Source organism: Grimontia celer (assembly GCF_900055185.1).
Classification (GTDB): domain Bacteria; phylum Pseudomonadota; class Gammaproteobacteria; order Enterobacterales; family Vibrionaceae; genus Enterovibrio; species Enterovibrio celer.
In genome coordinates this window covers 1-101,397 of record NZ_FIZX01000007.1, presented here as the reverse complement: position 1 = coordinate 101,397, position 101,397 = coordinate 1, and the positions used below count along the sequence as shown (strand labels likewise).

Sequence of the window (101,397 nt, the reverse complement as noted above, 5' to 3'; positions counted from 1 at the left end):
ATTGCATAGGTCAAATTGTTAAAGAACGTTGACTTGAAGAAGCGTCGCTTCTCACCGTCAGGGCTGCGAATTTTACGCTGCCGGGCGATGAAGTCAAGAAGAAATTTTGAGATTTTTCAGCGTTGCTCTTGCAACCCTCAAAACACCTTATTGACTTGCCTCTCGGGGTGAATTTCCCTTTGAAGCGGGCGGCCATTTTACTGATTCGAAACAGCGCGTCAAGCGTTTATTTCAACTCAATTTTTGAGGCCTTCGCCGTACCGATTTGAGGGGGCGTTTCCGCAGTGGAAGCCGCTCTCCGTGTCGGTGAAGCGGCATTATAGAGACTAGGATCACATTGGCAAGGGAATTTATTGGTTTTTTTTCCGATCGAACACAATTCAACCTAAACTTTGAAAAACACAACAAATTGCAACATTAGATAGCCGTCACATTCACTTACTAGCAATAAGAACTCAATATCCGTAATATCAACCCGACAATTGTATTTATTTTAGTCAGCATTGATTTCGATTCTTCATGCTATTTCTTCTAACCGACGTTTACTTTAGACGATTATGAAAACATCTATCAGCTTGCTTATTACTGCAGCCATCGCATTGCTTGGTGCATTGCTTTTAAACAACTCTACTTTAATTGCCAGTACTGGTTATGCATTCGCTCTTGGTGCTATTACAACAGGTATTGCCATTTCTCTTTTTTCTACTAAATCTTCAGGCGATATTTCAGACTCTACTCCTTCCACCAGCAAAACCATCTATGTAGGTAACCTTCCTTACCGCGCTAACGAGAACGACGTAAAGGAATTGTTCTCTAAACATGGTGAAGTATTTGCCGTGCGTTTAATGAAAGATAAACGTACTGGGAAGCGACGTGGTTTTGGATTTGTCGTGATTGCAGCGGGAGATGCCCCTGAAGCAATAGAGGCATTAAACAACAGTGAATATGGAGAAAGGACGCTAAAAGTTAGAGAGGCGAATGATCCTAGAAAATCGGAGCGCGGTTAATAGTTGCAAATCCCAACTTTTCCAGCTCTTGATTTAGCGCTTCCTCTTCTTTAACTGGAGCGCTGCTAAAAACTAAATGTTTAGCTTTACTGAGGGAGGTCTTTTGATCTCCCTCTTTTAATAATGTCACTACACGATTTGCTATTGCGCTTCCTGAATCAATTACCAGACACTGCTCGCCCAGAATGTCTTCAATTTCTTCTTTGAGTAATGGAAAGTGCGTACAACCCAATACAATGCAGTCTGTTTTATTAATAAACGGTGACAGCACTTGTTTTAATAATTGTTTATCGACTGGCGTACCACGTAATTTCCCCTCTCCCATTTGTACTAGCTCTGTTGAGCCAACCATTTCTACTTGGCAATCGGGCGCAAATTCTTTAACCAGTTGGTGTGTATAGGACCGTCTTACTGTTGCCGGCGTCGCCAAAAGGCCAATACATTTGGATTTGCTTAGCGTAGCGGCTGGTTTAATAGCGGGGACAACACCAACAACCGGAATACTCAGTAATGAGCGGAGATGCGGAAGCACCAGAGTACTGGCTGTGTTGCAGGCGATAATCACGAGTGTAATATCGTGCTCATTACAGATAGCTGACACCATGCCGCACACACGTTGGACAAGCACATCGTCCACCAGCTCTCCATAAGGAAAGGCTTCGTTATCAAAGGCATATACAACATGCTGTTCCGGCAATACCTGAGCCACTTCCTTATAAACAGAAAGCCCACCCACACCAGAATCAAAAATCAGCACACTCTTCACGCTATAACCCTTCGTTATCTAATTGCGACGCAATCATACTTTGTGCGCCATCCAATTTGAATCTTTCAACTAACGAGACGATAGCTGAGGTGATGGAATCTCCCCTCTCGCTGAAAGCCAGTGATCTCGATATCGAGTGGGTATTGAAAGCAAGGTGCGTCCGTGACAATAGTGTGGAATTCTCCGTCTTCACCGCAAGGGTCACAACCTAAAGGTAAGTCAGCAATCAATGCTGAGTTGTAATCTCTTCCGAGGTACTTTCCGTCCAACTGAGAAGTATCAACAGTTGACAGTGTCGTCTTAATGCCTGAAGCAATGATTTCGTTTGCAAGCACCTCACTTCCCTCACCGAGCAATGGAAAAACACACTCCCAGCCCTGAGGTTCAATATAGCTTCTGCGGTATTCTTCGATGCCATTGCAGAACATATCGCCAAACGCTACGGCATCCACATTTAGCCCGCTGCCGCGTATACCTTCGACAACCATCTTCTGATAAACACCATTAGGAGGAAAGACTTCATTGAGTTCAATAAGCACCAGGGGTAATCCAATGCTTTCCGCCTGCGCTTTAACAACATCAATTGGCGTTGCCTGGAATGGAACCGCTCCCGCCACATAGGTGGTATAAAGCCCGACAACTTGATATCTGTCGTCTTCCAGCAGTCGACACAATGTCAGGGTTGAGTCCTTACCGGATGACCAACTGACAATAACGCGTTTTTTCATAAGTGTGCCTGAAAGTAAAAAGCCGCCCTTAGGCGGCTTAGTTGAGTTTAGAAGCGGTAGTCTGCACTTAAATAATAAGCACGTTCAGGTGATGGATACCCAGCGGCAGTTTCGTACTCTTCATCTGTCAAATTATCAATGCGGGCATTCAACGTCAGATGCTCATTTGCAAAGTAGTTGACCGAGAAATCGAACAGGCTGTATGCGCTTAACTCCTTGCTGAAGTCTTTGCGCTTACCGACATATTGATAGCCCAAAGACACATCAAACTGCTCGAAAGAAACAATACCGTTGTATTTGTATTGCTGCTTCGCACGACGCACTAGCGTATTGCCGTCCTTGTCTTCAGGGTCTTTGAAATCAGCGCTGATTTGATGGCTGACAAAGCCAGTATCGAACTCTGACGTGATCTCCACACCACGCAGGGTGCTTTCACCATCAATGTTGAGGTACGAGTTTGTCGCAAAGTCGTAATCAATCAAATCATCAATCTTGGTGTTATAGCCCGTAATAGACCAGTACAAATCCTTTATCTGGCCTGATAACGTCAGCTCAAGAGACTCTGCTGATTCTGGTTTCAGGTTCTTGTTGCCGTAGGAGCTGTAGAGCTGGAACAAGTTTGGAGCTTTAAATGCCGTGCCGTAAGACAGCTTTGCCGTCAACTTGTCGGTCAAATGATAGCCTGCACCAAGGTTATAGGTACCTTCTCTGCCAAACTGTTCGTTGTCATCTAGGCGCGCGCTCACTTCACCGAATACTTTGTCTGCTTCAAACAAGCCTACGCCGTAAAAAGCCAGGTTCGTGCGGTCATGTTTGCTGTTTGAGGCATTAACAATTAATGCTTCATCACGCCAATCCACGCCACCAGCCAACGTCACCACATCATTCAGGGTATATTGGGTGTTCCACTGGAAGTTTAACTGCTGCAGATCTTCAGATTGAACTGAGCCTTTGCCTTTCGCCTGTTCATAGTTCCAATCTGACTGATCTTGCCAACTAAACTGGAACTGAGATGACAGAGGATCAGCTGTGTAATTTACGCCACCTGCCAATGACAGGTTTTCCACCGTAGATTCGTTGTAAGAACGGGAGCTGAATGACCCATCGTACTGCGAAACATTGTCATAGGCCCTTACACTGCCAAACGCTTCCCACTGTTTGGAAAACTGATGGCTGTATCCCACAAGGCCATTTTTCGACTCATAGCCGTGCTTATCACCTGCATTGAATTCATTTGGACGAACGTTGTAACCATCGTCGCCATCAAAACCCAAAGCAAAATTAAGCTGACCGTTATCGGCAATCTCTAAACCTGAAGAAACAGACGCTTCACGATAATCCAAACTGCCCAAACCCACCGTCAGCCTTGTTGATTGGTCGGAGTTATTGTTTGCACGAGTGATGATGTTGATAACACCGCCAATCGCTTCTGAACCATACAAAGACGCACGTGCACCACGAACATATTCAATACGTTCAACAAACGTGAGCGGCAACTGGCTGAAGTCAACATTGCCTTTCGCCGCACGTGCAAAACGGATTCCATCCACCAGAACCAGCACTTGATCCGAGTTCGCACCACGAACGAAAAGAGAGGCTTGTTGGCCACGGCCGCCATTTTGTGATACTTGGATGCCGGTCATGCGGCGAAAGACATCAATCAGGGTTTTCGCCTGTATCCGGTCAATATCATCGCGGGTAACCACTTCAACTTGCGCAGCGAGGGATTGCGTGCTCTGTGCTAAACGGTTGGCCGTCACCACAATAGTCTCGGTGGCAGCGGTATCTTGAGCGAAAGAAAGAGGGGCGTGCGCAAACGCAGCCCATGGCAGCATACCTGCTGCAAGTAGCTTTTTAGACATATCAGATCCAAATATCGCGTGTATCCAATGATGTCAGGAGATCCTGAAACCATATTGTGACCCAGCTGATATTCGGACTTAGAGACAGCCTACAGTGACGACTTCCCACATTTAAATGCAGTGTCTGGCCTTCGCCATGTCACTTTCGTTTCTCTTTACCGCTGCGCGCCAGTTCCGGAGTTTCACCGGATTCCCAGCTGGAGTGAAAGCGCGCAGATTATAGAGAAATCAGCGCGCTATTGATACATAGATATTGAGAACTTAATCTCATTCGTCTGGGAAATGGGTGAATTGTGCTTGGCAGCGCATTCAGTAACTGAGGCTGACAAACTCCACTTCTTCCACATCTAACTTCATCTTGATGTACACCGTCAGTACAAAGAAGAAGTTAGCGAGGAGGTTAGCAAAGCGTGGCAGCTCTGGCTCAAAGGTTACGCCTGATTCATCTAAGCGGTGAAGTAAGCGTACGGTTTTCTTTGAGCCCGTGCGGCACTGATGCAGCGCCATTACACCAACCGGACCTCTTGGTAGCACAAAGCGGTTAATACGGCCACGGCTCAGTTCGTTGTAGTAATCATATCTGGCATGCAGCCACTCCAAGTCTTCTTCAAAGATGGCTGTCTTCCCACGCACTGAACCATTGAGGTGATAAATTTTCGGATGAAGAGTCTCCAGATCCTCCCGCACATCATCAAAACCTTCCGGCAAGGTTGCCAGTGCCATTCCCACCAGACTGCAAAGCTCGTCAGTGTGGATTTCATAGTCGCAGGTCAACGCCGATTCATAGATAAACGGATAACAAATCTCTTTGCGATTTTTTGGTTTTCGAAAGCTCATGACAAGGCTCGGTCTGATTAAAGTGTGCCAATATTATCCCAAGGCGTAGGTTTACGCTTCTACTGGCGAAAAAGTCAGCGAAAAGGCTGGACAATATGGTTCCGCTACTTACAATTTGCGCTCATTTTTAGTTATGCAGGTTAGGTAATATGAGCAATACCCTGATTGACACCACCCAATATCAGGCGCAGTTGGACGAGAAAATCGCGCGTATGCAAGGCGCGTTTGCCGAGTTCAATGCTCCTGAGCTGGAAGTGTTTCCATCTCCAGACAAACACTACCGCATGCGTGCGGAATTCCGTGTCTGGCATGAAGGGGATGACCTCTATTACATCATGTTCAATCAGGAGACAAAGCAGAAGTACCGTGTGGACCAGTTCCCGCAGGCAAGCCGCATTATCAACGATCTGATGCCACTGCTGGTTGATGCTATCCGTCCGATTGAAAGCCTGCGTCGCAAACTGTTCCAGGTGGACTTCCTGTCGACCCTGAGCGGTGAAGTGCTGGTTTCGATGCTTTACCACCGTCAGCTTGACGAAGAGTGGGAGGCGAATGCACACATGCTGAAGCAACGTCTGAACGATGAAGGCTTCAACCTGAACCTGATTGGCCGCGCGCGTAAGCAAAAAATCGTGATTGACCGCGATTACGTGGTAGAAAAGCTGAGCGTTAATGATCGCACCCTGACCTACCAGCAAATTGAAAACAGCTTCACCCAGCCAAATGGGAAAGTGGCAGAGAAGATGCTTGAGTGGGCAGTGGATTGTACTCAGGACAGCACAGGTGATCTGCTCGAACTCTATTGCGGTAACGGTAATTTTTCGTTGGCACTGGCGGACAACTTCGATCGCGTTTTGGCAACAGAACTGGCTAAGCCTTCTGTTGAGTCTGCGCAGTGGAACATTGCTGCGAACAAAATCGACAATGTCCAAATCATCCGTATGTCTGCAGAAGAATTCACGGAAGCGATGGAAGGTAAACGCGAGTTCCGCCGCTTACAGCAAGCTCGCGTGGATCTGAAAAGCTACAATTGCAACACTATCTTTGTCGATCCACCACGTTCTGGTATGGACGAAGGTACATGCCGCATGGTGCAGGCATATGACCGCATTCTGTATATCTCCTGTAATCCGGAGACACTGAAAGAGAACTTGGATATTCTGTCAGAAACACACCGCATCACACGTTTTGCGCTGTTTGACCAGTTCCCTTACACCCACCACATGGAAGCAGGTGTGCTACTCGAGCGTAAGTAAACGCTGAGAAAAGAAAAGGCGCCTAAGGCGCCTTTTTTTGTTTTTGTTACCAGTACTACTCTTCGACAGGTGTTTCTTCTTTCTTGCTGCCGACACTCAGCCAGCGCATCTTGAACGCCACCCAGAATGCCAATAGCATGGTCACGATGATGGAGAAAAAGTTACCACCCAGTTCTGGTACCTGCATGCGTACAAACGCCGAGTAACCAAACGCGCCCACCAGGAAACAGGCAAACGCGATGAGCGGTGTGCCGTCGGTCAGCGGTTGAGTGACATGCTGCTGATAGAAGCAGTACACCGCCAGAATGAAGGCGATGATGGGGAAAACGGAGAATGCAACGCTGTCGATGAAAAGCGTTGCCAGTGATGCGCTACCACATAGACCTGCGATCACTGCGAGAAGGAGAAATTTACGCTCTGATTGGTGATTCTGTTCCATATTACTTACCTGCCTGAAGACAACTTATCCTTGAGAGCATTGCGTTCGCGTTCTTTGCGGTACCAATATGCGCCTTTCGCGATAATGCGCAGCTGGGTCACCAGACGTTCCGCGAGTTCAGCACGTGCGCGTTTGTCCAAATCCAGTGCCTCTGCACCGGAGCTGAATACCAAAGTCACACATGCCTCTGCCTGATTATAGGCTTCATCTCGGGTCGATCCGGCTGTCGCCTGGAAATATTCCGTTAGCTCAGCGATAAAGTGTTGAATTTCACGTGCTACTGCTGCACGAAAAGCCGTAGAGGTACCGGAACGTTCACGCAATAGCAGCCTGAATACGTTGGGGCTGCTTTCGATAAATTCCATAAAGGTTTCGACTGACGTTCTGACAACGCTACCCTCGGTGGCGATACGTTGGCGAGCTTGTCGCATCAATTGACGCAACAACAAGCCTCCCTCATCCACCATGGTCAGGCCAAGTTCGTCCATATCTTTGAAGTGACGATAAAACGACGTCGGTGCAATACCGGCTTCACGTGCCACTTCGCGTAAGCTGAGACTGGAAAAGCTTCGGTCTGCGCTGAGTTGGCTGAAAGCCGCATCAATTAGCGTTCGCCGGGTTTTTTCTTTCTGTTGAGCTCTAATTCCCATCGTCAGTGTTTTACCTCATGAAATCTAACCGCAAACTATACTCGGTTTTTATAGCGAGTTCAGTGCTTATACTCCACTTTCCGAAAAGCGATATCAGATCACCTGTGTTTCGTGCAATTAACATCATAAACGGCCTGTTTTTACGTTAAGTAGCGTGATCACCTACGCTGAATAGAAGTGAGTTGATTCTCGCCAAGCCTTGTGAGCGCTACACTTAGCCAGCAATCCTTAACATAATGAAAACAAAAGGCCATACGGACATGAGCAAAGCGACCCCTACATCGTCTAACCATTTTGATGTCATCGTAATAGGTAGTGGGCCCGGCGGCGAAGGTGCTGCAATGGGCCTCACCAAGGCGGGTTTACGCGTCGCGGTGATTGAAAAAGAAGGTACCGTTGGCGGCGGGTGTACCCACTGGGGCACCATTCCATCCAAAGCGTTGAGACACACCGTCAGCCGTATTATCGAGTTCAACCAGAGCCCGATTTATACTGGCGACAACAAGCAGGTACACAGTACCTTTTCCGCCATTCTTGGCCATGCCCAATCAGTTATTGGCAAACAGACCCGCATGCGTCAGGGCTTTTATGACAGGAACCTCTGCAGCATCATTCACGGCAGTGCCAAATTCAGCGGCACGCACGAAATCGAAGTGAAAGCCGCGGATGGCAGTGTCGATAAATACACAGCTGACAAATTCGTGATCGCAACCGGTTCACGCCCATACCGCCCGAAAGATGTCGACTTCAAGCATCCACGTATCTATGACAGTGACTCTATCCTCTCGTTGCAGCACGATCCTCGCCACGTCATCATTTACGGAGCAGGTGTTATCGGCAGCGAATATGCGTCTATCTTCCGAGGTCTCGGTATCAAAGTGGATTTGATCAATACCCGTGACCGTCTGCTTTCGTTTCTTGATAACGAAATGTCAGACTCGCTTTCCTACCACTTCTGGAACAGCGGCGTTCTGATACGTAATGATGAGACCTACGAGAAAATCGAAGGCACCAAAGACGGCGTTATCCTTCACCTTCAGTCCGGCAAGAAGATGAAAGCTGACTGTATTTTGTTTGCCAATGGCCGTACCGGTAATACTGATGCGCTGAACCTGAAAGCCGTCGGTTTGAAGGCAGATTCACGTGGCCAGCTGAAAGTAAACGATAATTACGGCACCGAAGTAGAGCACGTTTATGCTGTTGGTGATGTAATTGGTTATCCAAGCCTTGCGAGTGCAGCTTACGATCAGGGTCGAATCGTTGCTCAGGCAATGGTAGAAGGTCAGGCCCAAGGTCGTCTTATCGATCATATCCCAACCGGAATTTACACTATTCCGGAAATCAGCTCAGTGGGTAAAACCGAGCAGGAGCTGACCGCGGCAAAAGTACCTTATGAAGTGGGCCGCGCGCAGTTCAAACATTTGGCACGTGCACAGATTGCGGGCATGGATGTGGGAAGCCTGAAAATCCTGTTCCACCGCGAAACCAAAGAGATCTTGGGGATCCACTGTTTTGGTGAGCGTGCGGCGGAGATCATCCACATCGGCCAGGCGATCTTTGAGCAAAAAGGGGAAGGGAATACATTGGATTACTTTATCAATACCACCTTCAACTACCCGACCATGGCAGAAGCCTACCGCGTAGCCGCATTGAACGGCCTTAACCGTCTGTTCTGATTTGCTAACAGGCAATAAAAAACGGAGCTTCTGCTCCGTTTTTTGTCTCTGGACGATGGCGAAAACTGGTTGTGTTAACCTTCCAACCTCACAATCTGTCGCCAAGGCAGTTCGGTATCACCCAGTACAATGAAATTCGGGTTTTCCAGTGAATCCCGCTCGTTGTAGGACAGCGGTGAAAGCGTCATATCCAGAATACGTCCGCCCGCTTCCTCCACGATGCATTGGGTTGCCGCCGTGTCCCATTCGCCGGTTGGGCCAAGGCGAAGATAACAATCCACCGCCCCTTCTGCGACTAAGCAAGACTTGAGCGCTGCAGAGCCTAAAGGTACCAAGTCATAGTTGCGGCTTGGTTCAAGGCGGTCAGTGATCGCTTTGATGTCCTGGCGGCGACTGATCGCAATCGACAGGGAAGCCAATTCGTCTTCATGCTTGAGGATAGACAGACGGTGTTTTTCACCATCAGGCATCACCTTCCAAGCACCAAGACCCTTGGCTGCATAGTATGAGACGCCTGACACTGGACCATACACCACGCCCATCACCGGCTGGTTGTTTTCCACCAGCGCGATAATGGTGGCGAAGTCACCACTTCCAGCAATGAATTCCTGGGTGCCATCCAGTGGATCCACCAGCCAGTAGCGCTCCCAATTACCTCGTTCAGCAAAGGGAATCGACGCGTCTTCTTCTGACAACACAGGAATATCAGGGGTTAGCGCACTCAGGCGCTCAGTAACCAACTTGTGCGCCGCGAGATCGGCACTGGTCACCGGTGTGTCATCGCTTTTGATGTTCTTTTCAAATTCACCACGCTGATAGATATCCAGGATCACCTGACCGGAAGCCCGGGCAATCTCTATCACGGGTTGAAGCAGTTGTGACAGCTCCATGTAACACTCCTCTTGGGCTCTCACACTACGACTTTGTCCAATGGTCTTTGGTCACGAAGTGATCAACGGCCGGAAAGCTCTCTCAAGGCCAACAGTAATGCGGTAATACTGCGCGCTTCCCCAAAATCGACGTGAGATAACAATTCTTCTGCCTGTGCGACGGGCCAACGGACCAATTCCAACGGCTCAGGTTCATCGCCCTCGAGCTTCTCTGGATACAGGTCCTGCGCCAGCAGCAGGGTCATTTTGCTGGAAAAGTAAGACGGTGCGAGCACCACTTCTTTCAGCGGGAACAATTGATGGGCACCGAAACCAATTTCTTCTTTAAGTTCTCGGTTTGCCGCTTCTAAGGCGGTCTCACCAGGATCAATCAGCCCCTTTGGAAAGCCTAGTTCATAACGTTCAGTTCCGGCAGCGTATTCGCGAACCAGCAGTAAATCGCCGTTTTCTGTTACCGGCACCACCATCACAGCATTGCGACCGCTTGGCTTCATACGCTCATAAATGCGCTCTTCACCGTTACTGAACCTTAAATCCAGAGCTTCAATCTGGAACAGGCGCGACTTGGCAACAACCTTGGCGTCCAGAATTTCAGGTGGAATGTGCTTTTTCATGCTTACTCTCCCGAAAAGGCGTTAACCGCTGAAACTGAGGCGATAACGGCCTTCACTGTCCGGATTGCCCAAAAAGCCAAGTTGGCCACGCATGCCTTCCGGAAAATCGTCGCCCGGGGCAAACCAGCCATTCAGGCTGTAGCGTTGATCCGGTGACAACGAGATATTGAATTCGGTTTCAATCGCGTCAGACGCACTGTCACCATCCAGCACTAGCTGACCTTCATTACAAGACAGCTGCGCTACCACCAATCCCGGCTCAATCGTACCGATGGGTGAAGCGACATTGCCCTGGGACCAGGCTAGGTTGCCCGCGAGCACTTCGCAGAAAGGCTGCTGGGCAAACAGGTAATCCCGTACGGTTAAATCAAACTGTCCCGACAGACTAACAGGCAATGGATATGGAATAAACGACTGCACGATATTGGCTGATGCGGATAAAAGCAGGTTATTGGCGTAAATACCACCTAAGCTGTAGCCCACGTTTCCACGGGCAGATAGCCCCGGCGTCCCCGAAAGACGCAGATCGACATCCGCCTTACCGGTGAAGAGTTTCAGTGGATTGAACTGCCACTTCAGTGTGCCCATCGGTTGACCTTGCCAGGAAAACTTCGCGGCAGAGCCATTCCATAATGTGCCGGAAACACCACTGAGCTCCAGCCCCTGAACCGGTGGAAGCTGGCGTACGACCAGGTTGGCAGGAATATGAACAATTGCACTACCTACCAGGACCACAAGGAAAAGAAAGCTCCAAAGGATCACTCGTTTCATCTTACCCTCTTCCCAACTGCAGTCGTTTTACTTCAACGACACCTTGAGTGTCGGTTTTGCCAACATCAATAAATTTCACTTCCACACCATGATTGGTGGAAAGGAAATCAAGCCAGCTGATGAGTGAATTGAAAGGCATAGGTTTCAGCCATACCTGAATTTCTTCACGTTGTGGCTGTAAGCGAACGATTTCCAAGTTGTAGCGCTTCACCGTTGTCGTCACGGATTGGTTAAGTGGTAGGGCGCTCACCTGACCGCTGTTTCCAGCCACACGACGCAATGCTTGGATTTCGGCTGCTTTGCCATTCACCCAAGTCAACAGATTACGTTCACTAACTAAACGTTGTTGTGCCTGCTCGGCGCGAACCTGAAGCGGACTCACGACACCCCAGTAAAGGGCGCCCAAAACCAATACCGCAGTTGCCACACTCAGCAAGCGCTGTTCGCGACGAGACAGTCCTTTCCAATAAGCTATCAATGCTTTCATGATGGCTCCTTACGCAACACAAAAGCGCCGGTCACGGTTTGCTGGTCACGGCTTAACTGCCCGAGCTCTGTGTTGTATTTGGTCGACAAAGCTTCACGCAACTTCTCGAAATCCCCAAAGTCTTTGCCACGCGCATTCAGGCGAAGCTCACCCCGATCCTGATCGAATCTCAGTGCATCAAGCTGGATACCTGGCGCTGATTCTAAAAGCGGGCCTAGTTCTGACATCCACACCATCACACCCGATTGATTGCCACCACCGGAGAGTCTGCTCAATTCCCCTTCGATGATACGACGCATGTAACTTGTGGTCGGAATACGCTGGTTTTGCGGCAAAAGCTTACGTACTTTGGCTTCACTTTGTTCGCGATATTGTGCGGCTTGCGCTTCCATCTGGTAGATATCTGCGACCTTTTCGCCCCCCAACACTGCTAGCAATACCGCAGCGGCAATCGCGGCACCACGCCAAGGTTTAAGGTGCTTGTAGATTTGGTTTTGCGGTTTGTAACGCCCTGCCAGAAGGTTGTGACGGCTTTGCATCGCCTGCTGCGCCAGCAACAACATCACCAGTTCGCAAGGTTCAGCTTTCCAATTATCACCCATGTCTTCAGGTATATTCGAATAGCTATAAACCGTTTTAATACCGTCTTCGTCCTGTGCACTATTCAGGCTTTGCAACCAAACAGGCAACCAACCTTCTTCCGCTGAACTGCCCTCAAGTTCATCGGTGCGTAGCAGCCAGCGATGATTGAGCTTTGCCGCACTGTAGCCGTCATCATGCAGAGGCAGGCACAAACAATCCGGCACCAGTTTGCGAACATGTAGGCCAACATCGGCCAAATCGTCCAGCCAACGTTCCAGCAACTTATGCTCAATCACTGCCACATTGGCAATTTCACCGCTTTTACCTAGTAAAGTGATATGAACCTGATCGACATCCTGTGCCAAATCATCTTCTAAAAGGAAAGGTAAAACCGTGTCGAGCTGGCGCTCGCTACCCGCAGGGATCATCGCCGTGGTCAGCGTCATTGCTGCACTGTCAGCCAATGCAACTACGTCCCGGTCAGCCGCATAATCTGTCAGCTGTGACAAGCTTTCGGCTTCGCCGGAAGCAATCACTTCCTGCTGTGCTGGTGACCAGACCAGCCAAGGGATCGGCTCCTGCGGATCACTGTTAAGCCTGATTGTCAGGATCTCGCTCACTCATTCCTCCAAAGCGACGACGGATAACAGTTACCGCGCCGTTATCATCCCTCTGCAGCAAAGAACGCAGTCGTAGCGTTATGCTGTCGAGGGTAATTTCTGTGTCTAATTCAAAGTAGCGGCTGCGCACATCCAGATATGGCTGCAATCGCTCCCTTTCTTCTTGTTCAATACCCGCCAGTACTGGCTCGGCCAAAAAGCTGGCCACATCTGGCCAACCATCAACTGCATTTCTTCCGTTGATCAACTCTTTTGCCTGATCCTCAGAAAGGTTCGGGTGGAAGATAGCGCTCAAGATAGGAGCATCTTCCTCAGTCAGCGTGTTGACGTTCACCACCAGTTTGTCGTTGGGAACGGCACAAAGCAGAGGACTGACTTTATCGAATATTTCCTGTGTCACGCCATTGATCGCACGCCACTCGGAAATGTCCGCAATAAAACTGTTAGGCGCCACATGCGGCTGCGGTCGAGCTTCATATTCACTGTCTTCCACACCAAGAGGCGACTGCACATTGGTGTCGGTGTCGATAAACTCCCAGGTTGCTGCAGCTGCCGTTTCTGCTTCGAAGCTATCGATGCCCTGCGATTCAATCAATTGCTGAAAAGACACCACCAGTTTCGGATTGGTGCCGTTTTCCGTCGGTTTAACACTGCGGAGTCCATTAACGTTAAAACACGCCTGTTGGTCGAAAACGTTACCTGTCGCCTGTCCGCCTTCAAGCGGATAAACCTGATCGCGCACTGCCCAGGGTTGGCTCAATGTCACTGTGTCTTCGCTGTCGAAGCTTTCTTCAATACCGAAGCGTGCCAGTGATTCGACCGACTGTGCGAACCAGTAAGCCTGCTGGTAACGCACCTGACTTTCCGCACGGTTAAAGTTCACAAACATGCGACCTGACATGCTGACCGCAACCGTCGTCATCAATGCCATGATGAGCAGCACCACCAGAAGCGCTACACCGTGCTGAGATTGACGACGCATCATGGCGTGTTCACCACAGGTGGTGCGATGGTCTGTCCCGGCAGCAAATACACACGGGTCAGTTCACCATAACGTTCTGTTTCCATCACCACCCGAATCGCTTTTGGCATTTCAAGCGGTGTGTCCCAATCTTTTTTCCAACCATCACTGCCTTGCACTTCAAAGCGGATACCTGTGACCCCTTCCATCAGGGGCATCGATGCAGGCTCGGCTGCTGAGCTGTCGTCTGGGTACATCCAGCGGATGCGCTCTAGAGTCTCATCCTGAATGCGGTAACCCACTTTCACCACTTCCCCTCTGGGAAAAAGCTGTTGGGGGTTAATCCAGCCACCACGGACAAAGCGGATTCCCTGAGATTCGGAGTCTAAAAAATCATCACCGAATTCCAGCAAGGTTTCTTTCGCTTCGTCACCACCATTTCGGTACTGACGTGCCAGCATCTGGCGAAAATCACTGTCCATGATGAGAAGTGTTCGTTGCAGGCTTTTCAGCGCATTGCCCACTTCTTCTGTCTGTATATTGCTATTGATAACATTACGGAAAATCTGGTTTGCCGCCACACTCAGGGTGGCAAAAATCATCAAGGCCAACAGCACTTCAATCAGGGTAAAGCCCCTGTCTTTTTTAGTTCGCTGGTACATAGGTCCTCACCGTCACCAGAGAGCTTTGTCTACGTTCATCTCGCCAGACAATGACATCAACTGCACGCAGCAGGTTGTCAGAGGTTGCAATGGGTTTGACCGTCCAAAACCACTCCCGTCCTGCCATTTCTGATTTGCCGTTTTTCGCCGATGAAAGCGGTTTGTCTTCCAACACAAACAACGCCAATTGGTTATCCGCCACCATGGATGCGAAAGTTTTTTCTTCCAGCGCACCTAGCGAATTTACATGCTGGCCGGTCGCATTGAGCACCGCCATGGCCGCCACAGCAAACACAGCCATTGCCACCAGGACTTCAATCAGGGTAAAGCCGCGATGCTTTCTCACTCTTTACCCTCATTCAAGTTCTTAACCTCAAATGTTGCCACATCATTGCCTTTGACCTGCCACAGGCGCTTGTCATCCGCCACAATAGTCAGGGTAAAAGGAATGATTTCACCGTTCCCCATGAGCACGACTTGCGGTTGAGGCGGCTTATTTTCCTCTTCAGCAAACATCTCTTCATCAAACAGGCTTTCTCTGTCAAACAAGCGGTCTTCTTCCGCCACAAAGCCACTGACTTCCAAATCGAGCTCTAATCCTTCCGGCAATGTCACTGAGGTGATGTTGCGCTCTTTCTCCGCAGGCACCCAATCATCACGGGTCAGACGGAGGAGCTGATAGCCATCTTTGTCGACATTGAGCCCAAAGGTTTGGCCTGTCAGCAAAGACTGCTCAGTCCAAAGCTGAATGAGCTGAAAGAAGCGCTGAGCTTCTTCCTTGGCATCATCATTTTTGTTCTGCGGAAGGTTGGGCACCACGATCACGGCGCTGATAGACAGCAGCACTAACACCAGCAGGATTTCCAGCAATGTAAACCCGGACGGGCACCCTCTTCTCATCGATTACTTGATGTCCAGCATGTTCCAGTTGCCGATATCCTGGTTCACACCTTCACCACCTTCCTGGCCATCTGCACCCAAGGTAAAGATATCCACAGTGCCATGCTCACCTGGATTCAGGTATTGGTACTCGTTACCCCAAGGATCCTGTGGCAGACGTTTGATGTAACCATCTTCACGGTAATTACGTGGTTCTGGCGAAGAACTTGGCTTTTTCACCAGCGCATCCAAACCCTGATCGGTGGTTGGGTACACGCTGTTGTCCAGACGGTACATGTCCAGTGCGCCTTCCAATGCACTGATATCAGTCACCGCTTTTTGCTGATCGGCTTTGTCTTTGTTCCCCAACAGGTTTGGAACCACCAAACTTGCCAGTACACCCAAAATGACGATAACAACCATGATTTCCAGCAGGGTGAAGCCCTGTTGACGACGTTGCATTTTCTATCTCTCCTGAAAAAACGCTGCTTGGCAGCTAGTTGGGGTTATACGCCCACAATATTGTTGAGCTGGATAATTGGCATTAAGGTTGCCACGACAATAAACAGCACGATACCGGCCATCGCTATGATGAGGGCCGGACCGAAAATACCCAGTGCGATGTTGACCTGGGATTCAAAATCCCGGTCCTGATTGTCTGCGGCGCGGGTCAGCATCTGTTCGAGCTCACCACTTCGCTCACCACTGGCAATCATATGCAGCATCATGGGTGGAAAAAGTTTCGATTTTTCCAACGAAACCCTGAGGCTCGCCCCTTCCCGGACGCGATCCGACGCTTCCAGTACTTTGCTCTTTACCCAGGTATTGGTCATCACATCTGCCGCGACCTTCATGCCATCGAGCAGGGGGATAGCACTAGAGGTACAAATCGACAGTGTGCGGGCAAAGCGTGAGGTATTTAGCCCCCGGGCAACCCGTCCAACCACTGGCATATTTAATACACTTCTGTCCCACCCAAGGCGCCGGCTTTCGTTTCGAAGCAGCGCCCGGAAAAGCACAAACAGCGCAACGCTGACACCCAAAACCAACAATCCCCAATTGGTGACGAAATCACTGGCTGCTAACAGCACTTTGGTAATGTTTGGCAGCTCCGCACCAGTTTGTAGGAATTGGCCCACAATGTCCGGCACAACGGTCGCGAGCAAAAAGGCTACGATGCCAATAGCCGCGACAGTCAGCACCATGGGATACACCATGGCCTGGATAAGCTTATTTTTTACCTGCTGGCGATTTTCTACGTAATCAGCAAGACGTTCCAGCACAGGGCCTAAGTGACCGGATTTCTCACCGGCAGCAACCATGGCGCGGAACAGCTGATCAAACACATGGGGATAATCACCAAGGCTATCGGAAAGGGTGTAGCCCTCTACGACCCGAGCACGTACACCGGTAAGCATGTTCTTCAAACGCTGCTTTTCTGATTGCTCAGCAACAGCCTTGATACACTCTTCCAGTGGCATACCCGCCTGAACCAGCGTCGCGAGCTGGCGGGTCAACAGCGCCAACTCATTGGTGCTGATGCCGCGCTTAAAGCCAACAGAAGCGGATTGCTTTTGCTGCTCTTTCTCATGCGTCTGAGCCACTTCCATTGGCACCAGCGATTTTTCACGAAGCATCTGACGCGCCTGACGGGCTGTGTCAGCTTCAATAACGCCTTTAACGGTGCGGCCTTTGGCATTTAACGCTTTGTATTCAAACGCTGCCATCAGCCCTCCCTGGTCACACGCAGGACTTCTTCAAGCGTGGTCTCACCCCTACGCACTTTCATCAGACCATCAGCGCGGATGCTTGGGGTAGACTCGCGAACATAACGCTCAATCGCCTGCTCACCCGCTTCGTTATGGATAAGCTCTTGCACTTGAGTATCAACCACCAGAAGTTCGTGGATACCGGTACGACCGCGGTACCCTTTGTGGTTGCACTTCTTACAGCCTTTGGCTTTGTAAAGGGTCAGCGATTCGCTTTCCGGCATTTCAAACCAGGCTTTGCTCTGGGCATCAGCTTCATAAGGTTCTTTGCAGTCTGGGCATAAGGTACGAACCAGTCGCTGCGCCAGCACGCCAAGAAGTGAAGACGACACAAGGAAAGGCTCAATGCCCATGTCACGAAGACGGGTCACAGCACCAACCGCGGTATTGGTGTGAAGCGTCGACATCACAAGGTGACCCGTCAACGATGCCTGCACCGCAATTTGCGCAGTTTCAAGGTCACGGATCTCACCAACCATCACCACGTCCGGGTCCTGACGCAAGATAGCGCGAAGGCCTCGGGCGAAGGTCATATCAACCTTGGTATTCACCTGAGTCTGGCCGATGCCATCGATATCAAATTCGATAGGGTCTTCGACCGTCAGAATGTTTCGCTCCGCACTGTTAAGCTCCGTCAGGCCAGCATAAAGCGTGGTCGATTTACCCGAACCAGTCGGACCGGTCACCAGCAAGATACCGTGCGGACGCTTGATAAGATGCTGGAAGTTATCATGCACCGCCGGGGTCATGCCCAAGCTTTCCAGATCAAGTTGGGTTGCGTTTTTATCGAGAAGACGCAGTACAACGCGCTCGCCGTGGGATGACGGCATCGTCGATACACGCACATCAACAGCACGGCCACCAATACGCAGCGAAATACGACCATCCTGAGGCACGCGTTTTTCCGCAATGTCGAGTCGCGCCATGACCTTGATACGTGATACCAAAAGTGGTGCCAGTTTACGGCTGGGGCTCAATACCTCACGCAGCACACCATCCACGCGGAAGCGGATAGACAGACTCTTCTCGAAGGTTTCAATATGGATATCCGAGGCTGTTTCTTTGATCGCCTCACCGAGCATGGCGTTAATAAGTTTGATGATCGGCGCATCATCTTCCGACTCCAGCAAGTCCTCACTTTGTGGCAGTTCTTCTGCCAGCGCAAAGAAGTCGTCACTGTCTGCACCAATGTCTTCCATCAGCTGTTGAGCTTCTGATGAATCACGCTGGTAAAGCTGGGTCAGCTTTGGCTCAAAGTCTTCGGAGCGCAGTTGAATTGGCGTGAAGCCATGACCCAAAACCCGACGCACTTCATTGAGCACAGCAGGCTTTGGCTGATCGCGATAGTAGAGCAGAAAACCGTTCTCTGTTCGCTCCACCACGACGCCATGGCGCTTGGCAAAGCCAAACGGCAGCCGTGTGGCTGCCATTGGGACATCAAGGTCCTGAACCAGTTCTGCTTCCGTTTCCTGGGACAGCATTTCCATGGCCTTACCTCAGCTCAGCCATGATGGCGCGTACTTCCGCAGGCATGGTCAAATCAGAGCCAAACTCCGGCAATACTGGTGTTGTCACACCTGGCATCAGTTTCACTTCTTCCTGCGCACGGAAAATCTGCTCTGCACGGATGTAGTTGTATTTGCGTTGCGTGATGCCATCTGCAGTCAGACCGGTGCGGATGATAGTCGGCTTAATAAACAGCATCAGATTACGCTTGGTTTTGCCTGACGATGTTGATTTGAACAGGTGGCCAAGAATCGGGATATCGCCCAGCAAAGGTACCTTCTGCTCACTCTCGTTGGTTTGTTCGTCAATCAGACCGCTCAGTACAATCATCTGCTGATCAGCAGCCAGTACCGAGGTGTTGATTTGACGCTTACCAAAGCGGATATCGACGGCGCCGCTTGCGCCCAGCACGTTCGAGATTTCCTGTTCGATGTTGAGCTGTACGGAATCACCTTCGTTGATTTGCGGGGTGATCTTGAGTTTCACACCGACATCTTTACGCTCAACAGTCTGGAATGGATTGTCGTTGTTGGAACCTGTGGCAGAGCCTGTCACAACCGGCACCTCTTCACCCACAATGAACGAGGCTTCTTCGTTATCCAATACCATCAGGCTTGGCGAGGAGAGAATATTGGAATCACTGTTAGTCGACACTGCAGTCACCAAAGCGGTCCAGTCACCGAAGACAACACCGGCAGCGAGGCCACTGACGCCACCCAACACTTCTGCAATCGCCGTAGGGTCGCCGGATTCTGTGATTGGCACTTCCACCAGATTGTTGTTGTCAAAGCGAGACTCTGTGGTGGTGGTGTCTTTCGCTTCTTCCTGCGCAGCCAGGTAGTTAGTGATGGGTACGCCGGTATTACCAAACTGGATACCACCACCGTCCAGTGAGCCCCACTGAATACCGAGATTTGCACCGTCGCTTTCTGACATTTCGACGATCATCGCTTCAATCAGAACTTGGGCACGGCGAATATCAAGCTGTGAAATCACCCCTTCCAACGCACGCATAATGTCTGGTGGCGCAGTAATGACCAATGAATTTGTGCCTTTGTGCGAAGATATCTTCACGTCGCCACCCACGCTGGCAGCAGCCTTCTGACCGCCCTGTTTCTCAGCAATCAAGTTTTCAGATACGCCCTGAAGCACATCAACAACATCTTCGGCCTTGGCGTAACGCAGATAAATAACGCGGTTGTTACCAACGGTTGCCATTTCACGGTCAAGCTGGGATATAAGACGGCGGATGCGATCGCGTACCTGCGGCTCACCGGAGATCAGTACGGAGTTGGTGCGCTCATCTGCAACAAAACTTGGCTGCAATAGTGCTGGGGTGTTCTTGCCGTCGCCTTGCTTATTCAGGCTTTCAACAATACGCACCATTTCTGATGCCGAAGCATGCTTGAGGTTAACCACCTCAACTTCTTTGTTACCCGCTTGGTCAACGCGCTCAATGATGTCTGCCAAACGGTTTACCACCGCTGCACGGCCCGTGATCATGATGACGTTGGCTGGGTCATAGTGAACCACGTTGCCAGCACCAGCATTATCAATCAGCTGACGCAGCAACGGAGAAAGTTCACGTACAGAGACGTTTTTCACTGAGACAACGCGGGTCACAACCGCATCGCCCTGAATATTGTCATTGTCACCCACGACTGGAATCGCCGATTGCTTGGCATCTTTGTCACGCACTACTTTCAGTACGCCATTTTCCATTTCAACCACTGCAAAGCCATAAACTGACAGCACATTGAGGAAAAACTGGTAGTACTGATCTTCATTCAGCACGTCGTAACTGCGCACGTTTACTTTGCCGCGTACCGCAGGGTCAACAATGATGGTTTTCTCGAGGTTGCGTCCTACAATCTCGATAAATTCCTGAATATCTGTTCCCTTGAAACTGGCACTGAATTCGGCAGCCCAAGCTCCCATGCTTTGCATGGCAAGCACACCTGCTACTAACCAGGATGTTTTACGTTTCTTCCACGTATTCACTTCGTTCTCCGTTTCCAGTCCAGTTACAGACCGATATAAATTTCGTGCAATTGACCGTCACGCTGGACGGTAAGGCTGATCTCAGAGGCATCAGACAAGCTTTGCCAGATACGGTTCATTTCCGCAGGGTTGGTCAAATCCGCCCCATTAATCCCTACAGCAATATCCCCGGACTGAAGACCCGCCTGTTCAAACAGTCGGCTGTCTCCGCCAGGGCCCAAGCGGTAACCCACTAGCCCTTCTTCGTTTCTTTCCTGCGACAGGGTGATGTATTTCAGCAGCGATTGCGGATTGTTCATGATTTCCGCTTTCACATTGCTCAGATCTGCCTGTCCTGTGTTCTGGGGAATATTCGGCCTGGTTTGCGCTCGGGTCGGCGCAGGAGCAGAGCTGGACTTGTTGTAATCCACGCCCGCCAGCATCAAAGCTTCGTCACGGCCGTTATTTCTGAGGATAACGCGATCATTGAGTACCTGTCTGAGGATAACCCGCGTTCCCTCTATCGCTTCACCAATGCCGTAGGTTTTTTGCGAGCCACGGTTGGCAATAACAGCTAATCCGCGATCAGGTTCAGAGCTCGCGACCAGTCCCACCAAAGTCAGGTTCAAACGGGTACGTGGAGCATCAACGACGGGTTCGGGTTTCTTCTCAACAGGTGCCGCTTTGGTGCTGTATCGGCCAAAGAAATGACGATTAACCAATTTATCGAGTTGGTAGGCGGGCCCCTGTGCACTGACACTAGCCACCGCTGCGGGGGTATCAGAAACAGCTTCAGGTGTGGCGTTCGGCACCCAAACCCACACCAGTCTTCCCAGCGTCCAAGCCAGTATCAGAACCAGTAAAAGCGTCACCCACTTCGCGAGAGTGGCCGGAAACGCTTTTCCAAGTTGCGGTTGCGCCCAAACGGGTAAGCGCTTTATCCCAAAATTCGCAGACATGCTTTTCCTGTTACAAACATCGGCATTTCATTGCCATTCAGTCAATTGCCGCATTTGGTACCTGGTGGCACCTTAATATAAGAATATGAAATTAACTGTCCAATTTACCTGTTTTCTCTTCCCTTGCCGATAAGTGAGAACCGATTTTTGTCTGAATGATTCCATTGCGGCTTGAAAGTTAGACGAATGGACACCATATAAGAGCTCTAATTGTGATGCTGATCGTATTCAGCAAACGTGATAAGTTTAGCCCCCCGAATGTAAAGGAGTGTCTAGTGGGATCGAAACACAACGATTTTGATCAAGATTTGCAGGTAAGGCTGGATAAATGGCTGTGGGCCGCACGTTTCTATAAAACACGCACCATAGCGAGAAACATGATTGATGGTGGCAAGGTTCACTACAATGGTCAGCGCTCAAAACCGAGCAAACTGGTGGAAATTGGTGCCGAGATCAAACTGAGACAAGGTTTTGATGAGAAAATCATCATTGTCGAACAGCTGAGCGAGCGTCGCCGCGGCGCGCCTGAAGCTCAGGCCCTTTACCGAGAAACTGATGAGAGTCTGTCGCGCAGGGAACAACGAAGCCTTGAACGCCAGATGAATGCACACAATCCAAGTCCAGATCGTCGTCCTGACAAAAAGCAGCGACGCGATATTATCAAATTTAGAAACAGTAACGATTAACGCCGGAGAAGTTATCCCATGGCACAAGACAGTCTGCACCGTTACTTGTTCGATGGCGTCTCCGTACGCGGCGAACTGGTTCAACTTTCTGATTCATTCCAACAGCTGACCGGCAGCAAAGACTACCCGGCGGCAGTTAAAGATCTGCTGGGCGAGCTGATGGTAGCGACCAGCCTACTGACAGCAACACTGAAGTTTGAAGGCAGTATTACGGTCCAAATCCAAGGTGATGGCCCTGTGTCACTTATCGTTATCAACGGTAATCATGACCAAGTATTACGTGGTACAGCGCGCTGGAATGGCGATCTGCCAGAAGCGGCAACTTTGCCGGAGCTGATGGGCAAAGGTCACATCGTAATTACTATCGAACCAGACCAAGGTGAGCGCTACCAAGGCATCGTGGGTCTGGAAGGTGACACGTTGCAGGAATGTCTGGAAGACTACTTCGCACGTTCTGAGCAATTGAAGACCCGTCTGTGGCTGCGCACCGGTAAAGTAGACGGCGAATCGAAGGCGGCTGGTATGCTGCTGCAAATCCTGCCAGATGGCATGGGCAATGAAGACGATTTCGACCATTTGGCTAAGTTGACCGAGACAGTTAAAGACGAAGAGCTCTTCAATCTTGAAGCAGAAGAAGTGTTATACCGTCTTTACCATCAGGAAAATGTGAAAGTCTACGAACCGAAAAATGTGACATTCAAGTGTTCATGCTCGCGTGAGCGCAGCGCTTCTGCGATTGCTGCCATTGAGCGTCAGGAAGTTGAAAAAATGGTCGCAGAGACCGGAAATATCAAACTTCACTGCGACTACTGCGGTGCAGACTATGAATTCGACTCTGTTGATATTTCAGCAATTTTTGACCAAAACGGCCCTTCATCGGAAGCCGTGCATTAATAATTTTCTTAAATAATTAATGGTTAAAAATCCCACAAAAACCGGCCTCTGAGCCGGTTTTTTCGTCAATTATCTCCCTTTTCCCAAAAAAAATACGCCGCACTCTAACTGCTTAATTTTGTACAAATAATAACCACTTCCGTGTGGCACATACGCGCAACATGACGGTAATATTATAGGTACAGACTGGTTAAGACTATTACAAACCCTTAATTTGTTTGTGGTTATTTTTTGAGTTAACTCTCTGAATTGGCTAATTCAGGTTGCTAGCATGGACGACAGTTACATTACATCTTACCCAAGGAGCACCTATGACTGTCATGAACGTCGAAAAAAAGGTTGCAAATAATATCGATTTGTCAAAACACGGCTTACACGATGTTAAAGAGATTGTTCGTAACCCTACCTACGAACAACTTTTCGTCGAGGAGACCAAGCCGGAACTGGAAGGATTTGAGAGAGGCACTGTTACGGAGCTGGGTGCAGTGGCTGTCGATACCGGGATTTTTACCGGTCGTTCTCCCAAAGACAAATACATTGTGCGCGACAACACAACCCAAGACACCATGTGGTGGTCAGATCAAGGGACTAATGATAATAAACCGATCGACCAACACGTCTGGGATGACCTAAAAGCCCTCGTTACCCGTCAACTGTCAGGCAAACGCGTGTTTGTGATTGATGGTTACTGTGGTGCCAACCCTGACACCCGCCTGAGCATCCGCGTGATCACCGAAGTGGCCTGGCAGGCACACTTCGTGAAAAACATGTTTATCCGCCCAACAGAAGAAGAGCTGGAAAACTTTGAACCTGATTTCGTGGTCATGAACGGAGCAAAATGCGTCAATGAGAAGTGGCAGGAGCATGGTCTGAACTCCGAAAACTTCACAGTCTTCAACCTGACTGAGCGTATGCAGCTCATCGGCGGTACCTGGTACGGCGGTGAGATGAAAAAAGGTATGTTCGCCATGATGAACTACTTCCTTCCGCTCCAAGACATTGCGTCTATGCACTGTTCTGCCAACATGAACAAAGAAGGCGAAGTAGCGATTTTCTTTGGCCTGTCAGGCACAGGTAAAACCACCTTGTCTACCGATCCAAAACGCGCACTGATTGGTGATGACGAACATGGCTGGGATGATAACGGTGTCTTCAACTTTGAAGGTGGCTGTTACGCGAAAACCATCAAGCTTTCCAAAGAAGCTGAGCCAGATATCTACAACGCAATTCGCCGTGACGCGCTGCTGGAAAACGTCACCGTTCGCAACGACGGTTCTATTGATTTCGACGACGGTTCTAAAACCGAAAACACCCGCGTTTCTTACCCGCTCTATCACATTGAAAACATTGTGAAGCCGGTATCGAAAGGTGGCCATGCTAACAAAGTGATCTTCCTGTCTGCGGACGCATTCGGTGTATTGCCACCAGTATCCAAGCTGACACCAGAGCAAACTAAGTACCACTTCCTGTCTGGCTTTACCGCCAAGCTGGCTGGTACTGAACGCGGTATCACTGAACCAACCCCAACCTTCTCTGCTTGTTTCGGTAACGCGTTCCTGACGCTGCACCCAACCAAGTACGCTGAAGTGCTGGTAAAACGTATGGAAGCGGCAGGTGCGGAAGCGTATCTGGTCAACACTGGCTGGAACGGATCCGGTAAGCGCATTTCCATCAAAGATACCCGCGCGATCATCGATGCGATTCTGGATGGTTCGATTGAAAAAGCGGAAACCAAAGTGGTTCCAATCTTCAATCTGGAAGTGCCTGTCAAACTGCACGATGTTGATCCGGATATTCTGGACCCACGTGATACTTACGTTGACCCACTTCAGTGGGAAAGCAAAGCAGAAGACTTGGCGAAACGCTTTGTCGACAACTTTGCGAAATACACCGACACACCAGAAGGTGAAGCATTGGTGAAAGCTGGCCCTCAGCTTGGCTAAGACATAGACACCAAGAATCAAAGCCCCCAATTTGGGGGCTTTTTGTTTTTCGGTTTGCAGGACAATCTCTAAATTCCTTCACTGCCTTGGCGCTGAAACGGATTACTGCTTGAATAACGTTGATTTTTGCGCCAACCTCAACAGAATTGCGGCGTAACACGCTGCCTTTTCCGCATCAGATAACTGAAGAGAGAAGATCGCCAAATGCGTTTCCTTGCCAAGCTGCTCGCCTCGCTTGTCATTATTACTATTGTCGCATTGGGTGCGCTTCTTATCGTGCTCAGCACCAATTACGGCCTGCCTTTGGTACAAAAAGCGGTCAGCACTTTTACCCCCTACTCTCTGCGCGCAGAATCTCTGGATTACGATCTTCTGACGCCTCTTTCACTGGCCTTACATGAGCCAGAGCTGATTGAGCAAGAAAACGAAACCACCATTTATCGAGCCGGATATGCCTCCATCGCTTTGTCAGTGTGGGATTCACTTGATGGTTCACTTGCCTTGCAAAGCGTGGTGGTGCGCAGAGCCAACATTGATCTGGCAGACAAAGCAGCCCTGCCGACATCACTTTCTGTTAAACATCTGGCATTGGACGATGTGGCTTACCAAAGCAATAGCTTTGCTTTCGACCACGCCGATATTCAGGTTTCCAATTGGCGCAACACAGAAGACAAATGGGGAAGTTGGCAAGGACAGTTCCAGTTTTCTACGCCTTCACTCTCAATAGATGGTCAAACGCTTTCCAACCTCTTGCTCGACAGCGAACTGACTGACGAAAAGTGGGAAATTTGGGGACTGTCATTCAACAGTGAGTTTGGTAACGTGACCGGCAGCGCCACAGTTGAAAACAAAGAAGTGTTGCTCCACCAGCTCACATTGAGTGATGCCCGTATCGAACGCTCTAGCAACCTCGCTAATCTCACTGCGATGTGGGGTTCATTGAGCAAAGACTACGACATTGCTATCAACCGCCTCGATTTATTAGATGTGAGCGCATCAGTAGATGACTTCACGCTAGAACACCTCAACCTTTCTGCACAGTCGGTAAATCTTCGCAATGGCGAGCTGGTATGGGCAGCCAACGATGCCTCTTCGCTCTTGTCATTCAACGCCAACCTCATCAACTACGACACGTGGCTGATGACCGATGTGCTGGCAGAGATGTCGCTTTCCCCTTCACGCATCGAGGTTGGCGCTTTCTCTTCCAAGATTGATGACGAAGGCTACATTTCATTTGCCGGAGACATGACGCCCGCTTCGTTGTCATTGAGGTCACTGGTGCTTAATGGTCTGACACTGGAAGTGGAAAGTGAACTTTCAACGACGCTTTCCTCACATTGGAAACGCTTCGATAATATTCGCGTTGGCAGCCTGTCTGTCAGACACACCAACGTGACTATGCCTGACCCTGCATTTCCGTTTCAAGTCATTGGATTGAATCTTAAAGGTAAGGATTTACTACTCAGACAAGCAAGTCATGATGGCATGTGGCTTGGGCAACTAACTGGCAGTGCGAAGGCTGCCAGCATTAACCGCATTCTGGTTTCTTCACCCTACGCTGCAATGAAAGTCGAAGAAGGAATTTGGCAGCTCGACCCTCTCAGCCTCACTTTCCAGCAAGGGCAATTAGCCGCAAAAGCAACAGCCAACCTGAGCAACCCAAGTCGTCCCTGGACGCTGGAAGGCACAGGGCTAAGCCTTCCAACGTCTATCTACTCGCATTGGCTGGGTCTGAACCTGCCTCTTGACGGTGAACACGATCTCGACGTGAAAGTCTCAGCGCTTGGTGGCGACGGTGACAGTCTGGCCTACAGCCTAACTGGCGCTCTTAAAGCCACACCGCACAGCACTGTCATACAAGTCGGGGAAGACGAATCCTTCAGTCAGTCGTTGATGACGCTGTTTTCAGATAAGCGTGAAAACGCTGAACGCAACACTCTCCCTATCAGTGTCGGGGAAGTGAATATCACTGCAGACCGCGGCCGGATCAGCTTGGCTCCACTCAGTCTGGTGCACGAAGAAAAACGTTCTACTTTGTCTGGACAGTGGGATTTAGTCACCGGCGGAGGCAACCTCTCCCACACCAATCGATAAGGAAAGCTCAGGATCAGCCAAACAGTAATGTCTGGCTCTCAATAGTGTCAGCAGCCTGCTCCTGTTCCGGCACCAGCATATAAGTGCCCGTGAAGGTTCCTGCCACATCATCGCCACTGTAGAAGGTCACCTCCAGTTTCACCCTTGCTTTACGGCCATTTTCAAGGCGGTCTAGATCACCGCTCAGCCCATCTAGAGATACAACAGCCCGCGGACGCTCAAGAATAGGCTGGCGATAACGAATATGGCTGTCTGCCAGTACGATGCTCGCAGACAGCTGACGCTCCTTCATTAGCAGCCACACCATGCCCCAGCCTGCCAAGGTCGCCATGCTGAACACACTGCCGGCAAACATGGAATCATGAGGATTGAGGTTGGCATTCAAGAGCGCACAAATTTCAAAGCGGTAGCCGGTAAACTGGCTGATACGAATACCCATTTTGTCGCTGATCGGAATTTGCTGTTGCCAGCGTTGCTGAAGCTCATGACACCACTCAGGACGACGCACTACATCGGACATCATATCGAGGGTCTTCAGCATTTGCTGATGGCGGACAGGGCCTCGCTCTTCACTCAGCTCACCCTGATTGACAAAACCGTTCTGACTATAAAAACCAATGGCATCTTCACGTGCATTACAGACCAACCGCTTTGCCCCTTCCTGGCGCGCGAGCGATTCCAACGTCATGAGAATGAGTGCGCCCAAACCACGCTGGCGATACTGGGGAGCCACGGCCATATAGCGAATTTGGCCGTCGTTGTCGGGGGTAAGATAGAGGCGGCCGATGGCAATCGGCTCGCCTTTGGCGTCAACAATCATGCGGTGGTGAGAGCCAACATCATAGGCGTCGCGCTCAGAGCCTTCCGGCTGACGCCATGGCTCACGAAGCATCTTCCAGCGAAAATAAAAGTACGCCTGAAGTTCATCATCCTTGGTAGGGGTGATTAGCCGAAACATCCCGTTTCTCTCCTCGTGAACCCAATTGGGTAATTAAACCTGCAGCCAGAAAGTCACCGGGCCGTCATTCACCAGGCTCACTTTCATGTCTGCTGCAAACACACCATTTTCTGTTTTGACACCGCTTTCGCGGCAATATTGCGAAAATAGCTGATAAAGGCGATCGGCTTCCGCTGGTGGCGCGCCGTTGAAACTGGGACGCATCCCTTTGTTAGTGAGAGCTGTCAGCGTGAACTGGGAAACCACCAGTACCTCTCCACCCGCCTGTTGCACGTTCATGTTCATCTTGTCGTTTTCGTCACTGAACACGCGGTAACCAAGAACCTTCTCATGCAGGCGGTGCGCTTTCTTCTCATCATCGCCTTTTTCAACACCCAGCAGCACCAACAGCCCTTTGCCAATCGCGCCGACAGTCTGACCGTCAACCACCACACTGGCTTCGCTTACTCGCTGGATAAGCGCAATCATAGCAGCTCCTTTCTTATCATCTTAATTATCAATAAGTTGTTCTGGCTCCGTCACTGGCGGAACATCCCACACCTTACGCTCACCGAGCGATGCGGTAATTTCTGCACCAATCAACACGATACACCAGCTGAGATAGACCCAAACAAACAGCAAAGGTACCACAGCCAGCGCGCCGTATATCAACTCATAAGATGGGAAATTCGTCGCATAGAAGGCAAAGCCCTTTTTGCTGAACTCAAACAGCAGCGCGGCGGATACTGCTCCCGCCGCGGCATGGGCGAGACGCACCCGGCAATTTGGCACCAAGGTATAAAGTCCCAGAAAGGCCAGTGCGGTCAGCAGGAATGGTAACCACTTCAACAGAGTTGGTGCCCAAACATCTGCACCATCGAGCTCCAGCAGATTCAGCGAGCCAAGGTAGGAACTCACACCCAAACTACTGCCCACCAGCACGGGACCCAGTGTCAGCACCATCCAGTAGATGGAAAAAGATACCACAGGCGCGCGCTTGTGTTTGATTCGCCAAATGTAATTCAGGCTCTTATCGATAGCTGAGATCAACATCAGAGCCACCACAAAAAGGAATGCCACCCCGACAGCGGTCATCTTGCCCGCGTTGGCAACAAACTCATTGAGGTATTGCTCAAGAGCATCACCGGAGGCAGGCACAAAATTATGCAGCACAAAAGAGCGGATTTGGTCACCGGCCTCAGCGAACCCAGGGATCAGCGATAATGCTGACAACACCACAGTGATCAGTGGCACCAGTGAGAGTAAAGTGACATAAGCCATATAACCGGCAGTCACTGTCAGGCGGTCATGAATAACACGACGGATGAGATGCCTTGCGAAGGCGAACAGAATTTGCCCTGCCCTGGGCAATGAATGCTTGAGTCGTTCCAATGCTTCAACCATAGTCTTTATTAAGAAAATTAATCATACACGAAGGAGTGTACCGTGCGCCTCATCTCCACCCTGCTTTTGCTCTTTACACTGGCCGGCTGTCAGTCGGCTTACTACGCCACCATGGAAAAGGTTGGTGTGCATAAGCGTGACATCATGGCCGATCGCGTTGAGGCTGCTTCCGATGCTCAGCAGGAAGCCAGCGAGCAGTTTACCAGTGCGCTTGATGCACTCACCACTCTGACCAACTTCGATGGCGGAGAGTTACAAACAATGTACGACACCATTAACGATCAGTACGAAGACAGCGAAGCAGCCGTGGAAAATGTGCGCGAGCGCATTGAAGCTGTTGAAGATGTGTCTGACGCTCTGTTCGATGAGTGGCGTGAAGAGCTTTCCCTCTATTCCAGCACTGCGCTCCGTCGCGACAGTGAGCGTAAACTCAAGGACACTGAGCGCAGCTACGGACAAATGTTGTCTGCGATGAAAAAGGCAGAGAGCAAAATGGAACCCGTTCTCGACACACTACGCGATAACACCCTTTACCTAAAGCACAACCTCAATGCCGCTGCAATTGGTGCTTTGAAAGGTGAGTTCGCGGGTTTGGAGCAAGAAATTAACCGTGCAATCAAGGATATGCAAACCGCTATTGCCGAATCGGAACGCTTCTTAGCAACCTTAAAGAACTAGAGTTCATACTCTAACTGTCTCAATGATTTTCTCGAAGTTGAAACAGACGATGTGAGACAAACTGCCGTAATGTGTGCCCAGGCAATTTAATGCCTGCATTCAACGGTATTGGTAAATCCATAAGTATTTACCGTCTCTCAACTTGGAGGAGAACACATGAGCATTATTTCTTGGATCATTCTTGGCTTACTCGCAGGTATTCTCGCGAAGTGGATCATGCCAGGAAAAGACGGTGGCGGTTTCATCATCACTACCCTGCTGGGTATTGCGGGCGCCGTGGTGGGTGGCTGGGTCAGTACGCTGCTGGGTATTGGCACCACAACCGGTCTGAGCATTGGCGGCATCGTGATGGCAACAGTGGGCGCACTTATCCTGCTGTTTGTTTATAACAAGTTCGTCAAATAACGCAGAAAAACAAAAGCGATAGAGACAAAAAAGCCTCCCAACCGGGAGGCTTTTTTACGTTCCTAAGAAGGCTTACTTGCTGCCGCGGCTTGCGCGCTTACGGTCAGTTTCTGTCAGCAGTTTCTTACGGATACGGATGCTTTCAGGGGTCACTTCTACCAGTTCGTCGTCATCGATGAACTCCAGTGCCTGCTCAAGCGTGTACTTGATTGGTGAAGTCAGCACCTGTGCGTCATCAGTACCTGATGCACGTACGTTAGTCAGCTGCTTACCTTTCAGGGCGTTAACCGTCAGGTCGTTGTCACGGCTGTGAATACCGATAACCATACCTTCGTAAACTTCAACACCATGACCGATGAACAGACGACCACGCTCCTGCAGGTTGAACAGGGCGTTAGTCAGGGCTTTACCTGCTGCGTTCGCAATCAGTACGCCGTTGTTACGCTGGCCGATGTTACCGCCTTTGTGTGGACCGTAGTGGTCGTAGGTGTGGTACATCAGACCTGAACCAGAAGTCAGGGTCATGAACTCTGTCTGGAAACCAATCAGGCCACGAGATGGCATGATGAAGTCCATACGTACACGGCCTTTACCATCTGGAGACATGTCTTTCAGCTCACCTTTACGCAGGCCGATCTTCTCCATGATGCCGCCCTGGTGCTCTTCCTGAACGTCGATGGTCACGGTCTCAAACGGTTCCATCAGCTGGCCATCTTCTTCTTTCAGAATAACTTCTGGACGAGATACAGCAAGCTCGAAGCCTTCACGACGCATGTTTTCGATCAGGATAGACAGGTGCAGTTCACCACGACCTGAAACGCGGAATTTATCCGGGTCTTCAGTTTCTTCAACGCGCAGTGCAACGTTGTGAACCAGTTCTTTCTGCAGACGCTCAAGGATGTTACGTGAAGTCACGAACTTACCTTCTTTACCTGCAAAAGGAGAGGTATTCACCTGAAAAGTCATGGTCACAGTTGGTTCGTCAACAGACAGCGCTGGCAGCGCTTCAACCGCGTTCACGTCACAGATAGTGTCAGAGATTTTCAGCTCACCCAGACCTGTGATTGCAATGATGTCGCCAGCTGCTGCAGATGCAACGTCATGACGCTCAAGGCCCAGGTAACCCAGTACAGTACCGACTTTACCGTTACGGGTTTTACCGTCAGCACCTACGATGGTCACTTGCTGGTTAGGTTTTACAGAACCACGGGTCACACGGCCAACACCGATAACACCAACGTAAGAGCTGTAGTCCAGCTGAGAGATCTGCATTTGCAGAGAGCCGTCAGTATCAACTTCTGGCGCTGAAACGTTGTCAACGATTGCCTGGAACAGTGGTTCCATGTTCTCGCCGGTTTCGCCTTCTTCCAGGGTCGCCCAACCGTTCAGTGCTGATGCGTAAACCACTTGGAAGTCCAGCTGCTCGTCAGTAGCACCCAGGTTGTCGAACAGGTCAAATACCTGATCCATTACCCAGTCAGGACGCGCGCCAGGACGGTCGATTTTGTTGATAACAACGATTGGCTTCAGACCGTGTGCAAACGCTTTTTGCGTTACGAAGCGAGTTTGTGGCATTGGGCCATCAACTGCATCAACGATCAGAAGTACAGAGTCAACCATCGACATGATACGTTCCACTTCACCACCGAAGTCGGCGTGTCCTGGGGTATCTACGATGTTGATGCGGTAATCATTCCAGTTAATAGCGGTGTTCTTCGCCAGAATGGTAATGCCACGCTCTTTCTCGATGTCGTTCGAGTCCATGACGCGTTCTTCGTGCTCGCCACGGGTTTCCAGGGTGCCAGACTGCTGAAGCAGTTTGTCAACCAGGGTGGTTTTACCGTGGTCAACGTGCGCGATGATCGCGATGTTTCTTAGTTTATCTATCTGTAAAGTAGACATGGGTTCTCTTTCACTCAAAAAAGATGTGCCGCCAAAAGCTCCGGCTTTGCCGAAAGCGCTCACCGCCACTGATTAAAAATCCGGCCGTAATTTACCAGATTTTTATTGAAAACCCACGAAATATGTGACTCAGGATCAATTTATATTCGTTCTGCCTTGTTACCGACACAAAAACCTCATTAAGAAAGCCTGTCTCTATCCCTTATACCGCACTGTCTGCAGACGATTAGTGCGCTACATTTGGGCAACATATTGAGCGAATGCGATGCATCGATTTATTCCCTTTCTTATTGCACTGTAAATGGACAGATTTCGATCCACCTCACAGCTCCAACATTGTCTTTTCCTTCCATCCGCTCAGTCGTTGACAACCAACCCGAACCGCTGCTGAATGAATCAGTTGGCACGCAATCCTTCCCATTGCACCATATTGGTGCGGACGCGCACCAAAATTGATCGATGTAACGCACTTTTTTAAGTCATTATCGTGTAAATACTGGTAATGACAGGGATTTCAAACTTGGCACACTTTTAGCTTTAGTGGAGCCAGACCAACTTTTTGGTGGAGCGCATAGAAGCAACTTCACCAAGTTAGAGAACAATGACACCGGAGGTTTATTCACATGTCAGTAGAAAACGTACTCGCCTTAATCCAAGAGCACGAAGTTAAGTTTGTTGACCTGCGCTTCACCGATACCAAAGGTAAAGAGCAGCACATCTCAATCCCAGCACACCAGATCGACGCGGACTTCTTCGAAGAAGGTAAAATGTTCGACGGTTCTTCTGTTGCAGGTTGGAAAGGCATTAACGAGTCAGACATGGTGATGATGCCTGACGCGTCTTCAGCAGTACTTGACCCATTCACGGAAGACGCAACGCTGAACGTACGTTGTGACATTCTTGAGCCAGCAACTATGCAAGGCTACGACCGTGACCCACGTTCTATCGCAAAACGCGCTGAAGACTACATGCGCTCTACCGGTATCGCAGACACTGTTCTTATCGGTCCTGAGCCAGAATTCTTCCTGTTTGACGATGTGAAATTCGCGACTGACATGTCAGGTTCTTTCTTCAAGATTGACGACGTAGAAGCAGCATGGAACACAGGTTCTGATTTCGAAGGCGGTAACAAAGGTCACCGTCCAGGCGTTAAAGGCGGTTACTTCCCAGTAGCACCAGTTGATTCATCTCAAGACATCCGTTCAGCAATGTGTCTGGTTATGGAAGAGATGGGTCTGGTTGTTGAAGCACACCACCACGAAGTAGCAACTGCAGGCCAGAACGAAATCGCAACGCGTTTCAACACCCTGACCAGCAAAGCGGATGAAATCCAAATCTACAAGTACGTTGTTCACAACGTAGCACACGCATTTGGTAAGACTGCGACCTTCATGCCTAAGCCACTGGTTGGCGATAACGGTTCAGGTATGCACGTTCACCAATCTCTGGCGAAAGACGGTCAAAACCTCTTCGCTGGCGACAAGTACGGCGGCCTGTCTGAAACTGCTCTGTACTACATCGGCGGTATCATCAAGCACGCTCGCGCAATCAACGCATTCGCGAACGCGTCTACCAACTCATACAAGCGTCTGGTTCCAGGCTTCGAAGCTCCTGTTATGCTGGCATACTCTGCACGTAACCGTTCTGCTTCTATCCGTATCCCAGTGGTACCAAGCCCGAAAGCACGTCGTATCGAAGTTCGCTTCGGCGATCCATCTGCTAACCCGTACCTGGCGTTCGCAGCAATGCTGATGGCTGGTCTTGACGGTATTAAGAACAAGATCCACCCTGGCGATGCAATGGATAAAGACCTGTACGACCTGCCAGCAGAAGAAGCAGCAGAAATCCCAACTGTTGCTGAGTCTCTGCAGCAAGCTCTGCAAGCACTGAGCGACGACCGTGAGTTCCTGACTTCAGGCGGCGTATTCTCTGACGACTTCATCGATTCTTACATCGCTCTGAAATCTCAGGACGTTGAGAAGGTGAACATGACCACTCACCCACTGGAATTCGAACTGTACTACTCAGTGTAATTCAACGAATTTCATACCAAATCGAAGGGCTCGCTCACAGGCGGGCCCTTTTTTTATTGTCTGGATTTCTCCCCATCGCAAAATAGGTTTGTTGGCACCTCGCCAGAAAACTCAAGGAATTCATGATGCGTATAATCGGCATGCTCCTTTTTGGTGCACTGTCTGTGTCCGCCGGCGCGGGTGAGTATTACCGCTGGGTTGATGAAAATGGCACTTTGCATTTCAGCGACTCTCCACCTTCAGTCGGCCTCGAGCTTGAAGTCGAACTAGGCACTATCCCTTTACCCTCTCAAGGCTCATCCAATGTGGTATCGCCAACCTCTCCGGAAGCGCCACCTACGCCAGAAGCCCCGGAAGCGCCGCCACTGGCCAGCTCAATTTCCCTGCTCTCTCCGGGCGACGAGGCCACCATCCGCAGTAACGAAGGTAACATCACCCTGAATATTTCCACCGATCTTCCGCTTGGGAAAAACCAATCCGTCCGTGCTGTGGTTGATGGAAAAAAACAGCCTGCCTCAAAAGGTGCATCTCTCACCTTAACGAATGTCGATCGGGGTACCCACACCATAAAGGTGCAGCTACTACAAGATGGCAAGGTAATTGCAGCATCCCATTCAATAACCGTGTATCTGCATCGGGCATCCAAGAAGAAAGTACTGCCTCCCGGCAAGCCAAGCCCCAGATAACACAGGTTAAGACGCTATTTGGCAGCGCTGCTGTAGAAAGCGGTTTTTCTTCGCTGCACAACAACGCACTATCGAGTAAACTGGATTGCACCAATATGGTGCAATCAAAAAGGAAGGTAATGTGGCCACGCTGACCGAAACTGTCATGGATAACCTGATCACTGCGGTGTTGGTGCTCGATAACGATCTTGTTGTCACCTACGCCAACCCTGCAGCAGAACAACTGCTCTGCCTGAGTGCACGTCGCTTGCTAGAGCATCCCCTTCCTGATCTGTTGCAACACTGTTCAATCGACCTCAGCCTGGTTAAGGAAACGCTTTCTGGCGGTCAAGGACTCACTGACAGCGATGTCACCATCGTCGTGGATGGTCATCAGCGCAAAGTGGAGTTGAGTGCCAGCCCTTTGATGTGGGCGCGCAGTCCATCCATGCTGATTGAAATCAAAGCCATTGGCCATCAACAGCAAATCAGTAAAGAGTTGCAGCAGCAGGCACAACAACAGGCAGCTAAAGAGTTGGTGCGTGGCCTAGCTCATGAAATTAAAAACCCGCTCGGTGGCCTTCGAGGTGCGGCGCAGCTTTTGGAGAAAATGCTGCCTGATCCAAGCCTTGGGGAATATACCCGCATCATTATCGAGCAGGCCGATAGACTTCGGAATTTGGTGGACAGGTTACTGGGGCCACAAAAGCCCGGTCACCGCCAGCAAGAGAACATTCACGTGGTGCTTGAGAAAGTTCGCCAACTGGTCGAGCTCAGCGCAGGCAAGGTCAATCTTGAGCGTGACTATGACCCGAGCTTACCCGATATAGAAATGGACCCTGAACAGATGGAGCAGGCCATTCTCAACGTGGTGAACAATGCGGCGCAAATTATGGGAGACAGTCCAAATGCCGAAATCACCCTCCGCACCCGCACTGAACATCAAGTCGTGATTGGCGGGAAGCGCCACCGTTTGGCTGCACGTATAGATATTTCTGACAATGGTCCTGGCATCGCCCCTGAGCTCCAGGACACCTTGTTTTATCCCATGGTGTCAGGGCGCCCCGGAGGCACAGGGCTTGGACTTTCCATTACCCGAAACCTCATAGATCAGCATAAAGGCAAGATTTACGTTAATAGCTGGCCGGGACACACCACTTTCACCATTTTGTTACCAATTCGTCGCTAAGGGGAGAATATGAGCAAAGGACTAATCTGGGTCGTCGATGACGACAGCTCAATCCGCTGGGTACTGGAACGCACCCTGAGCGCAGCCGGGCTTGCTTGTGAAACTTTCGCCGACGCTGACAGCGTGCTGGATGCATTAAACCGGGAAGTCCCGGATGTTCTTGTCTCTGATATCCGCATGCCTGGCACCGACGGCTTCACCCTGCTAAACCGTCTGCAATCTGAATACCCGACACTGCCGGTCATCATCATGACGGCACATTCTGATCTGGACGCTGCGGTGAGCGCCTATCAGAAAGGAGCATTTGAATACCTGCCAAAGCCGTTTGATATTGATGAAGCCGTTGCTTTGGTTGAGCGCGCCGTCTCTCACAGCCAAGAGCAGAAGCGCCAGCGCTCACCCAAGGAAACGATGGAAGCTGCACCGGAAATTATTGGTGAAGCGCCCTCGATGCAGGAAGTTTTCCGCGCCATCGGTCGCCTTTCCCGTTCATCGATTTCCGTATTGATCAACGGCGAGTCAGGTACGGGTAAAGAGCTGGTTGCCCATGCTCTTCACCGCCACAGCCCACGCGCATCAAACTCTTTTATCGCGCTTAACATGGCGGCCATCCCTAAAGACTTGATTGAATCAGAACTGTTTGGTCACGAGAAAGGGGCCTTTACCGGCGCCAACAATGTCCGTCAGGGTCGCTTTGAGCAAGCCAATGGCGGCACCCTGTTTCTGGATGAAATCGGTGATATGCCGCTGGATATCCAAACCCGTTTGCTGCGCGTGCTGGCCGATGGGCAGTTTTATCGTGTCGGCGGCCATCAGGCCATTAATGTGGATGTCCGCATCATTGCAGCAACCCACCAAAACCTTGAAAGGTTGGTGGCTGAAGGCAGTTTTCGTGAAGACTTGTTCCACCGCCTGAACGTGATTCGTGTTCACCTGCCGCCACTTCGTGAGCGTCGTCAGGACATCGGTCAACTCGCCAAACACTTTCTCAAACGCGCTTCTGATGAGCTCGATATCGAAGTCAAATCACTGCACCCGACCACACTGGATTTAATGTCAGGTCTTTCCTGGCCAGGTAACGTACGCCAGCTTGAAAACACCTGTCGCTGGCTGACAGTGATGGCGAGCGGTAAAGAAATTTTGCCCGAAGACTTACCACCAGAGCTGATGCAGCCTGAATCAATGGAAAGTACCGGCGAAGGTGACAGCTGGCAGGCCGCGCTATCCCAATGGGCTCGTCTGTCGCTGGATAACGGTGATGACAACCTGCTCCGTGAAGCCTTGCCTGAATTTGAACGTATCTTGCTGCGTGAAGCACTCAGCCACACCCGGGGGCACAAGCAGGAAGCAGCAAAACTGCTTGGTTGGGGACGTAACACCCTGACCCGTAAGCTCAAAGAGCTTCAAATGCCATAAACTCAAATTGGTTCACTATTTAAACAAATTTGGTAAACAATCTTTTCAAAACCGCCTATTTAGGCGGTTTCCTTTCCCAGCCCTACTGACGACCTTGTATTTAGTCCTTATACTTGCCAAAAGTTGATTTAAGGATATTCACATGATCGCAACCCACCTTCCTCTGACGGATCTGCACCGTCACCTTGATGGCAATATTCGTATTAACACCATTCTGGAACTGGGTCAGAAGTTCGGCATGACGCTTCCTGCTGACACTATCGACGCACTCCGCCCGCACGTTCAGGTAATGTCTAACGAGCCGGATTTGGTTGGTTTCCTGTCCAAGCTGGATTGGGGCGTGGCTGTACTTGGCGATCTGGATGCGGTCCGCCGTGTTGCCTATGAAAACGTCGAAGATGCCCTGAATGCGCGCATTGACTATGCAGAGCTGCGCTTCTCGCCTTACTACATGGCGATGAAACACCAACTGCCAGTTCAAGGTGTGGTGGAGGCAGTGATTGATGGTGTTCAGGCTGGTAGCCGTGACTTCGGCGTGAAAACCAACCTGATTGGTATCATGAGCCGTACTTTTGGTGTGGAAGCCTGCATGCAGGAGCTGGATGCGTTGTTGGCACTGAAAGAACACCTGGTTGCTATCGATTTGGCCGGTGACGAGCTGGGCCAACCGGGTCACCAGTTCAACGACCACTTTGCCAAAGTCCGCAAAGCTAACCTGAATGTGACTGTGCACGCTGGCGAAGCGGCAGGGGCGGAAAGCATGTGGCAGGCAATCAATGAGCTGGGCGCAACCCGTATCGGCCACGGCGTGAAAGCCATCGAAGATCCATCTTTGATGGAGTTTCTGGCGAAGAACCGTATCGGTATTGAGTCTTGCCTGACCTCTAACGTGCAAACCAGCACCGTGGCTTCATTGGAAGCACACCCAGTGAAACAATTCCTGGCACATGGCATTCTGGCAACGTTGAACACCGATGACCCTGCAGTATCAGGTATCGAGTTGCCTTACGAGTACGAAGTGGCCGCACCGCAGGCGGGTCTGAGCGAAGCGCAAATCACTCAGCTTCAAGCGAACGGCATGGAAATCGCGTTCCTGTCTGATAGCGAAAAAGCGGAGCTGAAAGCCAAAGCGGTATCGCGCGGTTAATCCGGTTTAACTGAAAAATATCCTGAAAACACCGGCAAAAGCCGGTGTTTTTTTGTTCAAAACTCAAGTAGAATGCCGCCGAATTTTAAGCAACCAAGGTCAATGCAAAGCCTTTGCTTTGATAATCCCCTTGGTTGAAAACCCATATTTACGCCGGATGAGAAGTATCATGTTCGACGCACTGTTTACCGCAAATGAAATTGTTGCTGCTGGCCCAGGTCAACTGGCAGCGGCAGCTCTGGCTGTGGTGCTGGCTATTTTCAGCATCGGCAGCGGCGTATAACGCCCCATCAACAGCCAACAAAAAAGCCGCTATCAGCGGCTTTTTTCGTTTCTTGTGGCGTTAGACAGTATTAAATCACACGGGAAAACTGCTGCTGACGCGCTCTGTCACGCAAGTAAGTGTCGAAGCACATGCAGATGTTGCGAATCAGCAGGCGCCCTTTCAGTGTTACTTTGACGCTATCTGCATCAACGGTTACCAGCTCGTCATCGACAAAGCACTGCAGTAAATCCAAATCTTCCGCAAAGTGGGTGTCGAAGGAAACATCGAACTCACGTTCAATCGCACGTTTGTCCAGGGTGAAGTTGCAGATAAGCGATTTGATGACTTCGCGGCGAAGCAAGTCATCACCATCCAGCATCACGCCTTTCCACAACGCATGGCGTTGCTCGTCGACCTGACCGTAATATTTCTTCAGCTCTTTCTGGTTCTGTGCATAGCAATCACCAATCATGGAAATCGCTGACACACCTAAGCCCAGCAGATCGCAATCACCTTGGGTGGTATAACCCTGGAAGTTTCTGTGGAGGACGCCTTCACGCTGCGCTACCGCCAGTTCATCATTCGGTAAGGCAAAGTGGTCCATACCGATAAACTGGTAGCCTGCACCAGTCAGGGTGCTGATGGTTTGCTCCAGCATCGCCAGTTTTTCCTGTGGCGATGGCAGGTCGTCTTCTTTGATTTTCCGCTGCGCGGCAAACAGTTGTGGCAAATGCGCATAGTTGAAGACCGACAGACGGCCCGGCTGCATGGTCAGTACCTGCTCTAATGTCTTAGCAAAGGTTGCACTATCTTGGTGCGGGAGGCCATAAATCAGATCCAGGTTGGTCGAGCGAAAACCCAATTCTTTGGCACGCACCACCATGGCTTTGATGAAGTCTTCATCCTGCTCACGGTTCACCGCTTTCTGAACTGTCTTATCGAAATCCTGCACGCCGATACTTAGACGGTTGAAGCCTTCAGAGCGCAGGTGGTCGAGCATGTCGAGTTCAATCTCACGCGGATCCACTTCGATACTGATTTCTGCATCGGCATTGAGGCGAAACTCTTCACGCAGCAGGGACATCAGACGGGAGATCTGCTCCTTGGTCAAGAAGGTTGGCGTGCCGCCGCCCCAGTGCAGTTGTGTCACGTTGCGATCGCGAAGCAAGTAAGCGCGTTGACGGATTTCCAGTTCCAGCGCATCAAGATACTGATCCGCTTTGTGCGCATGACGGGTGATCACCTTGTTACAACCACAGTAGTAACAAAGGGTGTGGCAGAACGGGATATGCACGTATAACGACAGATTGCGATCCGGGTATTGGGTACACGCCATATCAAACTCAGCCGCCGTGAAAACCTCATGGAATTCCAGTGCGGTTGGGTAAGAGGTGTATCGCGGCCCTGAGTAGTTATACTTCTCGATCAGTGCCTGATCCCAGATAATTTGCTGCTTAGACATGTATGTTCCCGCCAAAATGAACAACCGGAAAGTGTAAGTTGGCTAATTCTGCCACACTCTCCGGCTGCTAAGAATTGTTCCCGCACAAGGAACGGGAAAATTGTTGGTCAGATCGTACCTTTAAGGGTAAGTCGTTAACTCGCCAAAGTACGCACTGGCGTCATTTTCGCACCAGTGAATGCAAGGATTTCTTCAAGCTCAGTATGAATGGCCTGCTGCAGTCGGGATTCCGCCTTCATGCGCTCCATGTCGTGGCGCATACGTTCACGCTTTTCGATCTTCTTACGCGCATCGCCGCGTGGCATGTCTTTGACCACATCATACAGCTCGTAAAGTGCGGGGAAGCGCTCTGGGAACTCTACACGCTTCTCTCCCTGCAGGTGGTCCATGATCATGTAAAGGCGGATAGCCGCTTCTGACAGGTCGCACTGCTCTTGCAGTGTCGCCATGGCAATCACATCTACACTCTCAATGATTTTCTCGTTGCGTTGTTTAATCGCGGCGTTCATCGCCTTTTCCTGCATTTTGGTTTGATGGCGAAGTTTCGACAACAACCAACCTGCATAAACAGCCAAACCGAGAATGATGGCACCACCAAGTGCCACAACACCTATAGGAAGAATTTCCAACACTTACTCCTGGTCAAATTTGAAGTTTTCAAACTCCGCCAGCAAATCGTCATCGCCGCGGCGTTTGTTTTTCTTCGGTGCTTCTTCCGCTTCAGGCTCGTCCTCTTCGAACAGACCCAATTGCTTCATTAGCACCTCGATGCGATCCAGCTTCTCATCAACATATTGCTGAAGGCCTGCGCCCAAACTGTCACCTTTTTCAATACGGTCGAGAAGCACATTTAGTTGCGCATCATTTTCCAACATTTCCAATTCCTGCTCAGCGCTCAGGCGACGGGCCTTCTTCGCTTCTGCAGATTTTGGATGTGGTTTGGCTTCTACCACCAACTGGATAGGCTTTTTGCTGCCCAGACGCGGGTCGCGTTGTGCCTGCGCCTGACGCTGTTGCGCGGCTTTGCCTTCCGAGTGGCGTGAGCCAGACTTCAGACCTTTGCGCTTGCTCTTACGCTTGCGTGCCAGCGCAGCAATGTCTTCTTTGGTCAGCGACTTCTCGCTGTATTGCGCAGGACCTTCAGAGCCAACTTTGCGGGCTTTTTTCTTGCGGGTCATTCGTTTTTCTTCCTCAGTAAAATTACGTCGTTACCAACAAAGTCCACGTCAAGACCATCACGCTCGGCCAAAAAGCGGAACGTTTCGCGACTGAAAAAACTCACGTGGGTTGGGTCATTTTTGTAATGCCAGCTTTTGAAAGCTGGAGCATCAATAACGAGCTTGGTCATAATGGCTAACCAGCCTCCCGGCTTGACCAAGCTCAGCAATTGTCTCCATTCCCTGTGAGGCATATAAAAGTGTTCAATGGCTTCTGTACAGGTCACGAAATCATACGTAGCGTCCAACACACTGAGGTTGGGCGCAAAATACGGATCGTAAACAGCCATTTGGTGTCCGGCTTCTTCAAGCATGGCGGCTAAAGCCGGACCGGGACCACATCCAAAGTCTAAGCCTTGCTTGGCGCCCTCACCCATTTTTTCCATAAGCGGTGTCGCGAGACGGCTTAGGAAACGTCGATAGCCTTCATCTTCCACGACATTTTCATGTTTGTCGTAAACGGCTTTTTCTTCCTCCGGTGATAACAGGCACTCAGGGTCTGCAAAGACCAGATAGCATTCCTGACAACGGAAGTAACGGCGACGTCTATCCTGCTCGAAATCGGCTATATCAGCAGATTTACATAGAGGGCATTCAAGGGACATGGGGATTTCTACACCAAATTGAATGGCGGGAAATGTAGCAGAAAGTTGAATAAGAAAAAAGCGACAGGCAAAGCCTGTCGCTCTATAGCGTTCTAATGAACGGATTTACCGTTTTCATCCCTAACAGTAACACCACATCCCGGTGAATAAGAGTCCTTCTAAGCGCGGGCGTCCTGCCATTTTTATTTGAGTTATTACTCGCAACGTCCTGTCGTCATCACCATCCTGGTGTGTGTCCTAACCATTCGTCCTGAAGGTGGTCCATGCTGAGTGTGAATCCTTCACACTTCTGAATGCCATCCTGACAACATAACGTCCTGGTCTCTGAGGCTTTCCTAAGCCAAAGTCCGTTTGAATCCTTGCCGCAGCCCTGCGAAATCGTCCTGATTGTCCTTTCCGTGTCGTGCTCCTGTCGACATGAATAAGTTTACGCTTTCGCCCTTATCAAAACAGGCGATAACTCACAATTCAAACAATCACCAAATGCACTTGAAAAGTATCTTTCTGAAATATAGAAGAAAAAATTAAAAACCAACAAATTTTTACGCACCTTTCTCTATAAAGAATGGTCGATCGCTTACAAGATCATGGGAAATAAAAGAAACCCAAACGAAAAAAGGCAGCGAATGCTGCCTTTTTCACGTCTTATTGTGCAATTTTGCTTTTGCACAATCTGTTAGTGCAGACCACCAACATAATTAGAAATCGCTTCAATTTCTTTATCAGACAGTTTCTGCGCCACAATGCGCATCATGCCGTTTAGGTCGTTGTTACGCTGACCGTCGCGGAATGCCATTAGTTGAGCTTTCACGTAATCAGCATGCTGACCAGAGATTTTCGGGAAGCCTGACAGTGCGGTACCGTTACCGCGAGGGCCGTGACATGCGATACAAGCCGCGATACCGCGCTCCTGATCACCAGCCAAATACAGCTCTTCACCGATTTCGATGGAAGATTCCGGTGTTGTACCCGGTTTCGCTGTTTGAGACGCATAGTATGCCGCCAAATCTGCCATGTCTTGCTCAGACAGTGCAGCCACCATACCAGCCATCACGGCATTGTTACGGCCTTGTGCACCACCAGTCGTCATACCCAATTTGAACTCTTTGAGCTGCTTCAGAAGGTATTTTTCGTGTTGACCTGCAAGGGTAGGATTGGCGGGAATGACGCTGTTACCGTCCGCACCATGACAAGCGGCGCAAGTGGCTGATTTTGCTTTACCTGCTTCTGCATCGCCTTGTGCAAAGGCAGTAAAGCTCGCGAATAAAGTGAGTAGTAGCGCTAATCTCTTCATGACATTCCATTTATAATTATCAAGCTTCCAATACCACGATGCCCACGCCATCATGATACAATCATCGAGCAAAAACCGAGCACGGTCATTTTACACAATTTCACATAAAAGTAATCAGTCGACTACATAAAGTCGAGACGGAGTTAACAGTGAATTCTTCACTCAACTATCGAAACACCCACTTTATTACCAGTGCACCAGATATCAGGGCTTTACCTCACGATACTGGCATCGAGATCGCGTTCGCAGGTCGTTCCAATGCTGGTAAATCTAGCTCAATAAACAGGCTTTGTGATCAAAAAAGCTTGGTGAAAACCAGTAAAACGCCGGGTCGCACACAATTAATCAACCTGTTTAAAGTGGATGAGGGATGCCACATTGTTGACTTACCGGGTTACGGCTACGCGCAAGTTCCACTGGAAATGAAGCTGAAATGGCAGAAATCTCTGGGCGAATACCTGCAAAAGCGTAACCAGCTAAAAGGCCTCGTGGTGTTGATGGACATCCGCCATCCGCTGAAAGAGCTGGATCAGGATTTGATTTTCTGGGCGGTAGACAGCAACTTGCCGGTACTGGCGCTGTTGACCAAGTGTGACAAGCTGAAAAGTGGCGCGCGCAAAGCTGAGCTACTGAAAGTGCGTGAAGCGGCCAAAGACTTTGGCGGGGATGTAGAAGTTGAGCTTTACTCGTCTTTAAAGGGTATTGGTGTCGATAAACTGCGCAAAAAGCTGGATGGTTGGTACGCTCCGGCACTTGAAATCCCGCAAGAACCAGACCTGCAAGATACTGAAAACGACGACGCTTAATCTGTCAGGACGCTGAAAATAAAGACCCCACCATGTAGGTGGGGTAACGGGAGAGAAATAGGAGGTTTTTTTAGTCGTTATAAAGTTAGTGTCAGTGATTTTCCCCAACCCCGCAAGTTCGCCCCGCCCAAACTATTGCCATATTTGCCTCAAAGCGCAGGCAATTCACACCCATCAAATTTCAACCTAATGATTTCTATTCACTTTATTCTTATTCGTAAAACTTATTTTTTAAAAAGAAATATCATCCGTATCGTATAAATACCAATAGATAGAATCTTGGAAGTGAGTTACAGGATTGATTGGATAAAAAAAGACCGAATCGATCGCTCAATTCGGTCAGAAATAACGTGTGAGTCGCCTATCGTAAGTTGGATTGCAGACCACTCAGACACATCAAGAACAAGAAGCAGTGGTCATTATAGCGCCAACACTCTCAAGTTAAAGTATTTACTCTAATAAACAGTAACAAAATACAAATACACCAAAGTTAACAACATTAACTAACTGTATTAAAAGGAAATATTGGAATGATTATGGAAAAGAGAAAGGATAGGGAAAGCACAATAAAAAATGCCCCGGCTGACATTTGTCAACCGGGGCTGCTGAATCAGCTAAATCCAATAACGTGAAACAAAAGGTCTGAAAGATAGAACATCTTACCTCTGTACCCTACGCCTCTTACTGTATATCAAATGGCCGATTAAGAAAACCCTTTACGTAGTTTTTTTTCATAAAATTATAGAAATGAACACCTGATGTATTCATTTTGTTTCATTACAGGAATAAAAAAGCCCGCAATTGCAGGCTTTTTTCGCGTTAAGTTTTAAGTATTTGTGCGAGTCAGGTCGGAATCAACCGCCTGATTTAATGCGCCTGGTCCCAGTTTTCACCGCTACCAGACTCGGCGACCAGCGGAACTTCCAGCAACGCAGCAGATTCCATTAACTTACAAACCTGTTGCTCAATGTCAGAAAGGTGTTCGGTATCTACTTCCAACACCAATTCATCGTGTACTTGCATGATAAGAGCCACACGACCCTCAGGCTGGGTTTGAATCCAGGCATCCACCAAAATCATCGCACGTTTGATGATATCAGCCGCCGTCCCCTGCATCGGGGCGTTGATCGCAGCACGCTCTGCCCCTTTACGACGCATGGCATTGCTGGATTTGATTTCCGGCAGGTGAAGACGGCGGCCAAAGATGGTTTCAACATAGCCCTGCTCGGCAGCCTGAAGTCGGGTGGTTTCCATGTATTGGCGTACGCCTGGGTAGCGCTCGAAGTAGCGTTCCATGTATTGCTGCGCTTCACCACGTGGAATGCCGAGCTGTTTTGCCAGACCAAACGCACTCATGCCATAGATAAGGCCGAAGTTGATCGCTTTCGCACGGCGACGCATTTCAGAGGTGACATCACTGATATCAATCCCCATCACTTCTGCAGCCGTTGCCGCATGGATGTCTTTGCCGTGACGGAAAGCATCAATCAGGGCTTCATCACCAGACAGGTGCGCCATGATACGAAGTTCAATTTGCGAGTAGTCGACTGCCAGAATGGTCTTACCTGCCGGTGCGATAAACGCCTGACGGATACGACGCCCTTCTTCATTGCGGATTGGAATGTTCTGAAGGTTCGGATCGGTTGATGACAAACGGCCCGTTGCCGTTACTGCCTGATGATAAGAAGTGTGCACACGGCCAGTAGCCGGCTTAACCATCTTCGGCAGTTTGTCGGTATAAGTGGATTTCAGCTTCGCCAGTCCACGGTATTCCAGAATGCGTTTTGGCAGCGGGTAATCCAGCGCCAGCTCCTGAAGCACTTCTTCATTGGTAGAAGGGGTGCCTGATGGTGTCTTCTTCAACACTGGCAGACCCATTTTCTCGAACAGGATCGCCTGAAGCTGCTTGGGTGAACTCAGGTTAAATTCTTCACCGGCAATCTCATAAGTTTCCTTTTCGAGCTCATCCAAGCGAATCGCAATTTCCTGAGATTGCTTCGCCAGCATTTCCGCACTGATCAACACACCATGGCGCTCAATACGCGAAAGAACTGGCACCAATGGCATTTCGTACTGCTCGAAAATAACTTTCAGTTTCTCGTCATTGTTGAGCTGTGCCATCAGGGCATTGTGCAAACGCAGGGTGACATCAGCGTCTTCTGCCGCGTAAGGAGCCGCCTGATCCATTTCAATCTGATTGAACGTCAGCTGCTTCTTACCCTTACCGGCAATCTCTTCAAAGCTGATACACTTATGCTGCAGGTAGCGAAGTGCCAAGCTGTCCATGTCATGCTTACCTGCCACGCTGTTGAACACGTAAGATTCCAACATGGTGTCGTAAGCAATGCCGCGCATCGCGATATCGTAACGAGCAAGCACGCTCGCATCGTATTTCAGGTTCTGGCCGACTTTCAGCGCACCGGCATCTTCAAGCCAGGCTTTCATTTCTTCCAGCACCCAGTCTCGGTCGAGCTGCTTCGGCGCATCCAGATAGTCGTGAGTCAGCGGCAGGTAAGCCGCTTCACCTTCAGCAACGGCGAAGGAAATCCCCACCAGATTGGCTTCCATGTAGTCCAGGCTATCGGTTTCGGTATCGAAAGCCACGACATTGGTTTTCTTCAGCTTCTCCATCCAGCGCTGGAAGTCGTCTTCTGTAAGGATGGTTTCGTATTGGCCGCGATCAATCGCAGCGGCCTCGAATGTCGCTTCTGCTTTGGCAGACGATTTCGCTGATGAAGCGCCAGAAGCTGCGCGCTCTGCGACGGCATCAACACCTGCGTTACCACTTTGGGCTTCTGCCAGCCAGCGCTTGAAGTTCAGTTCAGTGAAAAGCTCAACCAGCTTGTCGTTATCTGCCGCGCGGTTGATCAGCTCTTCCGGCTTAAACGGCAACTCACAATCAAGCTTGATAGTGGCAAGCTGATAAGAGAGGTAAGCGTTCTCTTTGTTGTCCTCAAGCTTCTTCGCCATGGTTTTCGAGCCACGGAAGCTAAGGTCTGCGATCTTATCAAGGTTGTCATACAACGCATCCAGGCCGCCGATACCAGCGATAAGCGCAGTGGCGGTTTTCTCACCCACACCCGGAACACCCGGGATGTTATCGACTTTATCGCCCATGAGTGCGAGATAGTCGATGATGTGCTCTGGGCCAAAGCCATATTTGTCATGCACGCCCTGTGGCGTCATGATCACGTTGGTCATGGTGTTGATCAGGGTGACGTTTTCATCCACCAACTGCGCCATGTCTTTATCACCGGTACTGATAAGAACTGGCATCCCTGCTTTGGAACCTTGCACCGCTAATGTTCCTATAACGTCATCCGCTTCAACACCTTCAATCACCAGCATCGGGAAGCCCATGGCTTCGATGATTTGATGCAGCGGGGCAATTTGGCTGCGCAGATCATCCGGCATTGGCGGGCGGTGCGCTTTGTATTCCGCATACATGTCGTCACGGAAGGTCTTGCCTTTGGCGTCGAAAATCACCGCCACATGAGATTGCGGATACTGTTTCACCAAGCTGCGCAGCATGTTCACCACGCCATAAACGGCACCTGTTGGCTCGCCATTCGCATTGGTCAGGTTGGGAGAAGCGTGGTACGCGCGGTAGAGATAAGAAGAGCCGTCGACCAGGATCAACGGGTTATCAGAAGTCGTCGCCATAACGTTATAAGCTAACCGGAAAATGATTGATGGGTAAGGATGCCACGAGTTCCGGAGTCTGTTAACCCGAGATTTCGCTCTTCGGCTCAGGAATGCCAAGGTGATCGCTTTGGATTTACACCATTATTCCCCACTGTTTAGTCGACTCCACCTACCCTGTGCATAAGCCTTATACACAACTCATTCACTGAAATTCGCTGTGGATAAGTTTGTTGGTATTTATTTTCAGGTCGGTAGATCAGATTAGGAATGTCATAAAGAAAAGATTTTTACCTTTTATTTTTCTTGCACTTAACCTTAAGTCATTGATCGTGATCAGGATCGATCGCCGATCATCGACTGTGGAAAAAGAAATTAGTGGCATGATCGAGTTATCCAGAAGAATTTTCTTTTATCGATCTGTAAGGATGTGATCCGGTTAGATTCAAATCCCTACCAGTTTGCTCATAAACTAGCCTAGCATTGATGAGCTGACAGGCTAGGAATAAGCGGTGATTGCCTGTCCCGAATTTATAATGAGGACGCATTTATGAAGAAAGTGGCAGTCATTCTGGCTGGTTGTGGTGTTTACGACGGCGCAGAGATCCATGAATCCGTTTTATCCCTGCTGGCCATTGAGCAGGCGGGTGCTTCCTGGCATTGTTTCGCGCCGGATGTTAACCAACACCATGTAATTAATCACGCCGCGGGTGAAGAGTCCGGTGAAACACGCAATGTTCTGGTAGAGGCGGCACGTATTGCCCGCGGTGATGTAAAGCCACTCAGCGAACTCAATGTGAATGAGTTTGATGCCCTGCTGCTACCCGGCGGATTTGGCGTTGCGAAGAACCTGAGCACCTTTGCCACCAGCGACGAAGAAATGGAGATCGAGAAAGAAGTGCTTCGCGTGTGTAAGGCGTTTGCCACCGCGGAAAAGCCTGCTGGTTATGTTTGTATCTCTCCAGTCTTGATCCCGAAAGTGTATGGCCCTGGCGCGAAAGGGACTATCGGTAACGATCCGCAGACTGCAGCGGCTTTCAACGCCATGGGCGGTGAGCACATCGATTGCCCGGTGGATGACTTCGTGCTGGATCAAAGCCGTCGCCTACTCTCAACGCCGGCATACATGCTGGCCACCTCTGTCAGTCAGGCAAATGCGGGGATCGCTAAGCTAGTCAGTAAGCTGGTTGAACTGGCGTAAGCGTTTAGAAAGATCGGAAAGATAGAAAAGAAAAAAGCGACGCTTTGAGCAAAAGCGTCGCCTGCATCAGGGTCAACTGCACAACGTAAGCAGTTTCATGCAAAAACATATACTGGAAGCAATGTGAGCAATGTCGTGTGTTCGAAAGTAAGTTTCCCACTTGCCCTCGAACAAGACAAATAATAATCATTCTCATTACTATTTAGCAAGCAGTATTTCGGTTGTTTTTTTACCTTCATGCCACAGGTGTGATTTTCTTCACAAAATGAAGGCGATATTGCTCCAATGCGTCTTTTTTCTCCAGATGTTCAATCTGGTAGTGGTTGTTAAGCAGCAAACACAGCATGCCTGCAAAGCGGTTACGGGACTTTACCCTGAGACTGGTATAGCCATGTTTTGTCACCCAACGTTCCTGCGCATGCAGCAATGCCTGTGCAATACCACGACGGCGACCGGCCTTCGTGACACCACCCAACCAACTGTAAAAACACTCGTTATCTAACTGATAGCCAATTTTGACGCCACAAAGTTCGCCGTCGATATCAGCAACCAGTACCAGTGATGGTTTATCACCAATACGTTTTTTTAACGATGTGAGGGTTTCCTGATGGGCAAACTCATCAATCTGGCTCAGCACGTTCACAGCTTCCGCCAGCGTGCCTTCTCGAATGATCATGAGGGATTCCTTGAAATAGTCAGCGCCAAGACGCTCGTGATTCGATTATAGCGCTTGAAGATAGGACATAAAAAAAAGCCGGTCTTTCGACCGACTCTCTTTCCCTCAATATTCTGCGTTGATTTCGCTGTTAAACCAGTTTGGTTTCAACCGCTTCGTTCACCTGGGTAATGCGGCTGACAATATAGTTCAGCAGCACACCATACATAGGAACGAACAAGCCGAGGCTGATCACCAGTTTAAATGCATAATCGACCAGCGCGATTTCCACCCAGTTCTCCGCCATAAAGGCATCCGGACTGTTGTAGAAAGCAATCGCAAAGAACGCCAAGGTATCAATCGCATTGCCAAACAGCGTTGAACAGCTTGGTGCCACCCACCATTGCTTGGTTTGGCGCAGACGGTTGAACACATGGATATCGAGGATTTGTCCCAGCAGGTAAGCCATAAAGCTTGCTGCAGCGATACGCGCAACGAACAGATTAAACTCAGTCAAATGACCCAGTCCCTGATATTCGCCTTGGTAGAAAAGAACCGACAGCACATAGGAGATCAGCAACGACGGCACCATGACCGCGAATATGATCCTGCGCGCAAGGCCCGCACCAAAGATGCGAACGGTTAGATCAGTTGCCAGAAAAATGAACGGGAAAGTAAACGCACCCCAAGTGGTGTGAAACCCGAAAACGGTAAATGGCAGCTGAACCAGGTAGTTACTGGATGCAATGATAACCAGGTGGAAAACCACCAGGAAAGAGAGGGCTTTGCGCTGTTGCGCGGGCGTAAAAGTGCTCATTGTGAACCTTTTTGTCATTGGGGGTGAGGGAACCCAAATTACCAACTCACCAGATTCTGTGATCTGGCTCCTAAGAAGGTGGCGAATTATACATCAATTCCGGCGAATGCCAACTGCTGCAAATTGGTCAGTTTCTAATGCGGCTTAACCAAGCTGTTTTATTAGCCAGCTGTTGAGAAAGGCGAGCTCTTCATCACCTTCAGCGCCCAGCCTTTCCAGCCAAATACTGGCGCTGTAATGCTCGGCACGCAGCATAAATGGCACGCCTTCAAAGTCGATAAGCCAGCTTAATAAGTCCGCGTCGGTTTGTTTTTCAGTGACCTTAGCGTCAATCAGTTGGCAAAACGCCATCAGATGTTGCTCGGCATTATCAAAATCCAGCGCATCTGCAGCCAGCACCAACCGACCTGCTTCGCTGTCATGGTGGGAAAGACGGAAAGTAGGGTTATCCATAACTCGGCTCATCGTCATTGAGGGTGATATGGTCTTCAATCACATCGAGGAATACGTTGCCGTATTTTTCAAGCTTGCGCTGACCGACACCGTTCACCGCCAGCAGCTCACCCTGTGAGGTCGGGATCATCTCTGCCATCTCAATCAAGGTGGCATCGTTGAAGACCACGTATGGTGGAATGTCTTCTTCATCCGCAATCGCTTTACGGAGCTTACGAAGTTTGGCAAACAGCTTCTTGTCGTAGTTACGCTTACCAAGCTTGTCAGCTTTGCTACGTGGCGACAGACCTAATCTCGGCACTGCAAGTTCTAGCGCAATTTCCCCGCGAAGCAACGGACGCGCCTCTTCGGTCAATTGCAGCACAGAGCTTCGGGCGATGTTCTGCACCAGATAACCACGGTGGATAAGCTGACGGAAAATGCTGACCCAGTATTCATGGCTGAACTCTTTCCCCAGACCATAGGTGCTGATCTTCTCGTGTCCGTATTCCTTGATACGCTGATTCTGCATCCCACGCAGCACTTCGACTGTGTAGCCCACACCGAAGTTCTGGTTCACGCGGTAAACACAGGACAGGGCTTTTTGCGCTTGTTCAGTACCATCAAACAGCGTCGGCGGGTCAAGGCAGATATCGCAGTTGCCGCAAGGTTTCTCGCGATACTCTCCAAAGTAGTTCAGCAGCACCAGACGGCGACATGTCAGCGCTTCGGCAAATGCGCCCATGGCATTGAGCTTGTGGCTTTCCACCCGCTTTTGGTCACCGTCCGGTTTTTCTTCCAAACAGCGGTGCAACCAGCCAATGTCTGATGGGTCGTAGAGCATTACCGCTTCTGCGGGCAGGCCATCACGCCCGGCGCGGCCGGTTTCCTGATAGTAGGATTCGATATTGCGCGGTATGTCGTAGTGCACCACAAAACGCACATTGGGTTTGTTGATGCCCATGCCGAAAGCCACTGTCGCGACGACTATCTGCACATCATCTCGCTGGAACGCTTCCTGCACCCAGGCACGCTGCTCGTTAGTCATGCCTGCATGATAAGCCGCAGCGCGGATATTACTGCCAATCAGCTTTTCTGCCACCTGCTCGACACGTTTACGGCTGTTGCAGTAAACAATGCCGCTCTGACCAGACTGGGTTGCCAGAAACTGGGTTAATTGCGCCAGAGGCTTGTGCTTTTCCACCAAGGTGTAGCGGATATTCGGACGGTCAAAACTGCCAAGATAAATGTGCGGGTCATTGAGGGCCAGACGTTGGCAGATATCCTGACGCGTGGTGTCATCTGCCGTTGCGGTCAGCGCCATCACAGGCACTTCGAGGAAATGCTGCTTCAGGCTTCCAAGCTGAGCGTACTCAGGACGAAAGTCGTGTCCCCATTGACTAATACAGTGCGCTTCATCGACCGCAATCAGGCCAAGGTTTACCGACTGCAGGCGCTCGATGAAATCACGCATCAGAATACGTTCTGGCGATACATACAACAGCTTGAGCGAGCCATTGCGCAGCGATTGCCACGTGGCCGATTGCTCGTCTGGATTCATCGAAGAGTTAAGACATGCTGCTTGCACGCCGTTCGCCAGCAATTGGTCGACCTGATCTTTCATCAAGGAGATCAGAGGCGAGATCACGATAGTGAGGCCATCGCGCACCAGAGCAGGGATTTGATAACAGAGGCTCTTGCCACCACCTGTTGGCATGATCACCAATGAATCACGCCCGCCAACTGCGGCATCGATGATTTCTTTCTGACCGTCGCGGTAACTGTGATAGCCGAACACTTCCTGCAGAACAGTTTCGTCGTGCGCCAGTGGTGGTGTCATTTCGGCCGAATCGGTAACGGTCATAGAGCCTCTCATCATTTAATAGCCGCTCATTCTAAACGCAGCGGAGCATGGATAAAAGGTCAACGACGACGAACTGTCAGTTCAATTTTTCTCAACAGAAAAGGTGTGCTTCAAAAAGGGAAGCCCATATACTGGCCAAAGCAGCAAAAACTTTTATATATGATGTGGATGCTGGGCATTCACCGGAAAAATCCGCATCAAGCCCTTACTTTTCGCTGCACGTACCGCCATCAGGCGGTTTTTGCTCTTTCGCGTTTTTAGATGTAGAGATTTCGCAGTGAATGATGCGCAACAAACCCGCCGCGGCGTGATGCTGGCGCTGGGCGCTTACACCATGTGGGGCGTCGCTCCGCTTTACTTTAAGGCTCTAACTGATGTACCACCAATGGAAGTGTTGGTGCACCGCGTGATTTGGTCTTTCTTCTTCCTTGCCCTCATTCTTCATGCGAGCGGTGGTCTTGCGCGCGTCAAATTGCTGCTGAAAGATAAAAAACGTCTTGGCCTTCTCACCATTACTGCCGTGGTGATCGCCGCCAACTGGCTGATTTTCATTTGGGCGGTGAAAAATGATCTGATGCTCGATGCCAGTCTCGGCTACTACATCAACCCATTGATCAATGTGGTGCTTGGTATGGTCTTCCTTGGTGAGCGGTTCAGAAAGCTGCAATGGGTTGCCGTAACCTTGGCATTTCTCGGCGTGGCCATTCAGGTCATCACCTTTGGCTCACTGCCTTGGGTCGCACTGGTACTGGCTTGTAGTTTCGGCTGCTATGGCCTGCTGCGTAAGAAGATAAACGTCGATGCCGCAACCGGCCTTTTCATCGAAACTCTGGTGTTGATGCCTGTGTCGCTGATTTACCTTTTGTTTATCGCCAGCAGCACCACCTCTGACATGATGCAAAACAGCTGGGGATTGAACCTCCTTCTGATCGCTGCCGGTGTGGTGACGACACTGCCACTGCTTTGCTTTAACGGCGCAGCGACGAAATTACGTCTCTCAACGTTGGGTTTTTTCCAGTATATCGGCCCAACCATTATGTTTATGTTGGCCGTTGGCCTCTACAACGAGCCATTCACGACAGATAAGGCGACCACTTTTGCCTTTATCTGGACGGCACTCGCGATCTTTACTTTCGATGCAGTGAGGCAGCGAAATAAACCGCGAGCGAATCGCTAAGCATTTAAAACGGCGCCTCTAGGTGCCGTTTTAATTTCCTATTCATTTTCCCGCTATCTCTCTGCCTTAACGGGAAAAATTCATCTTCATGCCTCGATAATCCGACACTCTTCTCTTCCTTTTGCGGACTATACTGAAAGTCCAACTCTTGGGCGTTAAAAGGAATTAAAATGAAAAAGCACCCTACCCCTTTTCTTTCCGCACTGGCACTCAGCCTTGCACTCGCATTTCCTGCTGCCGCCACCACCCAGGGTGAAGCCGCTGACGCCGTTGCGCCGGAGCTCGCGACCGGTAGCGTGATGCGCAAGGCCGTGAAAGGTAAAGAGTGGATGGTGGCCTCTGCCAACCCACATGCCAGTAAAGCCGGTGAAGCCATGTTGCGTGCAGGCGGTAATGCCATTGACGCCATGGTAGCAATACAAACAGTCCTCGGTTTAGTTGAACCACAAAGCTCAGGGATTGGCGGCGGTGCACTGCTGGTGTATTGGGATAGTGATGCACAGGCGCTCACCACCTTTGATGGACGCGAAACCGCGCCAAAAGATGCGACGCCGACCCTGTTCCAAAATGAAAATGGCGAGCCGCTGAAATTCTATGATGCTGTGGTCGGTGGACGCTCTGTGGGCACACCGGGTACATTACGCCTGATGCACGATACCCACGCCAAATTTGGTAACCTTTCGTGGCGCGCAGTGCTAACGCCGGCCATTGAACTGGCAGAGAGTGGCTTTGAAGTCTCACCACGTTTGGCGGGCCTGATTGAAGGCGATGCCGACAGACTCCGCCGCTACCCGTCAACCTATCAGTACTTCTTTGACGACAATGGGAATCCGCTCACTGTCGGTCACCGTCTGGTGAATCAGGAGTATGCTGACACCTTAAAACTGGTCGCTCAGGACATTGATAACTTCTACGAAGGTGAGATTGCCGCTGACATCGTGGCGACAGTGCAAAACGCCGCGGGCAACCCGGGCATTCTGAGCAAAGAAGATCTGGCAGATTACCGCATTGTAGAGCGCAAACCTGTTTGTGCGCCTTACCACCAGTACCGTATTTGTGGCATGGGACCACCGACATCTGGCGGTATTACAGTGGGGCAAATTCTGGGGGTATTGAGCCACTTCCCGATGAAGTCACTGGGTAAAGACAATCCTGAAAGCTGGCGCTTGATTGGGGATGCCTCAAGGATGGCGTTTGCAGACCGCGGCCGCTACATCGCCGACAGCGATTTTGTGCCGGTTCCAGCCGAAGGCCTGCTGGCTCCGGAATACCTCAAAGCTCGCGCCGAGCTGATCCCAGCCGAAGGAGCAATGAAAGAAGTTAGCCCAGGTGAGCCCAAGTTCAGCCACGCTAGCGTTGCGCCAAAACTTGCCGATGACGAGTCTATTGAGTTGCCTTCCACCAGCCATTTCTCGATTGTGGATAAAGATGGCAACATCGTATCCATCACCACCACCATCGAGAACGGGTTTGGCTCACGCCTGATGACACGAGGCTTCTTGCTCAACAACGAGCTCACAGATTTCTCGTTCAAAACCCATGCTAACGGGTATCCGATTGCTAACCGTGTTGAACCGGGCAAACGCCCCCGCTCATCCATGTCGCCAACTATCGTGATGCGCGATGGCAAGCCATACATGGCAGTCGGTTCACCTGGCGGTAGCCGCATTATAGGTTATGTGGCTAAAACCCTTGTTGCGCACCTCGATTGGGGACTCGACATGCAGTCTGCCATCGACCTGCCTCACCTTGTAAATCGTTTCGGCACCTACGATCTTGAAGCCGGGACGGATGCAGAAAGTTTCAAGCCCGCGCTTGAAGCAATGGGATATGAAGTCAATATTCGTGACTTAACCTCGGGTATACACGGTATTGTTATCGGTAGCGGCACCTTGGTAGGCGGAGCTGACCCAAGGCGCGAAGGTTTAGTTGTGGCGGAATAACGCCAGGAGCAAAAGAATGTTGCGTAAAGTGAATATGATTGCGCTGTGTACCCTACTGGGCGCAGCGAGTATCCCGGCGCAGGCAACCGATTTGGGTGGCCTGCTTGGCAGTGCAGAGAAACAAGCGTCTAACCTGCTGGAAGGCGTGAGCAGCGAAACAGCCAGCAACCCGCTGACTGAACTGCTTTCCACTGACCTCGGTGTTGACGACAAGCAAGCTGCAGGTGGTGCCGGTGCGCTGCTGGCAATGGCTTACGAGACACTGGGTGAAAACCAAAGTAGCGAACTGTTAAAAATGGTACCGGGTATGGATTCACTGACCAGCATGATCCCAAGTGATTTGGGCAGCAATCTGTCGAACATGGAGTCAGTAGACAAAGTGTTCAACATGCTAGGAATGGACTCAGGTATGGTGCAGAAATTCGCACCTGTGATCTTGAAGCACCTGACAGGCGCTGGCGCGAGTGAATCACTCATCAGCGATCTGGCTAGTGCCTGGGGCACTCCAGCTTAATCCAACATATCGACACGCCAAAAAACAAAAGGGTGGCTCAAAGCCACCCTTTCTTTTTTAAAAAACGAATTACATTGCTTCAAGCTTGGCGTATTGGGTCACCAACCATTTGATGCCTTCCCCGTTAAACGCCACCTGTACACGGCTCTGCTGACCACTGCCTTCAAAGTTGATGATGGTGCCTTCACCGAATTTCGGGTGCTGCACACGCTGGCCAAGCGAGAATCCAGTCTGGTTAAAGTTCTCTTGGGTCTGGGTTTGCGAGAAACGCCCCGTTGCTGCAGCAGGACGCGACACTTTCGCGCGCATTCGCACTTCTTCGAGGCAATCTTCTGGCAGTTCGCGGATAAATCGTGACGCTTTGTGGAACATGTCTTTGCCGTAAACACGGCGCATTTCCGCGTGAGTGATGTAAAGCTTTTTCATCGCACGGGTCATGCCGACGTAACAAAGGCGACGCTCTTCTTCCAATCGTCCGGCTTCTTCTGCCGACATCTGGCTTGGGAACATGCCTTCTTCCACACCCACCATAAACACCATTGGGAACTCCAAACCCTTGGCACTGTGCAATGTCATCAGCTGTGCCGCATCGTCAAACTCATCGGCCTGACCTTCACCCGCTTCAAGCGCGGCATGAGAGAGGAACGCAGAGAGTGGCGACATTTCTTCCTGCACCTCTTCCGGCACTTCAAACTGACGGGTTGCGGTGACCAGCTCTTCAAGGTTATCAATGCGTGCCTGCGCTTTTTCACCTTTCTCCGCCTCATACATAGCGCGAAGGCCAGAGTGCTGGATCACGTAGTCCGTTTGCTGGAATAGCGCCATTTCGCGGGTGTCATCTTCAAGTGCATTCACCAGCTCGACAAAACGACGCAGTGAGTTTGCAGCGCGGCCTGCCAGCACCTGCTCTTCAAGCAGCTGGTTACTTGCTTCCCACATGGTTGCACCACGGTCGCGCGCAGCAAGACGGATGGTTTCGAGGGTGCGATCGCCAAGGCCACGTGCTGGCGTATTGACCACGCGCTCAAAAGCGGCATCATCAAAACGGTTACCAATCATGCGAAGGTACGCCAGCGCATCTTTGATTTCCTGACGTTCGAAGAATCGCATACCACCATAAATGCGGTACGGCAGACCCGCCTGGATCAGGGCCTCTTCAAGCACACGGGATTGGGCGTTGTTTCGGTATAAAATCGCGGTGTCATTCAGCGCGCCGCCTTCGTCCTGCCAGGCTTTGATTTTGCCCACCACAAAACGGGCTTCATCCAACTCGTTAAATGCACTGTATACAGAAATTAATTCACCTTCCTGACCTTCCGTCCACAGGCTCTTGCCCATGCGCTCGGCGTTATTTTCAATCAGGTGGTTAGACGCTTTCAGGATATTGCCAGTCGAACGGTAGTTCTGCTCAAGACGAATGGTTTCAGCCGCTGGGAAATCCTGTAGGAAGCGGGAAATGTTCTCAATTTTCGCGCCGCGCCAGCCGTAGATGGACTGATCATCATCACCTACGATCATCACTTTGGCACTGTTGCCCGCCATCATACGCAGCCAGGCATATTGGATGTTGTTGGTATCCTGGAACTCGTCCACCAGAATGTGCTGGAAACGTGCTTGATAGTGCTCACGGATATGCTCTTTATCACGCAGCAGCTCGTGGCAACGTAGCAACAATTCAGCAAAATCTACCAAACCAGCTCGATCACACGCTTCCTGATAGGCGGCGTAAACACGCAGCCAAGTTTTCTCTACCGGATCAAACTGGGCATCAATGTGATGCGGACGCAGACCTTCGTCTTTCTTGGCGTTGATATACCAAGACGCCTGACGTGCTGGCCAGTGCTTTTCATCCAGATTCTGCGCTTTGATCAGGCGGCGAAGAAGACGCTGTTGATCGTCTGAATCCAGTATCTGAAAGTCCTGCGGCAGGTTTGCATCCAGATGGTGGGCGCGGAGAATACGGTGGCACAAACCGTGGAAGGTGCCGCACCAAAGACCAGAGGCCGTACCTTGCATTAATTGCTCAATACGCCCGCGCATTTCTGCGGCGGCTTTGTTGGTAAAGGTTACCGCCATCACCGAAAACGGCGAGGCATATTCAACCTGCATCAACCAGGCAATACGATGAACCAGCACCCGTGTTTTACCACTGCCTGCGCCCGCGAGAACCAGATAGTTGCCAAGCTGAGCAGCCACTGCCTCGCGTTGTTTGTCATTCAGACCGTCAATCAGGTGGGATACGTCCATCGTTCATTCACTGGTTATTTATACACTGGTTGAGGATTATATACCCAAATCACCTCAAGATGCATTCTACGCCTTTGTCTTCGCCTGCTTTTTGAAGCTTCATCCATTCCAAGTCCTTTTTCCGACAAACGCATGATTGACTGGACTTTTACCGTCCAACATACCCACCAATAAAATACCTTCCATTTTAATCATTTCTATTCAATGAGTTATAAGTGAACAGACCTCTTACCAGAAAATTAAGCGCAAAAAATAACCGCGATTGCGAAAGTTTTTAGACGGGACACCTATCCTTTTGGAAGAGCACTGAAGAATCAACAGTGCCACAGGGGTCTTCCCAATTAACCTATTGATTGTCTTGATGACGAAAGTCTGTAAAGAGAGGAACTACCATGAAAAAGACCAATTTTGCTGTTGCTGCTGCTGTTACCAGTCTTCTTGCTGTCGGTGCAACTACCCTGACAGCTGCTCCCGCTCAAGCAGCAGAGAAAGAAAAATGCTATGGCGTAGTGAAAGCCGGTAAAAACGATTGTGCAACGAACAACAGCTCTTGTGCGGGTACATCTACCAAAGACTCACAAACTGACGCATTCGTTGTCGTACCAAAAGGTCTGTGTGAGCGTCTGGTTGGCGGTTCAACCACTTCGTCTTAATTGGCATCGAAGGGTCCCGGTATGGAAAAAATCTCTCCTTGGGTGGGCGTTGGATTAAGACAGCCACACCACGATCACTTCCTCAATCATTCCCCGGATATCGGATGGTTAGAAGTACACAGCGAGAATTTTTTCCTGCCTCACTCTAAGGCCTTTGAGGCGCTGCACACACTGCGGCGCCACTATGACATCAGTTGCCATGGTGTGGGTTTGTCACTAGGGTCTGTCGATCCGGTGAATAAACACCACCTTGGCAAGCTGAAACATCTGGTCGACATTATCGACCCCCTATTTGTTTCCGACCACTTAAGCTGGAGCTCGGTTGACGGCGAGTACTTCAATGACCTGCTGCCTCTGCCCTACACAGAAGAAGCACTGGAGGTGTTTTGCCGCAATGTCGACGCGACGCAAGATTACCTGAACCGCCAGATGTTGGTCGAAAACCCATCGAGCTACTTAAGCTTCAGTCACTCCACCATTCCTGAATGGGAGTTTCTCGCCGAAGTGGCGAGACGCACTGGCTGTGGTCTATTGCTCGATCTAAACAACATTCATGTCAGCGCCTTCAATCATGGCTTTGATACAGACACTTACCTCGCGGCAATCAATCCAGAGTGGGTGCAGGAAATTCATCTGGCCGGCTTTACCGTGAAGCAGTTAGACGAAGGGGAAATCTGGATTGATACCCATAGCCAGCCCGTGTCTGAGCCTGTGTGGTCGCTTTATGAAAAATGGATTGCCGAGCACGGCGCGCGCCATACCTTGATTGAATGGGATCGCGATATCCCCACGCCGGACGTTTTACTCGGTGAAGCAGCAAAAGCCGATCGCATCGTCAAAGCCCTCTCGCCATCCGTGAAGGAGGCATCATGAGTGCACCTAGCCTTGCTTCACTGCAGCATCAATTTCGCGATGCCCTGCATTATGAATCGCACAAGCTCCCTGTTGCAGAAGGCGTGACAGAGCCTGAGGCACTGATACAGGTTTACCGCAACAACTTTGTGATGACCCTGACCGAATGCCTCGAAAATATTTATCCCGTCACCAATGCTCTGGTGGGTGAGGAGTGCTTTCAAGCCATTGCCCGCCACCATGTACTCGGCGCCACCATGGATAACGCCTGCGCCGATCGCTATGGTGCCGGGTTTGCTGACACCATTCGCACGCTGCCCAACATCGTCGAAGCTGTGCCGTATCTGGCAGATATCGCTGAGATTGAATGGCATATCCAATGCGTGAACAGAGCGCCATTGCCTGAGGCTTTTCCGGTCGAGGCCTTGTCAGAAGTAACACCGGAAGATTTTCCGCGTATTCAGCTGACGGTTTCTCCCGCATCCGCCGTGATGAAAAGTGAATTTGCTGTCGCCACGCTCTGGCAAGCGGTCAGCAATCAGGATGAGGAGGCATTGAATCAGCTGGATTTGATGAGTCCAGAAACCCTGCTGGTGCAGAAAGATGGTGAAGGGATCAGTGTCACCACTATCAGCGATGAAGAAGCCTCGCTGATCCTCGCTTGTAAAGATTTCGCGTTTGGGGAGATCGACCCCGAGCTTTTGCCACACATTTCCGGCGCCATGCTACACGGTGTTTTCAGCAGCTTTGCACTGGCCGGTGATTAACAAGAAAAAGGAAATCGCACATGTTCGCTGTGATCAATAAAATCGACGACTTGATGGAATCTGCGCTGAAGCCTTTGGTTCCGGTTCTTCTGCTGGTTAGCCGCCTCTGGGTAGCCTGGGTGTTTTTCAAATCCGGCCAGACCAAAATCGCCAGCTGGGACAGTACCCTGTTCCTGTTCGAATACGAATATCAGGTACCGTTTCTTCCTTGGGAAATGGCGGCCTACCTAGGCACGGCAGCGGAACTCATTTTGCCTATCTTCCTGGCACTCGGCCTTTTAACACGCCCAGCCGCTTTTGCCCTATTTGCCTTTAACATTGTCGCCGTGGTGTCTTATCCAGCGCTGTGGCCAAAAGGCTTTTTCGACCACCAGATGTGGGGCGTGATGCTGCTCGTCACCATGATTTGGGGACCAGGTATGGCAGCAGTCGATAACTGGTTGAAGAATCGTAACTAGCCGAGAACCAGCAACTCGGAAAGGTCAGAAATTTCCACATCCGGTAATAACGAAGCGCGCCGCTGCGATGTCAGTGGCGTTTTTGTGTCGTTAAACCAGCACGCTTTAAAGCCGGCCAGTTTCGCCCCGAGCACATCGGCTTTGAGGTGATCGCCAACATGGAGAATGGTGTCGGAGGGAATATTCAGGATGGACTGCGCCTTGGTAAACAGCGCGCCATCAGGTTTCGCTGCGCCATCCGGCCCAGCCTGAAGCACCTGCTTGAACAGCGGCGTCAGGCCCAGCTTGTCACAATCAACATTCCCGTTGGTGATCGCCACCAGCGGGTAGCGCTCAGCCAATTCCCCCATGAACTGCATTGCTTCTTCCGGAACAGTAAAATTACTGCGCTCATGAAGGAAAAACGCTACACCATCATCAGCCAGAGATTTGGCGTCAGCCTCACTAAGGCCACAGCGTAAAGCCGCTAAGGTAAGTTGCGCACGACGGATTTCAGTGACAAAGCCCACCAGCGAGGCATCCGCTGTGATCACTTCTGCGCGCATCACTTGCCACTGCGGCCAGTCAAAATTAGCCATCGCCGGACAGCGCGCCTCCAGCCAGTCCAGCAACATTTGCTCTGCACGGATGATCACCACCCGGTTGTCATACAGGGTATCATCCAAGTCAAAGGTCATGGCAGAGACAGGTTGCCAGCGGCGATAGAACTTCATACGCGTTCCTTGAAGTAGTGCGGTTAATCGTCGTTTTTACGCTTACGCGCCCTGGGGTGCGCGGCGTCATACACTTTTGCCAGATGCTGGAAATCGAGGTGGGTATAGACCTGGGTGGTGGAGAGGTCAGCATGGCCTAGAAGCTCCTGCACCGCCCTCAAATCACCGGAAGATTCCAGCATGTGGGTAGCAAAACTATGACGCAATTTGTGGGGGTTGATATGGCTGCTGACCGCCTGTTTCTGTCCCCATTCCGCCATACGTTTTTGTACGCTGCGCGGAGAGATACGGTTTCCAAGCTTTGACAGGAAAAGGGCATCTTCCGGCCCTTTAAGCAGTTGGTTACGCACTTTCAGCCAGTTGAACAGCCACTCTTTCGCCATACCAGTAAAAGGCACAACACGCTCTTTGTCGCCTTTACCGATCACACGCAAATCCCCCTTACGCATTGCCACATCGCGAACGTTAAGGCCAATAAGCTCAGACAGACGAAGTCCTGCGCCGTACATCAGCTCCATCATGGCGCGATCGCGCACTGACAGTGGGTCGTCTGCATCCACCGACAGCAACTGATTCACTTCATCGACATCAAGGTTCTTTGGCAGCGTGCGCCCTTGCTTGGGCGCTGCGACGCCTTTCGCGGGATTCGCCGCCAGTGCGCCGTCTGACACCATAAAATCAAAGAAACTGCGAAGGGCTGACAAGCGAAGCGCAATGCTGCCCGCTTTTAGACGTTCACGCTTGGCTTGGGCTGCAATCTGGCGCACCCATGCGGCATCGACATCCTGCCATTTGGTCACGCCTGCCCCCACCAGAAACTCGGCGCTGGCGGTCAGTTGTTGACGGTAATTGTTTTCGGTGTGGCGGCTTAAGCCCCGCTCGCGGATCATGTAATCAAAGAATCGCGCCAGCGGTTTTTCGATGCTGGCAGGCAAACTCATTCGTTCGCCTGCCACTTGGTGAGGAGGATAGCGATGTGCTCGGCAATTTGTTCGACGAACAGGGTATCCATACTGGGCTGGAAGTGACCGCCATCTTGGCTGGCAAAAGTCAGAAAGCCCAGTTCTTTGCCTTTAAACACAGGAACCAGCGCATAAGAGCCAAGCTCAGGTGCCTGGGTGACGAACTGGTCGCCATCGACTTTGCGCAATCTGCCCAGATAGATTCGCTGGCCACAGAAATGCGCCGCTTTCACCGCATCCACACTCTTGCGGTTTAATTGGTGGTGTCCACCGTCATAGAGGCGAAGGCTCACAACCAAGTGCAGTGAGTTGGCAAGTTCCAGCAAGGCTTTATGAATATCGTCTTCACTTTCTGCCGCAAACAATGCCTTGTGCGCGTGGGAGAAAGCGCGAAACAGGTTTTCATTGCCTGCCGCGATACTCATCAGTTGGGTAATATCTTCTTCAAGCTCAGCCACACGCTCACGCAAGCGACCAAGTTGGATTTCGACGAGAGATACCGCACCACGCTCAGCATGAGGCACTCTCAATTGCGCCGCCAATTGAGGTTGGCGGTGGAAGAAATCTGGATTGTCTTTCAGAAAAGCGGCCACGGCTTCTTCGGTCAATGCCTCAGCCAGTGGCCCTTCGAGCTTGGAAAGCTCCGTCATACTGTTATCTGTCCATCATATACGTGTGAAGCCGGACCGGTCATGTAAAGCGGATGTCCTGCGCCTTTCCAGCGGATTTTCAGATCGCCGCCCGGCAAGTGCACTTTTACCGACTCATCAAGCAAACCCTGCAAAATACCTACAGCCACAGCTGCACAAGCACCGCTGCCACACGCCTGGGTTTCCCCCGCACCGCGCTCGTAAACGCGAAGACGGATTTCATTGCGCGACACCACCTGCATAAAGCCAGCGTTAACACGCTCAGGGAAACGCTCGTGGGATTCCACCAGCGGACCCAGGTCTTCCACGTCAAAGGTATCGACGTCATCGACCACGGTGACGCAATGCGGGTTGCCCATACTGACTGCGCCCACAAACAGGGTTTTATCTTCTACACGTAAAATATAGGTTTTTTCTTCAGCGTTTGCGCGGAAGGGGATTTTAGACGGTGCCCAGATAGGCTCACCCATATTGGCAGTAACCAGTTCGTCACTGTCCATCTTGAGTATCATCTTGCCGCCCTTGGTGCTGACCTGAATTTGGTTTTTGTTGGTTAGCCCTTTCATCCGCACAAAACGGGCAAAGCAGCGCGCACCATTGCCGCACTGCTCCACTTCGCTGCTATCAGCATTAAATATCCGGTAATGGAAATCACTTTCCGGATCATACGGTGGCTCAACCACCAACAGCTGATCAAACCCCACTCCGGTATTTCTGTCCGCCAGACGGCGGATCATGTCCGGAGAGAAGTATGCATTTTGCGTCACGCAATCAACGACCATAAAGTCGTTGCCGAGACCATGCATTTTGGAAAATTGTATCTGCATCCGGATCCTTTTACTCAGGCAGTACCTGTTCTAACTCCCACAGTGATGCCAGCGGCTCGCGCTGACGCACCAGATGGGATTGATCGCCATCTACCATCACTTCTGCCGCACGGCAGCGGGTGTTGTAGTTAGACGACATCACAAAGCCATAAGCACCTGATGAACGCACCGCCAGCAGGTCGCCCGCTTCAAGCACCAGCGCACGGTCTTTACCGAGGTAATCGCCGGTTTCGCACACAGGCCCTACCAAATCATAAGTTTTAGCTTCACCCTGACGTGGCTGTACAGGAACAATATCCTGCCAAGCTTGGTAGAGCGCTGGACGCAGTAAGTCGTTCATCGCCGCATCAATGATGGCAAAATTCTTTTCTTCGTTGTGCTTGAGGAACTCAACCTTGGTCAGCAACACACCGGCATTCGCAGCGATTGCACGACCTGGCTCAAACACCAGCTCGATATCCTGATGGTTCGACAGACGGTCAAGCAAGGCTTTCGCATAGTCAGACGGCTCTGGCGGTTTCTCATCGCTGTAAGTCACGCCGAGACCACCACCCACATCAAGGTGATCGATAGAGATGCCATCCTGTCCCAGCGCATCAATCAGCGCCAGCAGGCGATCGGTCGACTCGATAAACGGCGCCAGCTCAGTCAGCTGTGAACCGATATGGCAGTCAATACCATGCACAGAAAGGTGTGGCAGGCTATTCGCGTATTGGTAAACCTCACGGGCTCTATCAAACGCGATGCCGAATTTGTTTTCTTTCAGGCCGGTAGAAATATACGGATGGGTTTTCGCATCCACGTCTGGGTTGATGCGAAGGCTGATTGGCGCCACTTTACCCAGCTCGCCCGCCACTTTGTTCAGGCGATCAAGCTCAGCTTCTGATTCCACGTTGAAGCACTTAATGCCCAGCTCCAGCGCACGCGCCATTTCCGGCTCGGTTTTACCTACGCCAGAGAACACCACTTTCTTCGGGTCGCCGCCAGCTGCCAATACGCGCTCCAGCTCACCCTGTGAAACGATGTCAAAACCTGAGCCCAGACGCGCCAATACATTCAGTACGCCAAGGTTGCTGTTTGCCTTCACGGCATAACAAATCAGGTGCGGATGGTCACCCACGGCTTTATCAAACGCATGCCAGTGACGCTCCAGCGTCGCACGCGAGTAAACGTAAAGCGGTGTGCCGTATTGCTCTGCAAGCTGCGCCAGTGGTAGATCTTCTGCCCACAGTTGCCCGTCATCCTGATAATTGAAGTAGTCCAACGTTGTCCTTCCCTGTCCAAAGTTTTATGGCTGAGTGGATTCCTGAGTATCCTGCGACGTTTCCGGATTTACCTGCTCAGTTTGCGCCGGTGCATCTTCTGGAAAGTAAAGAGGTCCTTGCTGACCGCATGCCGAAATCAGGGCTACTGTTGCCAGCGCGGCAAGTTTCAGGGTTAATCGCATCATTTCTGCCAGTGATCTAAAAGTTAATGCCCTCTATAATCGCATCAACGCACTGAAAAGCAATAGGACGACTGAGAATGAACACAAGCCAATACCATGAACTGGTTGATGAGCAATGGATGGCGATTGAAGACGGCATCGACGAGAGTGGCGCGGATATCGATTACGAAACGAATGGTAATGTTCTGACACTGGATTTTGAAGACCGCAGCCAGATCATCATCAACCGTCAGGAACCGATGAAAGAGATCTGGTTGGCATCGCGCTCAGGCGGATTTCATTTCAGCTACCAGGACGGCCAATGGCTGTGCAGCAAGAGTGGCATGGAGTTTATGGACATGGTGAAGCAAGAATGCGCCAAACATGCTGGCGAGAGCGTGGACTGGTAACAAACCGCTTTAGTTAAAGTGTATTAAGAAAGGCTGACAGCATGTGTTGTCAGCCTTTTTATCTGAAATCGGGTTTGATCAGCGGGACGCGTATTGGGCAGCGTCATTATTCGCATCAGCACGCTGCCACTGGCGATCACTCTTGTAAGGAATCACCTGTGCGCGACCATCGGCTTGATGGATGATGTCGTAGAACTGTGGCAGGTTGAAGTTCACGCCTTTACCAGCAAAGTTGGCAGTTTCCTGCGAAGAGGTATAGAAACGGTTCACGCCCTGTACCATCTCTTCCTTATCACCGCTGCACTGGCGGTACACTTCCACGCGATTGTTTTCATCCAGTACATAGATGTGGAAACCATCATCGCAATCTTCAAAGAAGAACTGGATAAGACCTTCACTGGCGTAAGCATCGACCACTTCCGGCGGATGGATATCGGCGTCTTTGTCCAATACCACGACCGGTGAGCCATGAACCTTGTTGGTCGAAATCGAACGGTAGAACTCGACGGAGTTTTCCAGCTTCTGCACTGACACACCGCGGCGCTCGAAGAACAGACCGAAGGTTTGGTCTGCCACACGAATCGCTTTAAAGCGGCGGCGTTTTTCCTGATCGACCGGTTTCAGGCGCATGTCGATACACTCTGCCACCAGTTGGTAAACCAGGTTACGAATCAAACCACGCATCTTTCCCGCATAACAGAATACATCCACTGACTCAGGCGGAATGGCATCCTGGTGCATTTTACCCAACAGAGTTTTCAGCACATCGAGAATGGCGTTCTCACCCTTGAAGTTCAGGGTACGCACTTCGTTCCAGCTGTTGCGGTAAACCAAATCAACACTGCCAACCAAACACTGCTGCTCAGCACCGTAGCTGAAAATGTCCGTATTTTTGAAATCGAAACGCACCGCAGGCTGTTTAAGCTCTGTGGTCGGGTCGTTTTCAAGGTTGATGAACAGCGCCAGTTTACGCACTTCACAAGGGCTCGACAGCGCCTGCAGAGAAGGCTGCGGACGGCGTACCGAGAAGGTGTTGCGCAGGTCACTGACCAGTTGGTAAAGCTTGTCGATGTCGACATTGCTGTTACGTGCCACTGAATGCAGGCGGCTGGATTCGGTCAACAGACCATTGAAATACGCCCACGCCACCAGCTTTGACAGGTAGCGGTTATGTTCGAGCGGCGAGCGGCCGATGATTTCAACGGGCTTCAATGATTGCTTATAGAGATACCAACCCGGCGGGTTACTCCGCCCTTCTGGCACCTGAATAAAGCTCAAGTCCGCTTCGTGCAAGTCCGGAGACAGTTGCGGGTTAAGTAGGGTCACTTTGCCCGGCAACACCTCAAACGCAGCATAAAGCTTACGTGCCAAAATACTGATGTCTTCAGGGCTAATTGCAGAGGTGATGTCATTGCGACGCGCGAAACGGATAAGGTTTCGATAGCTCAGCATCAAAGCTTCAAGCAACTCGTTGTGCGCTTCTTTTACCTCTTCCACTTTCCAGTTACGGCGATTGTCCAGACGCGCGATGTCTTCCTGTGTCCAGCCCCATTCACGGGTCAGAATACAGAGCACTTCACGGCGCCATGGCACAGAGCCAGGGCCAGGTTCGCGGGTCAGCTTCTCGTGGGTTTTGAGGTAGAAGCAGCGACGCACCAGATCGAGACGACGGTGGTCATCGATGCGCTCAAGATAGCGGGTGACTTTCTCCAGCATCAGGTAATAAGCGTCAGACTGGTAAACATCCAACATGCCAGAGAAGAAACGGCGTTTGCCGTCAACGCTCAGAAGCTGGGTACCTGGGTACTCCCAAGAATAAGCTTCCAGCAGGATCGCTTTCAGTACCGACTTATAAGGTGAATCGATGCTTTTATACAGTTGCCAGAGGCTAGAGCCAAAGTACTCTTCCGCCGGGATCGATGGCAAACCACCAAAGTCCACCCAGTCTTCGCGTTTTATCGCGCCACTGGCAATCATCTCTCCGACGTAATCTTCATAGCAACCTTCCATCTCCGGTGGTACTAAGTACCAAAGCAGATGTTGGCCGGCGAGATGTACGGCGGAGCGGTAGAATTCATCGAGCAGCAGGTAGTGTTGGGTTGATCCACAGTTTTCCGTGGTCATCGCCTGCGCCATGTTCTGGCGGAAACGCTGCTCGCAAATCACAAAGAAGTTCACTTCCACACCCTGAGACATTGCCCAGTCGGAAATCAGTGAACATTTGGCGTCCAGCATGTCACGTTCATCATGCGCCACCCAATCCTGCACACAAACCCAGATATCCAAATCACTGGAAAGGCTCTGGCCCATTGACGCGGTACTGCCCATCGAAAACAGGCCTTTAATAGGGTGCTCTTGAGAAAATGGCTTAACCGGTGAAGGGGTGTTCAGTGCGAGGGCACAATCATTGACGAAGTCTTGCTGGACGTCAGAAAGGGAGAAATTGCAGATACCATGGACGACGCTACGCTCGAGGTAACCAGGGACAGCAGGATGGTTAAAGTGCAGCAAGGCAGGCAATACGTTAAAAACATTAACGGCCTGAGAGTGCATAGCGCTTCGTGCGCGCTCCAACCTAACGTGGTTGAAGGCATTAAGACGCTCTAATTGCTGATCAACATAGTTTTGCAAGATAAACATCCAAAGTTGCCGACATCCTAGTCAACGTAACGGGAGCTGAATCTAAAAGACTTCGGCGCCCATGGATAAAAACGTGATCAATCTAACAGTTTTTCTTTGGAGCGTAAAGCGAGCAATGACTCATCATTTCTGCTTCACTTTGCTCACTATATGACCAAAACTGTGAGAGAGACAACGCTTTATCTCAAATTTGATTCGAAATAAGGTGAACCACGTTGGGTTTTACCCCTGTGAACCGCCCCAAAAACATGATCCATATCACATCATCATAGCCGAAGCCGCGTTAATTCGCACCTTTTTATCGCTGCTATCACCTTAAGTTCTCAAGGAATAACAAGGGGTGGTACGATTAGCGTAAGCAAATCAAATGGACGCAACTATGACTTCAACACCCATCCGCATCGCCACCCGCCAGAGCCCACTTGCCCTGTGGCAGGCTGAATTTGTTAAAGCCGCTCTGGAAGAAACCCACCCGGGCTTGGTTGTGGAGCTGGTTCCTATGGTGACCAAAGGCGACATCATTCTCGACACTCCACTGGCCAAAGTTGGCGGCAAAGGATTGTTCGTGAAAGAGCTGGAGCAGGCAATGCTGGATGGTCGTGCAGACATTGCGGTCCATTCAATGAAAGACGTGCCAGTAGAGTTTCCTGAAGGACTTGGGCTGGTGACGATCTGTGAGCGTGAAGACCCACGTGACGCCTTTGTTTCCAACAATTATGAAAGCATCAATGCACTGCCAGAAGGTGCGGTTATCGGAACATCAAGCCTTCGCCGCCAGTGTCAGGTTCGTGCCATGCGCCCTGATTTGGTGGTGAAAGATCTGCGCGGCAACGTCGGCACCCGCTTGGGCAAACTGGATAATGGTGAATACGACGCCATCATTCTTGCATCAGCAGGTCTTAAACGTCTGAATCTTCATGACCGTATCCGCAATGAAATTGAACCGGAAGAAATTCTGCCAGCGGTTGGCCAAGGCGCTGTCGGCATTGAGTGCCGTGTGGATGATGAACGCGTCCGTGCGCTGCTGGAACCATTGGCCGATGCCAACACCACTTACCGCGTGCTGTGTGAGCGTGCAATGAATAACCGCCTAATGGGCGGCTGTCAGGTACCCATTGGTAGCTACGCAGAAATCCATGGCGACCAAATTCATCTGCGCGCACTCGTTGGTGAGCCAGACGGCAGCAAAATCGTCAGCGGTGAAGTAACAGGCCCGCTTGAAAAAGCGGAAGAGCTTGGCACAGGCCTTGCTGAACAGCTACTTGAAGATGGTGCACGCGTGATTCTGGAAAAACTGTATCAGGACGAAGTATGACCGTACTGGTGGTGCGCCCCGCACCTGCCTGCTATGAACTTGCTGAAACGCTGAACCAATCAGGAATAAAGGCGCTTCCCGCGCCTTTATTGTCTTTTTCCGCCGGAAACGACCTTCCCTCTCTGACTCATTACCTTAATACACTACCTCCACACAGCGTTGTCGTGGCGGTGAGTCCCCGCGCGATTGAATACGCCCATCAACAACTTCAGGACAAAAACGCCAGCTGGCGTGACGATCTGCATTATGTCGCAGTCGGAGAAAAAACAGCGCAAGTCTGGAAAGCCAAAAGCGGTGTGGATGCGATTCAGCCACCGACAGAAGACAGCGAAGGCATGGTGTCTATGTCAGTTTTCGAAAAGCCGGAAAGTCTTCAGGTCGTGATCTTACGTGGCAATGGCGGACGGGCACTTTTGGGCGATACCCTGACAAATCACGGTGCCAAGGTGCGCTATTTTGAAGCCTATCAACGACATTGGACCAGTGAATCTCTATCATCACTGGCTAAGCAATGGCGGGCGGAAAATGTCGACACCTTGGTCATCACCAGTGGTGAACAACTTTCGCTTTTGTGCCAGACAATCTCAGAGTGTGACCAGCAATGGTTACGAGAATGCCATATACTGGTGCCAAGCAAACGGATTTACAATCAAGCAATTGGCCTTGGTTTTAATACAATCAGCTGCGTAAACAGCGCCTCCAATCACGCCCTGTTTCACGCGTTAAACGAGATGATTAACTCGGGACATTCGGATGACAGACAACAATAAGACATCAGGCACGGATAAAGACACGTCGGCGCCAGCATCCCCTACCGGCAAGGAAACGCCATCGTCTTCCAAGCAAAATGGTAAGCCTTCCGCGACCGAAAAGTCTGCTGCCAAGTCCACGCCTGCTGATACGCCGGCCAGTGACAAAAACACAGCAACTCCGCCTCCTCAGGCCAAAGAGAAAAAAAGGGGTAACAAACTCTCTATTGTCGCCATTGTTTTGGTGATTGCCCTCGGCGGTGGCCTTTACTACCACGGCCACCAGCAAAGCCAGCAGCTAACGGCCAATATCTCTGCATTGACGGATGAAATCAGCTCACTGAAATCGGCGCTGGCTAACAGCGAAAAACAAAGTCAGGAAGCGGTAAAAAAGGCCGTACAGGATACCCAGGTGCTGATTGAACAGCAGGACACCACTATCCAGAGCTTGCAATCAGCGCTGGCTGATGTGAAAGGCCGTCGTCCAAATGACTGGCTGTTAGCAGAAGCGGATTACCTAGTGAATCAGGCCGCACGCAAGCTTTGGCTGGAACAAGACGTGCTGACTGCCACCACCCTGATGCAAAATGCCGATCAGCGCATTGCTGAGCTTAATGATCCGTCGCTGACGCCTATCCGTCAGGCGATGGCAAAAGACATCCAACAGCTAAAAGCCGTGAAGCGCATTGACCGCGACGGTATTGTGCTTCGCCTGAACTCGCTACAGCAGGAAGTCGACAAACTGCCGTTGGCCAATGCCATTATGCCTGAAGCAGAGGATGTGGCGCCGCAACAGGTTTCTGGCAATGTCGACGACTGGCAGCAAAACCTGAAAGCTTCATTCAGTGATTTCGTCGGTCAGTTCATCACCTACCGCAAGCGCGAAGGCGATGTGGTACCACTGCTCACCCCGGCGCAGACTTTCTACCTACAGGAAAACCTCAAGGCTAAACTGGATCAGGCGGTGACCTCGGTATATCGCGAGAATGGCCGCCTGTATGCGGAGTCACTGAAAACTGCGAAGGAGTGGGCAGAGCGTTTCTACAATCAAGACGCTGACATTACCAAGAGCTTCGTTGCGACCTTGACCAACCTAAGCCAGCAAACCATCGAGGTGAGCTACCCTGAGGCACTGGAAAGCCAAGCACTGATTAGTGACATGCTGGCTGACCGTCTGCGCCGCGATTTAGCGCCACTGCAAACCGGGGAGAATAACCAATGATTAAAATTCTCCTGCTGGTTATCGCACTGATTGCAGGCCTGATTGTCGGGCCGGATCTGGCGGGTAATCAGGGTTATGTTCTGATTTCCGCGGCCAACCAAACCTTCGAGATGAGTGTATCCACGCTTATCATTCTGGTGGTGTTCGCTTTTGCTGCACTGTTCATCCTTGAATGGCTCATTCGCAAAATCTTCTCGCTTTCAAGCTCCACCCGCGGCTGGTTTTCCGGCCGTAAGAGTAAGAAAGCACGCGCGCTGACCAACGATGGCTTGCTGAAACTGCTGGAAGGTGACTGGAAACAGTCAGAGAAACTTGTGATGAAAGGGGCTGCCCACAGCGATGCCCCTTTGCTGAACTATCTGGCGGCAGCAGAAGCGGCACAAGGCCGTGGTGACGTCGATAGCCGAGACCGTTACCTCCAACAGGCGTCGGACTTTGGGACTGATCGTCTGGCAACCTCACTAACCCGCGCCAAGCTGCAGTTCCGCCAAGGCCAATATGAAGAAGCGCTCGCGAGCCTTCAAGGGCTGGTCGATGCCAATCCGCGTAACCCGATTCTGCTGAACTTACTGAAAGACACCTACCTGCAGCTTCAGGACTGGCAAGCTTTACTGCGCTTGATGCCATCGCTGAAACGTGTGAAAGCGGTGACAGACAGCGAAGCAGAAAAGCTGGAGTTGAAAGCTGAGTGTGGCCTCATGGCTCACATAGCGACCCAGAAAGGCAGTGACGGCCTTCTGGCTCACTGGAACAGCCTAAGCCGCGCGGCACGTCAGCAACCTAAGCTGATTGCCTGTCTGGTCAAACAACTGATTTCACGTCATGCCGATTCAGAGGCTTACATCATTTTACGTGAAAACCTGAAAAAGCATCCGGATGAAACCCTGATCTCTCTGGTGCCTGAACTGAAACTGCCTGATTACCATCCGGCCATTCTCAAACTTCAGGATCTGCTGCGCTACAACGAGAATAACCCCGTGACACACAGCGCATTGGGTCAGCTTTATTTCCGTGAAGGAAAATGGGCAGAGGCGCGCACTCACTTTGAAAAAGCGCTGGAAATCCGTCCTGATGTGACCGATTACGCTTGGCTGGTGGATACACTTGAAAAGCTTAACGAGTCCGGTGCTGCGAACAGTCTTTCCCGCGAAGCACTCAAGCTTGCACTACCTCACAAAGAGTGAAACATTTCACGAACAAAAAACGCCCGAAAGGGCGTTTTTTTATTCACGATTAACACGGTTAGACCTAAAAACAACCCAAGTTGTTTCAAGCTGTTAATAATGATTAACTGCTATTTACCAGCCATTGTTAAGACAAAGTAGCTGTTATCAAATAGGGGCGTAACAAATTATAATTTGCCGGTTTCAGTTGTTAATCAATTTGCAGGCTTTTATCAGTCAGTATGAGCAACAAATGGCGTCGGCTTTGCCAATCCCTTTTGAAAGTGAGCCCGCCCATCATGGATATGTTACCTTGGATCCTGGTGTCAGGCCTGTTGGTTTCAGTTGTTACTGGTCTACTGACAGTTCTGCTGGTTAAAGGTATGGAGTAATCCGACCCTTTGCACCCCACGCCTCCGCTTCGGAGGCGTTTTGGTTTCTGGTGAAGGGGAATCTAGGGTCTGTTGACCTTTGGTGATGGGGACTATCGCATCGCCGCTTTCACATAGACATCAAAGCGGTTCTTCTTGGTTTCAATTTGAGTAGACGGCGTTTTACCGGCCAGAAACTCAGCATAATCCGGACGCTTTACCACCACACGCTTGGTCGCCAGTGTATAAGCAGGCTCATACAGCTCATCAGCGTCATCATCCGCGCCCACCAGCGACTGGAAAACACGCATCTCTTTTTTCACCAATGCTGACTTTTTCTTGTGCGGATACATGGGGTCGAGATACACCACATCCGGGCGTTCCAAATTTTCGTCATCAACAAGCTTCATCAGTGCGTCATGGCTTGATGCATGCAGAAGCGACATGCGCTCACTCACCCAACCGCCGATTTCCGGATCCACTTTGGCACGGGCAAGGCCATCATCCAGCAGCGCCGCAACCACAGGATGACGTTCAACCATCTGTACCTTACAGCCAAGAGAAGCCAGCACAAAAGCATCGCGCCCCAATCCTGCTGTGGCATCCAACACCGTTGGCGTCGCGCCTTTGTTGAGTCCGACTGCTTTAGCAATCGACTGCCCTTTCCCGCCTCCGAATTTACGACGATGACCAACAGCACCGCCCACCAAATCGACAAAAACCGCGCCGAGCTTTGGCTCGTCCAGCTTTCGAAGCTCCAATTGGTTTTCGGTCAGTACCAACGCAAAAAGGGCGTTCTCATCGTGGGTCAGTCCCCAACGGTTGGCAATCTCGTTAAGGATGTCAGCGCGTTCTGGCGCTTCGCAGGTTAAAGCTATCTGCACCTGGGTTCTCCAGCGTAATATTCGCCGAGAGTATATACCCAAACGACGTGAAGATGCAGGATTCAGGTCGTTTGGGTATATAACGAAAGGATAGGGTTCTAAGAGAAAGAGAAAATTGGCCGCGATGCCCTACTAGAACGTCGCTTCTTTTTCACTGGCTACTGCTTCGAGAATAAGCTGCTCCATTGGTTTCGGCACGCTGAAGAAATAGCCTTGCGCATAATCGACACCCAGTGAGCGCAAGCGCATCAAGATGGCATCATTTTCCACAAACTCTGCCACGGTTTTCTTGCCCATCTGGGTCGCCAGTTGGTGAATCGCCCGCACCATCACATAGTCCGTTTCATCCTCGGCGATATCCCGCACGAATTGGCCGTCAATCTTGATGATGTCGACTGGAAGGCGCTTGAGGTAGCCAAATGATGAAAGCCCAGAGCCAAAATCATCCAGCGCGATGGTGCAGCCCAGTTGTTTAAGCTTTTTGAACAACTCAATCGCATCACTGAGGTTGCCTATCGCCGCCGTTTCCGTGATTTCGAGACTGATTGATGTACTTGGAATGGTGCTGGTTCTGAGCGCTTCAATCAGGAACTGGATAAAACCTTCATCGCTCATGGAGCGGCCGGAAAGGTTGATCGACACCATACCTACGGAATCGACATATTCAGGATAACGCTCAAACCACCCCAAGGTTTTCTCAATCACCCGCTTATCAATCAAATGCGCCATATTGTAGCGCTCGGCAGCAGGTATAAACTGTCCTGGAGCCACATTCTCACCTTGAGTGTCACGCATCCGCACCAAGACTTCGAAATAGAGTTTCTCTTTCAAATGGGAAGTAACGCTGACAATCGGCTGGGCATAAACCTCGAAACGGTCTTCTGCCAAAGCATCATGGATTTTGCTGACAAAAGACATTTCGCGCTCATGGCGGCGAAGTTCCTGATCGTCCGGACGATAGAGGTGAACCCGACTGCGGCCATCATGCTTGGCAGCATAACAAGCTGTATCAGCCTGAGCATGCACTTGCTGAGGCGTGCCCGCGGTTTTATCCAACATCCGGATACCAACAGAACAACCAAGCGCGAGGCGAGTATTCTTCCAGTAAAAGTCGAGTTCACTTAGGGTATCGAGAATTTTTCTGCCCTGATCAAGCGCGTCCTGCTCATTGCAGTCATAGCAAATCACTGCAAACTCATCACCGCCAAGACGCGCCAGTGTCGCACCAATAGGCAGCAACTCACGCAGAACCTGCGCCGTTTGCTTGAGCGCTTCATCACCCGCCTCATGCCCCACAGTATCGTTAATCACGCGGAACTGGTCGAGATCGATATAGAACATGGCGTGAACCGCGCCGTTTTCAGTCAAGGTGCCCAGTACATCAACCAATCTGGCTTCAAAGTAGTTGCGGTTCAGCAAACCAGTCAGGAAATCATGTTGCGCCTGATAACGAAGTTGCTGCTCCATTCGGCGGTTTTCCGTGATGTCCTCTCCCACTAACAAAAGTTGCGATTGCACCTGAGTCGAACGAATACTTTCTCGAATCCAGCGCTCTTTGCCATCACTGGTGCGGTAACGGATTTCACGGCGACGGATCCCAAACCGCTCCCGATCTTTACCGTTCAAAAGGCTTCTTGGCGGCAGGCTGTCATCGGCATAAAAGTCTGTCACTTTGTGCCCAAGCATATGACGTTTAGAAAAGCCCAACCATTCCGTGGTGCACTGGTTCACGGACTGAATACGCGATTGCTGATCGATGGTCAGTAGCATCACAGGCTGCTGCTCATAGAGCATGCGATATTCCACCTCACTACGCTGAAGCTTCTGCTCTGCCAGTTTTCGCTGGCTGATATCGCGGGCTTCAAACAAAATTTGCGCGTCGGCGTGGCTGTGATCCGGCAAGGCTTTGAGCGCCACGTCCAAAATCACCTCGTTTTGCTGCTCGGACAAAAGACAAACTTCAAAGCGGCTCGCCTGTCCTTCAATCAAGGATTCAAGGTGAAGTTTTAGCCTGTCTGCACTGAGCCATTCTGACCAGCGCCATAATGGCAAGAAACCGCGATTGCCAAACTCGGGAAACAAACGCTGGAATGCACCGTTGGCGGAAATCACACGCCCTTGATAATCCAGCAACGCAATATATTGATGGCTTTGATCAAACACGCCTTTGAACAATGCCCGGCTTTGTGCCAATGCCCGCTCGCCTTGCTTTTGACGGTTCATGTGCTTGGTGAGAATGCCAATGATCACCATAGCGATAAACATGATGGCAAGACTACTCAACACCGCATCACGATTGGCTTGCCAGAAAGAAGGCGGCTGGTTGTTGATAGTGGCTTGAGGAAACTGTCTTATGTCGATATGACGCTTTTTGGCGACATCGTATTCAAAGATAAGCTGATTGGCGTCAGAAATAATCTTTGGCATTTCACCACTGTTTAGCGCTTCAACCAATAGGCCTGCCTGCACTTTGCCGTGGTGTTCGCCATCCACCATGATTCCGCCGACAATGCCGTAAGGCAGCATAAAACTGTTCGCGCCGTAAACCGGCACCGTGGTCGCTTGCGTGACCTTGGTGAGCAAATCGCCATGCTCCATAAAGTCGCCATTGGCATCTTTGAAGAAGGAAACAAACAGAATCACATCGCCCTCTTCCAGCGCGGCGCTCTGCTCAACCAACTGCTCAAAGCTCACTTTGTGCATGCGGCGTATGTCGACACCCAACTCAGTGGCGCTGTCCAACTGACGTGAGATGGCCTGCCAGTACTGGCGGCTGGAATAAGCATCATCCAGTGCGAGCCAAACACGTTCAGTTTCGGGGTGAAGGTTTTTAATCAACGAAACGTTGGCGGGCACGTTAATCAACTCTTCAACGCCCCCGAGCATATTGATGCTCTGATACGGTTCGAGACTGGCACTGTTTAATCCGGAAAACACCACAGGCACATTGCCAATTTCTTCAGAGAGTTCGTTGACCAGCCAGAGTGCGGCATTATCTGTGGTCAGCACGGCATCATAGCGGTGCTCCTCAAGGCGAGTCAGATAGAGACGTTTCAGTTCTTCATGATAATCAGGGGATTGGATTCGCTTGGTATCGAGATAGGTGTGCTCAACAACAATGTCCTGCCCTTCAATACCCTTCTCGATTCCACGAACAATGGATTCCGTCCAGAAAAAGTCCGGATGGTAGGAATGAATGGCGAGAACCTGATAGGCTGCTAGTGCTGCGCCGCTTTGAAGAAAGAGAACAGTAACAAAAAGCCACTTAAGTAATTGGCGCATAGAATAAAGTAGAGCTGTCTTAATTCTGTATCAGTTGTACCACACGGTATTGGGAGGGCTATCAATTGGTCAAGTTTCATGCACGGAAACTGCGGGTAACATGGAGTTTAGTGAATCGCTATGAATGAGATTGCAAAATTAGATGATTTAGATCGCCAAATTCTGCGAACCCTGATGGCTGATGCCAAAGTGCCTTATGCGGAAATGGGGAAACGTTTTTCTGTCAGTCCGGCAACAGTGCACGTGCGGGTCGAAAAAATGAAATCGGCAGGCATCATCACCGGCACCGAGGTTTTGGTGAACACCAAAGCGCTCGGATACGATGTGTGCTGTTTTATCGGCATCAACCTCTATGCCGCAAGGGATTACCACTCGGCGCTGGAAAAGCTTCAACAACTTGATGAAGTGGTGGAAGCCTATTACACCACGGGTGCCTATAACATCTTTGTCAAACTGATGTGCCGATCGATTGAAGAGCTGCAATACGTGCTGATTGATAAACTTCAGGCGATAGATGAAGTGCAATCGACAGAAACCCTTATCTCGCTGCAAAACCCCATTAAGCGGAATGTCGCGCCTTAATTGAGTAACTCCGGCGACCAGAGACAAAAATGCCAGCAAATCGCTGGCATTTTTTCATTGGAGGTCGGCTTATTCAGCCTCTTCCTGATTAGGCAGATCAGGGATTTCCATCTGCTGCTCTTCGGCCAGCCAACGCGCTACGTCTTTGGCAAAGTAAGTCAGGATGCCGTCTGCGCCAGCACGCTTGAAGCACATCAAGGATTCCACCACGGTTTTACGCTCGTCAAGCCAACCATTCATCGAAGCCGCTTTGTGCATCGCGTACTCTCCGGAAACCTGGTACGCAAACGTCGGCACCTTAAGCTCCGTCTTCACGCGGCGAACCACGTCAAGGTAAGGCATGCCAGGCTTAACCATCACCATGTCCGCGCCTTCATTCACGTCCATTGCCACTTCATGAATGGCTTCGTCGCTGTTGGCCGGATCCATCTGATAGGTTTTCTTGTCGCCGCCTTTGAGGTTGGCCGCTGAGCCGACTGCATCACGGAACGGGCCATAGTATGCCGACGCATACTTCGCCGAATACGCCATGATTTGGGTGTGAATGTAACCCGCTTCCTCCAGCGCTTCACGGATAGCACCGATGCGGCCGTCCATCATATCTGACGGTGCAACGATATCTGCGCCAGCTTCCGCATGGGAGAGCGCCTGCTGAATAAGCACCTGGGTGGTTTCGTCATTCTGCACATAACCGTCTTCGTCGGTCAGGCCGTCTTGACCCGACAAGGTGTATGGGTCGAGTGCGACATCAGTGATCACGCCCATTTGTGGTACATGCTCTTTCAGCAAACGTACGGCGCGCTGCACCAAACCTTCCGGGTTATGCGCCTCGTCAGCAGTTGCTGATTTGAATTCTTTCGGTACAACAGGGAACAAGGCAATCGCAGGTACGCCCAGTTTTGCCAGATATTCTGCTTCGTACAGCATGAGATCGATGGACAAACGCTCAATACCCGGCATCGACTCTATCGCTTCACGACGGTTTTTCCCCATCAGAATGAACATCGGGTAAATCAGATCGCTGGCGGAAAGCTGGTTTTCCGCCATCAAGCGGCGGCTGAAATCATGTTTGCGCAGACGGCGCATACGACGGGCCGGAAACGCGCCCTGAATGGATACGGTCACGGTATCCTCCTTAATCCAAGTGCTTGAGCTTTGACAGCATCATAGCGGTTACAGTCCAAAGAATCGACGGGTGTTGAGGGTGGTTTGTGTGATCAACTGCTCAGTGTCCTGCTGACGTAATGCAGCAATTTCTGATGCAATATGAGGCAAATAGCAGGGTTCATTGCGACGGGATTTGGGTTTTGGCTTGAGATCCCGCGGCAAAAGATACGGTGCATCGGTTTCAATCATCAGCTTGTCATCAGGGATAAGTGGCACAATGGCACGCAAGGCTTCACCACGCCTTTCATCGCACACCCAGCCGGTAATGCCGATATAAAGCCCAGCTTGCAAGCACGCTTTCAGCTCATCCTCAGAGCCCGTAAAGCAGTGCAGCACGGCACCAGGCAGCTTATCAAGGTAAGGCGTTAGAATGGCCATAAAGCGCTCATGGGCATCACGGCAATGAAGAAAAACTGGCATGTTAAGCTCAACGGCGAGTTTAAGATGCGCTTCAAACACCGCCTCTTGCTGCGGCCTTGGTGAAAAGTCGCGGTTAAAGTCGAGCCCGCACTCACCAATTGCAACCACCTGAGGCTGATTGGCTAAAGCGCGGATAGACGGCAGCGTCAAATCGTCCACGGTTTTGGCATCGTGGGGATGAACCCCGGCAGTGGAAAACGCAAAACCCGGCAGAGATGCGGCCATAGCGGCAGCCTCTGGGCTGGATTCCAGATCCGTACCTGTCAACACCATGGCACTGATACCGGCTTCTTTAGCGCGCGACAGGACGTCTTCTCTGTCTTTGTCGAACTGGCTACTGGTGAGGTTCACCCCAATATCAATCACGCTCAATCCTTTTCATTTGATCTGAATAAGAAAAAAGCCAGTGTATCACTGGCTTTCCGGTTCAGCACACGCTCAGATTAACCCTGGCTTTGCTCTTCATTCTCTTCGTTTTCTTCACCGCGCGGTTTGTAGAAGCGGGAGAAGAAAAGACCGACTTCAAACAGCAGACACATAGGGATCGCCAGAAGCGTCTGCGAAATGATGTCTGGTGGTGTTAGCAGCATACCGACCACAAACGCCGCTACAACGATGTATGGGCGCTTCTTGCGCAGATCATCAGGCTCCACCGCACCCGTCCAGGTCAGCAGCAAAATCGCTACCGGGATCTCAAACGCCAGACCAAAGGCCATAAACAGCGCCAGAATGAAATCCAGATAGCTGGCAATGTCTGTGGCTATCTGAACATCCACCGGCGCGATCGAGGTAAAAAAGCCAAATACCAGTGGGAAAACCACGAAGTAAGCAAACCCCACACCGCAGTAAAACAGCAATGAACTGGAGGCTAACAGCGGGAAAATCAGGCGCTTTTCATGCTTATAAAGGCCCGGAGCGACAAATGCCCAGACCTGATAGAGGATCATCGGCACCGCAATGAACACCGACACCACCAAGGTCAGCTTGATGGGTGTGAAGAAGGGCGAGGCCACATCCGTCGCAATCATGCTGGTACCTTCCGGCAACTGGGAAACCAGTGGCTCGGAAATGAAGGTGTAAATGTCGTTGGCAAAGTAAACCAGTGCCAGGAACACCACCAGCACAGCCAGCAATGCACGCAGCAGACGATCTCTCAGCTCGGTAAGATGGCTGATGAGCGGTTGGGTATCTTCAACAGATGACATAGTTTCTCGACAAAAACTGAAGCCCGGATAAAACCTTACTCGGTCTTATCCTTGGTTGGGCTGGAAGCATTGGCAGCGTCTGCAGCAGGCTCACTTTCGCTTTTCGGGGCGTAAGGGCGCTGAACATCTTCCGCTGCTTTTTTTAGCTCATCTACAGACTGTTGCAGATCTGGTGACAGGTTTTGCATACCCATCTGCTCGGCTTTTTTCAGGTTCTCCTGAAGCTCCTGGATTTTCAGCTCTTGTTCGAGCTCATCTCTCACGGAGCCTGCCATTCTACGCGCCGCACCCACCCATCGGGACACATTGCGGATGGCCACAGGTAAACGTTCGGGACCGAGCACCACCAGACCGACAACGGCGATCAGGATCAGCTCCCAAAAACCGATATCAAACACGGATTATGCCTGCTCTTTGTCTTTCGCTTCGCTTTTTTGAGCTGTGTTGTTGCCTTTTTCTTCCAGTTTTTCCTGGCCGAAATCAGCATCTTTTTTGTCTTCGTCAGACATGGCTTTCTTGAAGCCTTTTACCGCCGAACCCAAGTCGCCACCGATGTTACGCAGCTTTTTGGTTCCGAACAGAAGAATAACGATGACTGCTACGATCAGCAGTTGCCAAATACTAATACCACCCATGCTAGTGTTACCTCTGCGTTATGTGGTGAATAAAAAAGTAACCGGAGTTTATCCCCTCAATGTTACAACTTATTTCTTTAATTTCACTTATTAAATGCGCGCCATGCAAATAACCAGCTAAACAGCGCGGTGCCACCGGTCAACTGAGGTAAAAGTTCTACCTGATTGCTATACAGTATGGCAGAAGTCACCAGCAGTGTAGCGCCAACACCCATCAGGAAGCGGGCTCGGTTTTGCTGCTTACGCGCCAGCATAAATTCGCGGTACATGGCATCCATTCGCTGGTTAACCTGACGGCCTTGTTTAAGGCTGTCGTAAACCAGCTCTGGCAACTCGGGCAGTTTCTCCGCCCAGAACGGCGCTCTTTCTTTGATGGCGTTGATCACAGCCTGAGGGCCAACCTGACGTGACATCCAATCCTCAAGGAACGGCTTGGCGGTATCCCACAAATCCAGTTGCGGATAGAGTTGGCGCCCCAACCCTTCCACATAAAGCAGTGTTTTCTGCAGTAGAACCAACTGAGGCTGCACTTCCATGTTAAAGCGGCGCGCGGTGTTAAACAGGTTCAGCAGCACATGCCCAAATGAAATATCGCACAATGGTTTTTCGAAAATTGGCTCACACACGGTACGGATAGCAAATTCGAACTCATCGACATTGGTATCGTGCGGCACCCAGCCTGAATCAACGTGCAGTTCGGCGACTTTGCGGTAGTCACGGTTGAAGAAAGCGAGGAAGTTTTCCGCAAGATAACGTTTATCTTCACGGTTCAGCGTACCAACAATGCCGCAATCCAGACCAATCCACTGTGGGTCTTCCGGGTGCTCATAGGAAACGAACACATTGCCCGGGTGCATGTCGGCATGGAAGAAACTGTCTCGGAATACCTGGGTGAAAAAGACCTGCACGCCGCGCTCAGCCAGAAGCTTGAGATCGGTGCCGTTAGCTTTCAGCCCTTCGATATCAGACACCTGAATGCCATAGATGCGCTCAGACACCATCAGGCTCGAGCGACAATAATCGCTGAACACTTCTGGCACATAGAGAATATGATCGTTTTCAAAGTTGCGGCGAAGCTGAATCGCATTGGCCGCTTCACGCATCAGATCCAGCTCGTCGAGCAAGGTCTTTTCGTACTCACGCACCACTTCCACCGGCTTTAAGCGTCTTGCTTCCGGCAGGAAACGCGCGACCATACGCGCCATGCGGTACATGAGTTTGATGTCAGCCTGAATGACAGGGAGGATGTCAGGGCGGATCACCTTGAGCACGACTTCGCGACCGTTTTCCTTCAATGTCGCAGTATGAACCTGTGCAATCGAGGCAGATGCCAGCGGAATTTCGCTGAAATCGTCAAACCAGTTTTCCAGCGGACCACCAAGGGCTTTTTCCATTTGCGCTTTTGCAAGCTTGCCATCAAACGGTTCAACTTGGTCTTGCAGCAAAGCAAGCTGGTCAGCAATCGCAGGCGGAAAAAGGTCACGGCGGGTCGACATCATCTGGCCGAACTTGATCCACACAGGGCCCAACTCTTGAAGCGCCAAACGCAGGCGCTCACCGAGTTGCTTGTCCGGATGTTGATTCTTCATCCAGAACAGCATTTTGCGCATAAATTGCGGGCCACGGGTTATCGGCTGGTCCGGCAACAGTTCATCCAGTCCGTAACTGAGCTGGACTTGGGTAATTTTGTAGAGGCGGCGGATTTCGCTGGGTGTCATGCGCTCTCCACCTCAGCCAATTTCTTTTCGAATGCTTCAAGTCGGGCTGACAGGCGGGAAGCCTGACTCTGAACATCATCGACTTGATCGGCAAAATAGGCCACTTCCAGCGCACCCGGTGCCAGTCGCCACTCTTCGACCACCAGCTCACCAACATAGCGCTGGTTACGCTCGGTCATCTGCTTAAGAAATGCCAACCCTTGCTGGGCACCTCGAACCAGGGTGTGTGCGACCACATCACCGGTGTAATGCGATAGCCACTCTGCGATGTCCGGGTTAAGGCCATTCAGAAGGTTGGAAAATTGCTGGGCGACATCGATATCACCGTCCAGATGCAATTTGTCTTCTTTGATGAGCTTGGTCAGGTTGGCTTTGTCTTTCAGCTGTGGCGCAACGGAAATGGTCAATGCCAAGTCGCAGTCTGCGTCACCTTCAAAATCCGCCAGTACATCGATTTGCTGGCTGAACACAAACACCAATTGCTTGCTGATGTCTGTCAGGCGCACACGCAGCACTTTGCCTTTAAGCCTCGCCAGTCGGCGTTGGCTCTCTACATCCTGCTTGAGCAGGGTATTTAAGCTGGTCTCAACAACGGCGGTGACTAATGGGTCTAATGGCATTCCCGACCCCTTAGAATTTGTAGCCGCGGTGCAGGGCAACAATGCCACCGGTCAGGTTGAAGTATTTGGTTTGCTCGAAACCTGCTTCTTCCATCATGCCTTTCAGGGTGTCCTGATCGGGGTGCATGCGGATAGATTCTGCCAAATAACGGTAGCTTTCACCGTCATTCGCGATAATTTCGCCCATTTTCGGCAGCAGGTGGAAAGAGTAGGCATCATAGACTTTTGACAGTGGCTCAACGATTGGCTTGGAGAATTCCAACACCAGCAGACGGCCACCCGGCTTCAGTACGCGGTACATTGAGCGCAGCGCTTTGTCTTTGTCAGTGACGTTACGAAGACCAAAGCCAATGGTGATGCAATCAAAGTGGTTATCAGGGAATGGCAGCTCTTCTGCGTTCGCCTGCACGTAATTTACGTTGCCGACGATACCCAGATCGCGCAGTTTGTCGCGACCGACATTCAACATAGAGTTGTTGATGTCTGCCAACACCACCTGACCTTTCTCGCCCACGATGCGGGAGAATTTAGCCGTCAGGTCGCCAGTACCGCCAGCCAGGTCGAGGACACGATGGCCCGGACGCACACCGCTGCAATCAATAGTAAAGCGTTTCCAGATACGGTGAATACCCATGGACATCACATCGTTCATAATGTCGTACTTTGCCGCCACATTGTGAAAGACGCTGGCAACCATACCGGCTTTCTCATCTTTAGCGACGGTCTTGAAGCCAAAGTGGGTGGTATTCTGTTCCGCGTCTTGCGTCACGCCCTGTGTCATATCTGTCATTATTAACCCCTGAGTAACACCGGGCCGGAAAAGAAGAAAACGCCCGATATTTTTGCGCTTAGTGTACTTTACATGCTCAAACAACCACAAGAAGCGCTGTTCAGAGTGATAACAGCACGCCCACTTCAAGGAAAACGCCTGCGGAAATGGTGAGCCACTTCAAAGGCGTTTGACACCGAAGAGGGCGTGCTGAATCACTCCCGAAGGGCGAGTTTAATTGGCTTCCACACTTCGTTGTGGCTTTTCGATGTAGCCCACTACGCCTTCAAATCCACGCCTTGTTTGAAAGCCAATTACTACTCGCTGAACTCGCCTTCATGCGGTTATTTGAGCATGATGCAGAGCATGCTCAAAGCGCTTAGTGCGCCAAGTGACTGTCCGTTTAATCCTTTGAGACGGGTAAGGTCACAACATCATCATTCTCTTCTGTCGTATCTCTTTTCAGCATAGCCGGACTGATATCGCGCTTCACTTCCACACCCAGCGTTTTAAAGCTCTCGGCCTGACGCAGAATGTTGCCACGCCCGCTGGAAAGCTTGTTCACGGCGTTTTGATAGCTGTCTGACGCTTTATCGAGTGCCGAGCCCATGGCTTCCATGTCCGACACAAACAGACGAATTTTGTCGTAAAGCTTGCCGGCTTTTTCTGCAATCACGCGGGCATTCTGGTTCTGATGCTCAAAGCGCCACAGATTATTGATGGTGCGGAGCGCCACCAGCAAAGTGGTTGGGCTCACCAACATGATGTTGTGGTCCAGCGCTTCTCGGATAAGGGAAGGCTCTGCCTCGATGGCAATCTGGAACGCAGGTTCAACAGGAATGAACATCAGCACATAATCGAGGCTTTGAATGCCATGAAGCTGATGATAATCCTTGCGGCCAAGGCCACGGATATGACCGCGAATGGCGGCAATGTGCTCACGCAGTGCGCTGTCTTTATCCACCAGCGATTCGGCGTGGTAATAACGTTCATACGCCACCAGTGCCATCTTGGCATCAATTACCACATCCTTCCCTTGCGGCAGGCGTACGATGACATCCGGCTGGTAGCGTTTACCCTGCTCGTTCTCAAGGCTGACCTGAGTCTCGTACTCATAGCCTTCACGAAGGCCGGATTCTTCCAGCACACGGGCAAGAACCACTTCCCCCCAGTTGCCTTGCTGCTTGTTGTCACCTTTGAGCGCCTGAGTCAGGTTCACCGCTTCACGGGTCATGGCTTCGTTAAGCTGCTGGAGGTTTTTGATTTCATGCACCAGGGTGTGGCGCTCTTTGGCCTGTTCGCCAAAGCTGTCACTGACTTGCTTACGGAAACCTTCCAGCTCGTTTTTCAAAGGACTCAAGAGAGATTCGAGACTCTGGCGATTTTGCTCATCCACAGTGCGGGTTTTGTGGTCAAAAACTTTGTTGGCGAGCGCCTCGAACTGAACGCGAAGACGCTCCTCCGCCCCTTCCAGCAGTTTGATTTTCTCTTCTGCGGCTTCAAGTTGCTCTTCAGTTCGGGTTTGCTGCTCGCGAAGGGTCAATTCCAGTGCGGCTTTGGTATCACGAAGGTTCTCAACGGTATCGGCCAATTGGGCTTTTTCGGCGCGCAGGGTTTCCATCTGGCGCAGCTTTTCGGCCGCTGCCGCGAGCTTGCCATATTGAGTGCGAAGCTCAGAGCTTAAGCGATCACGTTCCAGATCCATGCCATCAAGCTCATCCTGCAAGGTCTGGTTTTCGCCTTTCAGCCGACCAATCTCAGACTGGTTGTGCTTTTCGTCAGCTTCCCGCAATTGCTCATGCAAGGCCTGAAGATTTTGTTTTGCCATACGGTGGTATAGCGCTGCCAACAACGCCGTGACACCCGCGCCAGCCCCTGCTGCCATCCATACCAGACTGTCTGAAAACAGCGCTTCAAGCTGCATGTCGATACCCTTTTATTTCCAATACGCTAACTGTATTGAAGGCTAATCAGACACTGGATAAATGTCCAGCTTTTCTATTGAGCAGATCTTGCTCTAGACTGCCGCATTCTCTCCCTCATTTTTTATAAGTGATTCTCCTATGAACGACCGCCTAGCGATTGGCTACGGATTGGCTGCGGTGCTCCTTTGGTCGACCGTCGCGACGGCTTTTAAAATCACCCTTAGCTATATGACTCCGATTCAGATGCTGGCCGCCGCCAGCGTGGTATCGGCAATTTCTCTGGCTGCAGTGGCAGGCTTTCAGGGCAAATTGCACCTGTTGACGTCTACCTTTGCCAAACGACCGCTGTATTATCTGCTGCTCGGGCTTATCAACCCGCTCATTTATTATCTGGTGCTGTTCAAAGCTTATGATTTGTTGCCCGCTTCCCTCGCGCAGCCATTGAACTACAGCTGGGCGATCACCCTGACGCTGATGGCAGCGGTATTCCTAGGCCAGAAAATTCGTAAACAGGATTGGATTGCTGCGGCGCTGGGTTATGCCGGTGTGGTGGTCATTGCCACCAAAGGGGATATATTTGGCCTGCAATTCGACAGCCCATTGGGTGTGGGGTTGGCGCTGCTTTCCACGGTTTTGTGGGCGGGTTACTGGATTTTGAACGCAAAAAACCAAGCCGACCCAGTGATTGGGTTACTGCTTGGTTTCTTACTTTCTTTGCCGTTTTCGATTGGACTTAGCCTTTACACCAGCGACTGGAGTGGCATTCCATGGCAAGGCTGGGCGGCAGTGACTTATGTCGGTCTGTTCGAGATGGGCATTACTTTTGTGCTTTGGCTCAATGCCATGAAGCTTGCCACTAATACCGCCAAGATCAGTAACCTGATCTTTATTTCACCTTTTATTTCGCTGATCTTGCTGTCGCAAATTATTGGAGAACAAATTCATCCAACGACCTTAATCGGTCTAGTGATGATTGTTGTCGGTTTGCTGATTCAGCAGCGAAAAGGGAAAACGAAATAATCAGGCGCTGCGCTGCGCGAGATAGTCGCGCAGCTCATCGACAGAAATACCGTCGTTTGCCAGCTCTTGCGCCAATTCCAGCACACGCTCACCTTTGCGCTCATCAATCACTTTATTGAACTGGTGCACCAGCTCGCGAAGACCACTGATTGGCACCTGACGCGCAGCGCTTTTTACGCGCTCTTCACTCATGCCGCTCAATTCAGTGAGCAATTTACCGAACATCATTTTTTCCGGAGATTCTTCTAGCATCTCCAGATGACGAGCTAATTCAATTGTCGACATCGACATAATATTTAACTGCCTGTGTATGTATTTACGAAGGAGTGTGCGAACAGCCTTTGATTTGGCTGGCACCCCGAAATCGGGAAGATCTGAGAAATTCGCACACTAAATATACTTCCCAAGCCAAATAAGCAACAAAAAAATACCCGCTAATGAGCAATTAACGGGTAAATGGTGGAATAACGGTTGTCGAGACCGTCGCGCTTTTCGCGTCTTATTAGTGAATTCGCTAAGTTTTACGCTTCTGCGGTATGCCAGCGTTTACCTTTCGACGACCACAGCAGCAAAAGGCCTGGTGCCAGCAGCAACATATGAAAGACCAGAAGGTGTGGCTCAGAAAGACCTGCGCGTTGTGTCAGGCTAACCAACACACCTGCACCACTCATCTGGAAAAGACCCAGCAAAGCGGCTGCCGTGCCCGCGCGTTGACCAAACGGCTCCAGCGCTTTACCCGCTGCTGAGCCCAGAATCCAGGCGAAACCAAATGATGATAGGAAGACAGGTACCATAAATGCCCACGCAGCTTGTGTGGTGCTGAGTGCAGCCATCAGGCAACCTGCAAACACCAGCAGCAACATGCCGGCATTCAGGGTTTTACGGCTACCAAATTTATCCATCACTTTTGGCGCCGTCATGGATGCTGTGATGTTCAGCACCGCATTGACACCAAACCACAGGGTGAATTGCTCCATAGTAAGGCCAAGGCCATTAATCAGACGAACCGGTGCTGAGGTGACGTAAGCCAGGATCACCGACATCGCCAGCATGCAAAGCACAGCGTGATACACAAACACTGGCTCTTTCAAAACCTGCCAGTAACGCGAAGGGCTCAGCAGTTTGCCGCTGCTGTCCGTGTCTGCCGGACGGGTTTCACGGAACAGGGTCAATACCAACACTAAGGCCACCAGCGCATACGCCATCATAAAGCTGAAGTTTGAACGCCAGCCAAACTGAGCAGTTAGCCATGCGCCCAAAAGTGGTGCCAGTGCAGGAATGAAACAGATAGCGCCGTTAAGGTAGCTGATCATCTGCCCGCTTCGTTTACCGCCAAAACTGTCACGCACGGCAGCGAATGCACATACAGAGGTCGCACAAGCGCCTGCACCTTGCATCAGACGGGCAAAAAGCAGCGCATCCAGCGAGCTTGCAACCCAGGCAAAGCCCGAGCTCAAGCTGTAAATCACAATACCGGCAATCGCGACTGGGCGGCGACCATAACGGTCTGCCAAAGGTCCAGCTAAAAGCTGGCCAAGACCCAGACTCACCATAAACCAGGAAATGGTGTCTTGAATTCGGGTAGAGGCCACATCAAACTCTGCCGCCATCAGTGGCATGGCAGGCAAGTAAATATCGATTGCCAGTGGGCTGAAAAGCACCAGCAGGACCATGAGTGCCACAAGTCGGCTATCAGGCTTGGAAGAAGGGGTAGACATAAGATTCTCCTGATTCAATGGGCGGAGTGTAGTGTGATTTTGATATGAACAAAAATGGTTTATATTCAGGTCAGACATTCCCATAAGGAATAATACTTAATGAACCTCAACCAACTTCTTCGTTACGATCTCAGCCTGCTGATCTGTCTTCATGTGTTACTGGAAGAGAGCAACGTCACCCGGGCTGCGCAGCGTCTTCATCTCAGTCAATCCGCGGTCAGTAAAAACCTCGCCAAGCTTCGCGAACAGTTTGATGACCCTTTGTTCAACCGCACTTCCCGTGGCCTTTACCCAACGCCGAAGGCCTTGTCCTTAAAACCGGGACTGAAAAGCCTGCTAGGGCACATTGAAGGGCTGACAGTCTCGGATGAATTCAACCCGGCAACCAGCGATCGCCGTTTTCACTTCTCACTGGTCGAAAGTGCCTATCCCCTGCTTCTTCCCCGATTTTTAGGTGAAATCCTCGACGCAGCTCCCTCAATCACGCTGGATACCCAAGCTTGGAGCGGGCAAACTTTCGACGCCATGGCACGTGGTGAGGTAGATTTTGGCATTACAGGAAAAGACCTAAACCCTGCTGACGCCATGCTGACGATGATGCCGCCGAAAGGCATTATCTATGAGGAGCTTTATCAGGATGAGCAACGGGTGATTGTGAGAAAAGATCACCCCGTGCTAAAAGAAGCAAAATGGGATTTGGATACCTACCTGAAACAGCGACATGTTCAGGTCAGGTGTGACGGCAGCGATCGCTGGCTGCTTGACTATAAACTTGCAGAACGGGGCATTGAACGTGATATCGCCATGTATGTGCCGGATTTCAATAGCGCGGCGAGCCTTTGCACCCATACCGACCTGGTGTTTACCGCGCCGGCGCATTTTGCAGCAGCCGTCGCTAAGCAACTCAATTTACACGTGTTGTCATTGCCAACACCTTTACCGCCCATGGCATATACCCTGTTCTGGCATCAAAGTCAGCAATCCGATCCTGGTCATAGCTGGTTACGGCAGCTGATTATTTCACGTTGTCGACATATGACAGAAATTGCAGCGGCAGATGAAAACAGATAGCTTAGACAACCAAAGACCCCTATACGATCACCCAAATAAGGACGAAGAATGCACGCCATTATTGCGCAGCGCGTCGATGCATTGAGACGCTGGCTGGAAGAACAGGCACTGGACGCTCTGATCATTCCTCATGAAGACGAATTTCTCGGCGAATACATCCCCGAGCACAATGAACGCCTCCACTGGGCGACAGGTTTTACTGGCTCAGCAGGCGCGGCTGTTATCGCGCGAGACAAAGCCGCAATGTTTGTTGATGGCCGCTACACGGTACAGGTACGCAAGCAAGTGCCTGATGACATTTTCGAATACCGTCATCTGATTGAAGTGCCCGCACTGCAATGGCTGCAAGACAATCTGCCTAAAGGCAGCAAAGTGGCCGTTGACCCACGCCTTCACAGCGCGAACTGGCTGGCATCTGCAGAGAAACAAGTCGAGGGTAAGCTGGATTTGGTGTGTGTAAATACCAACCCGGTCGATACTGCATGGCATGATCGTCCTGCCCCCCTGCTGACCGATGCAAGGCTGATGGGCACCAACATTGTGGGTCAAAACAGCGAAGATAAACGCCGTGAAATCGGTACTGCGATTGCTAAATCTGGCGCTGATGCAGCGCTTTTAAGTCAGCTCGACAGCATCTGTTGGCTTCTGAATATCCGTGGTGGTGATGTATCACGTCTGCCTGTGGTGTTGGCCAGCGCTATCGTCAATGCCAAAGGCGAAGTCACCCTGTTTATCGACCCTGCGCGCCTGCCAGAAGGTTTCTCAGCACATGTGGGCGAAGGCGTATCGGTTCAAGCTCCAGAAGTACTGGAGTCGGCTCTGGCTGCACTCTCCGGCCAATCTGTGTTGGTCGACCCGCAAACCAGCAATGCATGGGCAAGTCAGGTACTGAATCAAAACGGTGCCATTATCGTTCACGCTGCAGACCCATGCATGCTGCCAAAAGCGGCCAAAAACGCGGTCGAAATTGATGGTATGAAAGCAAGCCATGTCCGCGATGGTGTGGCAATCAGCCGTTTCCTCGCCTGGCTGGATAAAGAAGTCGCTGCAGGCAATCTGCCAAACGAAGCTGAGCTTTCAGACAAGCTATACAGCTTCCGTGAACTGGATAAAACACTGGCAGATTTGAGCTTCGATACTATTTCAGCAGCAGGTGGCAATGCAGCTATGTGTCACTACAACCACCTGAACCAGCCTGAGCCGGGCGAGCTGGAGATGAACAATGTCTATCTGGTGGACTCAGGCGGTCAATATCCGGATGGTACGACCGATATCACCCGCACTGTTGCGATTGGTGAGTGTTCAGACGAAGTGAAGCAAGCTTTCACTCTGGTACTGAAAGGCCACATCTCTCTAGCGACTGCACGTTTTCCGAAGGGTACCGCTGGCAGCCAACTGGATGCGCTGGCGCGTCAGCACCTGTGGGCTAACGGCTTCGACTACGACCATGGCACAGGCCACGGCGTAGGTCACTTCCTGAGTGTCCATGAAGGCCCGCAGCGTATCTCCAAAGCCCCTAGCACAGTAGCACTGCTACCGGGTATGGTGCTGTCGAACGAGCCAGGTTATTACCGCGCCGATGCCTTTGGTATCCGCATCGAAAACCTGGAGTTGGTGGTAGAAGCGCCAACCCAAGGCGATATGACTGTGCTTGGTTTTGAGTCATTAACCCGCGCTCCAATCGATCGCCGCTTGGTGGATGTATCTTTGTTGACTGACAGCGAGATTGCTTGGTGGAACGATTACCACCAGAAAGTGTGGCAAGATGTTAGTCCATCATTGGAAGGTGAGGACTTGGAATGGCTTGAACAGGCAACTGCCGCCCTTTCACGCTAGATGGTTAACAGTAAAAAGAAGAGCGCCGTTTGGCGCTCTTCTTTTATAGATTGGTAGGCGCACCTTCAGCACATTTTTTATCATTGTAAAACGTATAGTTCCCACCACGTCCTTTGGCCCAGAAATTGACAACAAAACCTCTATCGATGAACCCCTTAAGCTTTTCACAAGCTGTTTCATAGGCCACCTGACGCATGACTGTTTCTTCCCACTTATAGCCACTTGGGACACGATCACTGACAACAATGAAACCATTGTCGTCTACATCAACATACTTATTGTTCGCGAATGCTTCTTTAGCCTCAGCAATATCATCAGAACTTGCCGTAGGCTTATAAGGACTACTATCTTTTGTTGCCATGCAAGCTGCGAGCAATGAGCTGAGAAACAACGCAATAACTATTTTATTCATTACATCTTCCTTGAAACCAACTGAAACAAATAACATTCTAGCCCCAAATTTAAACGAATGATTTCGCATTCAAAGCCAGACTCCATATCTTTTGCACCAAGAATCAAAAGAAAGACACATCAACCTGAGTATCCCTGCTCCCAGTCCTTCCACACCACTTCAAAACCGGCCGCTTTCACCGCAGTTGCCACCGCACTGGCACTGCGCTCATCTGAAACCGAAAACTGCTCAAGCTCAGGTTCATCATCGGCGTAACCACCAGGCTGGGTTTTCGAAGCAGCTGACATCGAAGTGATTCCAAGCGGCAATACTTTATCCCGAAATTCAGGCGACTCTCGGGTCGATAAAGAAAGCTCCACTTCTGAGTTGAGCAACCTGTAGGCACAGATAAGCTGAACCAGTTGTCGGTCCGTCATCACCGACTTTGGCTGTACCGCCCCCTCACAAGGACGTAGCCTTGGAAAGGAAATCGAGTAACGGCTTCGCCAGTAGATGCGCTCCATGTACTCAAGGTGACTGGCGACAAAGAAGCAATCCGTTCGCCACTCATCCAGTCCAATCAGAGCCCCAATGCCAATCTTGTCGATCCCTGCTTGGGCAAGCCTGTCAGGGGTATCAAGACGAAAAGCAAAATCCGTCTTGTTACCTCGCAGATGATGTTCAGCATAGGTCGAGCGATTATAGGTTTCCTGATAGACCATCACTGCATCCAGACCCAGACCTTTAAGCTCAGCATAGTCTTTCGTTTCCATGGGTTGTACCTCCATGGCGAGATAGCTGAAATGCTGCTTAATGGCAGGCACAGAGGTTCGAAAGTAGTCCATCCCCACTTTGGTTTGATGCTCACCAGTTACCAAGAGAATGCTGTCAAAGTTCATTGCTTTAATCGCTTCGCACTCGCGCTCAATGTCATCCAGCGATAGGGTACGGCGCTTGATACGATTTTCCATTGAAAAGCCACAATAGGTACAAGCGTTGGCACAAAGGTTCGACAGATAAAGCGGCACGTAGAAATTGACCGTATAGCCGAATCGACGTCGGGTCAGCGCTGCAGCTTGCTGCGCCATCGCTTCAAGGAAGGGCTCCGCAGCGGGCGAGATCAGCGCCTTAAAGTCTTCCAAGTTCCGCTTTGGCTTAGCCAATGCCCGCTGAACATCCGCTTCTGTTTTACTGTAAATGGACAAGCGGATATCGTCCCAATCGAGCGTCCGCCAATGATCAGAAAAAGCCATATCTCCTCCCGTCACGCCAGCTCATCAAGAAAAGCGGTGAGTGGGCTGGAGGCGACAGCTTGTTGTACCTGCCCTGCCAAGCCTGCCTCATAGGCCATGCGACCGGCTTCTACGGCTAACTTGAAGGCCTTTGCCATTGCGACAGGGTCAGCTGCCGCAGCAATAGCTGTATTCACCAGCACAGCATCTGCACCTTTTTCCATCGCTTCAGCAGCATGGGAAGGGGCTCCAATACCCGCATCTACCACGACTGGCACTTTGGCCTGATCGATGATGATGTCGAGAAAATCCCTTGATGCCAGACCCTTATTGCTGCCAATAGGCGCACCGAGCGGCATCACGACCGCACAACCAGCTTCTTCCAGATGCTTACAAAGCACAGGATCGGCGTGGCAATATGGCAGCACCACAAAGCCTTCTTTGACCAGTGCTTCAGCCGCTTTCAAAGTTTCAATTGGGTCAGGCATCAGGTATTTAGGATCAGGATGAATTTCGAGCTTCAGCCAGTTAGTTCCCAACGCCTCACGGGCAAGTCTTGCGGCAAAAATGGCTTCTTTCGCGGTTTTTGCACCCGACGTGTTAGGTAACAGATTCACGCCCGACGCAATCAGCGGCGCCAGAATGTCATCATCACGCTTTTGGACATCGACACGTTTTAGCGCCATGGTAACTAACTCGGAGCCACTTTCGACGATACTCTCTGCCATAACCTGGGTGCTTGAGAACTTTCCTGTTCCGGTAAACAGGCGAGAGGAAAATGTTTTATCTGCAATTTTCAACATGGTTAACCTCCGGCAATGGCTTGAAACATAGCGACCTGAACACCCTCAGTCAGTGGTGTAGATTGCCACTGGCTACGGGGGATAATTTCACCGTTCAGAGCTATCGCCACCGACTGTTCAGGTAGAGATAATTCACTCACCAATGCCAGCAAATCGCTGGCAGTCTTTGGCAAGTAGGCTTCATCATTAAGCCAGATCTGCATGTGAGATCTCCTTATTTAGAAGTGCGCGAGGCTGACAAATGGCGCACTCAGGATCGCGATGAACCAGCATCTTTCTGAGCGATAGAGACAGACCATCAAACTGATAAAAGCTCGCAGGTAGAGATTCGCCTATCAGCAACTTCAGCGCTTCTAATGCCTGAAAGTTACCGATAATGCCTACCACTGGCCCCACAACACCTGCACTCTGACAACTCCTCGATTGAGGGTCCTGGTAGGAGGGGAATAGGCAGTGATAACAAGGTGAGGAAGAGGTTCTGAAATCGAAAATCATCAGTTGACCTTGCCAACCAATACCTGCACCAGAAATCAATGGCTTGCCCAATTTCACGCAGGCGGCATTCACCGCCTGCCTGGTTGCCATGTTGTCGCTGCAATCAAGCACGATATCGGCAAGGGAAGCTTCAAGCTCCAGCGCCATTCCATCTAGCTGACGAGTGACGGGCCGACATTGGATGAGGCTGTTCAACGCATTGAGTTGTTCACTCAGCGCTTTCGCCTTACCTTTGCCTAAGTCCTTTTCACGATAAGCAACCTGCCTCGGCAAGTTTGAACGCTCCAGCACATCGCCATCAGCCAGCACTAACTGCCCGACTCCTGCCCCGGCCAAATACTGCGAAGCCGCAGTTCCAAGACCGCCGCACCCCACTATCAGTACTTTGGCTTGAGAAAGTTTCAGTTGCGCCTCTTCGCCCCAGTTATCCAACATGATTTGGCGACTGTAACGGTCAAACTCACAGTCTGACAGACTAGCTTTGTTCGACGACGATACGCTCATTTCTCGCCTCCTCTGTCAGCACCTCAGCGAACGATTGAAGCGTTGCCGCCAGATCACAGGACTGGGTGACCGCCCGCACAACGGCGATCGCATCCACACCGCTTTGCCAAACTTCTGGGGCTTTAGCGATATCAATGCCACCAATAGCCACTGTTGGTACTTTCCCTGCTACTGTCGCTAAATGCTTCGACAACTGCGCTACGCCCTGGGGTGGAGTAGGCATCTGTTTGGTTGGTGTTGGGAAGATATGGCCTATAGCCAGATAGCTCGGGTTAAGAGATAAGGCTAATTCCAGCTCATCAGATGTTCGGGTGGACACTCCAAGGCGAATACCGGCATGGGCTATCGCATCCAGATCAGCCGATTTCAAGTCGTCCTGACCCAGATGGAGCCCATATGCACCGGCATCTAGAGCCTTTTCCCAGTGATCGTTGATAAATACCTGAGCCTGACAAAGACGGCCGCAAGCAACAGCCTCTTTGATCATGGCATCAAGGTTAGGATGATTGGCATCTTTAACCCTAAGCTGAACCGTACGCACACCAAACGCCAGCAAACGCTTCAACAGGGCAATATCATCAACCACCGGATAGAAAGGGCCTATGCCCCCGTCCATCCTTGGAAACACGGGAGAGGTGTTCATAGCACCTCCTACGCTTTCTGGTGGTAAAGTTCGCTGCCTTTGGCGAGAAATTCCGCCGATTTTTGTTTCATGCCTTCAAGTGGATCTTCCAGCATTTTCACTTCAATGCCTTCGCCTAGCTCAAGGCCTTTAGCATAATCACGAACTTCATGACTGATTTTCATTGAGCAGAATTTAGGGCCACACATGGAGCAGAAGTGCGCCACTTTGCCTGACTCCTGTGGGAGAGTTTCATCGTGATAAGCGCGTGCAGTATCTGGGTCGAGCGCAAGGTTAAACTGATCTTCCCAACGGAATTCGAAGCGCGCTTTAGACAGGGCATTGTCACGAACCTGAGCACCAGGATGTCCTTTCGCCAAATCAGCCGCGTGAGCACAGAGCTTGTAGGTAATCAGGCCGACTTTCACGTCATCTTTATTCGGAAGCCCTAAATGTTCTTTCGGTGTCACGTAGCAAAGCATGGCACAGCCAAACCAGCCGATCATTGCCGCACCGATACCTGAAGTGATGTGGTCATAGCCCGGAGCAACGTCTGTCGTCAAAGGTCCAAGGGTATAGAAAGGTGCTTCGTGGCAATGCTCTAATTGCTCTTCCATGTTTTCTTTGATCATGTGCATTGGCACGTGGCCAGGGCCTTCAATCATTACCTGAACATCGTACTCCCAAGCCACCTTGGTCAACTCACCAAGAGTACGAAGTTCTGAGAACTGGGCTTCGTCGTTAGCATCGGCAATAGATCCCGGACGCAGACCATCGCCCAACGACAATGCCACGTCATACTTCGCACAGATCTCACAAATCTCACGGAAGTGGGTGTAGAGGAAACTTTCCTGATGGTGTGCTAAACACCACTTGGCGATGATAGAGCCGCCACGGGAGACAATGCCGGTAACACGTTTAGCTGTCATTGGTACGTAGCGCAGCAGCACACCAGCGTGGATAGTGAAGTAATCAACACCCTGCTCTGCCTGTTCAATAAGGGTATCGCGCATCACTTCCCACGTCAGGTTTTCAGCGATACCATTTACTTTCTCGAGTGCCTGGTACATAGGAACAGTACCGATTGGCACAGGGCTATTTCTCAAGATCCACTCGCGAGTTTCATGGATGTTTCGACCAGTCGACAAATCCATGACCGTATCTGCGCCCCAGCGGGTAGACCACACCAACTTCTCGGTTTCCTCTTCAATCGATGAGGTGACTGATGAGTTACCAATATTCGCGTTCACTTTCACCAGGAAATTGCGACCAATGATCATTGGCTCAGATTCAGGGTGGTTAATATTGGAAGGAATGATCGCGCGGCCTTCCGCAACTTCTTTACGAACAAATTCCGGCGTAATTTCTTTTGGAAGGTTAGCACCAAAGTTCTGACCCGGATGCTGACGGTTCAGTTGCTCATCTGCATACTGCTGGCGACCCATGTTTTCACGAATCGCGATGTATTCCATTTCAGGAGTAATGATGCCCCGACGTGCATAGTGTAGCTGGGTAACACACTGCCCATTTTGGGCTCGACGCACGGACGGTAGATTACCAAAGCGAAGCTCATCCAGTGTGTCATCATCCAAACGTGTCTTGGCAAAGTCTGACGTCACTCCATCAAGGAGTTCAGTATCATTACGCTCTTCTATCCAGCGTTCTCGTAGCTTTGGCAGACCCGCATAGATGTCAATTTCGTAGTCTGGATCGGTATACACACCCGATGTGTCGTAAACACGAACTGGCTCATTTTCTTCAAACTGGGGATTATCTTTAGTGCCACCAATGAGGCTTGGTGCTAGGGAGATTTCACGCATGCCCACCCGAATATCTGGACGGGAGCCCTCTACATGAACTTTAAGAGAATTAGGAAAAGGTTGTACCGACAGGTTGTCGATAAAGGCTTTTGCTTCGTTTCTGGCTTGTTTACGGTTCGACATAGCATTACTCCAATATATTTTTGGGAATAAATGCTTGCCGGATTTGCTGAGCAAGAGGTGTGGCGAAACTTATAGATATCAATATCCCAGAACACCACAATTGTTGTTCTCTTGTTCCCTTCGCAGGTATTAGCCTGATCAGGTTCAACGGATCCTGCTTTCGCAGTCTCAGCCAAATGGCACTCCGACAAGTATCAGCGAACGAGTATAGGGAATGCTTTCCGTTATCTCAACCACTCAAAGTGATTAACCGCGCATTAACAACTGAAAGCCTGCCCAAGCAGCAAAGATACAGATAACGACATTCAGCACAACATTCAGACCCATTTTGAACCACTCACCCTGTTGAAGCAGCAAAACGTTATCCATAGAAAACGTGGAAAAGGTGGTTAGTGCCCCAAGAAAACCTAGCCCGATGAGATGACGCCAAGGACCTGGAGAAAAGACTTCCTGCTCTAAGGCTGCAACGAGTAGCCCCATGATAAATGAGCCAACGACATTAACCGTTAAAGTACCATAAGGAAAACCGCGCCCTAGTAACACAACACAGAGCTCAGAAATCAGATAACGAGAGCAAGCACCAAATGCTCCGCCAATGGCTATATAAAAAAGTAAAACTGCTTGATTCATGGTGTTTAGGCCCATGTTATCCAGAAACCAAGCTGACATGATACGCCTTAAAATGCGTATTCGCTAAGGCGTTCTCTTAGCCAATTCAAATGTTGGACTGGTTTAGAGAGCAGTAGATACGAAAAAGCCTCAGCATTTCTGCTGAGGCTTCAAATTTGGCAAGGGTGGTGGGATTCGATCGGACTGGCGCCCCAGCCCCCAACAATTGGCTCGCAGAGCCAAATACCATATATAAAAAAGCCCCAGCATCTCTGCTGAGGCTTCGAATTTGGCAGGGGTGGAGGGATTCGAACCCCCAACACGCGGATTTGGAATCCGCTGCTCTGCCAATTGGAGCTACACCCCTATACGCAGGCTATTTTAATGGTTCTCAGTCAAATAGCCAGTGTTGATTGGGGAAAGCCAAACCAAGTGGACAGAATTCATACAAGTTTATGATTCTTCGGCAAGATTTTTTTGCTTGTACTTGTTAAATACCAACAAGGCAATCACCGCAGGCCCTGCAACCAAAGCTGCAATTGCACTACATAGCAATGTCATTTGAAGTAAAGCTGACAAATCATTCATCTGGTGATCCCTTTGTCCCTATTAGATAAGCTGATAATACCGCGATGGTATAAAAAAAAAGTCTCAGTGATAAGAACCACTGACAGGTATTCCATTAATTGCATAAATAAAAGTGAGGGAAGTTAACAACAATCACTCTATGTATGCTTTTAAATACATTACATGTAGGCGTTGCATCCCTATAAATCAATTTATTAGCATTTATCCACTCAAAAAGTGTGGTCAGCCTTGTGTTTGAACTTCAAGACAAGGGTCAGGATATGATAAATAGCAAAAAACCTCAGCATTTCTGCTGAGGTTTCTCTAAGAAGTGGCGGAGCGGACGGGACTCGAACCCGCGACCCCCGGCGTGACAGGCCGGTATTCTAACCAACTGAACTACCGCTCCACACTTAAATTGGAAGCCTGGCGATGTCCTACTCTCACATGGGGAGACCCCACACTACCATCGGCGCTGTTACGTTTCACTACTGAGTTCGGCATGGAGTCAGGTGGGTCCATAACGCTATGGTCGCCAAGCAAATTCTGCTAAGTCTTCACCTTTAAAAAAGGTCAAAACCAAAATCTTGGAAAGCTGTTTCTGTGTTCTCTACACATTCAAGGTTCTATTCGAGTCCGTCAAAACCCCTTGGGTGTTGTATGGTTAAGCCTCACGGGCAATTAGTATCAGTTAGCTCAACGCCTCGCAGCGCTTACACACCTGACCTATCTACGTCGTAGTCTCCAACAACCCTTTAGAGGACTT

General features: G+C 50.6%; 98 protein-coding genes, 2 tRNA genes, 2 rRNA genes and 2 riboswitches. Of the genes, 33 read left to right on the top strand and 69 right to left on the bottom strand.

What is annotated here, in order from left to right:
- Positions 1–557 precede the first annotated feature (557 nt).
- Positions 558–1,007, top strand: a complete 450-nt coding sequence (locus GCE9029_RS23600) for an RNA recognition motif domain-containing protein (protein ID WP_062667491.1) — start codon at positions 558–560, stop codon at positions 1,005–1,007.
- Here the strand turns inward: GCE9029_RS23600 and murI are convergent.
- The 4 genes from murI to GCE9029_RS23580 form a co-directional block, all read right to left on the bottom strand.
- Entirely contained in the window at positions 985–1,773 is a 789-nt protein-coding gene (gene murI, locus GCE9029_RS23595; protein WP_082804427.1) for a glutamate racemase, read from the bottom strand. The two genes, GCE9029_RS23600 and murI, sit on opposite strands and share 23 nt — an antisense overlap.
- 65 nt (positions 1,774–1,838) lie before the next feature.
- Positions 1,839–2,501 (bottom strand): Dph6-related ATP pyrophosphatase, encoded by a 663-nt coding sequence (locus GCE9029_RS23590; protein WP_062667486.1) that lies wholly within the window; start codon positions 2,499–2,501, stop codon positions 1,839–1,841.
- Between the two features lie 47 nt (positions 2,502–2,548).
- Positions 2,549–4,363, bottom strand: coding sequence for a TonB-dependent vitamin B12 receptor (gene btuB / locus GCE9029_RS23585; protein WP_062667484.1), 1,815 nt, complete (start codon positions 4,361–4,363; stop codon positions 2,549–2,551).
- Positions 4,364–4,410: 47 nt separating this feature from the next.
- Positions 4,411–4,619: riboswitch (cobalamin riboswitch) on the bottom strand.
- Between the two features lie 53 nt (positions 4,620–4,672).
- On the bottom strand, positions 4,673–5,200 hold the full coding sequence (locus GCE9029_RS23580; protein WP_062667482.1) for a cobalamin adenosyltransferase family protein: 528 nt from the start codon (positions 5,198–5,200) through the stop codon (positions 4,673–4,675).
- A 149-nt stretch (positions 5,201–5,349) separates the two neighbouring features.
- Between GCE9029_RS23580 and trmA the strand changes: the two genes are divergently transcribed.
- The gene (trmA, locus tag GCE9029_RS23575; RefSeq protein ID WP_062667480.1) at positions 5,350–6,456 is read left to right on the top strand and encodes a tRNA (uridine(54)-C5)-methyltransferase TrmA; all 1,107 of its coding nucleotides are present in this window, start codon (positions 5,350–5,352) and stop codon (positions 6,454–6,456) included.
- Positions 6,457–6,511: 55 nt separating this feature from the next.
- Here trmA and GCE9029_RS23570 read toward each other — a convergent pair whose 3' ends face one another.
- Positions 6,512–6,895, bottom strand: a complete 384-nt coding sequence (locus GCE9029_RS23570; RefSeq protein ID WP_062667478.1) for a YijD family membrane protein — start codon at positions 6,893–6,895, stop codon at positions 6,512–6,514.
- Positions 6,896–6,900: 5 nt separating this feature from the next.
- Positions 6,901–7,545 (bottom strand): HTH-type transcriptional repressor FabR, encoded by a 645-nt coding sequence (gene fabR, locus GCE9029_RS23565; protein WP_062667476.1) that lies wholly within the window; start codon positions 7,543–7,545, stop codon positions 6,901–6,903.
- Between the two features lie 260 nt (positions 7,546–7,805).
- On the opposite strand from fabR, the gene sthA reads away from it, so the two are divergent.
- Positions 7,806–9,221 (top strand): Si-specific NAD(P)(+) transhydrogenase, encoded by a 1,416-nt coding sequence (gene sthA, locus GCE9029_RS23560; protein WP_062667474.1) that lies wholly within the window; start codon positions 7,806–7,808, stop codon positions 9,219–9,221.
- A gap of 74 nt (positions 9,222–9,295) precedes the next feature.
- On the opposite strand, the gene cysQ is transcribed toward sthA, so the two are convergent.
- The 14 genes from cysQ to gspC all read right to left on the bottom strand — a co-directional run bounded on the left by cysQ (position 9,296) and on the right by gspC (position 21,901).
- Positions 9,296–10,111 (bottom strand): 3'(2'),5'-bisphosphate nucleotidase CysQ, encoded by an 816-nt coding sequence (gene cysQ, locus GCE9029_RS23555; RefSeq protein ID WP_062667472.1) that lies wholly within the window; start codon positions 10,109–10,111, stop codon positions 9,296–9,298.
- A 62-nt stretch (positions 10,112–10,173) separates the two neighbouring features.
- Positions 10,174–10,725 carry an ADP compounds hydrolase NudE gene (nudE, locus tag GCE9029_RS23550; protein WP_062667470.1) on the bottom strand — a complete coding sequence of 184 codons (552 nt, stop codon included), beginning with the start codon at positions 10,723–10,725 and terminating at the stop codon, positions 10,174–10,176.
- A gap of 21 nt (positions 10,726–10,746) precedes the next feature.
- Positions 10,747–11,496: a type II secretion system protein N gene (locus GCE9029_RS23545; RefSeq protein WP_062667468.1), complete on the bottom strand. Its 750-nt coding sequence runs from the start codon at positions 11,494–11,496 to the stop codon at positions 10,747–10,749.
- Position 11,497: 1 nt separating this feature from the next.
- Positions 11,498–11,983 carry a type II secretion system protein M gene (locus GCE9029_RS23540; RefSeq protein ID WP_062667466.1) on the bottom strand — a complete coding sequence of 162 codons (486 nt, stop codon included), beginning with the start codon at positions 11,981–11,983 and terminating at the stop codon, positions 11,498–11,500.
- The gene (gene gspL, locus GCE9029_RS23535; RefSeq protein ID WP_082804426.1) at positions 11,980–13,185 is read right to left on the bottom strand and encodes a type II secretion system protein GspL; all 1,206 of its coding nucleotides are present in this window, start codon (positions 13,183–13,185) and stop codon (positions 11,980–11,982) included. The genes GCE9029_RS23540 and gspL overlap by 4 nt, the downstream gene beginning before the upstream one ends.
- A complete protein-coding gene (gene gspK / locus GCE9029_RS23530) occupies positions 13,157–14,167 on the bottom strand; it encodes a type II secretion system minor pseudopilin GspK (RefSeq protein ID WP_062667497.1) in 1,011 nt (336 codons plus the stop codon). Before gspK ends, gspL begins: the two co-directional genes overlap by 29 nt.
- On the bottom strand, positions 14,167–14,808 hold the full coding sequence (gene gspJ, locus GCE9029_RS23525) for a type II secretion system minor pseudopilin GspJ (protein WP_062667464.1): 642 nt from the start codon (positions 14,806–14,808) through the stop codon (positions 14,167–14,169). Before gspJ ends, gspK begins: the two co-directional genes overlap by 1 nt.
- A complete protein-coding gene (gene gspI, locus GCE9029_RS23520; protein WP_062667462.1) occupies positions 14,792–15,154 on the bottom strand; it encodes a type II secretion system minor pseudopilin GspI in 363 nt (120 codons plus the stop codon). Before gspI ends, gspJ begins: the two co-directional genes overlap by 17 nt.
- A complete protein-coding gene (gene gspH / locus GCE9029_RS23515; protein WP_062667460.1) occupies positions 15,151–15,708 on the bottom strand; it encodes a type II secretion system minor pseudopilin GspH in 558 nt (185 codons plus the stop codon). Before gspH ends, gspI begins: the two co-directional genes overlap by 4 nt.
- A gap of 3 nt (positions 15,709–15,711) precedes the next feature.
- Positions 15,712–16,149 carry a type II secretion system major pseudopilin GspG gene (gene gspG / locus GCE9029_RS23510; protein ID WP_062667459.1) on the bottom strand — a complete coding sequence of 146 codons (438 nt, stop codon included), beginning with the start codon at positions 16,147–16,149 and terminating at the stop codon, positions 15,712–15,714.
- 44 nt (positions 16,150–16,193) lie between these two features.
- Positions 16,194–17,414: a type II secretion system inner membrane protein GspF gene (gene gspF, locus GCE9029_RS23505; protein WP_062667458.1), complete on the bottom strand. Its 1,221-nt coding sequence runs from the start codon at positions 17,412–17,414 to the stop codon at positions 16,194–16,196.
- Positions 17,414–18,886, bottom strand: coding sequence for a type II secretion system ATPase GspE (gene gspE, locus GCE9029_RS23500; protein WP_231870193.1), 1,473 nt, complete (start codon positions 18,884–18,886; stop codon positions 17,414–17,416). The genes gspF and gspE overlap by 1 nt, the downstream gene beginning before the upstream one ends.
- A gap of 61 nt (positions 18,887–18,947) precedes the next feature.
- Positions 18,948–20,963 carry a type II secretion system secretin GspD gene (gspD, locus tag GCE9029_RS23495; RefSeq protein ID WP_062667456.1) on the bottom strand — a complete coding sequence of 672 codons (2,016 nt, stop codon included), beginning with the start codon at positions 20,961–20,963 and terminating at the stop codon, positions 18,948–18,950.
- A gap of 23 nt (positions 20,964–20,986) precedes the next feature.
- On the bottom strand, positions 20,987–21,901 hold the full coding sequence (gene gspC, locus GCE9029_RS23490; RefSeq protein WP_062667455.1) for a type II secretion system protein GspC: 915 nt from the start codon (positions 21,899–21,901) through the stop codon (positions 20,987–20,989).
- A 275-nt stretch (positions 21,902–22,176) separates the two neighbouring features.
- Between gspC and hslR the strand changes: the two genes are divergently transcribed.
- From hslR to GCE9029_RS23470, 4 genes are all read left to right on the top strand, one after another.
- Positions 22,177–22,587, top strand: coding sequence for a ribosome-associated heat shock protein Hsp15 (gene hslR / locus GCE9029_RS23485; RefSeq protein ID WP_062667453.1), 411 nt, complete (start codon positions 22,177–22,179; stop codon positions 22,585–22,587).
- Between the two features lie 18 nt (positions 22,588–22,605).
- On the top strand, positions 22,606–23,481 hold the full coding sequence (hslO, locus tag GCE9029_RS23480; RefSeq protein ID WP_062667451.1) for an Hsp33 family molecular chaperone HslO: 876 nt from the start codon (positions 22,606–22,608) through the stop codon (positions 23,479–23,481).
- Between the two features lie 311 nt (positions 23,482–23,792).
- On the top strand, positions 23,793–25,424 hold the full coding sequence (pckA, locus tag GCE9029_RS23475; RefSeq protein ID WP_062667449.1) for a phosphoenolpyruvate carboxykinase (ATP): 1,632 nt from the start codon (positions 23,793–23,795) through the stop codon (positions 25,422–25,424).
- A gap of 204 nt (positions 25,425–25,628) precedes the next feature.
- The gene (locus GCE9029_RS23470; RefSeq protein WP_062667446.1) at positions 25,629–27,518 is read left to right on the top strand and encodes an AsmA family protein; all 1,890 of its coding nucleotides are present in this window, start codon (positions 25,629–25,631) and stop codon (positions 27,516–27,518) included.
- A 13-nt stretch (positions 27,519–27,531) separates the two neighbouring features.
- On the opposite strand, the gene GCE9029_RS23465 is transcribed toward GCE9029_RS23470, so the two are convergent.
- From GCE9029_RS23465 to GCE9029_RS23455, 3 genes are read right to left on the bottom strand one after another with little or no spacing between them, the layout of a single operon-like run.
- Complete coding sequence (locus GCE9029_RS23465; protein WP_062667444.1) at positions 27,532–28,476, bottom strand: bifunctional GNAT family N-acetyltransferase/hotdog fold thioesterase; 945 nt, start codon at positions 28,474–28,476, stop codon at positions 27,532–27,534.
- 33 nt (positions 28,477–28,509) lie between these two features.
- Entirely contained in the window at positions 28,510–28,944 is a 435-nt protein-coding gene (gene dtd, locus GCE9029_RS23460) for a D-aminoacyl-tRNA deacylase (protein ID WP_062667442.1), read from the bottom strand.
- A gap of 21 nt (positions 28,945–28,965) precedes the next feature.
- A complete protein-coding gene (locus GCE9029_RS23455; RefSeq protein ID WP_062667440.1) occupies positions 28,966–29,859 on the bottom strand; it encodes a virulence factor BrkB family protein in 894 nt (297 codons plus the stop codon).
- Positions 29,860–29,901: 42 nt separating this feature from the next.
- Here GCE9029_RS23455 and GCE9029_RS23450 point away from each other — a divergent pair, with 42 nt between their 5' ends.
- Both GCE9029_RS23450 and GCE9029_RS23445 read left to right on the top strand, forming a co-directional pair.
- Positions 29,902–30,537, top strand: coding sequence for a DUF2959 domain-containing protein (locus GCE9029_RS23450; protein ID WP_062667438.1), 636 nt, complete (start codon positions 29,902–29,904; stop codon positions 30,535–30,537).
- Between the two features lie 156 nt (positions 30,538–30,693).
- A complete protein-coding gene (locus tag GCE9029_RS23445; protein ID WP_002539716.1) occupies positions 30,694–30,942 on the top strand; it encodes a GlsB/YeaQ/YmgE family stress response membrane protein in 249 nt (82 codons plus the stop codon).
- 72 nt (positions 30,943–31,014) lie between these two features.
- On the opposite strand, the gene typA is transcribed toward GCE9029_RS23445, so the two are convergent.
- Positions 31,015–32,844 carry a translational GTPase TypA gene (typA, locus tag GCE9029_RS23440; RefSeq protein ID WP_002539714.1) on the bottom strand — a complete coding sequence of 610 codons (1,830 nt, stop codon included), beginning with the start codon at positions 32,842–32,844 and terminating at the stop codon, positions 31,015–31,017.
- Between the two features lie 623 nt (positions 32,845–33,467).
- Between typA and glnA the strand changes: the two genes are divergently transcribed.
- From glnA to add, 5 genes are all read left to right on the top strand, one after another.
- Positions 33,468–34,877 (top strand): glutamate--ammonia ligase, encoded by a 1,410-nt coding sequence (gene glnA, locus GCE9029_RS23435; RefSeq protein ID WP_002539711.1) that lies wholly within the window; start codon positions 33,468–33,470, stop codon positions 34,875–34,877.
- 122 nt (positions 34,878–34,999) lie between these two features.
- Positions 35,000–35,563, top strand: a complete 564-nt coding sequence (locus GCE9029_RS23430) for a DUF4124 domain-containing protein (RefSeq protein WP_062667436.1) — start codon at positions 35,000–35,002, stop codon at positions 35,561–35,563.
- A gap of 121 nt (positions 35,564–35,684) precedes the next feature.
- Positions 35,685–36,731, top strand: a complete 1,047-nt coding sequence (gene glnL, locus GCE9029_RS23425; protein ID WP_062667434.1) for a nitrogen regulation protein NR(II) — start codon at positions 35,685–35,687, stop codon at positions 36,729–36,731.
- 9 nt (positions 36,732–36,740) lie between these two features.
- Positions 36,741–38,147 carry a nitrogen regulation protein NR(I) gene (gene glnG / locus GCE9029_RS23420; protein ID WP_002539706.1) on the top strand — a complete coding sequence of 469 codons (1,407 nt, stop codon included), beginning with the start codon at positions 36,741–36,743 and terminating at the stop codon, positions 38,145–38,147.
- 142 nt (positions 38,148–38,289) lie between these two features.
- A complete protein-coding gene (gene add, locus GCE9029_RS23415; protein WP_062667432.1) occupies positions 38,290–39,294 on the top strand; it encodes an adenosine deaminase in 1,005 nt (334 codons plus the stop codon).
- A gap of 353 nt (positions 39,295–39,647) precedes the next feature.
- On the opposite strand, the gene hemN is transcribed toward add, so the two are convergent.
- The 5 genes from hemN to GCE9029_RS23390 form a co-directional block, all read right to left on the bottom strand.
- Positions 39,648–41,021 (bottom strand): oxygen-independent coproporphyrinogen III oxidase, encoded by a 1,374-nt coding sequence (hemN, locus tag GCE9029_RS23410; RefSeq protein ID WP_062667430.1) that lies wholly within the window; start codon positions 41,019–41,021, stop codon positions 39,648–39,650.
- 134 nt (positions 41,022–41,155) lie between these two features.
- Positions 41,156–41,653, bottom strand: a complete 498-nt coding sequence (locus GCE9029_RS23405) for a DUF2489 domain-containing protein (RefSeq protein WP_062667428.1) — start codon at positions 41,651–41,653, stop codon at positions 41,156–41,158.
- Positions 41,654–42,199, bottom strand: coding sequence for a Der GTPase-activating protein YihI (gene yihI / locus GCE9029_RS23400; RefSeq protein ID WP_062667426.1), 546 nt, complete (start codon positions 42,197–42,199; stop codon positions 41,654–41,656).
- Positions 42,196–42,843, bottom strand: a complete 648-nt coding sequence (locus GCE9029_RS23395) for a class I SAM-dependent methyltransferase (RefSeq protein ID WP_062667424.1) — start codon at positions 42,841–42,843, stop codon at positions 42,196–42,198. Before GCE9029_RS23395 ends, yihI begins: the two co-directional genes overlap by 4 nt.
- Before the next feature lie 676 nt (positions 42,844–43,519).
- The gene (locus GCE9029_RS23390; RefSeq protein WP_062667422.1) at positions 43,520–44,137 is read right to left on the bottom strand and encodes a c-type cytochrome; all 618 of its coding nucleotides are present in this window, start codon (positions 44,135–44,137) and stop codon (positions 43,520–43,522) included.
- 149 nt (positions 44,138–44,286) lie between these two features.
- Between GCE9029_RS23390 and yihA the strand changes: the two genes are divergently transcribed.
- Positions 44,287–44,943: a ribosome biogenesis GTP-binding protein YihA/YsxC gene (gene yihA / locus GCE9029_RS23385; RefSeq protein WP_062667421.1), complete on the top strand. Its 657-nt coding sequence runs from the start codon at positions 44,287–44,289 to the stop codon at positions 44,941–44,943.
- Positions 44,944–45,553: 610 nt separating this feature from the next.
- Here yihA and spfP read toward each other — a convergent pair.
- Together spfP and polA are read right to left on the bottom strand one after the other, a co-directional pair.
- Entirely contained in the window at positions 45,554–45,601 is a 48-nt protein-coding gene (spfP, locus tag GCE9029_RS27065; protein WP_438356882.1) for a small protein SpfP, read from the bottom strand.
- 209 nt (positions 45,602–45,810) lie between these two features.
- Positions 45,811–48,606, bottom strand: a complete 2,796-nt coding sequence (polA, locus tag GCE9029_RS23380; protein ID WP_062667420.1) for a DNA polymerase I — start codon at positions 48,604–48,606, stop codon at positions 45,811–45,813.
- Between the two features lie 529 nt (positions 48,607–49,135).
- On the opposite strand from polA, the gene elbB reads away from it, so the two are divergent.
- On the top strand, positions 49,136–49,786 hold the full coding sequence (gene elbB, locus GCE9029_RS23375) for an isoprenoid biosynthesis glyoxalase ElbB (RefSeq protein ID WP_062667419.1): 651 nt from the start codon (positions 49,136–49,138) through the stop codon (positions 49,784–49,786).
- 235 nt (positions 49,787–50,021) lie between these two features.
- Here elbB and GCE9029_RS23370 read toward each other — a convergent pair whose 3' ends face one another.
- From GCE9029_RS23370 to recQ, 4 genes are all read right to left on the bottom strand, one after another.
- Positions 50,022–50,462 (bottom strand): GNAT family N-acetyltransferase, encoded by a 441-nt coding sequence (locus tag GCE9029_RS23370; protein WP_062667418.1) that lies wholly within the window; start codon positions 50,460–50,462, stop codon positions 50,022–50,024.
- 130 nt (positions 50,463–50,592) lie between these two features.
- Positions 50,593–51,258, bottom strand: a complete 666-nt coding sequence (locus tag GCE9029_RS23365) for a 7-cyano-7-deazaguanine/7-aminomethyl-7-deazaguanine transporter (protein WP_062667417.1) — start codon at positions 51,256–51,258, stop codon at positions 50,593–50,595.
- A 144-nt stretch (positions 51,259–51,402) separates the two neighbouring features.
- On the bottom strand, positions 51,403–51,711 hold the full coding sequence (locus GCE9029_RS23360; protein WP_062667415.1) for a DUF3630 family protein: 309 nt from the start codon (positions 51,709–51,711) through the stop codon (positions 51,403–51,405).
- Positions 51,704–53,554 carry an ATP-dependent DNA helicase RecQ gene (gene recQ, locus GCE9029_RS23355; protein ID WP_062667495.1) on the bottom strand — a complete coding sequence of 617 codons (1,851 nt, stop codon included), beginning with the start codon at positions 53,552–53,554 and terminating at the stop codon, positions 51,704–51,706. The genes GCE9029_RS23360 and recQ overlap by 8 nt, the downstream gene beginning before the upstream one ends.
- A gap of 277 nt (positions 53,555–53,831) precedes the next feature.
- On the opposite strand from recQ, the gene rarD reads away from it, so the two are divergent.
- From rarD to GCE9029_RS23340, 3 genes are all read left to right on the top strand, one after another.
- Entirely contained in the window at positions 53,832–54,731 is a 900-nt protein-coding gene (rarD, locus tag GCE9029_RS23350) for an EamA family transporter RarD (RefSeq protein ID WP_062667413.1), read from the top strand.
- Positions 54,732–54,901: 170 nt separating this feature from the next.
- The gene (ggt, locus tag GCE9029_RS23345) at positions 54,902–56,674 is read left to right on the top strand and encodes a gamma-glutamyltransferase (protein WP_062667411.1); all 1,773 of its coding nucleotides are present in this window, start codon (positions 54,902–54,904) and stop codon (positions 56,672–56,674) included.
- Between the two features lie 16 nt (positions 56,675–56,690).
- Positions 56,691–57,188: a DUF2780 domain-containing protein gene (locus tag GCE9029_RS23340; RefSeq protein ID WP_062667409.1), complete on the top strand. Its 498-nt coding sequence runs from the start codon at positions 56,691–56,693 to the stop codon at positions 57,186–57,188.
- 69 nt (positions 57,189–57,257) lie between these two features.
- Here GCE9029_RS23340 and uvrD read toward each other — a convergent pair whose 3' ends face one another.
- Entirely contained in the window at positions 57,258–59,435 is a 2,178-nt protein-coding gene (gene uvrD, locus GCE9029_RS23335; RefSeq protein WP_062667408.1) for a DNA helicase II, read from the bottom strand.
- 392 nt (positions 59,436–59,827) lie between these two features.
- Between uvrD and GCE9029_RS23330 the strand changes: the two genes are divergently transcribed.
- From GCE9029_RS23330 to GCE9029_RS23315, 4 genes are read left to right on the top strand one after another with little or no spacing between them, the layout of a single operon-like run.
- Positions 59,828–60,088 (top strand): BufA1 family periplasmic bufferin-type metallophore, encoded by a 261-nt coding sequence (locus GCE9029_RS23330; RefSeq protein ID WP_062667406.1) that lies wholly within the window; start codon positions 59,828–59,830, stop codon positions 60,086–60,088.
- 21 nt (positions 60,089–60,109) lie between these two features.
- Positions 60,110–60,961 carry an MNIO family bufferin maturase gene (gene bufB / locus GCE9029_RS23325; RefSeq protein WP_062667404.1) on the top strand — a complete coding sequence of 284 codons (852 nt, stop codon included), beginning with the start codon at positions 60,110–60,112 and terminating at the stop codon, positions 60,959–60,961.
- Positions 60,958–61,707: an HvfC/BufC N-terminal domain-containing protein gene (locus tag GCE9029_RS23320; RefSeq protein ID WP_062667402.1), complete on the top strand. Its 750-nt coding sequence runs from the start codon at positions 60,958–60,960 to the stop codon at positions 61,705–61,707. The genes bufB and GCE9029_RS23320 overlap by 4 nt, the downstream gene beginning before the upstream one ends.
- 20 nt (positions 61,708–61,727) lie before the next feature.
- Complete coding sequence (locus GCE9029_RS23315; RefSeq protein ID WP_002539671.1) at positions 61,728–62,165, top strand: DoxX family protein; 438 nt, start codon at positions 61,728–61,730, stop codon at positions 62,163–62,165.
- Here the strand turns inward: GCE9029_RS23315 and GCE9029_RS23310 are convergent.
- From GCE9029_RS23310 to lptM, 6 genes are read right to left on the bottom strand one after another with little or no spacing between them, the layout of a single operon-like run.
- Positions 62,162–62,878 (bottom strand): HAD-IA family hydrolase, encoded by a 717-nt coding sequence (locus GCE9029_RS23310; RefSeq protein WP_062667400.1) that lies wholly within the window; start codon positions 62,876–62,878, stop codon positions 62,162–62,164. The genes GCE9029_RS23315 and GCE9029_RS23310 overlap by 4 nt on opposite strands.
- Before the next feature lie 23 nt (positions 62,879–62,901).
- Positions 62,902–63,819: a tyrosine recombinase XerC gene (gene xerC, locus GCE9029_RS23305; RefSeq protein WP_062667398.1), complete on the bottom strand. Its 918-nt coding sequence runs from the start codon at positions 63,817–63,819 to the stop codon at positions 62,902–62,904.
- Positions 63,816–64,490, bottom strand: coding sequence for a DUF484 family protein (locus tag GCE9029_RS23300; protein WP_002539666.1), 675 nt, complete (start codon positions 64,488–64,490; stop codon positions 63,816–63,818). The genes xerC and GCE9029_RS23300 overlap by 4 nt, the downstream gene beginning before the upstream one ends.
- Positions 64,487–65,317 carry a diaminopimelate epimerase gene (dapF, locus tag GCE9029_RS23295; RefSeq protein ID WP_062667396.1) on the bottom strand — a complete coding sequence of 277 codons (831 nt, stop codon included), beginning with the start codon at positions 65,315–65,317 and terminating at the stop codon, positions 64,487–64,489. The genes GCE9029_RS23300 and dapF overlap by 4 nt, the downstream gene beginning before the upstream one ends.
- Positions 65,318–65,327: 10 nt before the next feature.
- The gene (lysA, locus tag GCE9029_RS23290) at positions 65,328–66,581 is read right to left on the bottom strand and encodes a diaminopimelate decarboxylase (protein WP_002539664.1); all 1,254 of its coding nucleotides are present in this window, start codon (positions 66,579–66,581) and stop codon (positions 65,328–65,330) included.
- 24 nt (positions 66,582–66,605) lie between these two features.
- Positions 66,606–66,767 (bottom strand): LPS translocon maturation chaperone LptM, encoded by a 162-nt coding sequence (gene lptM, locus GCE9029_RS26150; RefSeq protein ID WP_082804424.1) that lies wholly within the window; start codon positions 66,765–66,767, stop codon positions 66,606–66,608.
- Positions 66,768–66,841: 74 nt separating this feature from the next.
- Between lptM and cyaY the strand changes: the two genes are divergently transcribed.
- Positions 66,842–67,153, top strand: a complete 312-nt coding sequence (gene cyaY, locus GCE9029_RS23285) for an iron donor protein CyaY (RefSeq protein WP_046305549.1) — start codon at positions 66,842–66,844, stop codon at positions 67,151–67,153.
- Between the two features lie 78 nt (positions 67,154–67,231).
- Here cyaY and GCE9029_RS23280 read toward each other — a convergent pair whose 3' ends face one another.
- Complete coding sequence (locus GCE9029_RS23280) at positions 67,232–69,784, bottom strand: class I adenylate cyclase (RefSeq protein ID WP_497463372.1); 2,553 nt, start codon at positions 69,782–69,784, stop codon at positions 67,232–67,234.
- Between the two features lie 388 nt (positions 69,785–70,172).
- Here GCE9029_RS23280 and hemC point away from each other — a divergent pair, with 388 nt between their 5' ends.
- From hemC to GCE9029_RS26400, 5 genes are all read left to right on the top strand, one after another.
- Positions 70,173–71,108, top strand: coding sequence for a hydroxymethylbilane synthase (gene hemC / locus GCE9029_RS23275; RefSeq protein ID WP_062667391.1), 936 nt, complete (start codon positions 70,173–70,175; stop codon positions 71,106–71,108).
- Complete coding sequence (locus tag GCE9029_RS23270; protein ID WP_062667389.1) at positions 71,105–71,878, top strand: uroporphyrinogen-III synthase; 774 nt, start codon at positions 71,105–71,107, stop codon at positions 71,876–71,878. The genes hemC and GCE9029_RS23270 overlap by 4 nt, the downstream gene beginning before the upstream one ends.
- A complete protein-coding gene (locus GCE9029_RS23265; protein ID WP_062667387.1) occupies positions 71,862–73,079 on the top strand; it encodes a uroporphyrinogen-III C-methyltransferase in 1,218 nt (405 codons plus the stop codon). The genes GCE9029_RS23270 and GCE9029_RS23265 overlap by 17 nt, the downstream gene beginning before the upstream one ends.
- Entirely contained in the window at positions 73,076–74,263 is a 1,188-nt protein-coding gene (locus GCE9029_RS23260) for a heme biosynthesis HemY N-terminal domain-containing protein (protein ID WP_062667384.1), read from the top strand. Before GCE9029_RS23265 ends, GCE9029_RS23260 begins: the two co-directional genes overlap by 4 nt.
- A gap of 221 nt (positions 74,264–74,484) precedes the next feature.
- Positions 74,485–74,634: a hypothetical protein gene (locus tag GCE9029_RS26400; protein ID WP_002539653.1), complete on the top strand. Its 150-nt coding sequence runs from the start codon at positions 74,485–74,487 to the stop codon at positions 74,632–74,634.
- Positions 74,635–74,726: 92 nt separating this feature from the next.
- Here the strand turns inward: GCE9029_RS26400 and GCE9029_RS23255 are convergent, their stop codons facing one another.
- Both GCE9029_RS23255 and GCE9029_RS23250 read right to left on the bottom strand, forming a co-directional pair.
- Positions 74,727–75,497: a class I SAM-dependent methyltransferase gene (locus GCE9029_RS23255; RefSeq protein ID WP_062667382.1), complete on the bottom strand. Its 771-nt coding sequence runs from the start codon at positions 75,495–75,497 to the stop codon at positions 74,727–74,729.
- 132 nt (positions 75,498–75,629) lie between these two features.
- Entirely contained in the window at positions 75,630–78,779 is a 3,150-nt protein-coding gene (locus GCE9029_RS23250; RefSeq protein WP_062667380.1) for an EAL domain-containing protein, read from the bottom strand.
- Between the two features lie 120 nt (positions 78,780–78,899).
- On the opposite strand from GCE9029_RS23250, the gene asnC reads away from it, so the two are divergent.
- Positions 78,900–79,361, top strand: coding sequence for a transcriptional regulator AsnC (asnC, locus tag GCE9029_RS23245; protein ID WP_002541578.1), 462 nt, complete (start codon positions 78,900–78,902; stop codon positions 79,359–79,361).
- A 69-nt stretch (positions 79,362–79,430) separates the two neighbouring features.
- On the opposite strand, the gene hemB is transcribed toward asnC, so the two are convergent.
- The 9 genes from hemB to rmuC form a co-directional block, all read right to left on the bottom strand.
- On the bottom strand, positions 79,431–80,486 hold the full coding sequence (gene hemB, locus GCE9029_RS23240) for a porphobilinogen synthase (RefSeq protein WP_062667378.1): 1,056 nt from the start codon (positions 80,484–80,486) through the stop codon (positions 79,431–79,433).
- 48 nt (positions 80,487–80,534) lie between these two features.
- Positions 80,535–81,314 carry a 3'-5' ssDNA/RNA exonuclease TatD gene (gene tatD, locus GCE9029_RS23235; RefSeq protein ID WP_062667376.1) on the bottom strand — a complete coding sequence of 260 codons (780 nt, stop codon included), beginning with the start codon at positions 81,312–81,314 and terminating at the stop codon, positions 80,535–80,537.
- Positions 81,315–81,391: 77 nt separating this feature from the next.
- Positions 81,392–82,153 carry a Sec-independent protein translocase subunit TatC gene (gene tatC, locus GCE9029_RS23230; RefSeq protein ID WP_062667374.1) on the bottom strand — a complete coding sequence of 254 codons (762 nt, stop codon included), beginning with the start codon at positions 82,151–82,153 and terminating at the stop codon, positions 81,392–81,394.
- Between the two features lie 35 nt (positions 82,154–82,188).
- Positions 82,189–82,551 (bottom strand): Sec-independent protein translocase protein TatB, encoded by a 363-nt coding sequence (gene tatB, locus GCE9029_RS23225; protein ID WP_002541582.1) that lies wholly within the window; start codon positions 82,549–82,551, stop codon positions 82,189–82,191.
- Positions 82,552–82,554: 3 nt separating this feature from the next.
- Entirely contained in the window at positions 82,555–82,788 is a 234-nt protein-coding gene (gene tatA / locus GCE9029_RS23220) for a Sec-independent protein translocase subunit TatA (RefSeq protein ID WP_062667372.1), read from the bottom strand.
- A gap of 83 nt (positions 82,789–82,871) precedes the next feature.
- Positions 82,872–84,506 (bottom strand): ubiquinone biosynthesis regulatory protein kinase UbiB, encoded by a 1,635-nt coding sequence (gene ubiB / locus GCE9029_RS23215; protein ID WP_062667370.1) that lies wholly within the window; start codon positions 84,504–84,506, stop codon positions 82,872–82,874.
- Complete coding sequence (locus GCE9029_RS23210; protein WP_062667368.1) at positions 84,503–85,126, bottom strand: ubiquinone biosynthesis accessory factor UbiJ; 624 nt, start codon at positions 85,124–85,126, stop codon at positions 84,503–84,505. The genes ubiB and GCE9029_RS23210 overlap by 4 nt, the downstream gene beginning before the upstream one ends.
- 10 nt (positions 85,127–85,136) lie before the next feature.
- Entirely contained in the window at positions 85,137–85,916 is a 780-nt protein-coding gene (gene ubiE / locus GCE9029_RS23205) for a bifunctional demethylmenaquinone methyltransferase/2-methoxy-6-polyprenyl-1,4-benzoquinol methylase UbiE (protein ID WP_062667361.1), read from the bottom strand.
- Between the two features lie 382 nt (positions 85,917–86,298).
- Positions 86,299–87,819, bottom strand: a complete 1,521-nt coding sequence (gene rmuC / locus GCE9029_RS23200; protein ID WP_062667358.1) for a DNA recombination protein RmuC — start codon at positions 87,817–87,819, stop codon at positions 86,299–86,301.
- A gap of 139 nt (positions 87,820–87,958) precedes the next feature.
- Here rmuC and GCE9029_RS23195 point away from each other — a divergent pair, with 139 nt between their 5' ends.
- On the top strand, positions 87,959–88,840 hold the full coding sequence (locus tag GCE9029_RS23195; RefSeq protein ID WP_062667356.1) for a DMT family transporter: 882 nt from the start codon (positions 87,959–87,961) through the stop codon (positions 88,838–88,840).
- On the opposite strand, the gene tsrA is transcribed toward GCE9029_RS23195, so the two are convergent.
- Positions 88,841–89,131 (bottom strand): H-NS-like global regulator TsrA, encoded by a 291-nt coding sequence (tsrA, locus tag GCE9029_RS23190; RefSeq protein WP_002541590.1) that lies wholly within the window; start codon positions 89,129–89,131, stop codon positions 88,841–88,843. It lies immediately after the preceding gene.
- A 230-nt stretch (positions 89,132–89,361) separates the two neighbouring features.
- Positions 89,362–90,558: a multidrug effflux MFS transporter gene (locus GCE9029_RS23185; protein ID WP_062667355.1), complete on the bottom strand. Its 1,197-nt coding sequence runs from the start codon at positions 90,556–90,558 to the stop codon at positions 89,362–89,364.
- A 99-nt stretch (positions 90,559–90,657) separates the two neighbouring features.
- Here GCE9029_RS23185 and GCE9029_RS23180 point away from each other — a divergent pair, with 99 nt between their 5' ends.
- Positions 90,658–91,629 carry a LysR substrate-binding domain-containing protein gene (locus GCE9029_RS23180; RefSeq protein ID WP_062667353.1) on the top strand — a complete coding sequence of 324 codons (972 nt, stop codon included), beginning with the start codon at positions 90,658–90,660 and terminating at the stop codon, positions 91,627–91,629.
- 48 nt (positions 91,630–91,677) lie between these two features.
- Positions 91,678–93,465: an aminopeptidase P family protein gene (locus GCE9029_RS23175; RefSeq protein WP_062667351.1), complete on the top strand. Its 1,788-nt coding sequence runs from the start codon at positions 91,678–91,680 to the stop codon at positions 93,463–93,465.
- A gap of 43 nt (positions 93,466–93,508) precedes the next feature.
- Here GCE9029_RS23175 and GCE9029_RS23170 read toward each other — a convergent pair whose 3' ends face one another.
- The 13 genes from GCE9029_RS23170 to GCE9029_RS23115 all read right to left on the bottom strand — a co-directional run.
- Positions 93,509–93,877: a hypothetical protein gene (locus tag GCE9029_RS23170; RefSeq protein WP_231870191.1), complete on the bottom strand. Its 369-nt coding sequence runs from the start codon at positions 93,875–93,877 to the stop codon at positions 93,509–93,511.
- A gap of 119 nt (positions 93,878–93,996) precedes the next feature.
- Complete coding sequence (gene thiH, locus GCE9029_RS23165) at positions 93,997–95,109, bottom strand: 2-iminoacetate synthase ThiH (RefSeq protein WP_062667347.1); 1,113 nt, start codon at positions 95,107–95,109, stop codon at positions 93,997–93,999.
- An 11-nt stretch (positions 95,110–95,120) separates the two neighbouring features.
- Positions 95,121–95,891, bottom strand: coding sequence for a thiazole synthase (locus GCE9029_RS23160; RefSeq protein WP_062667345.1), 771 nt, complete (start codon positions 95,889–95,891; stop codon positions 95,121–95,123).
- Positions 95,892–95,893: 2 nt separating this feature from the next.
- Positions 95,894–96,094, bottom strand: coding sequence for a sulfur carrier protein ThiS (gene thiS / locus GCE9029_RS23155; protein ID WP_062667342.1), 201 nt, complete (start codon positions 96,092–96,094; stop codon positions 95,894–95,896).
- Positions 96,078–96,890, bottom strand: coding sequence for a HesA/MoeB/ThiF family protein (locus GCE9029_RS23150; RefSeq protein WP_062667341.1), 813 nt, complete (start codon positions 96,888–96,890; stop codon positions 96,078–96,080). Before GCE9029_RS23150 ends, thiS begins: the two co-directional genes overlap by 17 nt.
- Positions 96,862–97,533, bottom strand: a complete 672-nt coding sequence (thiE, locus tag GCE9029_RS23145) for a thiamine phosphate synthase (RefSeq protein WP_062667339.1) — start codon at positions 97,531–97,533, stop codon at positions 96,862–96,864. The genes GCE9029_RS23150 and thiE overlap by 29 nt, the downstream gene beginning before the upstream one ends.
- An 8-nt stretch (positions 97,534–97,541) precedes the next feature.
- Entirely contained in the window at positions 97,542–99,455 is a 1,914-nt protein-coding gene (thiC, locus tag GCE9029_RS23140) for a phosphomethylpyrimidine synthase ThiC (RefSeq protein ID WP_062667337.1), read from the bottom strand.
- Positions 99,456–99,553: 98 nt separating this feature from the next.
- Positions 99,554–99,652, bottom strand: a riboswitch (TPP riboswitch).
- A gap of 49 nt (positions 99,653–99,701) precedes the next feature.
- Positions 99,702–100,085, bottom strand: a complete 384-nt coding sequence (gene crcB / locus GCE9029_RS23135) for a fluoride efflux transporter CrcB (RefSeq protein ID WP_062667493.1) — start codon at positions 100,083–100,085, stop codon at positions 99,702–99,704.
- A gap of 269 nt (positions 100,086–100,354) precedes the next feature.
- A tRNA-Trp gene (locus tag GCE9029_RS23130) sits at positions 100,355–100,431 on the bottom strand.
- An 86-nt stretch (positions 100,432–100,517) separates the two neighbouring features.
- Complete coding sequence (locus tag GCE9029_RS26960; RefSeq protein WP_002541604.1) at positions 100,518–100,652, bottom strand: hypothetical protein; 135 nt, start codon at positions 100,650–100,652, stop codon at positions 100,518–100,520.
- 311 nt (positions 100,653–100,963) lie between these two features.
- Positions 100,964–101,040, bottom strand: a tRNA-Asp gene (locus tag GCE9029_RS23125).
- A 15-nt stretch (positions 101,041–101,055) separates the two neighbouring features.
- A 5S ribosomal RNA gene (gene rrf, locus GCE9029_RS23120) occupies positions 101,056–101,171 on the bottom strand.
- 120 nt (positions 101,172–101,291) lie between these two features.
- Positions 101,292–101,397: ribosomal RNA gene (locus GCE9029_RS23115) — 23S ribosomal RNA — on the bottom strand; the annotation flags it as partial.

Coding starts and splice junctions, on each gene's coding strand:
- GCE9029_RS23600 (WP_062667491.1), top strand. CDS start 558: ATGAAAACATCTATCAGCTTGCTTATTACTGCAGCCATCGCATTGCTT.
- thiS (WP_062667342.1), bottom strand. CDS start 96,094: ATGCAGATCTGGCTTAATGATGAAGCCTACTTGCCAAAGACTGCCAGC.
- GCE9029_RS23430 (WP_062667436.1), top strand. CDS start 35,000: ATGATGCGTATAATCGGCATGCTCCTTTTTGGTGCACTGTCTGTGTCC.
- GCE9029_RS23195 (WP_062667356.1), top strand. CDS start 87,959: ATGAACGACCGCCTAGCGATTGGCTACGGATTGGCTGCGGTGCTCCTT.
- GCE9029_RS23250 (WP_062667380.1), bottom strand. CDS start 78,779: ATGCGCCAATTACTTAAGTGGCTTTTTGTTACTGTTCTCTTTCTTCAA.
- gspC (WP_062667455.1), bottom strand. CDS start 21,901: ATGTCTGCGAATTTTGGGATAAAGCGCTTACCCGTTTGGGCGCAACCG.
- GCE9029_RS23315 (WP_002539671.1), top strand. CDS start 61,728: ATGTTCGCTGTGATCAATAAAATCGACGACTTGATGGAATCTGCGCTG.
- cysQ (WP_062667472.1), bottom strand. CDS start 10,111: ATGGAGCTGTCACAACTGCTTCAACCCGTGATAGAGATTGCCCGGGCT.
- ubiE (WP_062667361.1), bottom strand. CDS start 85,916: ATGACAGATATGACACAGGGCGTGACGCAAGACGCGGAACAGAATACC.
- GCE9029_RS23175 (WP_062667351.1), top strand. CDS start 91,678: ATGCACGCCATTATTGCGCAGCGCGTCGATGCATTGAGACGCTGGCTG.
- bufB (WP_062667404.1), top strand. CDS start 60,110: ATGGAAAAAATCTCTCCTTGGGTGGGCGTTGGATTAAGACAGCCACAC.
- GCE9029_RS26400 (WP_002539653.1), top strand. CDS start 74,485: ATGAGCAACAAATGGCGTCGGCTTTGCCAATCCCTTTTGAAAGTGAGC.
- hslO (WP_062667451.1), top strand. CDS start 22,606: ATGGCACAAGACAGTCTGCACCGTTACTTGTTCGATGGCGTCTCCGTA.
- GCE9029_RS23455 (WP_062667440.1), bottom strand. CDS start 29,859: ATGGTTGAAGCATTGGAACGACTCAAGCATTCATTGCCCAGGGCAGGG.
- tsrA (WP_002541590.1), bottom strand. CDS start 89,131: ATGTCGATGTCGACAATTGAATTAGCTCGTCATCTGGAGATGCTAGAA.
- uvrD (WP_062667408.1), bottom strand. CDS start 59,435: ATGGACGTATCCCACCTGATTGACGGTCTGAATGACAAACAACGCGAG.
- GCE9029_RS23370 (WP_062667418.1), bottom strand. CDS start 50,462: ATGATCATTCGAGAAGGCACGCTGGCGGAAGCTGTGAACGTGCTGAGC.
- gspE (WP_231870193.1), bottom strand. CDS start 18,886: ATGGCAGCCACACGGCTGCCGTTTGGCTTTGCCAAGCGCCATGGCGTC.
- GCE9029_RS23310 (WP_062667400.1), bottom strand. CDS start 62,878: ATGAAGTTCTATCGCCGCTGGCAACCTGTCTCTGCCATGACCTTTGAC.
- thiH (WP_062667347.1), bottom strand. CDS start 95,109: ATGGCTTTTTCTGATCATTGGCGGACGCTCGATTGGGACGATATCCGC.
- btuB (WP_062667484.1), bottom strand. CDS start 4,363: ATGTCTAAAAAGCTACTTGCAGCAGGTATGCTGCCATGGGCTGCGTTT.
- GCE9029_RS23465 (WP_062667444.1), bottom strand. CDS start 28,476: ATGTTTCGGCTAATCACCCCTACCAAGGATGATGAACTTCAGGCGTAC.
- xerC (WP_062667398.1), bottom strand. CDS start 63,819: ATGAGTTTGCCTGCCAGCATCGAAAAACCGCTGGCGCGATTCTTTGAT.
- GCE9029_RS26960 (WP_002541604.1), bottom strand. CDS start 100,652: ATGAATGATTTGTCAGCTTTACTTCAAATGACATTGCTATGTAGTGCA.
- gspJ (WP_062667464.1), bottom strand. CDS start 14,808: ATGTACCAGCGAACTAAAAAAGACAGGGGCTTTACCCTGATTGAAGTG.
- lptM (WP_082804424.1), bottom strand. CDS start 66,767: ATGATGCGATTAACCCTGAAACTTGCCGCGCTGGCAACAGTAGCCCTG.
- GCE9029_RS23365 (WP_062667417.1), bottom strand. CDS start 51,258: ATGAGCACTTTTACGCCCGCGCAACAGCGCAAAGCCCTCTCTTTCCTG.
- GCE9029_RS23300 (WP_002539666.1), bottom strand. CDS start 64,490: ATGACGGAGCTTTCCAAGCTCGAAGGGCCACTGGCTGAGGCATTGACC.
- GCE9029_RS23390 (WP_062667422.1), bottom strand. CDS start 44,137: ATGAAGAGATTAGCGCTACTACTCACTTTATTCGCGAGCTTTACTGCC.
- GCE9029_RS23260 (WP_062667384.1), top strand. CDS start 73,076: ATGATTAAAATTCTCCTGCTGGTTATCGCACTGATTGCAGGCCTGATT.
- hemC (WP_062667391.1), top strand. CDS start 70,173: ATGACTTCAACACCCATCCGCATCGCCACCCGCCAGAGCCCACTTGCC.
- ubiB (WP_062667370.1), bottom strand. CDS start 84,506: ATGACACCCAGCGAAATCCGCCGCCTCTACAAAATTACCCAAGTCCAG.
- GCE9029_RS23340 (WP_062667409.1), top strand. CDS start 56,691: ATGTTGCGTAAAGTGAATATGATTGCGCTGTGTACCCTACTGGGCGCA.
- GCE9029_RS23570 (WP_062667478.1), bottom strand. CDS start 6,895: ATGGAACAGAATCACCAATCAGAGCGTAAATTTCTCCTTCTCGCAGTG.
- gspF (WP_062667458.1), bottom strand. CDS start 17,414: ATGGCAGCGTTTGAATACAAAGCGTTAAATGCCAAAGGCCGCACCGTT.
- thiE (WP_062667339.1), bottom strand. CDS start 97,533: ATGAACACCTCTCCCGTGTTTCCAAGGATGGACGGGGGCATAGGCCCT.
- crcB (WP_062667493.1), bottom strand. CDS start 100,085: ATGAATCAAGCAGTTTTACTTTTTTATATAGCCATTGGCGGAGCATTT.
- GCE9029_RS23160 (WP_062667345.1), bottom strand. CDS start 95,891: ATGTTGAAAATTGCAGATAAAACATTTTCCTCTCGCCTGTTTACCGGA.
- GCE9029_RS23360 (WP_062667415.1), bottom strand. CDS start 51,711: ATGGATAACCCTACTTTCCGTCTTTCCCACCATGACAGCGAAGCAGGT.
- nudE (WP_062667470.1), bottom strand. CDS start 10,725: ATGAAAAAGCACATTCCACCTGAAATTCTGGACGCCAAGGTTGTTGCC.
- GCE9029_RS23540 (WP_062667466.1), bottom strand. CDS start 11,983: ATGAAAGCATTGATAGCTTATTGGAAAGGACTGTCTCGTCGCGAACAG.
- cyaY (WP_046305549.1), top strand. CDS start 66,842: ATGAACACAAGCCAATACCATGAACTGGTTGATGAGCAATGGATGGCG.
- asnC (WP_002541578.1), top strand. CDS start 78,900: ATGAATGAGATTGCAAAATTAGATGATTTAGATCGCCAAATTCTGCGA.
- polA (WP_062667420.1), bottom strand. CDS start 48,606: ATGGCGACGACTTCTGATAACCCGTTGATCCTGGTCGACGGCTCTTCT.
- dtd (WP_062667442.1), bottom strand. CDS start 28,944: ATGATTGCGCTTATCCAGCGAGTAAGCGAAGCCAGTGTGGTGGTTGAC.
- hemN (WP_062667430.1), bottom strand. CDS start 41,021: ATGTCTAAGCAGCAAATTATCTGGGATCAGGCACTGATCGAGAAGTAT.
- elbB (WP_062667419.1), top strand. CDS start 49,136: ATGAAGAAAGTGGCAGTCATTCTGGCTGGTTGTGGTGTTTACGACGGC.
- GCE9029_RS23470 (WP_062667446.1), top strand. CDS start 25,629: ATGCGTTTCCTTGCCAAGCTGCTCGCCTCGCTTGTCATTATTACTATT.
- gspK (WP_062667497.1), bottom strand. CDS start 14,167: ATGCGTCGTCAATCTCAGCACGGTGTAGCGCTTCTGGTGGTGCTGCTC.
- dapF (WP_062667396.1), bottom strand. CDS start 65,317: ATGCAGATACAATTTTCCAAAATGCATGGTCTCGGCAACGACTTTATG.
- GCE9029_RS23545 (WP_062667468.1), bottom strand. CDS start 11,496: ATGAAACGAGTGATCCTTTGGAGCTTTCTTTTCCTTGTGGTCCTGGTA.
- GCE9029_RS23590 (WP_062667486.1), bottom strand. CDS start 2,501: ATGAAAAAACGCGTTATTGTCAGTTGGTCATCCGGTAAGGACTCAACC.
- GCE9029_RS23170 (WP_231870191.1), bottom strand. CDS start 93,877: ATGAATAAAATAGTTATTGCGTTGTTTCTCAGCTCATTGCTCGCAGCT.
- GCE9029_RS23270 (WP_062667389.1), top strand. CDS start 71,105: ATGACCGTACTGGTGGTGCGCCCCGCACCTGCCTGCTATGAACTTGCT.
- add (WP_062667432.1), top strand. CDS start 38,290: ATGATCGCAACCCACCTTCCTCTGACGGATCTGCACCGTCACCTTGAT.
- tatA (WP_062667372.1), bottom strand. CDS start 82,788: ATGGGTGGTATTAGTATTTGGCAACTGCTGATCGTAGCAGTCATCGTT.
- gspH (WP_062667460.1), bottom strand. CDS start 15,708: ATGAGAAGAGGGTGCCCGTCCGGGTTTACATTGCTGGAAATCCTGCTG.
- yihI (WP_062667426.1), bottom strand. CDS start 42,199: ATGACCCGCAAGAAAAAAGCCCGCAAAGTTGGCTCTGAAGGTCCTGCG.
- GCE9029_RS23185 (WP_062667355.1), bottom strand. CDS start 90,558: ATGTCTACCCCTTCTTCCAAGCCTGATAGCCGACTTGTGGCACTCATG.
- sthA (WP_062667474.1), top strand. CDS start 7,806: ATGAGCAAAGCGACCCCTACATCGTCTAACCATTTTGATGTCATCGTA.
- pckA (WP_062667449.1), top strand. CDS start 23,793: ATGACTGTCATGAACGTCGAAAAAAAGGTTGCAAATAATATCGATTTG.
- rmuC (WP_062667358.1), bottom strand. CDS start 87,819: ATGCAGCTTGAAGCGCTGTTTTCAGACAGTCTGGTATGGATGGCAGCA.
- fabR (WP_062667476.1), bottom strand. CDS start 7,545: ATGGGAATTAGAGCTCAACAGAAAGAAAAAACCCGGCGAACGCTAATT.
- GCE9029_RS23150 (WP_062667341.1), bottom strand. CDS start 96,890: ATGAGCGTATCGTCGTCGAACAAAGCTAGTCTGTCAGACTGTGAGTTT.
- recQ (WP_062667495.1), bottom strand. CDS start 53,554: ATGACCGTTACCGATTCGGCCGAAATGACACCACCACTGGCGCACGAC.
- trmA (WP_062667480.1), top strand. CDS start 5,350: ATGAGCAATACCCTGATTGACACCACCCAATATCAGGCGCAGTTGGAC.
- typA (WP_002539714.1), bottom strand. CDS start 32,844: ATGTCTACTTTACAGATAGATAAACTAAGAAACATCGCGATCATCGCG.
- glnG (WP_002539706.1), top strand. CDS start 36,741: ATGAGCAAAGGACTAATCTGGGTCGTCGATGACGACAGCTCAATCCGC.
- glnA (WP_002539711.1), top strand. CDS start 33,468: ATGTCAGTAGAAAACGTACTCGCCTTAATCCAAGAGCACGAAGTTAAG.
- GCE9029_RS23320 (WP_062667402.1), top strand. CDS start 60,958: ATGAGTGCACCTAGCCTTGCTTCACTGCAGCATCAATTTCGCGATGCC.
- ggt (WP_062667411.1), top strand. CDS start 54,902: ATGAAAAAGCACCCTACCCCTTTTCTTTCCGCACTGGCACTCAGCCTT.
- GCE9029_RS23210 (WP_062667368.1), bottom strand. CDS start 85,126: ATGCCATTAGACCCATTAGTCACCGCCGTTGTTGAGACCAGCTTAAAT.
- GCE9029_RS23265 (WP_062667387.1), top strand. CDS start 71,862: ATGACAGACAACAATAAGACATCAGGCACGGATAAAGACACGTCGGCG.
- GCE9029_RS23180 (WP_062667353.1), top strand. CDS start 90,658: ATGAACCTCAACCAACTTCTTCGTTACGATCTCAGCCTGCTGATCTGT.
- GCE9029_RS23330 (WP_062667406.1), top strand. CDS start 59,828: ATGAAAAAGACCAATTTTGCTGTTGCTGCTGCTGTTACCAGTCTTCTT.
- thiC (WP_062667337.1), bottom strand. CDS start 99,455: ATGTCGAACCGTAAACAAGCCAGAAACGAAGCAAAAGCCTTTATCGAC.
- gspG (WP_062667459.1), bottom strand. CDS start 16,149: ATGCAACGTCGTCAACAGGGCTTCACCCTGCTGGAAATCATGGTTGTT.
- GCE9029_RS23580 (WP_062667482.1), bottom strand. CDS start 5,200: ATGAGCTTTCGAAAACCAAAAAATCGCAAAGAGATTTGTTATCCGTTT.
- GCE9029_RS23395 (WP_062667424.1), bottom strand. CDS start 42,843: ATGTCCCTTGAATGCCCTCTATGTAAATCTGCTGATATAGCCGATTTC.
- GCE9029_RS23445 (WP_002539716.1), top strand. CDS start 30,694: ATGAGCATTATTTCTTGGATCATTCTTGGCTTACTCGCAGGTATTCTC.
- tatC (WP_062667374.1), bottom strand. CDS start 82,153: ATGTCATCTGTTGAAGATACCCAACCGCTCATCAGCCATCTTACCGAG.